The organism is Stenotrophomonas sp. YJH_SMC_40 (genome assembly GCF_059368615.1).
In genome coordinates this window covers 1-113,588 of sequence record NZ_JCAFRX010000010.1, presented here as the reverse complement: position 1 = coordinate 113,588, position 113,588 = coordinate 1, and the positions used below count along the sequence as shown (strand labels likewise).

General features: G+C 67.2%; 102 protein-coding genes, 1 tRNA gene and 1 pseudogene (1 of these 104 running past the window's edge). 38 read left to right on the top strand and 66 right to left on the bottom strand.

The genetic code is table 11. The annotated features are described in order from the left end of the window. From AC5P6X_RS18165 to AC5P6X_RS18155, 3 genes are all read right to left on the bottom strand, one after another. On the bottom strand, window positions 1–483 hold the 5' portion of the coding sequence (locus AC5P6X_RS18165; RefSeq protein WP_005414826.1) for a cytochrome c oxidase assembly factor Coa1 family protein. It extends 33 nt beyond the left edge of the window; the window shows 483 of its 516 coding nt (coding positions 1–483); its start codon is at window positions 481–483; its stop codon lies off the left edge, out of view. 25 nt (window positions 484–508) lie between these two features. Beyond that, window positions 509–2,734, bottom strand: a complete 2,226-nt coding sequence (locus tag AC5P6X_RS18160) for a S9 family peptidase (protein ID WP_495215556.1) — start codon at window positions 2,732–2,734, stop codon at window positions 509–511. Window positions 2,735–2,896: 162 nt separating this feature from the next. Further along, window positions 2,897–3,586: a glutathione binding-like protein gene (locus AC5P6X_RS18155; protein WP_005411553.1), complete on the bottom strand. Its 690-nt coding sequence runs from the start codon at window positions 3,584–3,586 to the stop codon at window positions 2,897–2,899. A 112-nt stretch (window positions 3,587–3,698) separates the two neighbouring features. On the opposite strand from AC5P6X_RS18155, the gene AC5P6X_RS18150 reads away from it, so the two are divergent. Then, entirely contained in the window at window positions 3,699–4,319 is a 621-nt protein-coding gene (locus tag AC5P6X_RS18150; protein ID WP_012481561.1) for a TIGR00645 family protein, read from the top strand. A 202-nt stretch (window positions 4,320–4,521) separates the two neighbouring features. Beyond that, window positions 4,522–5,526, top strand: a complete 1,005-nt coding sequence (locus tag AC5P6X_RS18145; RefSeq protein WP_005414830.1) for an energy transducer TonB — start codon at window positions 4,522–4,524, stop codon at window positions 5,524–5,526. Window positions 5,527–5,608: 82 nt separating this feature from the next. On the opposite strand, the gene AC5P6X_RS18140 is transcribed toward AC5P6X_RS18145, so the two are convergent. Continuing rightward, a complete protein-coding gene (locus AC5P6X_RS18140; protein WP_005414831.1) occupies window positions 5,609–5,863 on the bottom strand; it encodes a hypothetical protein in 255 nt (84 codons plus the stop codon). 77 nt (window positions 5,864–5,940) lie between these two features. Between AC5P6X_RS18140 and AC5P6X_RS18135 the strand changes: the two genes are divergently transcribed. Further along, the gene (locus AC5P6X_RS18135) at window positions 5,941–6,726 is read left to right on the top strand and encodes a helix-turn-helix domain-containing protein (protein ID WP_329756964.1); all 786 of its coding nucleotides are present in this window, start codon (window positions 5,941–5,943) and stop codon (window positions 6,724–6,726) included. Window positions 6,727–6,793: 67 nt separating this feature from the next. Beyond that, window positions 6,794–7,222, top strand: coding sequence for a DUF7832 domain-containing protein (locus AC5P6X_RS18130; protein ID WP_062605400.1), 429 nt, complete (start codon window positions 6,794–6,796; stop codon window positions 7,220–7,222). Window positions 7,223–7,293: 71 nt separating this feature from the next. Here AC5P6X_RS18130 and AC5P6X_RS18125 read toward each other — a convergent pair whose 3' ends face one another. The 4 genes from AC5P6X_RS18125 to AC5P6X_RS18110 form a co-directional block, all read right to left on the bottom strand. Then, window positions 7,294–8,478: an ABC transporter permease gene (locus AC5P6X_RS18125; RefSeq protein ID WP_012481564.1), complete on the bottom strand. Its 1,185-nt coding sequence runs from the start codon at window positions 8,476–8,478 to the stop codon at window positions 7,294–7,296. Beyond that, window positions 8,475–9,221, bottom strand: a complete 747-nt coding sequence (locus tag AC5P6X_RS18120) for an ABC transporter ATP-binding protein (protein ID WP_005411560.1) — start codon at window positions 9,219–9,221, stop codon at window positions 8,475–8,477. The genes AC5P6X_RS18125 and AC5P6X_RS18120 overlap by 4 nt, the downstream gene beginning before the upstream one ends. Further along, window positions 9,218–10,744 carry an alpha/beta hydrolase gene (locus AC5P6X_RS18115; protein ID WP_049451280.1) on the bottom strand — a complete coding sequence of 509 codons (1,527 nt, stop codon included), beginning with the start codon at window positions 10,742–10,744 and terminating at the stop codon, window positions 9,218–9,220. Before AC5P6X_RS18115 ends, AC5P6X_RS18120 begins: the two co-directional genes overlap by 4 nt. A gap of 68 nt (window positions 10,745–10,812) precedes the next feature. Continuing rightward, window positions 10,813–11,394, bottom strand: coding sequence for a diguanylate cyclase (locus tag AC5P6X_RS18110; RefSeq protein ID WP_262091068.1), 582 nt, complete (start codon window positions 11,392–11,394; stop codon window positions 10,813–10,815). Between AC5P6X_RS18110 and AC5P6X_RS18105 the strand changes: the two genes are divergently transcribed. The 3 genes from AC5P6X_RS18105 to AC5P6X_RS18095 all read left to right on the top strand — a co-directional run bounded on the left by AC5P6X_RS18105 (window position 11,389) and on the right by AC5P6X_RS18095 (window position 14,615). Then, window positions 11,389–11,916 (top strand): DUF1203 domain-containing protein, encoded by a 528-nt coding sequence (locus AC5P6X_RS18105; RefSeq protein ID WP_049403666.1) that lies wholly within the window; start codon window positions 11,389–11,391, stop codon window positions 11,914–11,916. The two genes, AC5P6X_RS18110 and AC5P6X_RS18105, sit on opposite strands and share 6 nt — an antisense overlap. Window positions 11,917–12,106: 190 nt before the next feature. Next, window positions 12,107–13,279, top strand: coding sequence for a lytic polysaccharide monooxygenase (locus tag AC5P6X_RS18100; protein ID WP_329756965.1), 1,173 nt, complete (start codon window positions 12,107–12,109; stop codon window positions 13,277–13,279). 178 nt (window positions 13,280–13,457) lie between these two features. Further along, a complete protein-coding gene (locus tag AC5P6X_RS18095; protein WP_049451282.1) occupies window positions 13,458–14,615 on the top strand; it encodes a lytic polysaccharide monooxygenase in 1,158 nt (385 codons plus the stop codon). A 113-nt stretch (window positions 14,616–14,728) separates the two neighbouring features. Here AC5P6X_RS18095 and AC5P6X_RS18090 read toward each other — a convergent pair whose 3' ends face one another. After that, on the bottom strand, window positions 14,729–15,478 hold the full coding sequence (locus tag AC5P6X_RS18090) for a ferredoxin--NADP reductase (RefSeq protein ID WP_024958208.1): 750 nt from the start codon (window positions 15,476–15,478) through the stop codon (window positions 14,729–14,731). Window positions 15,479–15,562: 84 nt separating this feature from the next. Between AC5P6X_RS18090 and AC5P6X_RS18085 the strand changes: the two genes are divergently transcribed. The 5 genes from AC5P6X_RS18085 to AC5P6X_RS18065 all read left to right on the top strand — a co-directional run bounded on the left by AC5P6X_RS18085 (window position 15,563) and on the right by AC5P6X_RS18065 (window position 20,604). Then, entirely contained in the window at window positions 15,563–16,531 is a 969-nt protein-coding gene (locus AC5P6X_RS18085; protein ID WP_005411567.1) for an ABC transporter ATP-binding protein, read from the top strand. Next, window positions 16,528–17,319 (top strand): ABC transporter permease, encoded by a 792-nt coding sequence (locus AC5P6X_RS18080; RefSeq protein ID WP_005411568.1) that lies wholly within the window; start codon window positions 16,528–16,530, stop codon window positions 17,317–17,319. Before AC5P6X_RS18085 ends, AC5P6X_RS18080 begins: the two co-directional genes overlap by 4 nt. A 320-nt stretch (window positions 17,320–17,639) precedes the next feature. Then, the gene (locus tag AC5P6X_RS18075) at window positions 17,640–18,407 is read left to right on the top strand and encodes a hypothetical protein (protein WP_329757304.1); all 768 of its coding nucleotides are present in this window, start codon (window positions 17,640–17,642) and stop codon (window positions 18,405–18,407) included. A gap of 377 nt (window positions 18,408–18,784) precedes the next feature. Then, on the top strand, window positions 18,785–19,723 hold the full coding sequence (panE, locus tag AC5P6X_RS18070; RefSeq protein WP_043034471.1) for a 2-dehydropantoate 2-reductase: 939 nt from the start codon (window positions 18,785–18,787) through the stop codon (window positions 19,721–19,723). 29 nt (window positions 19,724–19,752) lie between these two features. After that, window positions 19,753–20,604 (top strand): NAD-dependent epimerase/dehydratase family protein, encoded by an 852-nt coding sequence (locus AC5P6X_RS18065; RefSeq protein ID WP_329757314.1) that lies wholly within the window; start codon window positions 19,753–19,755, stop codon window positions 20,602–20,604. Window positions 20,605–20,659: 55 nt separating this feature from the next. Here AC5P6X_RS18065 and AC5P6X_RS18060 read toward each other — a convergent pair whose 3' ends face one another. Further along, window positions 20,660–21,457 (bottom strand): TatD family hydrolase, encoded by a 798-nt coding sequence (locus AC5P6X_RS18060; RefSeq protein ID WP_329757306.1) that lies wholly within the window; start codon window positions 21,455–21,457, stop codon window positions 20,660–20,662. Window positions 21,458–21,524: 67 nt separating this feature from the next. Between AC5P6X_RS18060 and hrpB the strand changes: the two genes are divergently transcribed. Both hrpB and AC5P6X_RS18050 read left to right on the top strand, forming a co-directional pair. Continuing rightward, the gene (hrpB, locus tag AC5P6X_RS18055; protein WP_329757307.1) at window positions 21,525–24,029 is read left to right on the top strand and encodes an ATP-dependent helicase HrpB; all 2,505 of its coding nucleotides are present in this window, start codon (window positions 21,525–21,527) and stop codon (window positions 24,027–24,029) included. A gap of 211 nt (window positions 24,030–24,240) precedes the next feature. Beyond that, window positions 24,241–24,615 (top strand): hypothetical protein, encoded by a 375-nt coding sequence (locus AC5P6X_RS18050; protein ID WP_005411574.1) that lies wholly within the window; start codon window positions 24,241–24,243, stop codon window positions 24,613–24,615. Between the two features lie 89 nt (window positions 24,616–24,704). Here the strand turns inward: AC5P6X_RS18050 and AC5P6X_RS18045 are convergent, their stop codons facing one another. The 3 genes from AC5P6X_RS18045 to AC5P6X_RS18035 form a co-directional block, all read right to left on the bottom strand. Next, a complete protein-coding gene (locus AC5P6X_RS18045) occupies window positions 24,705–25,244 on the bottom strand; it encodes a pseudouridine synthase (RefSeq protein WP_024958525.1) in 540 nt (179 codons plus the stop codon). Between the two features lie 64 nt (window positions 25,245–25,308). After that, complete coding sequence (locus AC5P6X_RS18040; RefSeq protein WP_231910838.1) at window positions 25,309–25,575, bottom strand: hypothetical protein; 267 nt, start codon at window positions 25,573–25,575, stop codon at window positions 25,309–25,311. A gap of 94 nt (window positions 25,576–25,669) precedes the next feature. Beyond that, a complete protein-coding gene (locus tag AC5P6X_RS18035) occupies window positions 25,670–26,527 on the bottom strand; it encodes a class I SAM-dependent methyltransferase (RefSeq protein WP_059035856.1) in 858 nt (285 codons plus the stop codon). 169 nt (window positions 26,528–26,696) lie between these two features. Between AC5P6X_RS18035 and AC5P6X_RS18030 the strand changes: the two genes are divergently transcribed. The 4 genes from AC5P6X_RS18030 (at window position 26,697) to AC5P6X_RS18015 (ending at window position 31,135) form a co-directional block, all read left to right on the top strand. After that, window positions 26,697–27,653: an aldo/keto reductase gene (locus tag AC5P6X_RS18030; protein ID WP_049397671.1), complete on the top strand. Its 957-nt coding sequence runs from the start codon at window positions 26,697–26,699 to the stop codon at window positions 27,651–27,653. A gap of 649 nt (window positions 27,654–28,302) precedes the next feature. Further along, a tRNA-Thr gene (locus tag AC5P6X_RS18025) sits at window positions 28,303–28,376 on the top strand. A gap of 357 nt (window positions 28,377–28,733) precedes the next feature. Beyond that, window positions 28,734–29,858, top strand: coding sequence for a slipin family protein (locus AC5P6X_RS18020; protein ID WP_329757310.1), 1,125 nt, complete (start codon window positions 28,734–28,736; stop codon window positions 29,856–29,858). Window positions 29,859–29,914: 56 nt separating this feature from the next. Next, window positions 29,915–31,135, top strand: a complete 1,221-nt coding sequence (locus tag AC5P6X_RS18015; RefSeq protein ID WP_329757311.1) for an RtcB family protein — start codon at window positions 29,915–29,917, stop codon at window positions 31,133–31,135. Between the two features lie 95 nt (window positions 31,136–31,230). On the opposite strand, the gene AC5P6X_RS18010 is transcribed toward AC5P6X_RS18015, so the two are convergent. After that, on the bottom strand, window positions 31,231–32,136 hold the full coding sequence (locus tag AC5P6X_RS18010) for an NAD(P)/FAD-dependent oxidoreductase (RefSeq protein ID WP_495215554.1): 906 nt from the start codon (window positions 32,134–32,136) through the stop codon (window positions 31,231–31,233). Beyond that, window positions 32,126–32,581 carry an Rrf2 family transcriptional regulator gene (locus tag AC5P6X_RS18005; protein WP_059035862.1) on the bottom strand — a complete coding sequence of 152 codons (456 nt, stop codon included), beginning with the start codon at window positions 32,579–32,581 and terminating at the stop codon, window positions 32,126–32,128. The genes AC5P6X_RS18010 and AC5P6X_RS18005 overlap by 11 nt, the downstream gene beginning before the upstream one ends. A gap of 182 nt (window positions 32,582–32,763) precedes the next feature. Between AC5P6X_RS18005 and AC5P6X_RS18000 the strand changes: the two genes are divergently transcribed. After that, complete coding sequence (locus tag AC5P6X_RS18000) at window positions 32,764–34,884, top strand: methyl-accepting chemotaxis protein (protein ID WP_099605374.1); 2,121 nt, start codon at window positions 32,764–32,766, stop codon at window positions 34,882–34,884. Window positions 34,885–35,267: 383 nt separating this feature from the next. On the opposite strand, the gene AC5P6X_RS17995 is transcribed toward AC5P6X_RS18000, so the two are convergent. Continuing rightward, entirely contained in the window at window positions 35,268–36,170 is a 903-nt protein-coding gene (locus tag AC5P6X_RS17995) for a LysR family transcriptional regulator (RefSeq protein WP_005411584.1), read from the bottom strand. A 27-nt stretch (window positions 36,171–36,197) separates the two neighbouring features. Here AC5P6X_RS17995 and AC5P6X_RS17990 point away from each other — a divergent pair, with 27 nt between their 5' ends. After that, entirely contained in the window at window positions 36,198–37,490 is a 1,293-nt protein-coding gene (locus tag AC5P6X_RS17990) for an MFS transporter (RefSeq protein WP_495215553.1), read from the top strand. A 114-nt stretch (window positions 37,491–37,604) separates the two neighbouring features. Then, window positions 37,605–38,414, top strand: a complete 810-nt coding sequence (gene dkgB, locus AC5P6X_RS17985; RefSeq protein WP_099497352.1) for a 2,5-didehydrogluconate reductase DkgB — start codon at window positions 37,605–37,607, stop codon at window positions 38,412–38,414. A gap of 63 nt (window positions 38,415–38,477) precedes the next feature. On the opposite strand, the gene AC5P6X_RS17980 is transcribed toward dkgB, so the two are convergent. Beyond that, a complete protein-coding gene (locus AC5P6X_RS17980) occupies window positions 38,478–40,139 on the bottom strand; it encodes a hybrid sensor histidine kinase/response regulator (protein ID WP_253682458.1) in 1,662 nt (553 codons plus the stop codon). Window positions 40,140–40,212: 73 nt separating this feature from the next. After that, complete coding sequence (locus AC5P6X_RS17975) at window positions 40,213–40,539, bottom strand: hypothetical protein (RefSeq protein ID WP_099527226.1); 327 nt, start codon at window positions 40,537–40,539, stop codon at window positions 40,213–40,215. A gap of 387 nt (window positions 40,540–40,926) precedes the next feature. Here AC5P6X_RS17975 and AC5P6X_RS17970 point away from each other — a divergent pair, with 387 nt between their 5' ends. After that, complete coding sequence (locus AC5P6X_RS17970) at window positions 40,927–41,703, top strand: YdcF family protein (protein WP_012481587.1); 777 nt, start codon at window positions 40,927–40,929, stop codon at window positions 41,701–41,703. Here AC5P6X_RS17970 and AC5P6X_RS17965 read toward each other — a convergent pair. The 5 genes from AC5P6X_RS17965 to AC5P6X_RS17945 form a co-directional block, all read right to left on the bottom strand. Continuing rightward, the gene (locus tag AC5P6X_RS17965; protein ID WP_099473848.1) at window positions 41,666–42,367 is read right to left on the bottom strand and encodes an alpha/beta fold hydrolase; all 702 of its coding nucleotides are present in this window, start codon (window positions 42,365–42,367) and stop codon (window positions 41,666–41,668) included. The two genes, AC5P6X_RS17970 and AC5P6X_RS17965, sit on opposite strands and share 38 nt — an antisense overlap. 128 nt (window positions 42,368–42,495) lie before the next feature. Then, complete coding sequence (locus AC5P6X_RS17960; protein ID WP_099473920.1) at window positions 42,496–44,622, bottom strand: peptidase domain-containing ABC transporter; 2,127 nt, start codon at window positions 44,620–44,622, stop codon at window positions 42,496–42,498. 402 nt (window positions 44,623–45,024) lie between these two features. Further along, window positions 45,025–45,213: a Blp family class II bacteriocin gene (locus AC5P6X_RS17955; RefSeq protein WP_099473850.1), complete on the bottom strand. Its 189-nt coding sequence runs from the start codon at window positions 45,211–45,213 to the stop codon at window positions 45,025–45,027. A 51-nt stretch (window positions 45,214–45,264) separates the two neighbouring features. Further along, on the bottom strand, window positions 45,265–45,441 hold the full coding sequence (locus AC5P6X_RS17950; protein WP_165931253.1) for a hypothetical protein: 177 nt from the start codon (window positions 45,439–45,441) through the stop codon (window positions 45,265–45,267). Window positions 45,442–45,523: 82 nt separating this feature from the next. Then, a complete protein-coding gene (locus AC5P6X_RS17945) occupies window positions 45,524–46,771 on the bottom strand; it encodes an HlyD family secretion protein (protein WP_108270096.1) in 1,248 nt (415 codons plus the stop codon). A 218-nt stretch (window positions 46,772–46,989) separates the two neighbouring features. On the opposite strand from AC5P6X_RS17945, the pseudogene AC5P6X_RS17940 reads away from it, so the two are divergent. Then, window positions 46,990–47,106, top strand: a pseudogene (locus AC5P6X_RS17940) (heavy metal-binding domain-containing protein); the annotation flags it as partial. A 24-nt stretch (window positions 47,107–47,130) separates the two neighbouring features. Here the strand turns inward: AC5P6X_RS17940 and AC5P6X_RS17935 are convergent. Both AC5P6X_RS17935 and mgtE read right to left on the bottom strand, forming a co-directional pair. Next, the gene (locus tag AC5P6X_RS17935; RefSeq protein WP_329762712.1) at window positions 47,131–49,857 is read right to left on the bottom strand and encodes a bifunctional acetate--CoA ligase family protein/GNAT family N-acetyltransferase; all 2,727 of its coding nucleotides are present in this window, start codon (window positions 49,855–49,857) and stop codon (window positions 47,131–47,133) included. Between the two features lie 178 nt (window positions 49,858–50,035). Beyond that, a complete protein-coding gene (gene mgtE / locus AC5P6X_RS17930; protein WP_099561899.1) occupies window positions 50,036–51,406 on the bottom strand; it encodes a magnesium transporter in 1,371 nt (456 codons plus the stop codon). A gap of 344 nt (window positions 51,407–51,750) precedes the next feature. Here mgtE and AC5P6X_RS17925 point away from each other — a divergent pair, with 344 nt between their 5' ends. Continuing rightward, window positions 51,751–53,529, top strand: coding sequence for a monovalent cation:proton antiporter-2 (CPA2) family protein (locus AC5P6X_RS17925; protein ID WP_005411591.1), 1,779 nt, complete (start codon window positions 51,751–51,753; stop codon window positions 53,527–53,529). Window positions 53,530–53,663: 134 nt separating this feature from the next. Here AC5P6X_RS17925 and AC5P6X_RS17920 read toward each other — a convergent pair whose 3' ends face one another. The 28 genes from AC5P6X_RS17920 to AC5P6X_RS17785 all read right to left on the bottom strand — a co-directional run bounded on the left by AC5P6X_RS17920 (window position 53,664) and on the right by AC5P6X_RS17785 (window position 81,113). Then, complete coding sequence (locus AC5P6X_RS17920; RefSeq protein WP_108270097.1) at window positions 53,664–57,002, bottom strand: ankyrin repeat domain-containing protein; 3,339 nt, start codon at window positions 57,000–57,002, stop codon at window positions 53,664–53,666. Continuing rightward, a complete protein-coding gene (locus tag AC5P6X_RS17915; protein WP_005411593.1) occupies window positions 56,995–57,255 on the bottom strand; it encodes a YcgL domain-containing protein in 261 nt (86 codons plus the stop codon). Before AC5P6X_RS17915 ends, AC5P6X_RS17920 begins: the two co-directional genes overlap by 8 nt. A 160-nt stretch (window positions 57,256–57,415) precedes the next feature. Further along, window positions 57,416–57,856 carry a hypothetical protein gene (locus AC5P6X_RS17910; protein WP_043034448.1) on the bottom strand — a complete coding sequence of 147 codons (441 nt, stop codon included), beginning with the start codon at window positions 57,854–57,856 and terminating at the stop codon, window positions 57,416–57,418. 62 nt (window positions 57,857–57,918) lie between these two features. Beyond that, complete coding sequence (locus AC5P6X_RS17905) at window positions 57,919–59,157, bottom strand: beta-ketoacyl-ACP synthase (protein WP_005411595.1); 1,239 nt, start codon at window positions 59,155–59,157, stop codon at window positions 57,919–57,921. Further along, window positions 59,157–59,888, bottom strand: a complete 732-nt coding sequence (locus AC5P6X_RS17900) for a 3-ketoacyl-ACP reductase FabG2 (RefSeq protein ID WP_005414863.1) — start codon at window positions 59,886–59,888, stop codon at window positions 59,157–59,159. The genes AC5P6X_RS17905 and AC5P6X_RS17900 overlap by 1 nt, the downstream gene beginning before the upstream one ends. Then, complete coding sequence (locus AC5P6X_RS17895; protein ID WP_005411597.1) at window positions 59,885–60,340, bottom strand: hotdog family protein; 456 nt, start codon at window positions 60,338–60,340, stop codon at window positions 59,885–59,887. Before AC5P6X_RS17895 ends, AC5P6X_RS17900 begins: the two co-directional genes overlap by 4 nt. After that, window positions 60,337–61,521, bottom strand: a complete 1,185-nt coding sequence (locus tag AC5P6X_RS17890) for a beta-ketoacyl-[acyl-carrier-protein] synthase family protein (protein WP_005414864.1) — start codon at window positions 61,519–61,521, stop codon at window positions 60,337–60,339. Before AC5P6X_RS17890 ends, AC5P6X_RS17895 begins: the two co-directional genes overlap by 4 nt. Continuing rightward, window positions 61,518–62,075 (bottom strand): DUF3261 domain-containing protein, encoded by a 558-nt coding sequence (locus tag AC5P6X_RS17885; protein WP_005414865.1) that lies wholly within the window; start codon window positions 62,073–62,075, stop codon window positions 61,518–61,520. The genes AC5P6X_RS17890 and AC5P6X_RS17885 overlap by 4 nt, the downstream gene beginning before the upstream one ends. Beyond that, complete coding sequence (locus AC5P6X_RS17880) at window positions 62,063–63,313, bottom strand: NAD(P)/FAD-dependent oxidoreductase (RefSeq protein ID WP_043034447.1); 1,251 nt, start codon at window positions 63,311–63,313, stop codon at window positions 62,063–62,065. Before AC5P6X_RS17880 ends, AC5P6X_RS17885 begins: the two co-directional genes overlap by 13 nt. A gap of 52 nt (window positions 63,314–63,365) precedes the next feature. Further along, on the bottom strand, window positions 63,366–65,741 hold the full coding sequence (locus AC5P6X_RS17875; protein WP_329762713.1) for an MMPL family transporter: 2,376 nt from the start codon (window positions 65,739–65,741) through the stop codon (window positions 63,366–63,368). Beyond that, on the bottom strand, window positions 65,713–66,342 hold the full coding sequence (locus AC5P6X_RS17870; RefSeq protein WP_033833815.1) for an outer membrane lipoprotein carrier protein LolA: 630 nt from the start codon (window positions 66,340–66,342) through the stop codon (window positions 65,713–65,715). Before AC5P6X_RS17870 ends, AC5P6X_RS17875 begins: the two co-directional genes overlap by 29 nt. Then, window positions 66,339–66,770 carry an acyl-CoA thioesterase gene (locus AC5P6X_RS17865; RefSeq protein ID WP_005411603.1) on the bottom strand — a complete coding sequence of 144 codons (432 nt, stop codon included), beginning with the start codon at window positions 66,768–66,770 and terminating at the stop codon, window positions 66,339–66,341. Before AC5P6X_RS17865 ends, AC5P6X_RS17870 begins: the two co-directional genes overlap by 4 nt. Further along, a complete protein-coding gene (locus AC5P6X_RS17860) occupies window positions 66,757–68,307 on the bottom strand; it encodes an HAL/PAL/TAL family ammonia-lyase (RefSeq protein WP_065183621.1) in 1,551 nt (516 codons plus the stop codon). The genes AC5P6X_RS17865 and AC5P6X_RS17860 overlap by 14 nt, the downstream gene beginning before the upstream one ends. Further along, complete coding sequence (locus AC5P6X_RS17855; protein WP_495215551.1) at window positions 68,297–69,238, bottom strand: lysophospholipid acyltransferase family protein; 942 nt, start codon at window positions 69,236–69,238, stop codon at window positions 68,297–68,299. The genes AC5P6X_RS17860 and AC5P6X_RS17855 overlap by 11 nt, the downstream gene beginning before the upstream one ends. 1 nt (window position 69,239) lies before the next feature. Continuing rightward, entirely contained in the window at window positions 69,240–70,010 is a 771-nt protein-coding gene (locus tag AC5P6X_RS17850) for a glycosyltransferase family 2 protein (protein WP_049448222.1), read from the bottom strand. Beyond that, window positions 70,000–71,508 carry an ApeI family dehydratase gene (locus tag AC5P6X_RS17845; protein WP_495215550.1) on the bottom strand — a complete coding sequence of 503 codons (1,509 nt, stop codon included), beginning with the start codon at window positions 71,506–71,508 and terminating at the stop codon, window positions 70,000–70,002. The genes AC5P6X_RS17850 and AC5P6X_RS17845 overlap by 11 nt, the downstream gene beginning before the upstream one ends. Before the next feature lie 168 nt (window positions 71,509–71,676). Continuing rightward, the gene (locus AC5P6X_RS17840) at window positions 71,677–72,228 is read right to left on the bottom strand and encodes a COG4648 family protein (protein WP_005414874.1); all 552 of its coding nucleotides are present in this window, start codon (window positions 72,226–72,228) and stop codon (window positions 71,677–71,679) included. Window positions 72,229–72,250: 22 nt separating this feature from the next. Continuing rightward, window positions 72,251–72,508, bottom strand: a complete 258-nt coding sequence (locus tag AC5P6X_RS17835; RefSeq protein ID WP_005411609.1) for an acyl carrier protein — start codon at window positions 72,506–72,508, stop codon at window positions 72,251–72,253. 17 nt (window positions 72,509–72,525) lie between these two features. After that, on the bottom strand, window positions 72,526–72,783 hold the full coding sequence (locus AC5P6X_RS17830) for a phosphopantetheine-binding protein (RefSeq protein ID WP_005411610.1): 258 nt from the start codon (window positions 72,781–72,783) through the stop codon (window positions 72,526–72,528). Next, the gene (locus AC5P6X_RS17825; RefSeq protein ID WP_005414875.1) at window positions 72,770–73,567 is read right to left on the bottom strand and encodes a lysophospholipid acyltransferase family protein; all 798 of its coding nucleotides are present in this window, start codon (window positions 73,565–73,567) and stop codon (window positions 72,770–72,772) included. Before AC5P6X_RS17825 ends, AC5P6X_RS17830 begins: the two co-directional genes overlap by 14 nt. Continuing rightward, window positions 73,560–74,303, bottom strand: a complete 744-nt coding sequence (locus AC5P6X_RS17820) for a beta-ketoacyl synthase chain length factor (RefSeq protein WP_049448217.1) — start codon at window positions 74,301–74,303, stop codon at window positions 73,560–73,562. The genes AC5P6X_RS17825 and AC5P6X_RS17820 overlap by 8 nt, the downstream gene beginning before the upstream one ends. A 217-nt stretch (window positions 74,304–74,520) precedes the next feature. Beyond that, on the bottom strand, window positions 74,521–75,534 hold the full coding sequence (gene cydB / locus AC5P6X_RS17815; protein ID WP_005414876.1) for a cytochrome d ubiquinol oxidase subunit II: 1,014 nt from the start codon (window positions 75,532–75,534) through the stop codon (window positions 74,521–74,523). Between the two features lies 1 nt (window position 75,535). Further along, window positions 75,536–76,933 (bottom strand): cytochrome ubiquinol oxidase subunit I, encoded by a 1,398-nt coding sequence (locus AC5P6X_RS17810; protein WP_049448215.1) that lies wholly within the window; start codon window positions 76,931–76,933, stop codon window positions 75,536–75,538. 129 nt (window positions 76,934–77,062) lie between these two features. Then, the gene (locus AC5P6X_RS17805; RefSeq protein WP_049448213.1) at window positions 77,063–78,262 is read right to left on the bottom strand and encodes an ABC transporter permease; all 1,200 of its coding nucleotides are present in this window, start codon (window positions 78,260–78,262) and stop codon (window positions 77,063–77,065) included. A 1-nt stretch (window position 78,263) separates the two neighbouring features. Then, complete coding sequence (locus AC5P6X_RS17800; RefSeq protein WP_237398807.1) at window positions 78,264–79,559, bottom strand: ABC transporter permease; 1,296 nt, start codon at window positions 79,557–79,559, stop codon at window positions 78,264–78,266. Between the two features lie 321 nt (window positions 79,560–79,880). Then, window positions 79,881–80,096, bottom strand: coding sequence for a hypothetical protein (locus AC5P6X_RS17795; RefSeq protein ID WP_049448210.1), 216 nt, complete (start codon window positions 80,094–80,096; stop codon window positions 79,881–79,883). Then, window positions 80,093–80,746, bottom strand: a complete 654-nt coding sequence (locus tag AC5P6X_RS17790) for an RNA polymerase sigma factor (protein WP_049448208.1) — start codon at window positions 80,744–80,746, stop codon at window positions 80,093–80,095. The genes AC5P6X_RS17795 and AC5P6X_RS17790 overlap by 4 nt, the downstream gene beginning before the upstream one ends. A 37-nt stretch (window positions 80,747–80,783) precedes the next feature. Continuing rightward, a complete protein-coding gene (locus AC5P6X_RS17785; protein WP_043034435.1) occupies window positions 80,784–81,113 on the bottom strand; it encodes a hypothetical protein in 330 nt (109 codons plus the stop codon). Window positions 81,114–81,281: 168 nt separating this feature from the next. On the opposite strand from AC5P6X_RS17785, the gene AC5P6X_RS17780 reads away from it, so the two are divergent. The 7 genes from AC5P6X_RS17780 to AC5P6X_RS17750 all read left to right on the top strand — a co-directional run bounded on the left by AC5P6X_RS17780 (window position 81,282) and on the right by AC5P6X_RS17750 (window position 89,678). Further along, entirely contained in the window at window positions 81,282–83,654 is a 2,373-nt protein-coding gene (locus AC5P6X_RS17780) for a S9 family peptidase (RefSeq protein WP_049417913.1), read from the top strand. Continuing rightward, the gene (locus AC5P6X_RS17775; RefSeq protein ID WP_005411620.1) at window positions 83,651–84,070 is read left to right on the top strand and encodes an NUDIX hydrolase; all 420 of its coding nucleotides are present in this window, start codon (window positions 83,651–83,653) and stop codon (window positions 84,068–84,070) included. The genes AC5P6X_RS17780 and AC5P6X_RS17775 overlap by 4 nt, the downstream gene beginning before the upstream one ends. Before the next feature lie 30 nt (window positions 84,071–84,100). Next, entirely contained in the window at window positions 84,101–84,661 is a 561-nt protein-coding gene (locus AC5P6X_RS17770) for a hypothetical protein (protein ID WP_049448203.1), read from the top strand. A gap of 34 nt (window positions 84,662–84,695) precedes the next feature. Continuing rightward, entirely contained in the window at window positions 84,696–85,817 is a 1,122-nt protein-coding gene (locus AC5P6X_RS17765) for a hypothetical protein (protein ID WP_262091063.1), read from the top strand. 37 nt (window positions 85,818–85,854) lie between these two features. Beyond that, a complete protein-coding gene (locus tag AC5P6X_RS17760; protein ID WP_262091062.1) occupies window positions 85,855–87,468 on the top strand; it encodes a hypothetical protein in 1,614 nt (537 codons plus the stop codon). 54 nt (window positions 87,469–87,522) lie between these two features. Next, the gene (gene hemF, locus AC5P6X_RS17755; protein WP_088429546.1) at window positions 87,523–88,419 is read left to right on the top strand and encodes an oxygen-dependent coproporphyrinogen oxidase; all 897 of its coding nucleotides are present in this window, start codon (window positions 87,523–87,525) and stop codon (window positions 88,417–88,419) included. Between the two features lie 95 nt (window positions 88,420–88,514). Next, window positions 88,515–89,678, top strand: coding sequence for a hypothetical protein (locus AC5P6X_RS17750; RefSeq protein WP_049448196.1), 1,164 nt, complete (start codon window positions 88,515–88,517; stop codon window positions 89,676–89,678). Window positions 89,679–89,720: 42 nt separating this feature from the next. On the opposite strand, the gene AC5P6X_RS17745 is transcribed toward AC5P6X_RS17750, so the two are convergent. Then, a complete protein-coding gene (locus AC5P6X_RS17745; protein WP_024957711.1) occupies window positions 89,721–90,200 on the bottom strand; it encodes a DUF421 domain-containing protein in 480 nt (159 codons plus the stop codon). 340 nt (window positions 90,201–90,540) lie between these two features. Then, window positions 90,541–93,315 carry a DNA polymerase I gene (gene polA, locus AC5P6X_RS17740; RefSeq protein WP_262091061.1) on the bottom strand — a complete coding sequence of 925 codons (2,775 nt, stop codon included), beginning with the start codon at window positions 93,313–93,315 and terminating at the stop codon, window positions 90,541–90,543. 98 nt (window positions 93,316–93,413) lie between these two features. On the opposite strand from polA, the gene AC5P6X_RS17735 reads away from it, so the two are divergent. Then, on the top strand, window positions 93,414–93,698 hold the full coding sequence (locus tag AC5P6X_RS17735) for a DUF2782 domain-containing protein (protein ID WP_005411628.1): 285 nt from the start codon (window positions 93,414–93,416) through the stop codon (window positions 93,696–93,698). Between the two features lie 269 nt (window positions 93,699–93,967). On the opposite strand, the gene AC5P6X_RS17730 is transcribed toward AC5P6X_RS17735, so the two are convergent. From AC5P6X_RS17730 to rpmB, 8 genes are all read right to left on the bottom strand, one after another. Continuing rightward, a complete protein-coding gene (locus AC5P6X_RS17730; RefSeq protein ID WP_005411629.1) occupies window positions 93,968–94,414 on the bottom strand; it encodes a universal stress protein in 447 nt (148 codons plus the stop codon). A 229-nt stretch (window positions 94,415–94,643) separates the two neighbouring features. Further along, window positions 94,644–95,198 (bottom strand): thioredoxin domain-containing protein, encoded by a 555-nt coding sequence (locus tag AC5P6X_RS17725; protein ID WP_049448193.1) that lies wholly within the window; start codon window positions 95,196–95,198, stop codon window positions 94,644–94,646. 106 nt (window positions 95,199–95,304) lie between these two features. Further along, on the bottom strand, window positions 95,305–95,631 hold the full coding sequence (locus AC5P6X_RS17720) for a low molecular weight protein tyrosine phosphatase family protein (protein ID WP_088435755.1): 327 nt from the start codon (window positions 95,629–95,631) through the stop codon (window positions 95,305–95,307). Between the two features lie 122 nt (window positions 95,632–95,753). After that, entirely contained in the window at window positions 95,754–97,946 is a 2,193-nt protein-coding gene (gene uvrD / locus AC5P6X_RS17715; protein ID WP_099605362.1) for a DNA helicase II, read from the bottom strand. Window positions 97,947–97,955: 9 nt separating this feature from the next. Continuing rightward, on the bottom strand, window positions 97,956–99,377 hold the full coding sequence (locus tag AC5P6X_RS17710) for an FAD/NAD(P)-binding protein (RefSeq protein ID WP_049448185.1): 1,422 nt from the start codon (window positions 99,375–99,377) through the stop codon (window positions 97,956–97,958). A 45-nt stretch (window positions 99,378–99,422) separates the two neighbouring features. After that, window positions 99,423–100,841, bottom strand: a complete 1,419-nt coding sequence (cls, locus tag AC5P6X_RS17705) for a cardiolipin synthase (protein ID WP_049448183.1) — start codon at window positions 100,839–100,841, stop codon at window positions 99,423–99,425. A 341-nt stretch (window positions 100,842–101,182) separates the two neighbouring features. Then, window positions 101,183–101,350, bottom strand: coding sequence for a 50S ribosomal protein L33 (gene rpmG / locus AC5P6X_RS17700; RefSeq protein ID WP_169411268.1), 168 nt, complete (start codon window positions 101,348–101,350; stop codon window positions 101,183–101,185). Window positions 101,351–101,360: 10 nt separating this feature from the next. Continuing rightward, a complete protein-coding gene (gene rpmB, locus AC5P6X_RS17695; protein WP_005411638.1) occupies window positions 101,361–101,597 on the bottom strand; it encodes a 50S ribosomal protein L28 in 237 nt (78 codons plus the stop codon). A 278-nt stretch (window positions 101,598–101,875) separates the two neighbouring features. On the opposite strand from rpmB, the gene AC5P6X_RS17690 reads away from it, so the two are divergent. After that, window positions 101,876–103,090: a glycosyltransferase gene (locus AC5P6X_RS17690; protein WP_329762715.1), complete on the top strand. Its 1,215-nt coding sequence runs from the start codon at window positions 101,876–101,878 to the stop codon at window positions 103,088–103,090. A 13-nt stretch (window positions 103,091–103,103) separates the two neighbouring features. Here the strand turns inward: AC5P6X_RS17690 and dnaQ are convergent, their stop codons facing one another. Continuing rightward, on the bottom strand, window positions 103,104–103,613 hold the full coding sequence (dnaQ, locus tag AC5P6X_RS17685) for a DNA polymerase III subunit epsilon (RefSeq protein WP_062605322.1): 510 nt from the start codon (window positions 103,611–103,613) through the stop codon (window positions 103,104–103,106). Between the two features lie 55 nt (window positions 103,614–103,668). After that, window positions 103,669–104,562 (bottom strand): LysR family transcriptional regulator, encoded by an 894-nt coding sequence (locus AC5P6X_RS17680; protein ID WP_123959258.1) that lies wholly within the window; start codon window positions 104,560–104,562, stop codon window positions 103,669–103,671. Window positions 104,563–104,670: 108 nt separating this feature from the next. On the opposite strand from AC5P6X_RS17680, the gene AC5P6X_RS17675 reads away from it, so the two are divergent. The 5 genes from AC5P6X_RS17675 to AC5P6X_RS17655 all read left to right on the top strand — a co-directional run bounded on the left by AC5P6X_RS17675 (window position 104,671) and on the right by AC5P6X_RS17655 (window position 111,295). Further along, entirely contained in the window at window positions 104,671–105,069 is a 399-nt protein-coding gene (locus AC5P6X_RS17675) for a RidA family protein (RefSeq protein WP_059035926.1), read from the top strand. A gap of 161 nt (window positions 105,070–105,230) precedes the next feature. After that, complete coding sequence (locus AC5P6X_RS17670) at window positions 105,231–105,563, top strand: hypothetical protein (protein WP_088429526.1); 333 nt, start codon at window positions 105,231–105,233, stop codon at window positions 105,561–105,563. 56 nt (window positions 105,564–105,619) lie between these two features. Beyond that, entirely contained in the window at window positions 105,620–106,873 is a 1,254-nt protein-coding gene (locus tag AC5P6X_RS17665; RefSeq protein WP_043034425.1) for a TolC family protein, read from the top strand. Continuing rightward, the gene (locus AC5P6X_RS17660; protein WP_062605319.1) at window positions 106,870–108,075 is read left to right on the top strand and encodes an efflux RND transporter periplasmic adaptor subunit; all 1,206 of its coding nucleotides are present in this window, start codon (window positions 106,870–106,872) and stop codon (window positions 108,073–108,075) included. The genes AC5P6X_RS17665 and AC5P6X_RS17660 overlap by 4 nt, the downstream gene beginning before the upstream one ends. A 10-nt stretch (window positions 108,076–108,085) precedes the next feature. After that, complete coding sequence (locus AC5P6X_RS17655) at window positions 108,086–111,295, top strand: efflux RND transporter permease subunit (protein WP_329762716.1); 3,210 nt, start codon at window positions 108,086–108,088, stop codon at window positions 111,293–111,295. Window positions 111,296–111,428: 133 nt separating this feature from the next. Here AC5P6X_RS17655 and AC5P6X_RS17650 read toward each other — a convergent pair whose 3' ends face one another. Next, complete coding sequence (locus tag AC5P6X_RS17650; RefSeq protein ID WP_329762717.1) at window positions 111,429–113,201, bottom strand: DUF885 domain-containing protein; 1,773 nt, start codon at window positions 113,199–113,201, stop codon at window positions 111,429–111,431. Window positions 113,202–113,588: the final 387 nt, after the last annotated feature.

Below are 113,588 nucleotides of genomic sequence, written 5' to 3'. Positions count from 1 at the left end.
ATCACGGCAGGCCTTCAGCTCGCACTCCTGCGCGGCCTCGTCGTCATCCAGCGCCGTCAGGTCGAAGGTCTGCTTGTCCTCGCCCAACACGTACATCACCGGGTAGTCCCACACGTCATCGCGACGGGTACCCTGCACGAACAACCGCCCGTGCGCATGCGGTCCTTCCAGGGCTACGGTCAGGCCGACATCACGCTGGCCGTTGATCGCCGTCTGCATGCTGCCCAGCGGCATCGACTCGATGTTCAACGGCTCACCGAACGCTTCCACCAGTTCAATACTGCAGCCCGCCCGCCGCAGCGCCTCGCGCATCGGCGGGCTCTCGCGTGCCGCCTCGCTCCAGCGCAGCACGCTCCAGGTCACCACACCCCCTGCACCACCCAGCACCAGCACCACCATCAACGGCATCGCCCAGCGCCAGTGGCGGCACCACCAACCGGCGGATGCCGGGTCATGGGCGGGAATCGGCGGTGGCAGGGTCATCGGCGGGCTCCTTCCCGTTTCTGGATCAGGGCTTGAGGCAACGTCCCAGGAAGGCTTCGGCCACGCGGTAGCGATGCAGGGCATCGGCGCCGGACAGGCCATGCTTGGCACCCGGGTAGGTCATCAGCTCGAACGGCTGTGCACGCTTCTGCAACGCGCTCATCAGGCTGGTCGAATTGGTGAACAACACGTTGTCGTCAGCCATGCCGTGGATCAGCAGCAGCGGCGAGCGCAGGCCATCGATATGGGTCAGCACGCGCGCTTCGCGGTAACCCGCTTCATTGCGCGCCGGCAGGTCCATGTAGCGTTCGGTGTAATGGCTGTCGTACAGGCCCCAGTCGGTCACCGGCGCACCGGCCACGCCACAGGCGTACTGGTTCGAAGCCTTGGCCAGCAGCATCAGGGTCATGTAGCCGCCGTTGGACCAGCCCTGCACGCCGATGCGCGCCGGGTCCACCCATGGCTGCTGCTTCAGCCAGGCCACGCCGCGCAGCTGGTCGGTCACTTCCACCGTGCCCTGCTTGCCATACAGCGCACCACCGAAGTCGCGGCCACGGCGCGGGGTGCCACGGTTGTCCAGCGAGAACACCACGTAGCCCTGCTGGGCCAGGTACTGGTTGAACAGGTGGTCGCCACGGCCGGGCCAGCTGTCGGTGACGGTCTGGCTGGCCGGGCCACCATAGACGTACACCGCCACCGGGTAGCGCTTGGACGGATCGAAGCCGGCCGGCTTGATCAGGCTGTAGTTCAGCGGGGTCTTGCCGTCGGCAGCCATCAACGTGCCGAACTCCATCGGGCGCTGCGCATCGCGGTAGCGCGCATACGGATGCTTGGGATCGGCCAGGTCGTTCTCGAGCAGGGTGGCGATCTTCTCGCCATTGGCGCGGAACAGTTCGATCTGCGGCGGCGTGGTGCTGTTGGACCAGCTGTCCACATAGACGCTTGCATTGCGGGCGAAGCTGGCGCTGTGCATGCCCGGCGCCTTCGACAGGCGCTGTGGCTCACCGCCCTGCAGCGACACCGCGTAGATCTGGCTTTCGCGCGAGGTCTCGATGCCGGCGCGGAAGTAGGCCTTGCCAGCCTTTTCATCGACCGCCAGCAGCTCGTCCACCGGCCAGTTGCCGTGGGTCAGCGCGGTGGCCTTGCCCTTGCTGTCGATGCGGTACAGGTGCTGGAAGCCGGTGCGTTCGGACGACCACAGCACGCTGCCATCGTCGAGGAAACGCAGGCTGTTGTGCAGCGGCACCCAGGTCGGGCTGGTTTCGTGGGCGAGCACGCGCTGGCGGTTGGAGTCGAGTGCCACTTCCACCAGGTCCAGCTGCTTCTGGTCACGCGACTGGCGCTGGAAGCTCAGGTGCTGCGCATCGCGCCAGTCCACGCGGGCCAGGTAGATGTCCTGTTCCTTGCCGAGGTCGATCCAGCGCGGCTGCGCATCGGCGGCCGGTGCGATCACGCCCAGCTGCACGCGCACGTTGGCATCGCCGGCGGCGGGATAACGCTGCTCGATCACGTCGGTGCGGTCGGCATAGACCTCGTAGCGCTTCTGCACCGGTACCGGGGATTCGTCGATGCGGGCAAAGGCAATCGCCGAATCGTCCGGCGCCCACCAGTAACCGGTATGGCGATCCATTTCCTCGTCGGCGACGAACTCGGCAACGCCGTTGCCGATGGTGGTGCTGCCGTCGCGGGTCAGCTGCAGCTGCCTGCCGCTGGCCAGGTCGATCACCCACAGGTTGCGGCCGCGGATGAAGCTGACGAAGCCGCCCTTGGGCGACAGCTTGGCGTCGGTGGCGAAGCCTTCACCATGGGTCAGCTGGCGCACCGCCGCCTGGCCCTGCTGCTTGAGGTCGTACAGGTACAGCTCGCCGCCCAGCGGGAACAGCAGGCGCTGCGCGTCCGGCGACCACTGGTAATCGACGATGCCGGTCATCGCGGCGATGCGCTGGCGCTCGCGGCGGGCCTTCTCCTCGTCGCTGAGGGTCTCGGTGCCGGGCAGCACCACCTTGGAATCAACCAGCAACCGGGTCTGGCCACTGTCGATGTCGTAGGTCCACAGGTCCAGCTGGTTGCGGTCGCTGTCCTTGCCGCGCAGGAAGCTGACCTGCGAACCGTCGGGCGCCACCTTCGGCTTCATCAGGGTCGGGCCGGACAACGGCAACGGGCCGGTGATGGCTTCCAGGGTCAGCTTTTCAGCGTGGGCGGCGGTACTGGTGGCGAGCATGAGGGCGAGCGAAGCGAACAGGTGGCGCATGGAGGATCCCGGCAAACGGCAGGTCCGCCCCCGCGATGGACGCGGAGCGGTCGTCCCCCATCCTAACCAAGCCCGTGCGGGAAGGCAGCATGACCTTCTGCCCATGGCCTGGTGCTGGGGTCAGAGCCCTTTGCGCTGCAAAGGGATCCGACCCCGAGGCGGTCAGCGCTGGCCGAACAGGTGCTTGCGCTCTTCGTCGCTGAGCGGCTTGCCGGCGTTGGGGTTCACCTGCTGGCGCAGGGCATAGGCCCGCTGGGTGGCCGGGCGTGCGGCAATGGCTTCATGCCAGCGCTTGAGGTTCGGGAACGCGGTGAAATCCACCGGCAGCTTGTCGTAGGCGCCGATCCACGGGTAGCTGGCCATGTCGGCGATGGTGTACTCGTCGCCGGCCAGGAAGGCGTGCTGGGCCAGGCGCTTGTCCATCACCCCATGCAGGCGGCGCACTTCGTTGTCATAGCGCTCGATGGCATACGGGATCTTTTCAGGCGCGTATACGTTGAAGTGGCCCATCTGGCCGCTCATCGGGCCCAGGCCGGCCATCTGCCAGAACAGCCACTCCAGGGTGGTGACGCGGCCGCGGGGGTCGCTGGGCAGGAAGCGGCCGGTCTTCTCGGCCAGGTACAGCAGGATCGCGCCGGACTCGAACACGCTCTGGGGAGCACCGCCATCGGCCGGGGCCTGGTCGACGATGGCCGGCATCTTGTTGTTCGGCGAGATCGCCAGGAATTCCGGCTTGAACTGGTCGCCCGAGCCGATGTTGACCGGGTGGATGCGGTATTCCAGGCCGGTTTCTTCCAGCAGCAGGGTCACTTTGTGGCCGTTCGGGGTGGGCCAGTAATACAGGTCGATCATGGCGGCGGCTCGGGGTGCGGAAAGGAACCTGAAGTCTAGTGCGTGAGTTGGGTTGGCACCGTCATGGCGGGCCGGTAACCTCGCCTCTCCCCCGCAACGCAGCATCCCTCGCATGAGTGCAAACCGCCCGCCGCTCTCCCCCTTGTCCACGCTGATCTTCGCCTCACGCTGGCTGCAGCTGCCGCTGTACCTGGGCCTGATCGTGGCGCAGTGCGTCTACGTGTTCCTGTTCGGCAAGGAACTGTGGCACCTGATCTCGCACTCGGTGTCGATGGGCGAGCAGCAGATCATGCTGATCGTGCTGGGCCTGATCGACGTGGTGATGATCTCCAACCTGCTGGTGATGGTGATCGTCGGTGGCTACGAGACTTTCGTCTCGCGCCTGCGCCTGGAAGGCCACCCGGACCAGCCGGAATGGCTGAGCCACGTCAATGCCAGCGTGCTGAAGGTGAAGCTGGCGATGGCGATCATCGGCATCTCCTCGATCCACCTGCTGAAGACCTTCATCGCCAGCGGTGCGCTTGGCGGCATCCCGCTGTGCACGCCGGAGCAGATGAGCGTGGCCGCTGCCAACATCGGTGTCGCCCGCTGCTCGATGCTGACCCAGGATGGCGTGCTGTGGCAGACCATCATCCACTGCGTGTTCATCCTGTCGGCGATCGGCATTGCCTGGACCGACAAGCTGATGTCCAACAGCCACAGCAGGTCGCACGACAAGGCACACGACCACTGAGGTCGCCGCCGCCAGCGGCTTGACCGCCGCTGCCCCATTCCGGCCACCGTCCCTTGTGCGCGGCGGTGGCCGGGATGCTAGATTGCACCCTCGCCGTTGCCGGCGGTGGCGTCGGGAAACGTCACCCTGCCGCGCCCGGACCGCAGGTCCCGGCCATGCGTATCAATGATTTACGTCACGTCGTCTTCTAGAGGGGAGCAGGATGTCGCACGTCTCAACGATCACCGCCGCGCGCCGGTGGCTGCCGGTTGCCCTGGCACTGGCACTGGCCGCCTGCTCGGGCAAGGAAGAATCCGCAGCGCCTGCTGCCGCCACGGCGCCTGCCGCTGCCGCACCCGCCGCACCGGCGGTTGCTGCCAAGGTGCAGTCCATGGGCACCGAGCAGCTGCGCGAGTCGGCCAGCCAGGCGCTGCGCGAGAACCGCATGTATGCACCGGCCGGCGACAACGCCATCGAGTACTACCTCGCCCTGCGTGACAAGACGCCGGACGACGCCTCGGTGAAGAGCGCACTGACCGACCTGCTGCCGTACACCCTGATCGCCGCCGAGCAACACCTGGGCCGCGAGGACTACACCGAAGCGCAGCGCCTGGTGGCACTGATCGAGAAGGTGGATGCATCCGCGCCGGCCCTGCCGCGCCTGAAGGACGGCCTGGCCAAGGGCGTGCAGAACGCAGCCAAGCGCACCGAAGCGGAAGCCGAGAAGGCCAAGAAGGACGCCGAGGACCGCAGCAAGCAGCAGACCGAGCAGCAGCGCCTGAGCGAGCAGCGCGCCAAGGAAGCCGACGCCGCCAAGCAGATTGCCGCGCAGCAGGATGCCGCGCGCCGCGACAACGAGCGCCAGGAAGCCGAGCGCCAGGCCGCCGCCCGCCGCGAGGCCGAGCAGAAGCAGCAGCAGGCTGCCGCCCAGCAGGCCAGCGCCGCACGCCAGGCCGCCGCACCGGCAGCGCCCACCCTGCGCCCGGTCAGCACACCGGCGCCGCGCTATCCGGGCGAAGCGCTGCGTTCGGGAACCTCCGGCGAAGTGCTGGTGGAGATCACCGTCGGCACTGACGGCTCGGTGGTGAACGCTCGCGTGCTGCGCGCGACGCCGGGACGCGTGTTCGACCGTGAAGCCCTGAACGCGGTCAAGCGCTGGCGCTTCGAGCCGGTCAGCGCGCCGGTGACCACCCGCCGTACGCTGGTGTTCGCGCCGGGCAACAACTGAACGAAAAAGGGGACGGAGGGGATTAAGTCGTTTCTGCCCCTGCAATGACGCCAAGGCCCGGCATGTCCGGGCCTTGTCCGTTTCAGGCCGCTCCATCGATCAGGTGTTGCAGTGCCGGATCGCGCGCCGTCAGCACCTGGAACAGGCCCAACGCGTGCAGGCCCGGCAGCAGCGCACGCAGGTCGGCTTCGGCAGTGGAACGGGTGGCAACATCGCTGGCGGGATCCTGCCAGTCACGGACGCTGGCCAGGAAGGCGCCGACACTGCCCTTGCGCACGGTGAGGCCGTTCACCTGCACGTCGTTCTGATGGTCGGGGAGGATGTCGTGTGGCTGCATGGGGAAGCGCTCCGTTGAAGTGGGCCCCAGTGTCGGGGCCCGGAGGCGACGTTTCTGCCGTATAACTGCCAATCGATATGGCAGATCAGACAACCGCGGCATTGCTCGACCCCGCGCTGGCCGATGCCACCGATGGACCGGTGGTGCTGGCGGCCCGGCTGCACCAGCTCGGCAAGCGTCGCACGGCCCGCCACCGGCATGCGCGTGGGCAGCTGCTGGGTGCGTACCAGGGGCTGCTGCGGATCGCCGCCGACGACCTGCACTGGCTGCTGCCCGCAGGTCACGTCGCCTGGATACCGCCCTTGCTGCCCCACGCGCTGCTGGGCGCAGACGGGTTCAATGGCTGGAGCCTGTACTTCAACGCGGAGGCCTGCCTGGGTCTGCCCGCCACACCACGCATCTTCCAGCCCAATGCGCTACTGCAGGCGGCGACAGCACGTGCGCTGCAGTGGCCCCATGCGCCACTGGATGCTGCGCAGGCACGCCTGGCCGGCGTGATCGCCGATGAGATTGCCGCCAGCACGCCGCTGCCGCTGGCCCTGCCACAACCGCGTGACCGGCGCCTGGGCCGGATCGCCGCCGCGCTGTCTCGCGCGCCGCACGACAACCGCAGCGTCGAGGACTGGGCCGCCAGCAGTGGCCTGTCCGGCCGCAGCCTGGCCCGCCACTGGCTGGCCGAGACCGGCATGACGCTGAGCCAGTGGCGGCAACGCCTGCGGGTGCTGCTGGCGCTGCCACGCCTGCTGTCCGGCGAGCCGGTGATCAGCGTCGCGCTGTCGATGGGGTACGACACGCCCAGCGCCTTCATCGCCGTGTTCAAGCGCGAGATGGGGGTGACGCCTGCGCGGTATGGAAAGGACTGACGCATTCGGCACTACCGCCGCCTTTCCGCACCTCCTAAGCTCGCTGTCGATCTCAAGGAAAGAACAGATGAAGTACGACGACGCCAGCTGGCATTCCGGCGGTGATTTCCCCACGGATCTTCCTGCAGAGGCTGGGGCTACTCACATTGGCATGTACCTGGCGTGGCTGCTGCTACAGGGAATGGCAAGCGCGGAACTCGCGGAAGACGCAGAAGAAGACCTGCAAGCGCTGCTGGAACGCAGGACGACGCCAGGCCTGTTCCTGCTGGAGTGCAGCGACGGCAAATTCGTCGACGATCTGATCAGTGATGAAGCCAACACGTTCACCGCTGCGTACTACGACCTCGAGAATGGCCAGTACCTGGACGACTATGAGGAACAGCTGGGCGCCAATGTCCCGGATCTGTACCACGTCGCCGATACCTGGGAGAACTTCGACCGCCTGGCGCCGGTGATTGCCCAGCGCTTCGCCACTTGGCAGGCAACGCAATCCTGAAAACAACGAGGCCCGGACTGACCGGGCCTCGTTTCATAACCGCCGGGCACACCCCGGCGCTATCTCTGCGGTCAGCCGGAGATGGCCAGGCGCTCGTTGTGATAACGGCGCACGGCGGCGAACCACAGCACGGCGGCCAGGCCGAGGCTGGCGCCGAGGTAGATGGCCCAGACCGCGGGTGTGATGGTCTCGTGGCGGATCACCTTCAGCAGCATCTGGTTCTGCGACAGGAACGGCACGGCGTACTGCCACAGCTGGCTTTTCACCGGGTAGGCGATCAGCGCATAGCCCGGCAGCATCGGCAGAAGCATCAACCAGGTCATGTGGCTCTGCGCTTCCTTCATGCTCTTGGCCGCTGCGGCCAGGAAGGTCAGCAGCGAGGTGCCGATCAGCAGCATCGGCAGCATCACCAGCAGCATCTGCACCATCGCCATGATGTTCATGTTGAGCTGGCGGCCGATGTTGCCGGGGGCGATCTGCGCGCTCACCTTGAACGCGGCCAGGGTCAACAGCAGCGACGCAAAGCCGACCATGCAGGCGGCGGCGATCTTGCCGCTGACAATGGCACTGCGCGACCCCGGCGTGGCCAGCAGCGGCTCCAGCGACTGCCGCTCACGCTCGCCGGCGGTGGTGTCCATTACCAGATAGGCACCACCGAGGAACGAGGTGAGGGTCAGCAGGATCGGCAACAACGCCGACAGCATCAGGCCACGCTTGGCTTCGGCACTGGCCATGTCCTGGCTGGCCACGTCCAGCGGCCGTGCGACCTGGGCGTCGATGCCCCGCGCCATCAGCCGCAGCGCCCCTACCTGGCCGTTGTACGTGGCCAACGCCGCCTGCAGGCGCGCAGTGGGCACCTCGGCGGCACGTCGTGTGCTGTCACTGATCACCTCCACCAGCGCCGGCTTGCCATCGGCCCAGTCCCTGCCGAAGTCCGGGCTGATGCGCAGCGCCACGTCGATGTCCTGCGAACGGATGGCCTCGGCCAGGTCCTTCGGCGCAGCAGCGGTATTCAGGCCCTGGGCAGCCAGGAAGCGCACCAGGTTCGGCGCATGTTCGGCGCCGATGGTGGGAATCTGCAGCGGCTGCTCGATCTGCGTGCGCACGCGGCTTTCGGACAGCTTGCCCATGCCCAGGATCAGCAGCGGGTACAGCAGCGGCCCGAACAGCAGGGTCAGCGCCAGCGTACGGCGGTCGCGCGACAGGTCACGCAGCTCCTTGCGCATCACCGTCATCAGGGTCGACATCATGCTCATGCGTGCAGGCCCTCTTCGCTGCCGATCAGTTTCACGAACGCATCCTCCAGGTTGGATTCGCCGGACTGCGCGCGCAGTTCATCGGCGCTGCCGGCGGCCATCACCGTGCCCTTGGCGATGATCACGATGTGATCGCACAGCGCAGCCACCTCCTGCATGATGTGGCTGGACAGGATCACGCAGCGGCCTTCTTCGCGCAGGCCCAGCAGGAAGCGGCGCAGTGCGCGGGTGGTCATCACGTCCAGGCCGTTGGTCGGTTCATCGAGAATGACGTTGCGCGGGTCGTGCACCAGTGCGCGGGCGATCGCGGTCTTGGTGCGCTGGCCCTGCGAGAAGCCATCGGTCTGGCGGTCGAGGATGTCCCCCATGTCCAGCGCGTGCGACAGCACCTCGATGCGCTCGCGGATGCGCTCGGCCGACAGGCCATGCAGTTCGCCGAAGTAGGCGATGTTCTCACGCGCGGTCAGGCGCTTGTAGACGCCACGCGCGTCGGGCAGCACGCCGAGATGGCGACGCACTTCCACCGGATTGCGCGCAGCATCGACACCATCGACGCTGATGCTGCCCTGGTCGGGGGTCATCAGCGTGTACAGCATGCGCATGGTGGTGGTCTTGCCAGCACCATTGGGCCCCAGCAGGCCGGTGATGCGGCCATCCTCGGCGCGGAAGCCGACGTTGGACACTGCCTGGATACGGCCGGTGCGGGTGTCGAAGGCCTTGTGCAGGTTGTCGGCGACGATCATGGTTCCCATCCGTTGAACGAGGTGAACGCCGGCACGTAGCTCAGCGTGTCCAGGCAGCCGGCATCCAGCGCCTTGGCATCGGTCGTGTCGATGAACTGGCCGAGCAGGCGCGGCATGCAGCCGGCAGTCAGCGTGCCGTGGCCCTGGCCACGGGCGACCAGCGCGCGTCCATTGGGCAGGCCCTTGAGGACCTGCTCGGCATAGCGCGGCGGGGTCACCGGGTCCAGTTCACCAGACAACAGCAGCGCCGGTACGTCACTGCGCAGCGGCACGGCATTGGCTGCCGGTGCCGGTCGGTGCGGCCATGCCGGGCAGGCGGCAAAGAAGGAACTTGCCACGTCGTTGCCGAACAGGCGCCCGGGATCCTCGGCCGGCGCCTGGTAGCGCGGCGCGTCTTCGCTGCAGATCACCGACCAGTGCATGCCACGGTTGATCTGGAAATCCATGCTGCGGTTCGCACCGCGCGCCAGCGAGGCGAGCGGCGCGTAGCGGCCGTGCGCGGCTTCATCAAGAACCAGCGGCAGCAATGAGGCGTACTGGGGTACGTAGGAAAACGCAAAAGCCAGGCCCACCACGCTGTCCGGTGTCAGCACATCCTTCCGGGTGTCGTAGGTGCCGGGATCGCGATACTCGACCGGAACCGGTGCACGGCGCAGGGTCTCGACCACGCTGCGCAGCTGCGCACGGGTATCGGTCGGGAAGCGCCTGCTGCAGGCAGCGTCCTTGCGGCACTGCGCCGACTGCAGGGCGATCGCGTCTTCGAACGTCCTGGCGAAATCGCCGCCCACCACCAGCTCATTCGGCACCACGCCATCGATGACGATGCTGCGGGTGTGCTGTGGATAGGTACCCACATAGCGCTGGGCCACGCGGGTGCCGTAGGACGCACCGATCAGATTGACCCGGTCCACGCCCAAGGCCTGGCGGACCGCGTCCAGGTCGGCAATGGCTTCGGTGGTGGTGTAGAAACGTGCGTCCGCACGTCCCTGCAGGGAAGCCGCGCATCGCTGGGCATAGTCGCGCAGCAAGGCCTCGGAGGGCGCCGCGTCCTCGTCCATCGGCAGTTCCTTTCCGTCCGCGCCGAGGCAGCTGAGCGGGTTGGAGCCGCCGGTGCCGCGCTGGTCGACCAGGAAGATGTCCCGCTGCTTGCGCACCTGGCGCAGCGCGGTATCGACGATGACGGCCACTTCGCTGGCGGCCTGGCCGGGGCCACCGGCCAGGAAGAACACCGGGTCGGGCTGGTTGGAGCCGCTGCTGCCCGATTCCAGCCAGGCGATGCGCAGGCCGATGCGCCGGCCAGCGGGCTGGGCCCGGTCCTCCGGCACCTGCAGGGTGGCGCACTGCGCTTCCACGTTGGCACTGGCACCTACCGTGGACAGCGTGCAGGGCTGGAAGTCGATCGTGCCGAAACGGCGGCTGGGTGCATCGCTGGCGCCTTCGGCGCCGGGTGACGGTGACTGGCTGCAACCGGCAAGCATCAGGCTGGCCAACACTGCGGCCAACGCGAGGTGGTGTCTTTGCATCGTGCTCGTTTCCCCTGGAGGACGTTCCTGGCAACCACGACGGGCTGCCGCGGAAGATGTGACTCAACTTACACGGGCACGGCGTCGTCGGCGATGGGCAGACGCGAAATCTCCGCCGGCGTGGCGCAGGCCAGGCGATCGCGGCCGGCGGCCTTGGCCCGGTACAGCGCCGCGTCTGCCGCTGCCAGCAGCGTGGACAGCTCGCCCTGACCGTCGTCCATCGCCAGGCCGATGCTGGCAGTGAACGTCACCGGCCCGGTGGCCAGCCGCGCCGGCTTCTGCTGCAGAGCGGTACGGATCGCCGCAGCCCGCGCCATCGCTTCCGCCTGCGTGCTGCTGGCCAGCACCAGCACGAACTCCTCGCCACCGTAGCGGCCCAGCAGCGTGTCATGGCCCTGCAAACCGTGCTGCATCAATGCAGCGAAGTGGCGCAGTACCTCGTCTCCGGCCAGATGGCCCCAGCGATGCAGAGCAGGAAGCCAAGCGCGGTGAGGGTGGGGAAATCCAGGGGCGGCGCGCGCATCTTGGCGCCTTGTGCTGCGATCCCCGTGGCGCTGCCGGGCCCGATGAGATGCGGGGTCTGAAAACGGCGAGCACGGCGGCCGGTGCCTGCGCAGAATCCGCGGAAAACCAAGGAGACGCCCATGCATGCGTGGTACCTCGGTGGCATCGACCACCGCCCGTTCCTGCACCTGTTCGAAAAGAGCGACACCGCGCTGGCTGCGCTGGGCATCCGGCGTCGCTGGGCCGGCGAATCAGGAGGACACCCCTGCCGGATCAGCCTGAGCGATCCGCCCGGTGGCAGCGAGCTGCTGCTGTTGTCCCATGTGCACCTGCCCCTGCACTCGCCGTATCACGCCTCGGGCCCGATCTTCGTACAGCGTGGCGTGACCCGTTGCGTGCTGCCGCCAGGCGAGGTGCCCCCGTATGTGCAGCGCCGGATGATCTCGTTGCGCGCCTATGACCAGGCTGCATTGATGCTGGCCGCCGAGATCAGCGCAGGCACGGATGTCGGCGCTCGGCTGGACGCGCTGTTTGCCGACCCTGCCGTGGCCTTCGTGCAGCTGCACAACGCGGCCCACGGCTGCTTCTCGTGCCAGGCGGATCGCGTCGGCATGACACCGACATGGCCGGATCTCCACGACGTGATCGTTGCCACGCCGGACACGTGATCGCCAGCGCATCCGTTCAGGCCCACGTGAAGCCCGCGGGAAGGGCTTCACACCCACAGTCACGGATCAGCATTTCCATGGTTCCGCACCCGGCACCGCAACTCGATACTCGCCATGGTGCCGCCGAAAGTCCGCCGCGCAGCGCAACTCTGCGGTCACCGCTCTCTTTCGACGACCACAAGGAAGCGCCATGTCATTCCAATCCACACCGCTGCTGCTGGCTACTTCATTGGCCGCCGCTGGCCTGTTGCTGGCCGGCGATGCTTTTGCCCACGGCACCATGACCACGCCGGTCAGCCGCGTCTATGCCTGTTTCCAGGGCAATCCGGAGAACCCGACCAACCCGGCCTGCGCCGCCGCGAAAGCGGTGGGCGGATCGCAGGCGTTCTACGACTGGAACGGCATCAACCAGGCCAACGCCAACGGCAACCATCAGGCGGTGGTGCCCGACGGCAAGCTGTGCAGCGGCAACAATGCCACCTTCCGCGGCCTGGACGTGAACCGCAGTGACTGGCAGACCACGCCGATCCACGCCGATGCCAATGGCAAGTTCACCTTCGTGTTCAAGGCAACCGCGCCGCACGCCACGCGCGACTGGCGCTTCTTCGTCACCCGCGACGGCTGGCAACCGGGCAGCCCGTTGCGTTGGGCCGACCTGCAGGAGTTCTGCACGCTGGGCAATACACCGCTCTCTGCCGATGGCACCTACAAGCTGCAGTGCACGCTGCCGCAGCGCACCGGCCAGCATGTGATCTACAACACCTGGCAGCGCTCGGATTCGACCGAAGCGTTCTACACCTGCATGGACGTACGCTTTGAAGGCGGCGGCGGTGGTACGACGCCGGCACCGCAATGGCAGGATGCCGGCCCGGTCACCGCCCGCGGTGAATTGCCGGTCGGTACGACGCTGGCACTGCGCGTGTTCAATGCCAGCGGCAACGATGTCGAACGTGTGGAAGCGACGCTGGCCAGCGGCCAGACCTCGGCCGCGCAATGGCCCTTGGCGCTGGCCCGCAAGGTCAATGCCAGTGCCCGGCATGCGCGCGTGGGCGTGCTTGCCAATGGCGTGATCACGCCGTCGGCGTCGGCCACCGACAATCGCGTGTACCTGAAGGACGGCAACCGCTTCCAGCTCGATACCCAGGTGCCGGACCCGGGTACGCCATCGCCGGGTGGTGATTTCGACCACGTGTACCCGGCGGGCATCGGCAGCTATGTGCCGGGCCAGACCGTGGTGAAGAGCAGCGACGGCAAGCTGTATGCCTGCCGCCCGTTCCCGGAGGGTGCATGGTGCAACGTCAATGCCGAGGCCTACCGGCCGGGCGTGGGCGCGGCCTGGCGCGATGCGTGGATCGCGTACTGACGCAGTGATGTGGGAGGCGGTGCACATCACACCGCCTCCTGGCTCCCCTGCCGCGCAGTGGGGCGCGCGTTGCAGAAACAGAGGAACGCAGCAGCCTTTCAAACTTGTCTGATGGGCATATGGCGGCTACATGGGAAGACTCCGCGAGGTTTCCAACACTTCGCAAAGGAGTTCCTGCATGCACCTGTCCCATCGGGCCGTCCTCGCACTGTCCGCCGTTGTCGGCCTGGCACTGTCCGGCAACGCCTTCGGCCACGGCACCCTGTCCAAGCCGCTCAGCCGCGTGAAGCAGTGCCACGAGGGCAATCCGGAGAATCCGACCAACCCGGCCTGCGCCGCCGCCAAGGCCATCGGCGGCGCCCAGCCGTTCTACGACTGGGCCGGTGTCAACCAGGCCAACGCCAACGGCAACCATCAAGCGGTGGTTCCAGATGGCGAGTTGTGCAGCGGCGGCAACAGCAAGTACCGCGGCCTCGATCTGAACCGCAGTGACTGGCCGACCTCGCCGATCCGCGCCGATTCGCGCGGGCGCTACACCTTCGAGTTCAAGGCACCGGCGCCGCATGCTACCCGCGAGTGGAAGTTCTACGTCACCCGCGACGGCTGGCAGCCGGGCAGCCCGCTGCGCTGGGCCGACCTGCAGGAATTCTGCACGCTGGGCAACGTGCCGGTCTCCGGCGACGTCTACAAGCTGGATTGCCCGCTGCCCAAGCGCAGCGGCCAGCACATCATCTACAACACCTGGCAGCGCTCGGATTCCGGTGAAGCGTTCTATACCTGCGCGGACGTGCGCTTCGAAGGCGGTGGCGGCGTTGAACCGCCGCCGCAGTGGCAGGACGCCGGCCCGGTCACCGCCCGCGGTGCGTTGGAAGAAGGCACCACCCTGACGCTGCGCGTGTTCAACGCCCAGGGCAATGATCTGGAGCGTCCGGAGATCACCCTGGCCGCAGGTCAGACCGCTGCGAACCAGTGGCCGCTGGCGCTGGCCCGCAAGATCAACGCTTCTGCCCAGCATGCCCGGGTGGGCATACTGCAGAACGGAATCATCACACCCATCGCCTCGGCCACCGAGAACCGCGTCTACCTGAAGCCGGGCCATCGCTTCCAGCTCGACACGCAGCTGCCGGATCCGGTCGATCCGCCGCCGGGCGACTATGACTTCGTGTATCCGGCCGGTATCGGCAGCTACACGCCGGGCGAAACCGTGGTCAAGGGCACCGACGGCAAGCTCTACGCCTGCCGACCGTTCCCGGAAGGTGCGTGGTGCAACATCAACGCCGATGCCTATCGCCCGGGCACCGGTTTCGCCTGGCGCGATGCCTGGGTCGCGTACTGAGGCAGGGCACCGGGGGCGGCGTGGCGCCGCCTCCGGTTCTTGGAGTTGCAGGCCAGCGGCCGGCACTACCAGGGTTCGTGGGGCTGCCGGCCAGCGGCCGGCACTACCCTGACTTACTTGCTGCTGACGTACTTCTCGCGGCGGATCTGCGGGTTGCCCAGGCCGGCGGCCTTCAGCAGCTCGGCACAGGCATCGACCATGTCCGGGTTGCCGCACAGGTAAGCGATGTCGGTGGCCGGGTCCGGCGTGAAGCCGGCCAGCGCCTGCTGCACGTAGCCGTGCTGTACGTCCGGGTGCGGATCAGCCGGGAGTTCACGCGACAGGCACGGAACATAACGGAAGTTCGGGTGCTTTTCGGCGAAGCTGTAAAAATCTTCGCTGTACAGCAGTTCGCCCGGGCTGCGCGCGCCCTGCAACAGCACGATCTGCACACCGCGTTCGGCCATGGCCTTTTCCAGCAGCGGCAGCATCGAGCGGTACGGGGTAACGCCGGTACCGGTGGCGATCAGCAGGTAACGGGCGTTGTGGTCACCGGGATTCAGGCAGAACCGGCCATAGGGGCCGGACGCACTGATCTGGCCGCCCTGCTCCAGTGCCTCGAACAGGGCCGTGGCGGCGCCACCCGGCACGAAACTGACGGCGATATCCACCGCCTCGCCTGGGCCCAGCGCGTGGTCGTGGATGGTCGCCAGCGAGTAGCTGCGCTTGGTTTCGGTGCCGTCGGCGTAGCTGAAATGGACCTGGATGAACTGGCCGGGCTGGAAATCCAGCGGCTGCCCATCGTCACGCACGAACTGGTAGTGGCCGACGGTCGGGGCCAGCATGCGGCAGCCGACCAGCTTGAGGGGGAATTGAACAGGCACGACTTTTCGGGACAGTGTGTAGCCGGGGCAAGCCCTCGGGGTCTTCTATAATAGCCCCTCCCCGCCCCTCTCCAGCGCCAGCCCATGGGCGCGAAGGCTTCGAGCTTGGCATCCCAGAACGATACGGCGCCCGCCCTGCGCGTGCGCGACCTGCGCAAGACCTACGACAACGGCACCCAGGCCCTGAAGGGGGTTTCCCTGGAAGTGGCCCCGGGCGACTTCTTCGCCCTGCTCGGCCCCAATGGCGCCGGCAAGTCGACCCTGATCGGCATCATCAGCTCCCTGGTCAACCTCAGCGAGGGCCAGGTGGAAGTGTTCGGCAGCGACCTGGTGCGCAACCGCAGCGCCACCATGCGCCTGATCGGGCTGGTGCCTCAGGAAATCAACTTCAACCTGTTCGAGAAGCCCTTCGACATCCTGGTGAACTACGCCGGCTTCTATGGCGTACCGCGCGAGGAAGCCGAGCAGCGCGCCGAAGAGGAACTGAAGCGCGCGCACCTGTGGGAAAAGGCACAGGTAATGAGCCGCACGCTTTCCGGCGGCATGAAGCGCCGGCTGATGATCGCCCGCGCGATGATGACCCGCCCGCGCCTGCTGATCCTGGACGAGCCGACCGCCGGCGTGGACATCGAGATCCGCCGCGACATGTGGCGCGTGCTGAAGGAGATCAATGCCGCAGGCACCACGATCATCCTTACCACGCACTACCTGGAAGAAGCCGAGTACCTGTGCCGCCACCTGGCGATCATCAACCATGGCCAGATCGTCGAGCAGGGGCCGATGCGCACCCTGCTGGCCAAGCTGGACGTGGAAGGCTTCCTGCTGGACATCGACGGGGACCTGCCGGCACAGCTGCCGGTGATCGAAGGTGCGACGCTGACCGCGCCGGACCCGCACACGCTGGACATCGACATGCCGCGCGCAATGGACCTCAACCGCGTGTTCGCCACGCTCAACGAGGCCGGTATCCGCGTGCGTTCGATGCGTACCAAGAGCAACCGCCTGGAGGAGCTGTTCGTGCGCCTCACCGGCAACCTGGAGAAGCCTGCATGAGCACCACCGAGCTGACCGACGGCCAGCGCAACCGCATCGCGCTGATGACCATCGTGCGCCGCGAAGTCGCCCGCATCATGCGCATCTGGGGCCAGACCCTGGTACCGCCGGCGATCACCATGACCCTGTACTTCCTGATCTTCGGCAACCTGATCGGGTCGCGCGTGGGTGACATGGGCGGCTACACCTACATGCAGTTCATCGTGCCGGGCCTGGTGATGATGAGCGTGATCCAGAACAGCTACGGCAACATCAGTTCCTCGTTCTTTGGCGCCAAGTTCGGCCGCCACGTGGAAGAACTGCTGGTCAGCCCGATGCCGAACTGGGTGATCCTGTGGGGCTACGTGGCCGGCGCCGTGCTGCGCGGCCTGATGGTGGGCGTGATCGTGCTGATCATCGCGATGTTCTTCACCCCGGTGCGCATCCCGCACCCGCTGGTGATGCTGACCACGGTGATCCTGGGCGCGACGATCTTCTCGCTGGCCGGCTTCATCAACGCGGTGTATGCGAAGAAGTTCGATGACGTGGCGATCGTGCCGACCTTCATCCTGACCCCGCTGACCTACCTGGGTGGCGTGTTCTATTCGGTGAAGCTGCTGCCGGGCTGGGCCGAAGCGGCCACGCACGCCAACCCGATCTTCTACATGGTCAACGCGTTCCGCTATGGCCTGCTGGGCAGCAGCGATGTACCGCTGCCGGTGGCCTACGGCCTGATGATCGGTTTCGTGGTGGTGCTGACGGCGTTGGCGCTGTGGCTGCTGCGTCGCGGCGTGGGCATGCGCAGCTGAGTTTTGCCTGCAGGGTCTGCGGCCCTGCACCTGCCGAATCAACTTCAACGGCAACGGCAAAAGCTGACTAGCCGGGGGATGGCGGGGGGTGGGTCCGGTTGCGGGGGACGCCGTAAACCCATCCTGGGGGGCTTGGCCGCGGCATCCATGCCGCGGACACCCCCGCAACCGGACCCACCCCGCCTTCGACAGATTGCCGCTGCTGTTGGTGGGTGTCGACCTTGGTCGACACGATGAATCCACGCCATGCGTGGATGGAGCGTTCACGGTAAGGCCGACGCCCGGATCTTTTCGTTCGGAATTGCGGCTAGGCTGTGGCGATGAAGATCACTTCCATTCCATTGGACAAGGCCGTTGTGGACGGCTCCATCGATGCCTTCAGCCATGCGTTGCTGGGCGATTCACCCACGCTGGATGAGGTGCTGGAATACCTGGCCTCGCGGCACGCGGCTGATCCCCGGTATCGCTACCTGTGCACGCTCGATGATGTCGGCCAATGCCGCTACACCAGCATGCATGCGTCCGACGACGCGCGCATCGCGCTGTACGAGGACGAAGATCCGGAAACCCCCGAAGATGCATTGGCGGCACGCGAGCGGTTGCTGGCGCATGTGGTCGCGCAGCTCGAGCATTCCTCTCATCGGCTGGAATGGAGCGCGCTGGCGGGCACGCTGATGTGCAGCAACGAGGACGTCGAGGCGCTGGTCGCCGCCAATGCAACGCCGGACCTCATCGTCGACGAGGTGGTCTGCGTGCAGCAGGTGCCGGTGGACCGCGATGACCTGCTGATTGCCGCCCTGCCCAACGGATACTTCAGCGCGGGCTGGGACATCTTCCAGAATCACGCCCTGATCCGGCACCTGCAGGAGCACCATGGCTACCGCTTGTTCGGACTCGGCGCATCCTGGCTCGGCTTCCAGCGCGACAGCGCGCCGTCGCCTGCACAGGCAAATGCGTTGGTCGCGGACCTGCAGCGCGTCTACGCGGCCGGAACGCATGACACGTGGTCAAAACTGGCTGCAACCCTGGCCACCCGCACCACACTGCTGTTGGGCTACACCGAAGACTTCAGCGAACAACTGCCCTGAGCACCGCTCTACACGAGCGAGCGCAGCGAGCGACCCGCCTCCGCTCCTGATCTGTTTTCCGTGGTGGCCGCACCCGGAAACTGTCAGGGGTCGTGTGCGATGGGCTCGCGGGGGTATCCGCGCCATGGATGGCGCGGCTAAGCCCCCAGGGGTGAGGGCGCTTTGCTTGCGAAGCATTGCTTCGCAAGCGCCCGAACGCACAGCCGCCAGCGGCTGGGCCGGACCGCGGAGCGGGGTTCACGGCGTCCCCCGCGAACCCATCGCACACGACCCAGCTCATGAAACCAACTGCGCGAACCACCACGAGGGGCTCCGCCGTTGGCCGCAATCTCCGGCACAATCGCAGATCTGATTCTCCAGAAAGCGGTGAACGTGCAATGCGCATCCTGATCCTCGGCGCCGGCGGTACCGGCGGTTACTTCGGTGGTCGCCTGGCCCAGGCCGGCGTGGACGTGACCTTCCTCGTGCGCCCCGCGCGCGCCGCACAGCTGGACCGCGATGGCCTGGTCATCCGCAGCCCGCTCGGCGATGCCAGCTTCCCGGTGCAGCACGTCACCGCCGATGCGCTGCCCGCATTGGCCGCGCAGAAGCCGTTCGATCTGGTCATCCTCAGCTGCAAGGCCTACGACCTCGACAGCTCGATCGACGCCATTGCTCCAGCCGTGGGCGCGAACACCACCGTGCTGCCGATCCTCAACGGCCTGCACCACTACAACGCGCTGGACCTGCGCTTCGGCCGCGAGGCGGTGCTGGGCGGCCTGTGCTTCATCAGCGCCACCAAGGCACCTGATGGCGCCGTGCTGCATCTGGGCAAGCCGGCCAAGCTCACCTTCGGCGAACGCGATGGCGGCGCGGCGTCCGCACGCGTACGTGCCTTCGCCGCCGCCTGCGCGCAGGCCCATCTTGATCACCTGGCCAGCGAACACATCGGCCAGGAACAGTGGATCAAGTACACCTTCCTGACCGCGCTGGCCGCCGCGACCTGCCTGCTGCGTGCGGATATCGGCACCATCGTCGCCACCGATGATGGCGAGGCGATCGTGCGCGGCCTGTACGACGAATGCCTGGCCGTGGCCGAAGCTGCCGGTGAGCCGATTCCCGATGCCGCGCAGGACACCGCGCGCGGCACCCTCACCCAGGCCGGCTCTGCATTGAAGGCATCGATGTTGCGGGACCTGGAGGCTGGCCAGCAGGTCGAGGCCGAGCAGATCGTCGGCGACATGCTGGCGCGTGCACGCAAGGCCGATCAGGAAGCCCTGTTGCTGCAGGTCGCCTACAGCAGCCTGCAGGCCTACCAAGCACTGCGCGGCGCGTGAGCCTCCCGTTGCAGGCCGGCGCGCTGCCTATGCGGGTGCTGATCCTCGGTATGGGCTGGAGCGGATGCGTGCTGGCCCCGCATCTGCAGGCGCCGGGCGTGCACGTCGTCGGCACGGTGCGTAACCCCTCGTCGGCGCCGGACGATGGCCTGCTGCGGCATCAGCTGCACGCTGACTCCCCACCGTCGCCCGCCCTGCTCGATGAGGTCGCGCAGGCCGAGGCCGTGCTGTGCAGCGTGCCGCCAGATGCCGCGGGCGACCCGGCACTGCGCCTGCTGCTGCCGGCTCTGCGGGCCAGCCCGGCACTGCGCTGGGTGGGCTATCTGTCGTCCACGTCGGTGTATGCCGATCGGGCCGGCGGCTGGGTTGACGAGCACAGCGCAGCCGATGCCACCGAAGCAGCCGGCGTGCAGCGCCTGCGTGCCGAAGCGCAATGGCGTGCGCTTGCAGAGGAACGTGGCATCGCTTCGGCGGTGTTCCGCCTGCCCGGCCTGTACGGGCCGGGGCGCAATGCGTTGCTGCAGCTGTCACAGGGCCGTGCCCGCCATGTGATTCGGCCGGGCCTGGCGTTCAACCGCCTGCACGTAGAGGATCTTGCGGCAGTGATCGTCGCGGCGATGCAGCGACCGGTTGCGCAGGGGATATACCTGCCCAGCGATGACGAGCCGGCCCCACCGCAGGATGTGCTGGCCTTCGCCGCGAAGCTGGGCGGGTTTGCGATGCCGCCTGCCGTGGCATGGGACGACCCTGCACTCAGCCCGACGCTACGGCGCTTCTACGAGAGCAACAAGCGCATCGACAGTCGTGGCACGCGTGAAGCGCTGGCGTGGCAGCCGCGCTTCCCCAGCTACCGTGAGGGCCTGCGCGACCTGCTCCGGTAGTGCCGGCCGCTGGCCGGCACCACGGTTGATTGCCGGCCAGCGGCCGGCACTCCCATCAACCCGCGTCGGGCAGGCGGAAGAACGCACGCGTGGCGGCAGTGGCATTGGCCGCAGTCACGGCCACGTCCTCGCCACGGTCACGTGCCAGTTCTTCCACGATATGCGAGAGGAACATCGGTTCGTTGCGGCGGTCCTTCGGCATCGGCTTCAGCGTGCGTGGCAGCAGGTACGGTGCGTCGGTCTCGATCATCAGGCGGTTGGCCGGGATGTTCTTCACCAGTTCGCGCAGGTGCGCGCCCCGGCGCTCATCACACAGCCAGCCGGTGATGCCGATGTACCAGTCCTGGTCCAGGTAGTCGAACAGCTCGTCGCGTTCGCCGGTGAAGCAATGCACCACCGCCGGGCCGATGCGACCTTCGAAGTTCTTCATCTGTGCCATGAAATCGGCATGCGCGTCGCGCTGGTGCAGGAACAGCGGCTTGCCATTGTCCGCGGCCAGCTGCAACTGGCGCTCGAAGGCACGGTGCTGCGCCGGGCGCGGCGAGAAGTCACGGAAGTAGTCCAGCCCACACTCACCCACCGCCACCACTTCCGGGTGGCCATGCAGCGCGCGCATCTCGGCATCACATTCCTCGGTGTACTCCACCGCATGATGCGGGTGCACGCCGGCGGTGGCATACAGGAAGCCCGGGTGCTGCTGCGCCAGCTGCACGGCCAGCGGCGAGTGCTCGCGGCTGGCACCGGTGATGACCATCTGCACCACGCCGGCCTGCCGTGCGCGGTCCAGCACGGCATCGCGGTCGCGGTCGAAGGAGTCGTGGGTCAGGTTGGCGCCGATATCGATCAGGTGCATGGTCATCGCGGGGGAAAAGTGCCTGCGCATTGTACCTGCGGCCGCCATGGCCCCTTATCCTTTGCCCATGAATGCCCCGCTCTTCCCGATTTCCCCGCTGCTGCCGCAGATCCAGCAGCACCTGGCCGTGCAGCCACGGCTGGTGCTGGAAGCCCCGCCCGGCGCCGGCAAGACCACCCAGGTACCACTGGCCCTGCTCGAAGCGCCATGGCTGCAAGGCCGGAAAATCATCCTGCTGGAGCCGCGCCGGGTCGCCGCACGCAGCGCCGCGCTGTTCATGGCACGGCAGCTGGGCGAAGAGGTCGGCGGCACGGTCGGCTACCGCATCCGCTTCGAGAACAAGGTCTCGGCACGCACCCGCATTGAAGTCGTCACCGAAGGCATCCTGACCCGCATGCTGCAGGACGACCCGATGCTGGAAGAAGTCGGTGCGATCCTGTTCGACGAATTCCACGAGCGCCATCTCAGCGGTGACCTCGGCCTGGCGCTGGCGCTGGACGTGCAGGCGCAGCTGCGCGATGACCTGCGCCTGGTGGTGATGTCGGCCACGCTGGATGGCGAGCGCCTGGCACGCTTCCTCGATGCGCCGCGGCTGAGCAGCGAGGGCCGCAGCTACCCGGTGACGGTCAGCCATTTCCCGGCGCGCCGCGATGAGACGCTGGAGCTGCAGGTGCGCCGCGCGGTGCAGCAGGCCCTGGCCGATCACCCCGGTGACCTGCTGGTGTTCCTGCCCGGCCAGCGCGAGATCGCGCGGGTGCAGGCTGGCCTGCAGGAATCGCTGGATGCCGGCGTCGAAGTACTGGCCCTGCATGGTGAGCTGCCGGTGGAACAGCAGGCGCGCGTGCTGCAGGCCGCCAGTGATGGCCGCCGCCGCGTGGTGCTGGCCACCAACGTGGCCGAGTCGTCGGTGACCCTGCCCGGCGTGCGCGTGGTGATCGACAGCGGCCAGGCACGCGAACCGCGCTACGACCCCAACAGCGGCTTCACCCGGCTGGACGTGGTGTCCATCGCCCAGGCGTCGGCCGACCAGCGCGCCGGTCGCGCCGGTCGCGTGGCCGAAGGCGTGGCCTGGCGGCTGTGGCCGCAGTCGCAGCGATTGGAGCCGCAGCGCCGCGCCGAGATCGACCAGGTGGAACTGGCCGGACTGGGACTGGAACTGGCCGCTTGGGGCAGCAGCGACCTGCGCTTCCTCGATCCGCCACCTGCCGGCCCGATGGGCGCCGCCCGCGAACTGCTGCAGCGGTTGGGCGCATTGTCCAGCAGTGGTGCGATCACCGCACTCGGCCGCCGCATACTGGCGCTGGGTACGCACCCACGGATGGCGGCGATGCTGCTGGCCGCGCCCGATGCACGTTCGCAGGCACTGGCCGCCGATCTGGCCGCGCTGCTGGAAGCGCGCGATCCGCTGCGCCAGGGCGGTGACGCGCTGGCGAGCCGCTGGCGCGCACTGGCCGCGTTCCGCAATGGCCGCACACCGGGCGATGCCAACCGCAGCGGGCTGGCCGCCATCGATGCCGCCGCCAAGCAGTGGCGTCGCCGCCTGCGCTGCGAAGCCACGCCGCCGGCCAGCATCGAGGCCCATGAGCTGGGCGACCTGCTCGCTCACGCCTTCCCTGATCGGATCGGCTTCCAGCATCCCAGCGATCCACTGCGTTACCTGCTGGCCAATGGGCGCAGCGCGCGCCTGCACGAGCTGAGCGACCTGCGTGGCGAACCGTGGCTGGTGGCCAGCGAGCTTCGCTTTGAGGCACGCGATGCGCTGCTGCTGCGTGCCGCACCGGTGGACGAAGGCCAGCTGCGCAGGGCGTGGCCAGAGCGCTTCGTCACCGAAGACGTGGTGCGCTGGGACAGCGAGCGCCGCGCCCTGGTGGCCCTGCGCGAGACCCGTTTCGACCGGATCGTGTTGGACAGCCGCTCGGCCGGCCGGGTCGATCCGCAGCACGCCGCGCAGGCGCTGACCGATGCGGTGGCCGAGCTCGGCCTGCAGGCGCTGCCGTGGACCGAAGGCCTGCGCCAGTGGCAGGCACGGGTGGAATCGCTGCGCCGCTGGATGCCCGAGCTCGGCCTGCCCGACTGCAGCGACAACGCCCTGCTGGCCAACCGTGCGCAGTGGCTGCAGCCCGCGTTCGCCGGCAAGACGCGACTGGATGCGCTGGACGAATCCAGCTTTGGAGAAGCGCTGAAATCGCCACTGGAGTGGTCACAACGGCAGCTGGTCGAGCGTCATGCGCCGACCCGCATTACCGTGCCGTCCGGACTGGAGCGGCCGATCACCTATGCGCTGGACAGCGAGAGCGGCGATCCGCTGCCGCCGGTGCTGGCGGTGAAGCTGCAGGAACTGTTCGGCCTGGCCGACACGCCGCGCATCGCCGATGGCCGCGTGCCGCTGACCCTGCACCTGCTCTCCCCCGGTGGCCGCCCGCTGCAGGTCACCCAGGACCTGCGCAACTTCTGGGAAAGCACCTACGCCGAAGTGAAAAAGGAGATGAAGGGCCGTTACCCGCGCCACCCATGGCCGGATGATCCGTGGACGGCGACGGCCACGCACCGGGCCAAGCCGCGCGGAACCTGACGGGCGGGGTCGGATCCCATTGCATCGCGATGGGCTCTGAACCCAGGCGTGGCGCTGGGGTCAGAGCCGTTTCCCAACGGAAAGGTATCCGACCCACCCTGCCTGATCCTGAATGGCTACGCTAAAGTCACACCGCCTGCGTCCCCGACTGACATACCGTTTACGGGCAACACGCGACACTGGACTTCGACCCGAGGCAAAGGACCCCCGCATGAGCAAGCTGACTGTAATCACCGACCGCGCTCTGGAGCGCGCCCTGGAGCTGGCCCACACCGCCGGCGATGGCCTGAAGAGCGCCGGTGGCAGCCTGCGCAACGCGGACTGGATCAAGACCGGCGCCGCCCTCGGCGCAGTAAAGACCGGCGGCAAGGTCGCCACCAAGTTCGCCCGCCGCAACCCGGCCGTGACCATTGCCGCGGCTGCCGTCGGCGTCGGCCTGCTCGGCTATGCGCTGTACCGCAAGCAGCAGAAGAAGAAGGCTGCCAATGGCCACGTGGTGAATGGGCAGGCGCAGCGCATCAACGCACGCGACCGCCGCAACGACACCGTGGTGGACGAGCACAGCGATATCGGCAGCGACGCCTGAGTGTGACCGACCGGGTCAGAGCCCTTCCTGCGGAAGGGATCTGACCCCGAGCCAGGGCCGGATGCCGCGAGGTATCCGGCCTTTCTGTTTCAACCGATCTGCCGCCACTGCCCCGGCTGCAGGTCGTCCAGCCGGTAGGGCCCCATCGCCACCCGCACCAGCCGCAGCGTCGGCAGGTTCACCGCCGCGGTCATCCGCCGCACTTGGCGGTTGCGCCCCTCGCGGATCGTGATCGCCAGCCAGCTGTCAGGCACGGTCTTGCGGAAACGCACCGGCGGATCGCGCGTCCACAGCGACGGCGCCGGATCGAGGCGCTCGATCTTCGCCGGCAGGGTCGGCCCGTCGTTGAGCACCACGCCGTCGCGCAGCTGTTGCAGCTGCTCTTCGCTGGGCGTGCCTTCCACCTGCACCCAGTAGGTCTTGTCGGCCTTGTGCCTGGGGTCGGTGAGCTTGTGCGCCAGCGTACCGTTATCCGTCAACAGCAGCAGGCCTTCGCTGTCATGGTCCAGGCGACCGGCGGCATACACGCGCGGCGGCAGGCCGAACCCGGCCAGGGTCGGCCGCGGCGGTACGCTGCGGTCGGTGAACTGGCAGAGCACGTTGAAGGGCTTGTTGAAGGCGATCAGCATTGCGGGCACGGCAGTCGGCGGGTGGGGCATTGTCCCATTCCCGCATCGCCGCCGCGATCACCACTCAGCCGAAGACCTTCCTTTCCATCAACAGCGCAACGAGCACCACCACGGCGCCGCACGTTGCGGCAGCGTTGGCGCGATACCGTAGCCGCGCTACCGGTGGGCAGGCCCTGCGCGCACGTTCGTCCCACAGGCAGCCCACGAGCAGCACCGCAAAACCTGCCGCCGCCACGAGATCATGCACGTGACCCGCATGGAACACGAAGTTATACAACCGCGGCAGCGCCATCAATGCGAAGGCGAAGTACAGCACTTTCTTCAACAGCACACTCCATTGGTGGCAGCGCCGGGCATTGCCCGGCCGCTACCCATTCCGCCCGACACCGCGCTGCGCGCTCACCAGGCGCAGCCCGGCGCCCCCTTTACGGCTTGATGAAGCGCAGGGTCATGCGGTCGCTTTCGCCGATCGCCTGGTACTTCGCATCATCGGCCTTGTCGTGCTGGTTGGTCGGCGGCAGCGTCCACACGCCGTTCGGGTGGTCCTTGGTGTCGCGCGGGTTGGCGTTGACCTCGCTGCGCGCGTCCAACCTGAAGCCGGCGGCCTCGGCCATCGCGATCACCTGCTGCTGGCCGACATAGCCGGTGTCATCCTCGTCGGCCACGTCGGCCTTGGCGCGATGTTCGACCACGCCCAGCACGCCGCCCGGCTTGAGCACGTTGAAGAAGCCCTGGAACATGCCCTGCGCCTGGCCGGCCTTGCGCCAGTTGTGCACGTTGCGGAAGGTCAGCACCACATCGGCTGAACCGGCCGGGCCGAACACCGGCTTGGCCGGATCGTAGGCGACCACGGCAGTCTTGCCGAACTGTGCCGGCGCACCGGCGTACTTCTTTTCCAGGCTGTCGCGGCTGCGCTGCTGGTAGTCACGGCCGCGGCCTTCGGGCACCGCCATCGGATCGACCACCGCAGCAACGTAGTGGCCCTTGTCGTGCAGCAGCGGCGCCAGGATCTCCGAGTACCAGCCGTTGCCGGGGGTGATCTCGATGACGGTCTTTTCCGGCGTCACTTTGAAGAACGACAGCGTCTGCGCCGGGTGGCGGAAGCCGTCGCGCTTGACGTTGTTGGCATCACGGGTGGGTGCCTTCACCGCCGCGTCGATGGCCGGCGACACTTGGATCTTCGCCGGCGCCACCGTGGCCGGTGCGGCGAACGCGGGAACAGCGGCAAACAGGGCCGAAGCAAGCAGCAGGCGGCAACCACGCAGGGACGAAGCAGGCATCATCGGAGCGACTCCAGCGGAAGATGCGGCGAGACTAGCAGCCGCGGCGTCCCAGGTGTTCACAAAACGTTAGCTGCGTGCGTATCGCGGAACACTGTTTTGTGGTCGCCGCCGCAGCACGGTCACACTACGCGTTTTATTCTGGAGCACTTCCCCCAAGGAGTCCGTGCCCATGACGGCAACCCGCGAACTGGGCCGTTCCGGCCTGCATGTACGTCCGCTCGCCTTCGGTGGCAATGTGTTCGGCTGGAGCGCCGATGAGAAGGCCAGCTTCGCCCTGCTCGATGCCTTCGTCGACGCCGGCTTCAATCTGGTCGACACCGCCGATGTTTATTCGGCCTGGGTGCCGGGCAATGCCGGCGGCGAATCGGAGACGCTGATCGGCAAGTGGTTTGCCCGCAGCGGCAAGCGCGACAAGGTGGTGCTGGCGACCAAGGTGGCCAAGTGGGCCGAACGCCCCGGCCTGACCCCGGACAACATCAATGCGGCGGTCGAGGATTCGCTGCGCCGCCTGCAGACCGACGTGATCGATCTGTACCAGGCCCACGAGGATGACGAGTCGACGCCGCTGGAAGCGACCCTGGCTGCATTCGGCCGGTTGATCGAAGCTGGCAAGGTGCGTGCGATCGGTGCTTCCAACTACAGCGCCACGCGCCTGGCCGATGCGCTGAAGGTGTCCACCGACTACAAGCTGCCGCGTTACGAAACCCTGCAGCCGGAGTACAACCTGTATGACCGCGCCGGCTACGAAAAGGAACTGGAACCGCTGGTGCAGCGCGAACAGATCGGCGTGATCGGCTACTACGCGCTGGCCAGTGGCTTCCTCAGCGGCAAGTACCGCACGCCGGCCGATGCGGCCAAGAGCCCGGCGCGTGGCGAGAACGTGGTGAAGCGCTATCTGAATCCGCGTGGCCTGCGCATCCTGCAGGCACTGGATGACGTGGCCAGCAAGCACAACGCCAGTGCCGCGCAGATCGCGCTGGCATGGCAGATCGCACGGCCGTCGATCACCGCGCCGATCGTCAGCGCCACCAGCGTCGAGCAGCTGCACGATCTGCTGGCGGCGGCCAACGTGTCGCTGAGCGTGCACGATGTCGCGCAGCTGGATGCCGCCAGCGCCGAAGCGTGAGGGCCGGTAGTGCCGGCCGCTGGCCGGCATTGCACACATACCCAAGAAAATAATTGAACAAAATGGTTGCGCACGACTAAATCGTGGTTTATCGTGCGCACCTCGTTTCAACAACCACTGGAAACTTCCCTTGAACGCGCATTCCGTCGCCATCGCCAAACTGCTGCCATGCCTGCGCATGGACGGGCCGGCGCGCGCGTTCGGCAAGGAAGACCAGCTGACAACGGCCTGATACCCGCCCTGCGGAGATCGGCCACCCCGATCTCCGAGGCCTGACGACGCCCTCGGAACGCAAGTCCCGGGGGCGTTTTCGTTTGCGTCGACACAAGGACCCGCGATGCCAGAACTGCACCCCGCGCGGCGACCCGCCGCTCACTGACCCAGGCTTTTCCCGCCCCGCCGAAGGATTTACTTCGCGCGACTGGCAACGCCTGGACATTATCTGCATCGCATCAGAACATTATCGCTCGCCGATAATGTAGGTGGCCTGCACCCTCGATTATCCAACGGTCCCGTTTCAACCACGGGCTGGTGCGCGCGGCGTTGCCGTGGCGTATGCCGGAGGTCGCGGACATGCCATCGCCTGGATCGCCTGCTGGAGGCAGGCACCGGTTCGCCGGTACGCGGTTCGATTCCGCGCGGTCCCCAACTGGATAGCTCAGCTTGGTCAGAGCAACGGATCCGTAATCCGTCTGTCGTGGGTTCGATTCCCACTCCAAACCACATGACCTGTCACGTCATGACTTGAAGCAACACCCGGGGCGCAAGCCCCAGCGGCCATCGTCGCCGTCCACCGACATCGCCTTCGGGCAGGAACGTGGAAGGCAACGGACCGCACGCCGGGCCCCGGCCCGCCGCCACTGCCAGCCACGTTCCGCACCGGTGCTACCTGCCGGGAACGACGATGGCAGCACTGCCGGCGCACCGAAGGCTCCGCGCGCGGACCGTCCGCCGATGGCCGCCCTCTTCCGCTGCCTGCACGTGATGTGCAGGCAGCCTCGCCACGATCGGATCGACCCGGGTCATGGCGATTCATCCGCAACGGGTCGAACCACCAGAGCCATACAAGGAGAGACTCCCATGTTCTGGACCATCAAGGTCGTGATCGGCGACGGCGAGCGCGGCCTGGTGTATCGCAACCGTCGTTTCCAGCAGATCCTGCTGCCGGGCGTGCACCGCCTGTCGCCGTTCGGCGGCCGGCCGCACGTGGACATCCACACTGCATCGAAGGGCGCGGCCTACACTGGCAGCGACCAGGACAGCCTGATCGAAGCGCTGGGCGCACAGCTGGACACGCACTTCGTGCTGGCCAACGTCGGCGCCAGCGAGGTCGGCCTGTTGCTGCGCAACGGCCGCATCGATGAAGTGCTGCCGCCGGGCAGCCGCCGTCTGTACTGGCGCGGTTCGGTCGATACCCAGGTGCAGGTAATGGCGTTGGGTGACGAGCCGCGCATTCCGGCCGACGTGCAGCAGCGGCTGGGTCAATTGGGCGTGCTGCCGCGTGTGGCGGTGATCAGCACGGTGCCGAGCGAGTCGGTCGGCCTGCTGTTCATCGATGGCACGCTGCGGCAGACGCTGGACGCTGGCCTGCACGCGTTCTGGAACCTCAACGGCAACGTGTCGGTGGAGCGTGTGGAACTGCGTGCACGTTCACTGGACGTGTCCGGCCAGGAACTGCTCAGCCGCGACAAGGTGACCCTGCGGGTGAACCTGGCCGCGACCGTGCAGGTGGTCGACCCGGTGCGTGCGCACCGCACGCTCAGCAATGCCGATGAGTTCGTCTATCGGCAGCTGCAGTTCGGCCTGCGCCAGGCAATTGCCGCGCGCAGCCTGGACGAGCTGCTGGGTGACAAGGCGGCACTGGACGGCGAGATCGCTGCGCATGTGCAGGCGGCGATCGAAGGCCACGGCGTGCGCTTGCTCGGCGTCGGCATCAAGGACGTGATCCTGCCGGGCGAGATGAAGGAGATCCTCAACGGCGTGGTGCTGGCCGAAAAGCAGGCCCAGGCCAGCGTGATCCGTCGCCGCGAGGAGGCCAACGCCACGCGTTCGCAGCTCAACACCGCAAAGCTGATCGAGGACAACCCGGTGCTGATGCGCTTGAAGGAGCTGGAGGCACTGGAGAAGGTCACCGAGAAGATCGACACGCTCACCGTGTTCGGCGGCCTGGATGGCGTGCTGAAGCAGCTGGTGACGATCAGGTAGGGGGTCGCGGTGGCGCAGGGACGCGCCGCCGGCCCATCAAGGACATTAAAGAAGACATGGACACTCAACAGAACTATCAATGGCTGCATGCCGAGGGCACCACGCCGATCAAGGGCTGGGTCAACGGTGTGCCGCTGGAAGCGCAGGCGCATGAGCAGCTGCGCAACATCGCTGCGATCCCGTTCGTCGGGCCGTGGGTGGCCGTGATGCCGGACGTGCACCTGGGCAAGGGCGCGACCGTAGGCTCGGTGATCCCGACCCGCGGGGCGATCATCCCGGCCGCGGTCGGCGTCGACATCGGCTGCGGCATGGCGGCGGTGCGTACCACGCTGCGCGCCGATGACCTGCCCGATGACCTGCGGCAGCTGCGCAACAGCATCGAGCTCAGCATCCCGGTCGGCAATGGCCGTGGCGGCGAACATCACCGCATGCCCGACAGCATCCACACCCGGCTGGTGCAGTCCGGGCTGGCCGCCGGCCTGGAGAAGATCAAGGACAGGCACCGCAGGATCCGCACCGACAAGCTCGACCGCCAGCTGGGCACGCTGGGTGGCGGCAATCACTTCATCGAACTGTGCCTGGACGAGGCGGACACGGTGTGGGTGATGCTGCACAGCGGCTCACGCGGTACCGGCAACCTGATCGGCACCTACTTCATCGAGAAGGCGCGCGAGGAACTGGCCCGGCGCGTGCTGGGCTTCCACCTGCCGGACAAGGACCTGGCGTTCTTCATGGAAGGCGAGCCGCTGTTCGATGACTACGTCGAAGCGGTGTCGTGGGCGCAGGACTACGCCCGGCAGAACCGCGAGGCGATGATGTCGCGCGTGCTGGCCGAGATGCGCCACCGGCTGCCGAAGTTCCAGCTGGCGGCGATGGCGGTGAACTGCCACCACAACTACGTGCAGAAGGAGACGCACCACGGCCAGGAGTTGCTGGTGACGCGCAAGGGCGCGGTCAGCGCGCGTGAGGGCGAGCTGGGCATCATTCCCGGCAGCATGGGCACGCGCAGCTACATCGTGCGCGGCAAGGGCAACGCGGACAGCTTCCACAGCTGCAGCCACGGCGCCGGCCGGGTAATGAGCCGTGGCACGGCGCGCCAGCAGATCACGCTGGCCCAGCACCGCGAGGCCACCGCGCACGTGGAATGCCGCAAGGACAGTGGCGTGCTGGACGAGTCACCGGCCGCGTACAAGTCGATCGACGATGTGATGGCTGCGCAGCTGGACCTGGTCGAGGTGGTGCACACGCTGCGGCAGGTGCTGTGCGTGAAGGGGTAATGGAGCGGTGCCGGCCAAGGTCGGCCTCTACCAGAGCAACACGTCGCGTCGGGGGTCAGATCCCTTTCTGCGAAAGGGATCTGACCCCGGCACATTCAGCGCGGCACGCTGTCCTCGGCCACCAGCGCATGGTGCACGCCGATGCCCGCGCGCACGCCTTCGGCCATGGCCAGGGTGATGTTGCCCACCGTGGTCGCATCGCCTGCGGCATACACGTTCGGCACCGAGGTCTGCTTCATCACATCGACCTCGATCAGCACGCCCAGCGGGCTCTCGACCAACGTGCAGCCCAGCTGCTGCACCAATGGCGTGGCCATCGCCTGGGTGGCCGGCACGAACAACGCACGCTGGGCGATTCGGCGGCCGTCGGCCAGCTCCACTTCCAGCCAGGTCGGCTGGTCGCCCTGCACGCCCAGCACGGGTGACGTCTCGATCTGCACGCCGCGCTGCTGCATGGCGGCGCGCTCCTCATCCGTGATGTCCAGTCCCATGCTGAAGAACGTGACATTGCCCCAGTCCGCGAACAGCGGCGCCTTGCTGGCGGACATCGGATGACCACCAAGCAGGCCAATGGCACCACCACCCACTTCATAGCCATGACAGTACGGGCAGTGCAGCACGGTGCTGCCCCAGCGCTCGGCGAGGCCCGGCAACGCCGGCAACTGGTCGGCGATGCCGCTGGCGAGCAGCAGCTTGCGCGCGGCCAGCACCTGGCCATCGGCGGTACGCACTTCCACGCCTTCGGCGCGGGCGGTGGCCTGCACGGCTTCGGCATGCACCCAACGCACCGTGGGGTAGTCCAGCAGCTGCTGGCGCGCGGTCTTCAGCAGCTCGGCGCCACTGATGCCATCCAGCCCGAGCACCCCGTGCGAATGACTGGCGAAACGGTTGCGCGGCGAACCGGCGTCGATGACGGTGACCGGGCGACGGGCACGGGCCAGGATCAGGCCGGCGGCAATGCCGGCATAGCTGCCGCCGACGATGAGCACATCAGGATTCATGGTGAGCTTCCAGGGAACGGTGATGGGCAAGATGGCGGGCGAAGTCGGCGCCGAGCTGGTCCAGCGTGGTCGCCTGCAGCCTCGCTTCGAGCAGGCGCTGCGCTTCGCGTGCACCCTCGAGCAGGGCGCTGTTGACCAGCTGCTGGATCGGGCAGCCACCGCCGGAGTCGCGGGCGCCGACCTGGACCAGCGGTGGTGCGCCCACCGCCAGGTAGATGTCATGCAGGGTGATCGCCGCGGCGTCGCGTGCCAGCAGGCTGCCGCCGCCGTGGCCGCGGGTGCTGCGCACCAGGCCGGCCTTGTGCAGCTGCGCCAGCAGGCGACGGATCACCACCGGATGCGTCGGCAGGCAGGACGCCAGCTGCTCGGACGTGCGCGGGGCGGCATGGCCGACCAGGTGCGCCATCACATGCAGGGCGTCGGACAGTGGATTCGCGGATTTCATGTAACAACGATAGTTACATTTAAATTCTCTGTCGAGGGTCTTCTTTCGTTCCATATGGACACATTTGTCCTATGAAACATCCCCTTCACATCACTAAACGAAACGGTAATGTGATGAGCGTCGCACTTCAGACGCGTGGGGACAGGTCGATACCGCATTGCCCCTTCCCGAGAGTCCCTTCCATGAAAGCGTCTGTCCGTGCTCCGCGCCTGCAGTCCAAGCTGCTCGGCGCGGTTTCCGTTGGTCTGGCCGTGGTCCTGCTGTGCGCATTGGCGGGCCTGGCCTCCGCCTGGTTGAAGTTGTCCACCGAGGTTCCACCCGAAGTCGCGCACAGCCGCGACGCCGAACGCCTGCAGCGCGAGTTCCGCAGCCAGGTGCAGGAATGGAAGAACGTGCTGCTGCGCGGCCACGACGACGCGCTGCGCCAGCGCCATCTGGACGCCTTTGACAGCGAGGGCCGCCTGGTCGAGCAGCTGGCCAGGGGCCTCGTAGCCAGCCCGGACATACGCACGCGCGAACTGGCGCAGTCCTTCATCGGCCTGCACACGCAGCTGCAGAAGGACTACCACGCCGCCCTGCAGGCGTTTGCGGAAGCCGGCTACGATCCCGCCGCCGGCGACAATCTGGTGCGTGGCAAGGACCGCCCGGTGGCGACCGCACTGGATGCGCTGAGCACGCATGCCACGCAGGTGGCCGAAGCAACCGTAGCGGCGCGGTCGCAGCAGGCGCGGCAGACCCTGCTGCTGTGCGCGGCGCTGACCGTGCTGGCCGCCGTGTTGCTGCTGATGGGCCTGGCCTGGTGGCTGCGGCGCGCGGTGGTGCAGCCGGTGCTGGCGGTGGAAGCCGCTGCGCGTGCCGTGGCCGCCGGTGATCTGCAGCACGTGGTGCAGGTGCGCAGCCGCGACGAGATCGGTCGCCTCGCGCAGGCGATGCAGGCGGTGCAGTCCACGCTGCGCGGCGTACTGGACGCACAGGCGACGATGGCGCAGGCGCATGACGCCGGTACCATCAGCCATCGCATGGATGCCAGTGCGTTCCCGGGCGCGTTCGGCACCATGGTGGCCGACTGCAACACGCTGGTTGACGCGCACATCCAGGTGAAGATGCGCGCGATCTCGATCATGGGCCGCTATGCCGTCGGTGACCTCAGCCAGGACATGGAACGCCTGCCCGGCGAAAAGGCCGTGATCACCAACGCGTTGGATACGGCCAAGGCCAATCTCGGCATGATCAACGGCGAGATCCGCCGCCTGGCCGAAGCCGCCGCCGCCGGTGACTTCAGCCAGCGCGGCGACAGCGCACGCTTCGAGCATGATTTTCGCGCAATGGTCGACGGCTTGAACCGATTGATGCAGACCACTGAACTGAACCTCGGCGAGGTCTCCAGCATGCTGCGCGCGATTGCCGATGGCCGCCTCGGCGCGCGCATGCACGGTGATTTCCAGGGCGTGTTCGCGCGTATCGCCGGCGACGCGAACACCACCGCTACGCAGCTGGCAACCATCGTCACCGACATCAAGCACGCCTCCGGCAACATCCACACGGCGGCGGCGGAGATCGCCGCCGGCAACAACGATCTGTCGCGCCGTACCGAACAACAGGCCGCCAACCTGGAAGAGACGGCGGCATCGATGGAGGAACTGACCTCCACCGTGCGCCAGAACGCCGAGCATGCGCGCCAGGCCAACCAGCTGGCGATCGGCGCGCACACCGTTGCCTCTCACGGCGGCAGCGTGGTCGGCCAGGTGGTGACGACGATGGGCGCGATCGAAACCTCGTCGCGGCAGATCGCCGAGATCATCAGCGTGATCGACGGCATCGCCTTCCAGACCAACATCCTGGCGCTGAACGCCGCGGTGGAAGCGGCACGCGCCGGCGAGCAAGGCCGCGGCTTCGCGGTGGTTGCCAGCGAAGTGCGCACCCTGGCACAGCGTTCGGCGGCAGCCGCGAAGGAGATCAAGGCGTTGATCGAAGCGTCGGTGGAACAGGTCGGCCACGGTGCACGGCGCGTGCGCGAGGCCGGTGACACCATGGCCGAGATCGTGGCGTCGGTGCAGCGTGTCACCGACATCATGGCCGAGATCTCCGCCGCCTCGCAGGAGCAGAGCGCGGGCATCGAACAGGTCAGCCAGACGGTGATCCAGATGGACGGCACCACCCAGCAGAATGCCGCGCTGGTGGAGGAAGCCAGCGCCGCCGCACGCAGCCTGGAGCAGCAGGCGAACCGGTTGATCGACGCGGTGGATGTGTTCGATCTGTCGACCACCGCCGCAGCGAAGGACGCGCTGGCGCGCGCGGCCTGATTGATCCGGTTGCCGGCCAGCGGCCGGCAACCCCCGCCACCACATGGGTAGCGCCCGACCGTTGGTCGGGCGATGGCAGGGGCCGTGCGGACCAACGGTCCGCACCCACCGTAACCTGCGGTGGTGCCGGCCGCTGGCCGGCAACCCCATCACCACATGGGTAGCGCCCGACCGTTGGTCGGACGATGGCAGGGGCCGTGCGGACCAACGGTCCGCACCCACCGTAACCTGCGGTAGTGCCGGCCGCTGGCCGGCAACCCCATCACCACATGGGTAGCGCCCGACCGTTGGTCGGGCGATGGCAGGGGCCGTGCGGACCAACGGTCCGCACCCGCCGTAACCTGCGGTAGTGCCGGCCGCTGGCCGGCAACCCCACCACGACCTCAGCGCAGGTAATCGCTCCGCGCCATCGCTTCACCCAGGTAATCCAGGAACGAGCTGATCCGCGCCGACACCGCCGTGTTGCGGTAATACACCGCGTGGATCGGCTGGTACACATCCAGCGTCTGCGTCGCCAGCACCGGCACCAACGTGCCGGCGGCGCGGTCGCGGTCGGTCACGAAGTCGGACAGGCAGGTGATGCCCACGCCTTCCACCGCCAGTCGGCGTAGTGTTTCGCCGCTGGACACCGCGATATCCGGACGCACCCGCAGCAGGCCATCGGCATCGCCCGGCAGCGGCCAGTGATTCAACGATTCCGGTTCGTTGAAGCTGAGCAGGGTGTGCTGGCCCAGCGCGGCGACGCTGGCCGGTTCGCCGTGTGCCGCCAGGTAGGCCGGACTGGCCACCAGCCGCAGCTGGCAGCGACCCAACGGCCGCGCATGCAGGGTGGAGTCGGCCAGCGGCCCGATCCGGATCGCCAGGTCGGTGCGCCGTTCCAGCAGGTCGATGTAGCGCTCGGAGCTGTTCAACTCCAGCTGCACCTCCGGGTAGCGCGCGCGGTACCCGGCCACCAGCGGCGCGATCACGTGCAGCACGAACGGCATCGCCGCATCCACGCGCAGGCGCCCGGCCGGGCGCTCGCGGCGGGCGGCCATCTGTTCCTCGGCGGACTCCACCGCATCGATGATCGCCCGTGCATGGCGCAGGTAGGCCTCGCCCTCTGCCGTCAGGTGCAGGCGGCGGGTAGTACGGGTCAACAGGGTGGTGCCGAGCTTGTCTTCCAGCCGCCCCAGCGCCCGGCTCACGCCCGACGGCGTCTGCCCCAGCTGTTCGGCGGCAGCACTGATCGACCCGCTGTCGATCACCGCGAGGAAGGCCTGCATTTCATCGAGAGTGGTTTTCATGCCGCCATTATTGACTGGGCGGCAATAGTGATTGGCGTGAAGACCGGTTTTTCGGCAAAGGTGCGCCGCGCACACTGCGCGCCTTCCTTCCCTCCGGAGCCGGCCATGATCCGTGGCATTCCCCTCGCCCTGCTGGCGCTGACCCTCGGTGCCTTCGCCATCGGCACCACCGAGTTCGTCATCGTCGGCCTGATTCCCACCATTGCCGCCGACCTGCAGGTCAGCCTGCCCTCGGCCGGCCTGCTGGTCTCTCTGTATGCCCTCGGCGTGGCCATCGGTGCGCCGGTGCTGACCGCGCTCACCGGCCGCGTACCGCGCAAGTCGCTGCTGGTGGCGCTGATGGTGCTGTTCACCCTGGGCAACGTCATCGCCTTCCTGGCGCCGGGCTACACCTCGCTGATCGTCGCCCGCATCCTCACCGGCCTCGCCCACGGTGTGTTCTTCTCGATCGGTTCGATCATCGCCACTGCGGTGGTGCCGAAGGAGAAGGCCGCCAGCGCGATCGCCATCATGTTCACCGGCCTCACCGTGGCGCTGGTGACCGGTGTGCCGCTGGGCACCTTCATCGGCCAGCACCTGGGCTGGCGCGCCACCTTCCTGGCGGTGGCCGCGCTGGGCATGATCGCCCTGCTCGGCGCGCTGCTGTTCGTGCCGCGCAGCGTGCCGCAGAGTGCGCCGGCCAGCTTCCGCCAGCAGCTGGCCGTACTCGCCCAACCCCGCCTGCTGCTGGTCTATGCGATGACCGCGCTGGGCTACGGCGGCACCTTCCTGGCCTTCACCTATCTGGCGCCGATCCTGCAGGACGTCACTGGTTTCTCGGCAAACGCAGTCAGCCTGGTGCTGCTGGTGTACGGCGTGTCGGTGGCGATCGGCAACCTGTGGGGCGGGCGCATGGCCGACCGCATGGGCCCGGTGCCCGCACTGAAGCGCATCTTCGCCCTGTTGGCCGTCGTGCTGTTCGTGCTCACCTTCACCGCCTACAACACCTGGCTGATGCTGCTGACGGTACTGGCACTGGGTGCGGTGGCGTTCGGCAACGTGCCCGGCCTGCAGGTGTATGTGGTCAAGCAGGCGCAGCGCTATGCGCCGCAGGCCACCGACGTCGCATCGGGGCTGAACATCGCCGCCTTCAACATCGGCATCGCGCTGGGCGCCTCGCTCGGCGGCCTGGTGGTGGAGAACATCGGCCTGATGCACACGCCGTGGCTGGGCGCGCTGGTGGTGGTGGGTGCGTATGCATTGACCGTGCTCAGCGGCCGCCTGGACCGCCGCGACGGCATCGATGACCGCGCCGATGGCATCGCCGTGGCCACGCATTGAGATAGGTCATGCCCTGCCGGTACGGTGGTGCAATGCACCGTTGCCGGCACGCATGCGGCCACTGGCCTACCCTTTGCTGGATATTCGCATCCCTCCCCTCTGCTGGAGCTCCCCATGACTGTCCCCGCCTTCGGTCTCGGCACCTTCCGCCTGAAAGACCAGACCGTGATCGACTCGGTGCGCAACGCGCTGGATGTCGGCTACCGCGCCATCGATACCGCGCAGATCTACGGCAATGAAGCCGAGGTCGGCCAGGCCATCGCCGATTCCGGCGTGCCGCGCGAAGAGATCTACCTGACCACCAAGGTCTGGATCACCGCGTTCAAGCGCGAAGCGCTGCTGGCCAGCCTGCGTACCAGTCTGGAAAAGCTGCGTACCGATCATGTGGACCTGACGCTGATCCACTGGCCGTCGCCGAACGACAAGGTCGACGTGCCGATGGAGGAGTACCTGCCGGCGCTGGCCGAGGCCAAGGCACAGGGCCTGACGAAGGCGATTGGCATCTCCAACTTCACCATCGCCCAGACCCGCAAGGCGATCGGCATCCTCGGTGCCGACGCCATCGCCACCAACCAGATCGAGATCCACCCGTACCTGCAGAACCGCCTGCTGGTGAAGTTCCTGCAGGACAACGGCATCCACGTCACTGCCTACATGAGCCTGGCCTATGGCGAGGTGATCAAGGACCCGGTGATCCAGGCCATTGCCGGCCGTCACCAGGCCACTCCGGCGCAGATCGCGCTGGCCTGGGCGCTGCAGCAGGGCTTCTCGGTGATCCCGTCGTCGACCAAGCGCGAGAACCTGTCGAGCAACCTGGAAGCGGCAGCGATCCGCCTGACCGACGAAGACATGGCGCAGATCGCCAAGCTGGATCGTGGCCATCGCCTGGCGAATCCGGAAGGGATTGCACCCGCCTGGGATTGATCCCGACCGCGGTTGCGGATCGGAATCGGTAGGTGCCGACCTTGGTCGGCACCTACCGGACGGTCAGCGCTCGGCAACACCGCGCAACATATCCAGGACGCTCTCGATGTCCAGTGGCTTGCACAGAAACCCAGCCGCGCCCAGCGCCTGCGCCCTGTCAATCACCTCTACCCGGGTGTCTGCGCTCATCACCAGAACGGGAGGCGCCGCAGGGTCCCTGACCAGCGCCTCCAGTACGTCCCACCCACTGCAACCTGGCATGTGCAGATCCAGCAGAACTACGTCGGGCGCCAGCGCCTTGATGACGGCCTGAGCATCGTGACCATCTTTCCGGAAGCTGAGGCGATGGCCTGCACACTGCAGCAGGTGCTGCACCACCCCGCGGTTGGTCTCCACGTCTTCGAACAGCAGGCAGTGCAGCGGACGAACCACCGCCGCGTGCAACTGGAAAAGCTCACCCAGGGAAGGAAGCGGCTCAGCCTCATCGGCCACGGCAGCAGCGAAGCACCACACGAATGAGGCGCCGCCGACATCGCTGCGGCCGACGCTGATCGTTCCGCCCATGGCATCGGAAATCAGCCGAACGATGTACAGCCCGAGCCCGACGCCCTGTTCGCAACGTGCTTCGCCCTGACTGACCTGCACGAAAGGCGAGAAAATCATGTCTCTCTGCGCTTCGTCGATGCCCGTCCCGGAGTCGCAGACCGAGATCCGCACCTGCCAGTCATCCACCGCTCGAACGGCGCCAACCGAGACCCTCGCCTCGCCCGCCATGGGACTGAACTTGATGGCATTGCAGAGAAGATTGGTCACCACCTGTTCGATGCGACCGCCATCTGCCAACAGCCATACGTCTGCTCTCCCCACATCCACCTGCAGTACCACGCCTTTGTCTGCAGCCGCAGGCATGCAGCTCGCCTGCGCCGCCTCGATGATGGAACGCAGCGAACAAGGATGTGGCCGCAGTTTCAGCTTGCCACCATCAATGCTGGCAACATCAAGTACATCATCAATGCGACGTCGGAGCGCCTGGGCCTGCCCTGCAACGGTGGCCAGTGCGTGTCGCTGGGCAGCACTTACCGTATTGACCTCCAGAAGCTGGATGCCGCTGATGATGGCATTGAGCGGCGTGCGAAGCTCATGACTCATGGTGCCGACGAATCGCCCCTGCGCCTCACGCGACGCAATGGCACGCAACGCGATTTCGCGCATCGCTGCCACCAGTGACGCCACGACCAGCGGCAACAGGATGGTCAGCGCCAGCGCATAGGCCAGATAGGCGGGCCGCGAGAACCAGTAGCCTTCGGGGGCTGCCCAAAGCAGCGCCACGGCCGTTACCGCGATTGCCGGCGCCATGGCCTTGCGTCCGTAAGCCACCGTCGCGGCGATGACGAGGAACGGCAGGATTGCATTGAGTGCCATCAACAGGATGAAGGCCGCGTGCACCTGGATGGCCACCATCGCCAGACTGAGCAGAAGGCCCGCCGCGTCGTACCACGTGTCGTGACGCGCCCTGCGAAGGTTTACAAAGAGTGCCCACGCTACAGATACCGCCAGAAGTACAACGGCGGCCGGCAGCACCCGCGCTGCCTCATCGGCCAGAACAGGCTGAGGGCCATCGATCCAAAGCCAGCACCACAGCACCGCAAGCGCCTGCAGCAGCACCCGGAACCCACTGGCGCGCGGCTCCTGGAAGCATGACAGCAGTAGAGCCAGACGATGCATTTCCAGCACGCGCGCAGCATGCAGCAGCGCTGCCGGGGACGACATTGGAGAGGGCGTGTACGGATCATGCATGTCAGCGCCCCCCGGTCAGTGATTGACCTGTCGTGCGTCCCAGAAGGCGCTTTGCCGAGATTGCCAGCGCGCAGCCGCGCAGCCGCACGCTGCCGATGGCTTCGCCGGAGCGGAGAGCATCAGCCAGATTTTCGCAGGCATCGGCAATCCTGCAGCTGCCCAAGGCCGAGGTCACACTTTTCAAGGCATGCATGCGCGAAAGCTCCTGTTCCAGGCAACCCGGGGATTCATTCTCCGCAGCGCTCATCCAGCGCGAAATCGCCTCGTCCAGGTCAACGACAAACGATGAGAACTGGTCTGGCGCGGTCGCTGCAATCAGGTTGAGCATCGATCGCTCCCCGAGCTCAGGTCCGTCTGCAGGATGTCGCCGCGGCTCTACGCCTTGCGTTGAGTTCAAGCGTCGCATTGCTTTCCTCTGCTTGTCGCATTCAACACCTGAAGAGATGCGTTTCCGCGTTCCGCGACACCCAAACAGAGGCCTGAAGCGACAACGTGCGGAGCGTACGGACTACTGCATCCGTTGATGGATCTGCAGGAACAGCTGCGGAAACATGCTACCCAGTAGATGCCCGCCTGCAACCGCGAGCAGGATGGCGCCCACGATGGCAACACATCTGACCGGGAGTGACATTCGCTTCAGATCCATGGCATCCAGCATGGAAGCAACGATCGCGTAACGCCATCGGATTCCTTTCAAATTTTCCTGAGGTTCGACATGCTCGCCCTGACACTCTTTCTGCTGCTCTCGTGTGCGGTTCTGGTTCGAAAGCGACACGTGCGTAGCGGCGCCCTGCTCGCCGTAGCGCCACTGGCCATCCTGGCGAGCGCGAGCGCGCCCATCACGCAACTGCTGCTGGACCTGGCACAGGACGCGCCGCCAAGCACTGCAACAGCGCACCATCCACGCACGGCGATTGTCGTGCTGGGCGCTGGCATCGATCAGGACGCTCACGGCTCCAGGCCCGGCCTGGCTGGCTATAGCCGGTTGATGGCCGCAACGCAGCGCTACCTCGCCTGCGAACGCACCGGCGAATCCTGCGTGGTGCTGGTCAGCGGTGGCGCTACTGCGCCAGACAATGCCGCAGAAGCCAACGTCTACGCGCGTGAACTGATTGCGCTGGGCGTGCCTGCGGAACACATCATCCGCGAGCACGCCAGCGTGAACACCTGGCAGAACGCCAGCAACAGCAGCCGAATGATCCAGCGCGACAGTGTCCGGGTAGTGCTGGTGACCTCTGGCCTGCACCTAAGGCGAAGTCTGATCTACTTCCGGCACTTCGGTGTCGTGGCCGAGGGCTTGCCCAGTGATCGCCTCCGCGCCTCGCCGGGGTGGCTTCCCTCTGCGTACAACCTGCTGCTGATCGAAGTGATGCTGCACGAGTACATCGGCGTCCTGCGCTACCACGTTTACAACGGCATGGGTTGGAACGAGGAATCCATCAAGCTGGACAGTGTCACGCCTGCAGCAACCACCCACGCATCGCCGCACTGACCTCGTCCGGCTTCTCCATCGGGGCAAGGTGCCCGCAATCGGGCACCACCACCAGCTGCGAGTGCGGCACCAGGGCATGCATTTCCTCGCTTACTGCCAGCGGCGTGATGCGATCGTTGGCCCCGCAGATGATCAACAGCGGATCGCGGTAGCCAGCCAGCACGTCATGGCCGTCAGGGCGTTCCAGCGCGCTCTGGCGCAGGAACACTTCCGCGCCCAGGCGGGCGGTCATGTCGCGCACGCGCTGCACCAGCACGTAGTCATCCAGCCGCGAGGCGTCGATGTAGCTGCGCATCAGCGCATCGCCGAAGCCGTGGAACTTCCCCGGCAGGCGCACACTGGCGCGTTGGCTGCGGCGTTGTTCGGCACGTTCCGGTGAATCGGCGTGGATCGAGGTATCGACCAGCGCCAGCTGCAACACGCGTTCCGGCGCGATGCGCAGAATCTGCTGGGCGACGAAACCGCCCAGCGAGAAACCGGCCAGCGCGAAGCGCTCCGGCGCCTGCGCCAGCACATCCTCGGCCACGGCGTGCAGGGTCTCACCACGGGTCTGGTCGCCTACGGTGCAATCGGCAATGTCGGCCAGATCGGCCAACTGCGCGCGCCACAGCTCGCCATCGTTGAGCAGGCCGGGCAGCAGCAACAGGGGGGTACGGTCGGTCATGGGGGTATTGTCGCGCCGGTGCGGTGACGGCGCCATGCTAGCGACCGCGCCAAGCGCGGCGACGTGCCGCCGGATGAGCCAGGCGCGCCGGACCCACGCCCGCTTCTGGATACCCTGTGGGACGCGAGTCAGACCGATGCCGCGACGCATTCCTCGGCGTCGGAAGCAGGCGCCGTCGACGCCCCACGCTGGGGCCGCACCTCCTGGACGATCCGCCCCTGCTCCATCACGAGCACGCGGTCGGCGCTGTTTATGGTCTCCGGCCTATGGGCCACGATCACCTTGGTCAGCTCCATACGCTGCACGGCTTCGTTGACCAAGCGCTCGCGCATGACATCAAGATGGCTGGTGGCCTCATCTAGAAACAGAATCCGTGGCCGGCGGTAGAGGGCGCGGGCCAGAATCACTCGCTGCTTCTGACCGCCTGAGAGCGAGTTGCCCATGTCGCCGATAAGACCGTGGTAACCCATCGCCATCCCCGCGATGTCATCGTGCACCGCGGCCATTCGAGCAGCTTCCTCAATGCGCTGTTCATCGAAGCCACTGTCGAAGCCGCTGATGTTGTCGGCAATGCTCCCGGCAAACAACTGGTCATCCTGCATCACCGCTCCGATCATGGAGCGGACGCCACGTGGACCGTGCTTCTGGATATCTATCCCGCCGATGCTTACGCTTCCTTCGCTGGGCTTGAGCAATCCGAGCAGCAGTTTCATCAGGGTCGACTTGCCGCAACCTGATGCGCCCACGATGGCCACTGCTTCACCCTGTTCAACACGAAAGGAACAGTTGCGGACGATCCAGGGCTCACCTTCGGCGTAACGGAAGGAGAGATTCTCGACCTCGATGGAGGACGAAATTGGTACCACTGTGTCGATCTGATCGAAATCCTGATCAGGTTCACTCAGAACGACATCCGCCAATCGCTCGCCATGCAGGCGAAGCATCCTGAACTCGATGGCCTTGTCGATCAGACCAGCCATTCGTAGTGCGAACTGGTCCTTGTACGCAAGATAGGCTACCAACATGCCAACCGAGAACACGTTGTTCATGGCCAGCACCGCGCCAATCCAGATGACAGCAATCCTCTCGACTCCGAATATCAGCTGACTGGTAACGGTGAAGCCGAGCGTCAGCTTCGAAAGCCTGACTTCTTCATTGACCGTGCCAACCATCAGGTTCTCGTAGGTCGCCCTCCGCATCGGCTCCTGGCCGGCAATCTTGATGCTCTGCATGCCGCGGATCGACTCGAGCAGATGCGATTGCTGCTTTGCACTGGCAACGAGCTGGCGCTCGGTACGATTGCGAACTGGCGCGTACGCGGTGGCGCGGACCAAGGTGTACAGCACCACCGCCGCCAGCGTCACCAACGCTAGCTTCCAGCTGTAGAGAACCATGACTCCTAGCGTGACGATCGCCATCAGGCCATCGATGAGCGCTTCGACGAAACTGGTCGTCAACGTCCTCTGGATGGATTGCACCGACGAGACCCGAGAGGTGATATCGCCCAGGTGTCGCTTCTCGAAGAAGTCCAACGGCAATCGCAGCAGATGCCCGATAACATTCCCCATCCATCTCAAGCCCAGAGTAGAGGAGAGATAGATGACAGACCAACCGCGCAACAGCCCGATAGCCACCTGCAACAGCATGGCAAGCCCGAAGCTTATTCCCAGTACCGTAAGGAGATCCCGATCTGCCGAAACCAGTGCCTGATCCACCACCCACTGGGTATAGAACGGGGCAAGGACCACGAAGATCTGGAGCGCGACCGAGAGAAGCAGGACTAACGCCAACGAGGGCCACAGGCCATTGATCTGTCCCGTCAGCTGCCGCAGTGAGATCGAATCCGGCCGGGCCTCCTTCTGGAACTCCGACGTGGGAGCCAGCTCAAGCGCCACACCGGTGAAATGCTCGGACACCTCCTCCAGCGCAAGCACCCGCTCACCGATGGCGGGATCAAGAATCCTGACGCCGCTGCGGCCCACCTTTGCCAGCACCACATAGTGGCTCAGATCCCAATGTAGAATACAAGGCAGTTTGAGTTCGGAAAGGTGCTCCATCTCAAGCCGCAAGGGCCGCGAAGACAGTCCCAACTGATGTGCAATGTGGATGAGCTGGGCCAGCTTGGCACCCTTGAGCGATAACGGATAGCGCCGGCGGATCTCGCTTAGACCGATCTTCTTCCCATGAAAGTCGGCGATCATCGCGATCGACGCCAGCCCACATTCCGTTGCCTCCGACTGCAGTATCGCTTTCATTCCGATGACAAGCCCAAGATCCCAGTCAATCTGAAACAGACGCCTCTGGTGCAAACCTCAGTACCAATGGCCACTACCGAACACGCCGCATGATCACCTTCGGCAGCGTGAATTTTTCCCGCACAAGGGTTCAATTCGACGTATGTTCTCTCTGAATTCGCTTGCGTCTTGCATCAACGAATCTGGCGATAGCGACCACAATCGCACCAACGCACAGAAGTGACCAGATCCGGCGGTCTGAAGATGCCGCGACCACGGCCAGGCAGCACACACAGATGGCGAACGTCTTTTCGTCGATACCCGGAAACTTCATGATCTGCTCTCCTCCTGCCAATTTTTCCGGAAGCCAGTGCTTCCAAACAGATTGCGCAGGGGTGCGCCAGCACCCCTGCGCCATGCCCATCACATCAGGTAGTGACCCACGATTGCACCGTGGATGCCACCGCTGACCGCGCCAGCGAATGCGCCCACCGGGCCCCCCACCAGGAACCCGACTCCCGCACCGGCGATCACGCCACCGACGAAGCCGTTCGAAGCACCTTCGCCTGCGCCGTCGACATTGGCAACTTCCGCATTATTGAGTTCACGCATGATAATTCCTCCTATATTGATATGATTGATTGAGTTTCAGAGAAGAAGGACTTACATCAGGTAAAGCGCAACGGCGATTCCCCCACCGATGAGCGCACCGGCAGCGGACCCGGCCGGGCCACCAGCGAGCGCACCTGCAAAGCCACCCGCACCTGCACCATTGATGAAGGCACCCATCGCACCTTCACCCTCAACTTCAAAAACTTCATCCATGGTCAGTTCACGCACAATCGATCTCCTGAAATTGGCACACGTCCAGTGTGCATGGGCTGGCTCGACCAGCAACACGCTGTCTCATCCAATGCTGCAGTCATTGTCCGAACACAGTTCCCTTGATTGAGTAGATCGGCTCAAGGACCCACTCAAAGAATGATCTCGTCTCACCCAGAACATCCGCATCCACGAGCATTCCGGGTTTGAGTGCCTCGGGCTTCCCGTATGCGCTTACCGTTTGCGCTGCAAGCGCGACGGTGATTCGGTACATCGGCTCTGTCGCGCTGCCATTCTGCGGGACGCCCAGTGTGCTTCGACTGATCCGCGAAACCCGCCCTTCATGATGTCCAAACTTCTGGTAGGGATATGCCTGGTATCTGAGCAGGACCTTGTCATCGGGTTCGATGAAACCCACCGCTCGGCTCGGAACCAGTAATTCCGCTTCCAGACGGCCATCCCCAGGCAGCACGCTCACGATCGGCTGACCGCTCTGCACGGCCTGGCCAGCCTTGATCTGCTGGGTGGCCACAATTCCAGAGACCGGCGCGACAATGGCCAAGCGCCCACGTGCGGTATTCTCCACGCGTTCCTGCTCAAGCAATGCCAGATCCTGCTGGAATGCCGCTTCTGCGGCCTCATTCTCTCCAGGCAGTTCATTGAGCGCCTGCGTGATCTGCTCGATCATCCTGCGCGTGGCGATGGACTGTCGCTGCAATGCCTGCATTTCGCCCTTCTGCGTGAGCGCTGCAGATTCCTGCTGCTTGATCTGGAGAACACTGACGTAACGATCATCCTCAAGGAGCCGGAGGCGTTCCAACGTTTCCTCTGCAATTCTGATCTGATCCCGCCTTGTCAGCACTTCCGTGTCAATCTGTGCAAGCTCTCGCTGTGCGTTGGAAAGTTGGCCACTCAATCCCTCACGCTGTGCGCTCAGGCGCATCCTTTTGGCAATCTGTGCGGCCTCAAGGCCGGACGTCCTGCGCTCGAAGCGGGATTCCATCGCGGCCAGCGTATCCCCATCGGTGGTAGTGGCCCGCGGGACAGTCAAGACCGCGATCACTTCGCCTGCTTCGACGTGCTCACCCTCGGAAACGCTGACTTCCGACATGAACCCATCAGCGGGCGCCATGACCTGCGCGATGCCATTAACTGGAACAAGCTGGCCACCCACATGCGAACGACGGGTATAGGTGCCAATTGAAAGCAGCAGCGCTACAGCAAGTGCGGTGACAGAAGCGGCGATCGCAAGAACCCAGAGTCTGATTGGCTGCGCGATGGAAATCGATCCCAACCAACCGGCACGTTTTCCTTGTAGAACTTCCTTGCGAAACAGATCTGTAGACACTCTTCGATAATCATTTAGCCCGCGTTCACCGAATGATAGCGACGTCTGTTCGCAGAGTTAAAGAGCGAAATGCGTCAGCGCTTATCCCATATGGTGACCTCGATTCGATAACCATTTCTTGAGAGACGCGCCAACTACTTGGTGGACTGGCATGCTCGGGCTGATCGCGCGCCGTCATGCAGGGCATAAGCCGTCGTCATAGTCCACGCTCAATCATTAGAACAACCGGCGCCAACGCGATCATCGGCATGCGCCACGACGCCACCGATGTGATGACCGGGCTGACCGAGGTGCTGTGCTATGGCACGGCTGTGGTGGTGGAACCGGTGCGATGAGATCGGTGCACCGCCGAGCGCGGATCACGCCACCGGCGGCACTTCGGGCACCTCGACCTGCTGCACCGGCAGGGTCACCATCATCACCGTCGGGTCGTCCGGGTCCAGCTTGGTCTTGAAGCCCAGGCTCTGGCACATCGCCAGCATGGTGCTGTTCTCGCGCAGTACCTGGCCTTCGACCACGTCCAGGCCCAGCCACTTGGCGTACTCGATCATGATCGCCATCAGCCGCCAGCCGATACCGTGGCCCTTCAGGTCCGAGCGGATCAGGATGCCGTACTCGCCGCGGTGGTAATCGGCATCGGCGTGCAGGCGCACCGCGCCAAGCATTTCGCCACTGCGCGGTTCGATCGCCACCAGTGCGATCGAGCGTGCGTAATCGAGCTGGGTCAGGCGCGCGATGAACTCGTGGCTGAAGTGCTTCACCGACTGGAAGAAGCGCAGGCGCAGGTCCTCGTCGCTGACGCGGGCGAAGAACGCACGGAACAGCGCGTCGTCCTCCGGCCGCACCGGACGCACGAAGGCCCGGCCGCCATCGGACAGTTCGATGGTGCGCTCCCACTCCTTCGGGTACGGGAACACCGAAAAACGCGGATGGCCACGGCCCTTGTGCAGGATGCGCGACGGCGCCACCGCCACGCGTGCGTCGAGGGCGAGGATGCCCTTGCCATCGACCAGCAGCGGATTGATGTCCAGCGTACGCACTTCGGGAATGTCGGCGGCCAGCTGCGCCAGCTTGACCAGCGCCAATGCCAGTGCGCGCTCGTCGGCGGCAGGCACATCGCCATAGGCCTTGAGGATGCGCGAGGCGCGGGTCTGGCCGATCAGCTCGTGGGCCAGGCGCAGGTCCAGCGGCGGCAGCGCCAACGCCTTGTCATTGATCACTTCAACCGCGGTACCGCCACGGCCGACCACGATCACCGGGCCGAACGTCGCGTCATCGGCAATGCCGACGATCAACTCGCGCGCCTTCGGGCGAACGATGGTCGGCTGCACCAGCAGGCCATCGATGCGCGCATCCGGCCGCAGCTGGCGTGCGCGCGACAGGATCGCGTTGGCCGCGCTCTGCACCGACGGCAGGGTGGACAGGTTCAGGCGCACACCGTCCACTTCCGACTTGTGCGGAATGTCCGGCGACAGGATCTTCAGCGCCACGCTGGCGCCACGCTCCAGCAACGGCTGCGCCAGGTCCATTGCCTCGTGCGCATCGCGCGCGTGCATCACCGGCGCGGAGGGAATGCCGTAGGCCTTGAGCAGTTCGTGGGTGGCCAACGGGTCCAGCCATTGCTGGCCGTTGGCCAATGCCGCATCGACCAGCGCGCGTGCGGCCGCCGCGTCGACACTGAAGTCCTGCGGCAGGCTGGGTGGTGTTTCCATCAGGGCGTTCTGCGCTTCGCGGTAACGCACCAGATGCTGGAAGCCGCGCACCGCTTCGGCCTCGGTCGGATAGGTCGGCACCCGTGCCGCGTTGAGCGTGGCGGTGGCCTGGTCATCGTTGCCCAGCCACACCGCGAATACCGGCTTGTCGCGGTGATGGCGCGGGCGCAGTCCGAGCGTGCGGGTAAGCGCCTGTGCGGCGTCTGCGGATGAAGTGAATGCGGTCGGCACGTTGACCACCATCACCGCATCATTCTCGTTGTCAGCCAGCAGCGCCTCGATGGCGGCGGCATAGCGGTCACCATCGGCGTCGACCACGATGTCGACCGGGTTGCTGCGCGACCAGCCCTGCGGCAGCACGGCGTCGAGTTTCTCGACCGTGCTGTCGGACAGGTTGGCCAGCGTGCCACGCAGTGCAATGAGCTGGTCCACGGCCAGGCGGCCGACACCGCCACCATTGCTGAGAATGGCCAGGCGACGACCGGGGAAGGTCCCCAACCGGCCCAGCGATTCGGCGGCCGTGAACAGTTCGTCCAGCGCGCCCACGCGCAGCAGGCCGGCGCGGTTGAATGCGGCGCCATACACGTCGTCGGCGCGGGCCAGGGCCTGCACATGGGTATCGCGGCTGCCCGGCTGCACGCGCTCGGCGCGACCGGACTTCACCACCACCACCGGCTTGGCGCGGGCGGCGGCACGCGCGGCCGACATGAACTTGCGCGCATCCTTGATCTGCTCGACATAAAGCAGGATGGCGCGGGTGCGGTAGTCGGTGGCGAAGTAGTCGAGCAGGTCACCGAAGTCGACGTCCATCGTATCGCCCAGCGAGACCACCGCGGAAAAACCGACCGAGCGGGCCACGCCCCACTCCACCAGCGCGGCGGCAATGGCCGAGGATTCGGAGATCAACGCAAGATCACCGGCCTGCGGGAAGTGCGCGGCGATGCTGGCATTGAGCCGCGCGTGCGGTGCAATCACACCTAGGCAGTGTGGGCCGAGGATGCGCAGGCCATGCTTGCGCGCCACCGCCTCCACCTGCGCCGACAGCGAGCCCGGGCCTTCCCCCAGGTGCGCGGTGAGGATGATTGCGGCCTGCACGCCGCGTTCGGCAGCGGTGCGCACCACCTGCGGCACGATCGACGCCGGCGCGGTGATCACCACCAGATCCGGCACCCAGTCCAGGTCCTTCAGCCGCTTCACGGTGCGGATGCCATCGATTTCGGCATGCCGCGGGTTGATCCACGCCACCTTGCCGGGGAAGCCGGTGCCGCGCAGGTTGCGCATCACCGCACGTCCGGCCGAGCGCTGACGCGGGCTGCCGCCGATCACTGCGACCGACTGCGGACGGAACACGGACTGCAGGTGGTAGGTACTCATGCGCCTACGGTAACCAAATTCCATGACGATGGGGTCAGATCCCTTTCCCCAGGAAAGGGATCTGACCCTTGCGTGACCCTTGCGTGCCGACCAAGGTCGGCAACTACCGGAGCACGCTGCTTCAGGGGTCCGAGCCCTTCGCTGCGCGAAGGGATCCGACCCAGTAAACGACCCCGGCCTACAACAGCGTGCCGTGCAGGATCATCGCGGCGATGCTGAAATAGATCACCAGTCCGGTCACGTCCACCAGCGTGGCCACGAACGGGGCCGAGGCACTGGCCGGGTCGAAGCCGAGCCGCTTCAGGATGAACGGCAGCATCGATCCGGACAGCGAGCCGAACGTGACGATGCCGACCAGCGCGGCGCCGATGGTGATCGCCAGCAGGATCCAGTGCTCGCCGTAGTCATGCAGGCCACCCAGCTGCCAGATGACGATGCGCACGATGGCCAGGCAGCCGAGGATCGCGCCCAGCACCATGCCGGTGGGCACTTCGCGCAGGGCCACCTTCCACCAGTCGCGCAGGCGCAGTTCGCGCAGCGCCAGGCTGCGGATCAGCAGCGAGGTGGCCTGTGAACCGGAGTTGCCGCCCGAACTCATGATGAGCGGAATGAACAGGGTCAGCACCACCGCGCGCGCCAGTTCGTCCTCATAGTGCTGCATCGCGCTGGCGGTCAGCATCTCGCCCAGGAACAGCACGCTCAGCCAGCCGGCGCGCTTGCGCAGCATCTCGAAGAAGCCGATCTGCATGTACGGCTTGTCCAGTGCTTCCATGCCGCCGAACTTGTGCGCGTCCTCGGTGGATTCCTCGATCAGCGCATCCAGTACGTCATCGACAGTGACGATGCCGAGCATCTGCTGCTGCGCATCGACCACCGGGATCGCCAGCAGGTCGTGGCGACGGATCAGCCGTGCCACTTCTTCCTGGTCCATCAGTGCGTCCACCGTCACCGGTGGATTGACCTGGGCCACGTCCAGGATCGACTCCTCCGGCAGGCCGGTGATCAGCCGGCGCATGGTCACCACCTGCTGCAGCTGCTGGCTGGCCGGGTCCAGCACGTAGATCGCGTACACCGTTTCACGGGTGCGCTCGACCTGGCGGATGTGCTGCAGGGTCTGCGCCACGGTCCAGCTGGCGGGTACCGCCACGTACTCGGTGGTCATCAGCGCACCGGCGGTGTTCGGCGGGTAGCTGAGCAGCTTCTGGATGGCCTGGCGGGCGTCGGTGCCCAGCAGCGGGATCAACCGGGCGCGTTCTTCCTCATCCAGCTCATGGACGATGTCGGTGGCGCGGTCGTCGGCCATCAAGCCGAGCAGGGCGGCCGCGCGCGCCGGCGGCAGCGCAGCCACCAGTTCGCCACTGCGGTGCAGTTCCGGTGCTTCCAGCATTTTCACTGCACGCGGCAACGGCAGCGCAGCCAGCGTTTCCGCGGCGCGGGCCAGTTCCAGCGTGTTGAGGAATTCCACCGCATCGGCGGTGTTGAAGTTCGCCAGCGGCGCGGCCAGTGCGGCGGCATCGGCCACCGGGCGCAGCAATTGCTTCTGGTTCATCGGGTTTGCCTTGTGGGGGTGCGACCTCGCGCAACGCCAACGCAGGCAAACCGTCCCGATGTCAGGCGGTGGCCATCGCTGGCGTCGAACGAGGTCGACTTCTACTGTCGCTGGACATGGGTTGGGGACTCCGGGATGCGTGTGCCGACGGACGCGCCGCCAGCGGCGGGCAGTCTGGACCCGTGGACCATGCAGGTCAACCCGGTCCCGCCGCGGCAGCACCCTGCCCGCAGGTTGTTCTCGTGCGTACACAGGCCGGCGCGCATAATGGCGCGGTGGTGTTCGCCACGCTTTTCCCAACCCGAACGGACGCACAGCGGCTCCCCCGATGACCAGGTATTCCCATGCATAGCGGTGGTCTGGAACTGGCGCTGGTGCTGCTGCTGGCGGCAGTCATCGCCGTGCCGGTGTTCAAGAAGTTCGGCTTCGGCGCGGTGCTGGGCTACCTGGCGGCCGGCGTGGTGCTGGGCCCGGACGGGCTGGGCTTCGTGCAGGACGCCGACCGCATCCTCGGCGCCGCCGAGATCGGCGTGGTGATGCTACTGTTCGTGATCGGCCTGGAACTGTCGCCGGCACGCCTGAAGGTGATGCGGCGCTCGGTGTTCGGTGCCGGTGCGGCGCAGGTGGCGCTGTCCGGGCTGGTGCTGGGCGGCCTGCTGCTGCTCGACCACTTCCAGTGGAAGAGCGCGCTGGTGGTAGGCGTGGCGCTGGCGCTGTCATCGACGGCGGTGGGCCTGCAGCTGCTGTCCGAGCACAAGGCGATCAACAGCGACCACGGCCGGTTGGGCTTTGCCATCCTGCTGTTCCAGGACCTGATCGCGATCCCGCTGCTGGCGGCCATCCCGCTGCTGGGCGGGGTCAAGAACGAGACCCTGCGCTGGGAAGATGCGGCCGTGGCGCTGGGTGCGCTGGCGGTGGTGATCCTGTGCGGACGACCGGTGCTGCGCAAGGTGTTCAGCATCATTGCGCGCACCCGCAGCCCGGAAGTATTCACTGCCACCGCCCTGCTGGTGGTGCTGGGCACCGCCTGGTTCATGCAGGAAGCCGGCCTCAGCCCCAGCCTCGGCGCGTTCCTGGCCGGCGTGCTGCTGTCCGATTCGGAGTTCCGGCATGAGCTGGAAGCGCAGATCGAGCCGTTCAAGGGGCTGCTGCTGGGCCTGTTCTTCATCGCGGTGGGCATGGGCATCGACCTGGACCGCATCGCCGCCGAGCCGTGGCTGATCGCCGCAGGTGTCGGCATCCTGCTGGTGGTCAAGTTCAGCCTGCTCTACGCGGTTGGACGTGTCGCCCGGCTCAGCTCGCGGCAATCGCTGCTGCTGGGCAGCGTGCTGTGGCTGGGCGGCGAGTTCGCCTTCGTGGTGTTCAACGAGGCACAGCGCGCGCACCTGCTGGGCAACGCCAACCACGACCGGCTGGTGGCGATCGTCGGCCTGTCGATGGCGATCACGCCGCTGTTGATGATCGCGCTGCTGAAACTGCTCGGCCAGGAGAAAGCCACTCCGCGCGAGCCGGCCGAGGCCGACAAGGTGGCGCCGGACAACCGGCCCAAGGTGCTGATCGCCGGCATGGGCCGCTTCGGCCAGGTGATCGCGCGCCTGCTGACCGCGCAGAAGGTGCCGTTCGTGGCGCTGGAGGCGAACCCGGATACCGTGGCCGACCTGCGCCGATTCGGCAACCAGCTGTATTACGGCGACCCGACCCGGCCGGAGATGCTGCGCGCGGCCGGGGGCGAGCACATCGATGTGTTCGTGATCACCGTGGATGACCCGGAAACCAACCTGCGCGCGGTGCGCATGGTGCGCCGGCTGTACCCGGACGCGACGGTGCTGGCGCGTGCACGCAACCGCCAGCATGCGTGGCGGTTGATGGACATGTCGGCCGAGCCGTTCCGCGAAGTGTTCGGCACCAGCCTGGAGATGAGCGGCCGCGTGCTGACCGCGTTGGGCGTGGCACCGGACGTGGCCGAGCGCCACGTGCAGCGCTTCCGCGAGCACGATGAGCAGCTGCTGCGCGACCAGTACCTGGTGTACGACGACGAGGCGGCGGTGATCCAGACCTCGCGCGACGCACGCAACGACCTGATGCATCTGTTCGAGGCCGACGCGGAAAGCGACGGCAAGTAGGCGTGCCGACCAACGGTCGGCACCCACCCGATCAATGGCGGACCCGGTAGTGCCGGCCGCTGGCCGGCAATCCCGTCATCCCGGAGATGTCATGAGGTAGCCGGCCAGCGGCCGGCACTACCCTTTTCCGGTGCTCAACCGTTGTCGCGCAGGAACCGCGCCATCGACGAGACACCCGGCACGCGCGGTTCGAACTCGCCGGCCACGTCGATGAAGCCACGCATCACCGCGATCTCGCGCGGGCTGCGGTTGAGGCTGTCGCGCGCCTCCGGATCGGCACCAGCGCGCAGCAGGCGCTGCACCAGCAGCGGCAGGCCGTGCAGGGCCGCGAGGTGCAGCGGTCCGAAGCCGCGCGGATCACGCACCTCAAGGCTCACGTCTTCGTCCAACAGGCGTTCCACCGCAGCCATCACCACCTGTTCGTCGCAGGCGGTGCCGGGCTCGGCGCGTGCACCCAGCAGCAGCAGCAGCGGCGTGACCGCACCGGCCGCGGCCTGGTCCGGTTCGGCACCGGCCAGCAGCAGGGTGTCGAGCAGGGCGAGCAGGCGCGAGCGGTCGCGGGCACTGAAGCCATACAGCGCGGCACAGTGCAGTGGGCCCAGCTGCTGGGCGTCACCGGCGTGCACGTCGGCACCGGCGGTGAGCAGGCGCGCAACGATGTCCGGCAGGCCCAGCGCGGACGCCAGCATCAGCACGGTCACGCCGCCCGGCAGGCGGTGTTCCAGCTTGGCGCCAGCGTCGAGCAGGGCCGAGACGATGTCCACCTGGCGCATGCTGACCGCCGCCGACAGCGGCGTGGCACCACTGGCCGCTGCGTGCTGCGGATCGGCGCCACGCGCCAGCAACAGGTCGGTCACCGCCAGATGGCCACCACCGGCGGCGCGCAGCAGCGCGGTGCAGCCCTGCGCATCAACCGCATCGACGGCGAAGCCCAGATCGATCAGGCGGCGTACCGCGTCGACGTCACCGGCCATTGCGGCGGCCGGCAGATCGGACTCGCGCAGGGTGCGGCGCGGCAACGGCCACACCCGCCAGTCCAGCCAGTCGGCCAGGTCGCGGCGACCAATCGACAGCGCCACGCCCAGCGGCGTCTGGCCATCGGCGGCGCGTGCTTCCGGCGAGGCACCGTGCTGCACCAGCAGCTTCAGCGCGCCTTCGCGGGCCAATGCGGTGGCCAGATGCAATGCGGTCATGCCATGGCTGTCGCGCGCTTCACGATCGACGCCCGCCTTCAGCAGCGCCTGCTGCAGGCGCAGCCAGCCCAGGCGCACCGCCAGCGACAACGGCGGATCACCGGCCGGCGAAGCCGCGAACGGATCGGCGCCACGCTCCAGCAATTCCAGCGCCAGCTGTTCCAGGCCACGGGCGGCCTGGTCGTGCTGCGCACAGGCCGCCAGGAAGCGCGCCAGGCCACCGCGTCCGGCCGGCGACAAGCCACGCTGCAACATCACCTGCAACGCCGGCACCGCATCAATGCCGCGCGACAGCAACGCGAACATCGGCGTATCGGAACAGGCGTCGCGCACGTAGGGATCGGCGCCGTGGCCCAGCAGCCAATCCACCGCGCGCGGCTCCAGCGCCAGCTCGGGGTCGAGCAGCAGGCCGCCCAGTTCTTCCGGCTGGCACAGCTTGGCCAGCGCGGCCATGCCTTCGGTGTTGCCGAAGCCCAGCGCTTCGCGCAGCAGGGTCAGCGGCGGGCGGTCCGGCAGCAGGCCGCTGGCACTGGCGGCTTCGCCACGCTCGGCCAGGCCGTCACTGACCGCGGCCGGCAACGGATAGGACGGATCCAGCAGGGCGACAATCGCCCAGCGCCCGGCTTCGGCAGCGTAGTCCACTGCACGACGACCGACCGGATCGGTCGCGTCGGCGGCAATGCCCAGCTCCACCAGGCGCTTGACCAGCAACGGCGAGACATCCTCTGCCATCACCGCCAGCTGCACTGCGTTGCGCCCTTCGCCGTCGACGGCAACCAGGTCCGGCTTGTGCGGCAGCAAGTGTTCGACCACCGCGGCACGCCCGGCACGGGCGGCTTCCAGCCAGGGCGTACGCCCCAGTGCATCGCGTGCTTCCAGGTTGGCACCGGCGGCCAGCAGCACGCCGATGATTTCAACGTGGCCGGCCAGCGCCGCCTCGTGCAGCGCGCTGCGGCGCTGGCGATCACGCGCGTCGGCACGCGCCTTGTGCTTGAGCAGCAGCTGCACGCCAGCCGGATCGTCGTCTTCGGTGGCGGCGGCGGCCAGCAGCACCGGGGTGCCCTCTGCCGGTTCGCTGCGCGCACCGCGTTCGAGCAGGAAGCGGGCCAGGCGCCAGTTGCCGACCTGGCAGGCCACGGCCAGCGGCGACCAGCCCTCGTTGTTCAACGCATCGACTTCGGCGGCGGCATCGCGCAGCAGCGCGGCCACGCCCGGGTCGGAACTGCGCGCGGCATGGTGCAGCGGGGTGTTGCCATCGCTGTCGGTGGCACGCGAATCGGCACCGTTGGCGAGCAGGGTCATCACGGCTTCGGGGCGGCCATGCCAGCTGTCGCGGGTGGCGGCCAGCAGCGGGGTCATGCCCCGGTGCGGCGCGTTCACGTCAACGCCGCGGGCAATCAGTTCGCGCAGCAGGCGCAGGTCCGGCAACACCGCCGCCAGCACCGCCAGGCTGCGCTGGTCGCGCCAGTTCGGGTCGGGCAGCGCATACGGATCGGCGCCGGCCTGCAGCAGCTGCAGGCCGCGGTCGATGCGGCCGTGGCGGGCGGCTTCATACAGGGCCGGGGTCAGCTCCTGCGGTGCCATCGCCTCCAGCGGCGCGGTCTCGGCCGCGGCAGCGAACATCGGTTCGTGTTCTGCGCCGGACGTCGCCATCGGGCTGGGTCGCAACGACACCAGCGGCGCCGGCGCGACCCGCTGCAGCAGCAGGTGCAGCACGGGAGACACCACCACCACGGCCAGCGCAGCGGGCCAGCGCGCGCTCTCCGGCAGCAGTCCCGGCCAGGCCGGCAGCACCACCAGCGCGGCCAGCGCGATCACCAGCGCCGCCACGCCGAGACCGCGCCAGGCGGTCAGGTCGCGACCGGCCAGCGCCTGCCAATGATGGGCCAGGCGGCCATCAAGCCGTTCGACATCGTTCCACAACGGCCAGGTGCGCCAGGCAGCGAGCAGGCCGGCACTGACCAGCACGCTCAGTCCCAGCACCGCCGCAAGGCTGCCGCTGTCACGCAGCGCCGCCAGCGGCCAGGCCAGCAGCAGCGCCAGCAGCAGCGGTGCGGCCGCCCACAGTGCCAGCAGCGCCGGCAGGTCCTGGCGTGCAACCACCTTCAGCGGCAGCAGCGCACGGCTGCGCCGCCACCACGATACGCCCAGCGCGAACGCCGGTTGCGCCAGGGCGGCGAGGATGGCACCGGCAACGCCGCCCACGGCAGCACCCAGTGCCAGCAAGGCGCCCACGGCGAAGGCGATCGACAGGGCGCGCGGACGGGAGACGTCAGTCATAGTGGCGCGGCATCAGGCTGGCCACCGACGGCGGCACCTGCAGGTAGAACCCGCGCTCGCTCATGTCACTGCGAACCTTGTCCGGGTCGGCCTGGGCCAGGCGACGCTGGGCATCCAGGGCCACGTCCAGGACGAAGGTGAGCGCACCCAGCGAGGTGAGCAGCGGCGCAGGCAGCGCGCTGAAATCATCGCGTCGGGGAACGTAGACGTAGGTGTCAGGCTTGAGTTGGCTTTTATAGACGTAGGCGTGCATGTCCGCGGGACGATAACCCGGGAAGAGCCATGATTGTGTCGGAAAGCCGACACCGGGGAAAGCCGTCGGCCGACGATGGCGGCGTGATCGACGGCGTTTCCCCGACGGGGTTCAGCAATGTGGCGGCGGCGTTCAGGCAACGCCGCTGCCCTGCGGTCGCTTACTTGACCTTGGCGTAGGTGCCCTTCAGCGCCACGCCAGCGAGGATCGTACCGGCATAGCATTCGTAGTTGGTGCTGCTCTTGAACTCGTTCTTCTTGTAGTAGCTGACGATGTCGACCACCGCGTTGGCACCGCGCGACTTGGCGCCGTCCTGCAGCGCGCGCAGCGCCGACAGCGCGACCCAGCGGCAGGCCTCGGCATCACTCTTGTTGGCGGCGTTGGTCTTCTTGTTGGTCACGTCCTCGCCCAGGCGCTGCTGCACGCTGACCGGCTGGCCGGCCAGGTAGAAGCGCACGCTGCCGTCGATGCCGGCGTCCCGGGCGGCCTGCGAGGTGATCAGCTCCTGCAGGGACTGCTCAACGCGGGTGTCGCGGGCGGAGGCGGTGGAGGTCAGGGCCAGCAGTGCAGTGGCCGTGGCGATCATCAGGGTGCGGCGCATCGGAACATCTCCTTGTCGGGGGTGCGGGTGGGTTGAGGAAAAAGGCGGGATGGGACGGTGGATCATTCGCTCCAGCGGCGGAACACCAGCGAGGTGTTGATGCCGCCGAAGGCGAAGTTGTTGCTCATCACGTACTCGGCCTGCAATTCGCGGCCCTGCCCGGTGATGAAGTCGAGCTGGCCGCAGCGCGGGTCAACCTCGGCCAGGTTCAGCGTGGGGGCGAACCAGCCGGCACGCATCATCTCGATGCTCAGCCAGGCCTCGAACGCACCGCAGGCACCGAGCATGTGGCCGACGTAGCTCTTCAGCGAGCTGATCGGTACGCGGCTGCCGAACACCTGCGCGGTGGCCTGGGTCTCGGCGATGTCGCCGTGATCGGTGGCGGTGCCGTGGGCGTTGACGTAGTCGATCTGCGCCGCCTCCAGGCCCGCATCCTCCAGCGCCAGGCGCATGGCCTGGGCCATGGTGTCGGCGCTGGGCTGGGTGACGTGCTGGCCGTCGCTGTTGGTGCCGTAGCCGACCACCTCGGCAAGGATGGTGGCACCGCGCGCCTGCGCGTGCTCCAGGTCTTCCAGGATCAGCGTGCAGGCACCCTCGCCCAGCACCAGGCCATCGCGGCCGGCATCGAACGGGCGCGGCGTGGTCTGCGGCGCGTCGTTGCGCACGCTGGTGGCGAACAGGGTGTCGAACACCGCCGCAGCGGTAGCGTCGAGCTGCTCGGCACCACCGGCGACCATCACCGTCTGCTTGCCGCTGCGGATCGCTTCATAGGCCGCGCCCACGCCCTGGCTGCCCGAGGTGCAGGCGCTGGAGGTGGTATAGACACGCCCGGACAGGCCGAAGAACACGCCGATGTTGACCGGCGCGGTGTGGCTCATCATCTTCAGGTAGGTGGTGGCGCTGATGCCTTCGGTGGTGAACTCGTTGAGCATGCGCCCGAACTCGCCGGTGGCTTCGTGGCTGCCCGACGAGGAACCATAGGCCACGCCGGTGCGACCGCTGCGCAGCACCGGGTGCTCGTGCAGGCCGGCTTCGCGCAGCGCCACTTCGGTGGCACGCACCGACATGATCGCGACCTTGCCCATGGAGCGGGTGGTCTTGCGGTTGTAGTTCGGCGGCAGCGCGAAGTCCTGCGCCGGCGCAGCCAGCTTGGTGTTCAGCCCGGCATAGACATCCCACTCGGGCATCGCGCGCACCGCGTTGCGGCAGCTGCGCAGATGCGCCTCGATGGTCGGCCAGTCATGGCCGAGCGGACTGATCGCGGACGCACCGGTCACCACGACGCGACGATCGGTGGCCATCAGAGCATGCCCCCGTTCACCGAGATCACCTGGCGGGTGATGTAGCCGGCCGGTTCGGACAGCAGGAACGCCACCGTGGCCGCCACTTCGTCGGGACGGCCGACGCGGCCGGCGGGAATCAGCTTGAGCGCGTGTTCGATCACTTCATCGTTGAGCATTTCGGTCTCGATCAGGCCCGGGGCCACGCAGTTGACGGTGATCTGGCGGCTGGCCAGTTCCAGCGCCAGGGCCTTGGTGGCACCGATGATGCCGGCCTTGGCGGCACTGTAATTGACCTGCCCGCGGTTGCCGGCCAGTCCGGACACCGACGACAGGGTAACGATGCGGCCCGGCTTGCGCCGCCGCACCATCGGCATGATCAGCGGATGCAGCACGTTGTAGAAGCCATCCAGGTTGGTGTGGATGACCTGGTCCCAATCCTCCGCCGACAGTGCCGGGAAGGCGCCATCACGGGCGATGCCGGCATTGCAGACCACGCCGTAGTACGCGCCGTGCGCTTCGACATCGGCCTCCAGCGCGGCGCGTGCGGCCTCGCGGTCGGCCACGTCGAACATCAGTACGCGGGCCTGCTGGCCCAACGCGTGGATCTCGGCCACCACGGCCTGTGCCTCATCCAGGCGGCTGCGGCAATGCACCACCACGTCGAAGCCATCGCGCGCGATGCGCAGCGCGATGGCCCGGCCGATGCCCCGGCTGGCGCCGGTCACCAGCACGCTTCGATTCCCTGTCATGCCTGTCCACTCTCCAGATAGGCCATCGCATCGGCCGGTTCGAACACCGACACGTTGGCTGTAGCCCATTCGTCCTCGCCCGCCAGGATGCGGCAGGCGAACATCCCCAATCCATTGTCACCCAACAGCTCGCAGCGCGCCTGTACGCGCAGCCGCGAGCCGCTGGGGAAGCTGCAGCGCGCGCTGTTGTAGCGGCGGCTGCCGAGCAGGAAGCCCAGCTGCGGTGGCTTGCCCGCTGCACGCGCACGGCAGCCGGCCCAGGCCGCGATGGCCTGTGCCATGTATTCGATGCCCACCCAGGCCGGCACTTCGTGGTTTTCCACGAACAGGCCGGCCTCGGGCACCACCAGTTCCGCCTCGATGGTGTCCTGGTCCCAGTGCGTGATGCGCTCCAGCAGGCACATGTCCTGGCGGTGCGGTACCACCTCTTCAATTGCATACAGCATGTTCATCGACGCTCCAGCGCCAGCACGGCATTGCTGCCGCCGAAGGCGAACGAATTGCTCAGCACCCGCCGCGGTGCCTGCGCCAGGCGGGTGGCTGGTGCGACCAGCGGCAGTGCCGGCAGCGCGGGGTCTGCCACGCCGTCCCACCAGTGCGGTGGCAGCTGCTGCTGCGGGTTCTCGGCCAGCACGATCCAGCACAATGCAGCTTCGATCGCGCCTGACGCACCCAGCGTATGGCCGGTCAGGGGCTTGGTCGAACTGGCCCGAATGCCGTTGCCCAGCACCTGCGAAACCGCCAGGCTTTCCATCGCATCGTTGTGCCCGGTGGCGGTGCCATGCAGGTTCACGTAGTCCACTTCATCGGCCGCCCAGCCGGCGCGCTGCAGCGCCTGCTGCAGGGCATCGATGGCACCCAGGCCCTGCGGATCGGGAGCGGACATATGGTGAGCGTCGGCCGATTCGCCCCATCCGGCCAGGCACACCGGACCCGGCTCGCGGGTGAGCAGGAACAGCGCGGCGCCCTCGCCGATGTTGATACCGGAGCGGTGCTGCGAGAACGGATTGCAGCGCAGGGCCGACACCGATTCCAGCGCGCTGAAGCCGGCCACGGTGAAGCGGCACAGCGAGTCCGCGCCGCCTGCGATCACGGCGTCGACGATACCAGCTCGCAGCATGCGTGCAGCCGACATCAATGCCTTGGCACTGGACGAGCAGGCGGTGGACAGGGTCCACGCGGGCCCCTGAGCGCCGCTGCGCTGGCGCACGAACTGCGCGGCAGTACCCATTTCCTGCTGGGCGTAATCGAAGCCCTGCGGCCACTGGCCCTGTTCGGCGTGGGTGCGCAGGGCCTGCTCGGACTCACCAATGCCCGAGGTGCTGGTGCCCAGCACCACCGCCACGCGCTCGGCGCCATGGCGGGTGATCGCGGCGGCCACCGCCGGAGCGATCTGCGCCAGTGCCACGTCCAGCAGGGCGTTGTTGCGCCCGCGCAGGGCCACCGGCAGTTCCTCCAGCGCCGGCAGTGGCGTGCGTACTTCTCCCAGCGCCAGGGTGCGCCCCGGCAACAGGCTGTCGTTGTCACTGAGCCCGCCCGGCACGTCGGCGAACATCGCCGACGCGACAGCGGCGCGGCCATCGCCGAGCGCGCAGACCACGCCCAGGTCGTTCAGGTAGATCGGTGCACTCATCGGTCCTGTCCGGCCATGTCGATCGATTCGATGCGCAGCGCATAGCCTTCGGCACGGTTGTCCAGCTGCACGCTGCCATCGTCCAGGCGCTGCAGTTGCAGCCACACCGTGCCATCGCGCGACAGGCTGCGCTGCTGGCCGTCGTCGCTGACCTGCCAGTCGGCCGGCAGCGCGGCGGCGATGGCCGCGGTCGGCCACAGCGCGAACTGCAGGTCATCCAGCACACGCTCGGCACGTACCTGCGGCGGCAGCCACGGCGCGCGCTGCTGGGTCAGCTGCTGGCCGTCCCACTGCAGGCGCACGCCGGTCTGGCCCATCGCCTGCACCGCCAGCTGCACCTGCTGCGCGTCGGCCTCCAGCAGCGCGTCGAGGTCGCGCTCATGGCTGCCGAAGCGGAAATGCAGCTGCTGCTGCAGGGCCAGCGGCGCCGGCAGGCTGGCCGGCGACAGCCGCAGCGGCGGCAGCTCCACCTGGGGCTTGGGCATGCGCCCGGCACAGGCGGCCAGCAGCAGGCACAGCAGCAGGGCCGCAGTACGGAAGATCAGGCGCTGCACAATTCCTCCAGCACGCGCATGCGGCGACCACTTTCATCGGCCACATACGGATTCTTGGTGTCCCAGGCGTAACCGGCCAGGATGGAGCTGATCATGTCGCGCACTTCGGGCTGCTGCTGCGGGTGGTAGATGATCTTCTGGAAGCCGCCCTGGTACCAGCTTTCCACGAAGCGGCGGAAGGTCTTCACGCCGGCGCGCAGCGGGATCGAGAATTCAGCTTCCCAGTCGACGGTTTGGCCGGCATAACGGCGCTTGAGGCACTCGCTGGCCAGCTGCGCGGACTTGAAGGCAATGGTCACACCGGACGAGAACACCGGGTCGAGGAACTCGCCGGCGTTGCCCAGCAACGCGTAGCCGGGGCCCCACAGCGAGCTGACATTGGCCGAGTAACCCGTGATGCGGCGCACCGGCAGCACCGCCCATTCGGCATTGGCCAGCAGGCGGGTCAGGTTGGGGTCCTCACCGACGATGGCCTGCAGCTTCTGCAGGTCGTCGCCTTCGTAGCGCTCGAAGAACGACGGCTCGGCGACCACGCCCAGCGAGCAGCAACCGTTGGAGAATGGAATCGTCCAGTACCAGACGTCGATGTGTTCGGGATGGGTGGTGATCAGGATCTTGTTGCGGTCGAAGTCGGCTTCGGCCGGAATGTTGTCGCGCACGTGGCAGAAGATCGCGCCGCGCACCGGGAAATTGGATGGCGATTCCAGCTGCAGCAGGCGCGGCAGCAGGCGCGCGAAGCCCGATGCGTCGAGGATGAAATCGGCCTCGATGCGGTATTCGCTGCCATCCGGGCGGCGCACGTTCACCGCAGGCTGTTCACCGGGTTCGACCGACAGCACTTCATCACCGAAACGCAGCGTGGTTCCCATGCGCTCGGCGCCGCGTGCCAACACGTTGTCGAAGTCGGCGCGCTGCACCTGGTAGGTGGTACCCCAGCCCGGCGAGAACTTCTTCCGGAAGTCGAAGGCAGTACGCGCTTCACCGTGCACGAAGGCCGCGCCGTTCTTGTACTGGAAGCCGGCCTCGACCACATCCTGCAGCAGCCCGGCTGCTTCGATGTACTCCATGCTCTGCGGCAGCAGGCTTTCGCCGATGGAGAAGCGCGGGAACTGCTGGCGCTCCAGCATCAGCACCTGTCGGCCCTGCTGGCGCAGCATCGCCGCGGCCACGGAGCCGGCCGGGCCTGCGCCGATGATCAGGATTTCAGTGCGTTCGACAGCATCCACAGCAGTACTCATCGGGGCGTCCTTGTTGCTCGATCAGGGGAAAGAAGAAAAGCGGAAGGCGGACTCAGGCCGGCGGCAGGTCATGCGGTGGCGGCCGGAACAGTGGCGAGATCAGCCAGACCAGGCCGATGCCGAACAGCAGGGTCAGGCCGAACGCGCGCAGCGCCGGGGTCTGCGACAGGCCCAGCAGGCCGAACGACAGCCAGGTGCTGGCCGCACCCACGCAGACCGCCAGCCATGCGCTGGCATCGCCACGGTGTTCGATCAGGAAGATGCCGTAGTCGATGCCCATGCCCAGCAGCAGCATCAACGCCAGCACGTTGAACAGCTGCAGCGGCTGGCCGAACAGGCCCAGCAGGCCCAGGGTCAGTGCGCCGGCAATCAGGGTGGGGGCAAATACGCGCCAGGCCTGGCGGCGGTAGCGCAGCCACAGCGCACCGAACACCAGTGCGATGCCGACCAGCAGCAGCCCGCCCATCAGCTTGCGGTAGTGGCCCAGCAGCTTGGAGAAATCGGAGGTGCGGTCTACCCAGCGCACGCCGGGCAGGCCTTCGGCGGCACCCTCCAGCGTGGCCAGGGCATCGGCGCGCGACAGGTCATCGACCATCACCACGCTGATCATCTGCCCACCGACTTCACCCACCCACAGGTGGCGGAACGGCTGCGAGGCCGGCGAGGCCAGGAAGGCTTCGGCGGTGAGCGGCGCGGCGGCGAACTGCGGTCGCTGCAGCGGCTCGCCCACCGCCTCGGACACGGCCGACAGCACGCTGGGTTCCACCTTCGCGGTCAGCGCGGCATCGGCCTGCTGGCGCGCCGGCGACGGCAGCCAATCGCTGATCGCGCGATAGCCGCCAATGCGCTTGTCGGTGGCCAATACACGCAGGCGCTCGGTCAGTGCTTCCTCGCGCTGCAGCAGCTGCGCGGCATCGACACCCTGCACCAGGTAGAACTGTGCCGGGCTGGGCATGCCCAGCAACTGGCTCAGGCGGATCTGCTGCGCCATCAACGCCGGCGGTGACGACTGCAGGCTGCGCAGGTCGTCGTTGCTCTGCAGGCGCACGATGCCGATGGCAGACAGTGCCAGCGCGACCACCACGAAGACCGTCACCGCGCGGCGGCCATGCAGCCGCGGGAAACGCTCCAGCGTATTGCCCAGCCACTGCGAGAAGCGGGTCTGGCGGATCTCGCCACCGTCGAGCCACGGGAACCAGAAGATCACCGTGAGGAAAGCTGCGGCCAGGCCCACCACCGAGAACAGTGCCATCTGGCGCAGGCCGGGGAACGGGGCCAGGCCCAATGCCAGGTAGGCCAGCGCACTGGTCAGCAGGGCCAGCCACAGGCCGGGCAGCAGATGCCGCAGCAGTTTCCAGCGACGATCGGCCGGTTCGGTCTGGCGCGAGGCGAACCAGTGAATGCCGTAATCCTCGGCCACACCCACCAGCGACGCACCAAACACCAGGGTCAGCACGTGCACCTTGCCGAACACCAGCACGGTCACCGCCAGCGCCACGCCACAGCCGATCAGCAGCGAGGCGGCCACCAGCAGGATCGGGCGCAGCGAGCGGAATGCCAGCCACACCAGCAGCAGCACCGCCGCCAGCGACCCCCAACCGATGGTGTTGATCTCCTGGTTGGCCTGCACCGCGGCGGCCTCGGCATGCAGCGGCACGCCCGCATGCAGGATTTCAAGCTCAGGCGCCGCCGCCGTGGCGGCTTGCCCGGCACGTTCCAGCAGGCCATCGAGGTGGCGCTCGCCATCCAGCTGGAACGCCGAGCCGGGCGTATCGAACTGCAGCACGGCCCAATGCCTGCCCTCGGCTTCAAGCAGGCCGTCATCGCCCAACCGCAGGCCCGAACCCTGCGCCTGCTGCTGCCACCACTGCGTCCACAGCGACAACGGATCCTGGCGCCATTCAGTCAATCGCGGCGCACCCATCGGGCCATACAGCGCAGCCAGCGCCTGCTCGGCCAACACGCCCGGTTCGCTGCCCAGCAACTGCTCGCGCTGGGCCGGTGTCAGCAGGCGGTCGCGGTACGGCGCGTAGAACGCGCGCGCCTCGTCAAACCAGCCTTCGATCGAGCCGCTGGGTACCAGCAAGGCGTGGTCGGCATCCTTGGCCATGGCCGCCGCAAAGGCCGCCTGCGCGCGCTTGGCAGCCGCGCTGTCCTTGCTGCCGAGCAGCACCACGACCTGCCGCGAACTGCCATCGGCAATGCGCCGGGTGACGTCGCTCAACAGGCGGTCGTGCGCATCCTGCGGCAGCAGGGCGAGGATGTCGGTGTCGATCCGCGATTGCTGGTTCCACAGCTGCCACTGCTGTGCGCCCAGCGCCAGCAGCACCAGCAGCCAGGCAATGCCCAGCCAGTGCCACCAGCGCCGCAACCGGTCCGGTGCGTTCGATGCCACGGCCTCACTCAAAGCGGCGGGCCTCGTCGGCATTGAGCGTGGCCGGCGCCTCGCTCAACGCGCTGAACTGGATCTGCGTGCGGTCCTTGTTGGCCTCGACGATCTCGACCTGGCGCACGTAGCGGTCGCCCTGCAGGGTCAGCGATTCGAAGGCCTTGGCCAGCATCGCCGACTTCGGCGTCAGGCGCAGCCGCCAGCCCTGCCCTTCACGGCTGGCTGCCACGTTGAACTGGCTGGACAGTGCCTGCACGTCGCCACTCATCAACGCGAACATGATCGCATTCACCGAACGCATCGCCGGCTGCTGCCGCGCGTCCAGTTCGACGCGGGTGCTGCCATCACGCTGCCGGCTGAGGATGCGGTCGGCGGTGACCACTACTTCCGAGGGGAACGGCTTGAGCGTGGTCCAGATCACGCCGTGCTGGCGCGCGACCACGAACCGGCCCTGCGAGCGCAGCGGGTTCCTGAAGCCACTCACCTGCTTTTCCTGGCTGAACTGGCCACGCAGCACATCCGGCCGCGCCACCGCCTGGGTAATCGCATCGATGGCAGGGTCGGCCGCCTGCACCAGTGGTGCGGCCACCAGCAGCAGCGCGCACAGCAGCGCACGCGCGAAACGGTTCGCTCGGTTCATGGCGCAGGCACTCCCAGGCGTTCCCACAGTACCGGCGGGCACTGGTACAGCATTTCCTTGCTGGCCGCGTCCACCGCGACCTGGATGGTCATCGCCCGGGTCAGCACCTGGCCGCTTTCCGCATCGAGGATTTCGTACTCGATCTTCAGCCGGTTCTCCCATTCCACGATGCGCGCGACCACGCGCAGCGCCTGGTTGAACAGCAGCGGACGCACGTACTTCACCCGCGCGTCGACCACCGGCCACAGGTAGCCTGATTCGAGCATCTGCGGGTAGTCGTAGTCGTAGCGACCGAGCAGCGCGCAGCGCGCGATCTCGAAGTACTTGAAGTAGTTGCCATGCCAGACCACGTTCATCGGATCGCAGTCATGGAAGGCGGGGGTCAACGCAATCTCGCCAACCCGTTCAATGGCCTCATTCACCGGCATACAGCTCCCAACGTTGCGCGCGGATCTCCACCAGCAGTTCCCGCAGTTCGCGATCCAGCGCGCGGTCTTCCTCGACCAGGGCGATGCGCTGCCCCAGGTCGGCATACATGTCGGCCAGACTGCCATGCAGCTGCGCATTCAGGCCAACCCGCTCACGCAGGGCCAGGCCCTGGCGCGCGGCGATCAGCATTGCCGCCACCACCTGTTCGGTCAGCTCGATCACCCGCAGGCAGTCGCGCGCGGCGATGGTGCCCATGCTGACCTTGTCCTGGTTGTGGCACTCGGTGGAACGCGAGAACACGCTGGCCGGCATGGTCTGCTTCAGCGCTTCGGCAGTCCAGGCCGACACGCTGATCTGCAGTGCCTTCAGGCCATGGTTGATGGCCGCGCGCGGACCGGTGGCCGCCGACAGGTTGGCCGGCAGGCCATGGTTGTAACGGGCGTCCACCACCAGCGCCAGCTGCCGGTCGAGCAGATCGGCAACGTTGGCCACGGTGTTCTTCAGGGTGTCCATCGCCAGCGCGATGTGGCCCCCGTAGAAGTGGCCACCATGCAGGATGCGCTCGCCGTCGGCGTCGATCAGCGGGTTGTCGTTGGCGCTGTTCAGTTCGGTCTCGATCAGCTGGCGCAGGAACGGCAGGCTGTCCTCCAGCACGCCGATCACATGCGGTGCGCAGCGCAGCGAGTAGCGATCCTGCAGGCGCTGTTCATTGCGCGGCGGGCGCTCGCTGTGCAGGTCGCTGCGCAGGCGCGCGGCGATGCGGCCCTGGCCCGGGTGCGGCTTGGCTGCGAACAGGGTTTCGTCGAAGTGGTGCGCGTTGCCGTCGCTGGCCAGCACGTTGAACGCGGTCAGGCGCGTAGCCATGCGTGCCAGGTAGTCGGCGCGCTGCCAGGCCAGGCAGGCCAGGCCGGTCATCACCGCGGTGCCGTTCATGATCGCCAGGCCTTCCTTCGGCCGCAGCTTCAGCGGGGTCATGCCGATCTTCGCCAGCACGTCCGCCGCCGGCTGCACGCGGCCGTCGTGCAGCACCTCGCGCTCGCCGCACAGCACCGCCGCCACGTACGACAGCGGGGTCAGGTCGCCACTGGCACCGACCGAGCCTTCGGCCGGAATCATCGGCAGCACGTCGTGCCGCAGCAGCGTGGCCAGGCCTTCCAGCAGCGGCAGGCTTACACCGGACATGCCGCGCACCAGAGAGGCCAGGCGCGCTGCCAGCACCGCACGGGTCTCGACCGGGTCCAGGTAACGGCCCAGGCCGCAGCCATGGTAGGTATACAGGTGGTGCGGCAGTTCAGCCACCAGTGCCGGCGGGATGTTCACCGTGCACGAATCGCCATAGCCGGTGGTCACACCGTAGATCACGCCATCCTCGCGCAGCAGGCGGTCGAGGAAGTCGGCACCACGCTGGATGTGGGCGCGGAATGCCGGCGCGTCGCTCAGTGCGGCCTCGCACTGGCGCTGGGCCAGGGCAACCACGTCTTCGATGGTCAACGGTGCATCGCCAAAGCGGCACACGGGTACGGCGTCAGTCGTCATGCGGAGCCTGATCCCAGAAGGGGAAGAAATTGAACCAGTCCAACGGGGACTGGATGACCTGGAGTTCCAGCCAGCACGCGAAGCGCTGTGCCTGTTCGGCCAGTGCCGCATCGCGTGAGCCGCGCGGCAGCACGATGCGTTCGGCGAACTGTTCGAATGCCACGCGGTAGCCCTCGCCCTGGTGCAGGCAGGCCATGGTGTAGACCGGGCAGCCCAGTGCAGCGGCGAGCACATAGGCACCGATCGGGAACGGGGCGCGGTGGCCAAGGAAATCGGCGGTGACGCTGCGTCCGCCCTGCACCGGCGTGCGGTCGCCGACGATGGCGACGAAGCCCCCCGCCGCGACGCGCTCGGCCAGCATCACTGCCGTGGCCGGGCCCATTTCGGTTACCTGCACCAGTTCCACCGCCGCCAGCGGGTCCAGCCGTTGCAGCAGGCGGTTGAAGCGCTGCGCATGCGCGGTGTGCACCAGCACGGTGATGCGGAACCCCGGCACCTGTTCGGCCAGCACCTGGCACAGTTCCAGGCAGCCGATGTGTGCGGTCAGGATCAGCCCGCCTTCGCGGCGCGCGATCTTCTCCAGCACCAGGTCGCGATGCAGGTGGATGCGTTCGGCCGGATAGCGCCCGCCCAGGCCGAGGATCTTGTCCAGCATCGTGTCGGCGAAGGCGAAGAAGTGGCGCAGGCTGTCGCGCCGGGTCGGCGCACGGCCCAGCACACCGCTGTGTGCCTGCAGGCGCTGGAGGTACTGCATGGAGGCCTGGCGGCCGACGCGGTTGCCCAACCAGTGGCAGGCCACCACCGGCCACACGCACAGGCGGAACGGCCAGCGCCCGAACCAGCGGTGCACCCAGCACAGGAACAGCACGCCGGCCACCGACGTCGATTCGCCGATGTCGGCCCAGTGCGGAGCGCCCTGCGCGGCCGCCATCTCAGCGCTGCCCGCGCAGGCGGCGCCACAGCAGGCGCGGTGCGCGCCAGAGCATGCCGAAGAACAGGCGGGTATGCATGCGGCTGATGCGCACGTTGTCGCGCCACACATCGAAGTGCGACACGCCATCGGCGGGATAGGTCACCCGCGTGGCCAGGTGCTCGACCGGCAGCTGTCGCCAGTACAGGCGCACCATCACCTCGGTATCGAAATCCATGCGGCGGCCGATGGTCTCTTCACCGATCAGGCGCAGCACCGGCGGCAGCGGATACACGCGGAAGCCGCACATGGTGTCGCGCAGGTGCAGCGACAGCGTGTTGATCCAGACCCAGATGTGGGTCGCGTAGCGGCCATATAGGCGCGCCTTGGGAACACTGGCGTCGTAGGCCGGAATGCCGCAGATCACCGCACCCGGGTGCGCACGCGCCGCCTCGATGAAACGCGGCAGGTCGGCGGTATTGTGCTGGCCGTCGGCATCGATCTGCAGCACGTGGCTGTAGCCACGCGCAGCGGCCTCGGCAAAGCCGGCCAGCATCGCGCCGCCCTTGCCCTGGTTGATGTCCAGGCGCAGCAGGTCGACGCCTTGGCGCTGTGCCAGCGAACGCAGCACCGTCGCGCACGCTTCATGCGAGCCATCGTCGACCAGCAGGCACGGCAGCCCGGCGGCCTGCACGCCGTCGACCACCGCCCCGATGGCGTGCTCATGGTCGTAGACGGGAATCACCACCAGTGGCGCGAACGCGGCACCGGCAACGGCCGGATCAGTCCGCATCGGCGAAAACCACCTTGCCGCTGGCATGCACACCGTGGCTGGAGGTGTAGCGGAACGCCAGCACATTGCGCGTGGCATCCCAGTCCAGCTGCAGGGTCAGCTCATCGCCCGGGCAGGCCACGTGCTGGAACTTCACCGCATCCATGCGCAGGAATCCGGCTGGCATGCTGAACGCCTGGCGGCCAAAACGCACGGCCCAGTCCAGCTGCGCCACGCCGGGCAGGATCGCCGCCTGCGGGAAGTGGCCCTGGAACGGCCGCAGCGCCGGGTCGAGGGTCATGCGCAACGTAGCGCTGGCAGCATCGCGGTGATCCCAGACCGGCACCGGCATGAGCGGCTGGAACAGCGCCGCCAGTGCCGCCTGGGTGACCTTGCCCTGTGCATTGATCGGCAGCGCCTTCACCAGGCGCCAGCGGCGCGGCCGGGTGACCGCGTCATGCGCCTGTGCCAGGCGCGCGCCAAGGCGCTGGCCCAGCGCGCGGCGCGCGGCGTCACCGCCCTCCAGCAGCGCCAGGCTGGCCGGTACCACCACCGCTGCCAGCTGCTCACGCTGTCCCGGCAGGACCAGCACTCTCACATCGTCCACTTCGGTGTCTTCGCGCAGCGCGCGTTCCAGCGCATCCAGCGAAACGCGGCGCTCCTCGATCTTGACGATGCGGTCGGCGCGGCCCAGCAGGCGAAAGCGGCCATCGGCCAGGGCTTCGACACGGTCCTGGGTGCGCCACCAGTCGAGGGTTTCCAGATGCGCCGAGGCGACGGCCAGGCAGCCATCCTCGATGCGCCACTGCACGCCCGGCAACGGCTGCCACGGTGGCAGGTCGGTATCCCAGCGGCGCCAGGCGATACCCCCGGTTTCGCTGCTGCCGTAAACCTCGGTCGGTGCCACGCCCAGCCATTGCCGTACCTGGCGTGCGGCTTCTTCGGGCAGTGGGCCACCGGAGGAGAACACCGCGCGCAGGCGGCCGTGCAGGCTGGCCCAGTCGAGCTGTTCGGGCAGGCGCTTGAGGTGGGCTGGCGTCGCCACCAGCACCGTGTCGGTGCCGGCCAGCGCGCCCACCAGGTCTTCGTGGAAGAACCGGCGCGGATGGATCAAGCGGCCGGCGGCCAGCGGCCACAGCACCCGGAACAGCAGGCCGTAGATGTGCTGGTGGGACACCGTGCCATGCACCTGCACGCCTTCCAGCTGCGCGCCGAACGCAGCCTGCAGCGCATCCACCTCGCGCGCCAGCTGGTCCATGCGCTTGTTGATCGCACTGGGCTGGCCCGTGCTGCCGGAGGTGAACACGCACAGCTCGCAGGCACGCTCGTCCAGCACCTGCAGTTCGCCGTCCACGCCAACGGTGGGGGCAACCAGCGCTCGGTAGTCGGTGGAAACATCGCCGGCGAAACCGCTCACCTGTGGCCGCAGCGCCTGCAGCGTGGCCGGCAGGTTGTCGGCAGCCAGGAACACCCGCTTGCCGGCATGCCAGGCGCCGAACAGCGCAGCAGCGAAGGCCACCGCATCATCGAAGTACAGGGCCAGTCACGGCCATCGGCAGCAGCAAAGGCCGCACGCCAGGCCAGCACCCGCTGGCGGAAGCGGGCATGGTCGATCACCTCGCCATCGCACACGCCGATGCTGCGCTGCGGCTGCGGGTCCACCAGCAGCCGGTCCAGGGCAATCCACTCAGCCATGCGCGTGCGCTGCCTTGACCCGACGCCGCACCAGCCACTCACCTGCAAACAACACGCCCATCATCACGTACGCCAACAATCCGTTGTAGAGCATCCAGACCCGGTCCGACGCGTAAAGCGCGGTCAGCAGGGCCAGGCTGCCGTTGAGAACGAAGAAGCCACACCACACCTGGGTGACGCGGCGGGTATAGGCCACCGCGAACGCCGGCAGGTCCGGCTCCTGCAACCGCGCCAGGCGTTCCACCAGCGGCGGGCCGAAGCGCAGGCTGGTGCCGAACACCGCCAGCATCACCATGTTGACCAGCGCCGGATACAGCTTCAGCGGCAGGGCCTGGTTCAGCACGGTGGCCAACACGGCCAGCAGGCCGGTTCCCGCGGCGGCGGCCCACCACAGCGGCTGGCGCGTACTCAGCGCACGCAGCAGGGCCAGGGTGAACAGCAGCAGCGACAGCCAGCGTGGCTCGAAACGGCCCATCGCCAGGTACACCAGCACCGGGTAGGCCAGCGAGATCGCAGCCACCACGACCGTGCGTGCGCGTGCCATGGCGGAGCCGCCGGCGCTGCGGTCAGGCGGCTGCCTGGTCCGGCAGCAACCCATGCACGACATCGACGATGTCCTGCACGGTGCGCACGGCCTTGAACGCTTCCGGCTGCAGGTTGCGGCCCAGCAGCGGCTTGAGCTGCACGATCAGGTCGACCGCATCGATGCTGTCGATATCCAGGTCGTCGTACAGGCGTGCCTCGGGGGTGATCCGGGCGGTTTCGATCTCGAAGCTGTCGGTCAGGATGCTGACGATGCGTTCGAACAGTTCATTCTTGGTCATGGCAATTCCTGGCGCCGTTACGACTGGCGGGCGGCGACGAACTCGCCGAGCGCGCGCACGCTGGAGAAATGGCGACGGGTTTCTTCCGAATCGGCCGAGAGGCTGACACCGTACTTCTTCTGCAGCGCCAGGCCCAACTCCAGCGCGTCGATCGAATCCAGGCCGAGGCCCTCGACGAACAGCGGCGCGGTCGGATCGATGTCCTCCGGCGTGATGTCCTCCAGCGAAAGGGAGGAAATGATCAATTCCTTGATCTCGTGCTCAAGTGCTTGCACGGGGCGGCTCTCCAGACAGGTCGAAATAACGAGAAAGGTGCTCGGTAACGCGGCGTGCCGCCAAGGCATCCCCCCTTGGCGAGTCGTCTTCGGCCAAGAAAGGCGCGATCGGGATATCTTCGCCGATCTGCAGCCGAACGTGAAAGCGACGTGAGGGGACACGATACCACTTCTGTCCCTTGGTCAGGGTTGGCGGGCTGCAGGTGATCCGCACCGGGGTGACGTCGATGCGGCCCCGTACGGCGATGTTGGCGGCCCCGCGCTGCAGGCGCGGCGGCTGCCCGGGCACGCTGCGGGTGCCCTCCGGGAAGATGACCAGGGTGCCGCCGGCATGCACCGCGGCCACGCAGTCATCGACCAGGCCGGCGCCATCGTCATTGGAGATGTAGCCGGCGGCCCGTACCGGACCGCGCATGAACGGGTTGCAGGCCACGGCCCGCTTGACCACGCAGTCGGCGTTGGGAAGCAGCGAGATCAGGCAGACCACGTCGATCAGGGTCGGGTGGTTGGCCAGCACCAGCAGGCCGTCACGCTGCAGGCGTTCACCGCCCTCGATCTCGTAGGTCATCACCCCCAGCCCGCGCATCAGCCGCAGATGGCTGGCGAACGCGACCTGGACCACGCGCCGGGCGCGCCGGCGACGGGCCACCGGGTCCCGCATCAGCAGCAGTACCGGCATCACCAGGACGCCGAGCAGCAGCCCGCCCAGGCCAAACGCAACAAAGCTCAGGCCGGTGCCAAACACCCGCCAGGCGTGGTCGAGGCGGCGCGGCAGCTCACTCACGGCGGCCCCAGCGCCAGCGCTGGCCATGGGCCACGTGCTCCAGCGCTGGCGCGCCGGACAACAGGAAGCGATGCAGGTCCAGCGCGTGCGGCAGCAGGCCGGGCACAGTGCTGGCCTGGCCGTCGGCCGGCTGCCACTGCAGCGCCAGCGTCGGCCGGCCCCCTGTTGGCGCGGTCAAACGCCAGCACCAGGCGAAGAACGGGTCGGGTTCGTCGGCGAACGTCGCGTAAACCTCCGGGAGCGGCGACTCGTAGACCACCACCCGCACCTCGCGGGCGCCATCGGCCAGCAGGCCGACGGCCTCCAGGCACGCGGCTTCGACCGTTGCCTGGCCAGCAGCCAATGCCAGGTAGTTGCCGCGATGGCCGCGGGCGATTGAATACAGCGCGGCGATCGCGTTGTGCACCGACAGGCCAAATCCGGTGGGCGACAACGGCTGGTCGCCGACCAGCGCCCCCAGCAGGTCCATCGAACGTGCGACGTCGCCATGGCGGCTGGCGAACACCAGCGGCACGTCGCTGTCGGCCCCCTGCCCGTCCTCGCACCAGCACGCGGTCTGGATCGCCATGCGGCCCAACCGCTCGATGCGACGGCGTTGCATTGCCGGAACCTCTGCCAGTGCCGGCGTATCCCCGCCGTGCGGCAGGTACGGCGCTTCGGCCCAGCCCAGCCACTGGCTACGCTCGCTCAGGCCGGGCGCCCACGCGGCCCAGTCGACGATGGAGAATTCAATCATTTAGCGTTGGTGCTTCAACGGGAGATCGATAGGCACGAGCCATTACGGCGACGCGCGGCGGCCCCCCATTCCTGCAGCCGTGCGTCCGTCCAGGACGTCGCCGGCTGCCCCCCTGGCTGCCGGAAAGGAGCGCACGCTAGCACGTCCCGCCCGGGGTGTGCAGGTTTCACATTCCCCAACACGGGGCCCGGCACCGGCGGGCCCCGCCTTCAACCCATCAGTGGTAACCGGTGTCGGCGTGCACCTTGCCGCGGAACACCCGGTACGACCACGCCGTATAGCCGAGGATGACCGGCAGCAGAATGACCAGCCCGACCAGGGTGAAGCCCAGCGAGGAGGCCGGCGCGGCGGCCTGCCACAGGGTCATCGACGGCGGCAGCAGGTACGGCCACATGCCCAGCACCAGGCCAAGGAAACCAAGCACGAACAGCGCCAGGCTGAGCAGGAACGGCGGCAGGTCGCGGCGCGGATGGGTCGCACTGCGCCACAGCGCGGCGGCCACCGCCAGGGTCAACAGCGGCACCGGCGACAGCCACCAGAAGTTGCCGTCGCTGAACCAGCGCGCCATCAGCCGCGAATCGAGGAACGGCAGCCAGCTGCTGACCAGGCCCATCGCTGCGATCACCGCCACCACCAGCGGCCGGGTCATCTGCCGTGCCAGCGCCTGCACGCGGCCTTCGGTCTTCAGGATCAGCCAGGTGCTGCCCAGCAGCGCATAGCCGGCTACCAGCGCGGCACCGGTCAGCATCGCGAACGGGCTGAACCAGGCGAACGGCCCGCCCTGATAGACACCGTCCACCAGCGGGATGCCCTGCACCAGGGTGCCGAGGATCACGCCCTGGGCAAACGTGGCCAGCAGCGAACCGAGTCCGAACGCCACGCTCCACAGCCGGCGCGACCGGTGTGCCTTGAAGCGGAACTCGAACGCCACGCCGCGGAACACCAGCGCCACCACCAGCAGCAGCACCGGCAGGTACAGCGCCGACAACAACACCGCATAGGCCTTCGGGAACGCCGCCAGCAGCCCGGCGCCGCCCAGTACCAGCCAGGTCTCGTTGCCGTCCCAGATCGGCGCGGCGGTGTTCATCATCAGGTCCAGCTGCTCCTCGTCCTCGGCGAACGGGGCCAGGATGCCGATACCGAGCACGAAGCCATCCAGCACCACATACATCAGCACGCCGAAGCCGATCACCGCGAACCACGCCACCGGCAGCCAGGTCATCAGGTCCATGTCAGCGCTCCTCCAGCGGTTCGTCGGCCGCCGACAGCGGGCGTGCCGGGGTGTGGCTGCCGTGGTCCAGCGACGGCCCATCATCATGTGGCCGCGGTCCGTGGCGCAGGATCTTCACCAGGTACCAGATGCCCCAGCCGAACACGAAGGCGTAGCCAACGACGTAGACCGCCAGCGACAGCGCGGTCATCCACGCACTCTGCGGGCCGACCGCATCAGCAGTGCGCAGCACGCCATACACCACCCACGGCTGGCGGCCCATCTCGGTGACGAACCAACCCGACAGCAGCGCGATGAAGCCGCTGGGCAGCATCCAGTTCCAGCCGCGCAGCAGCCACGGCGAATCCAGCAGCTTCTTCCGCCACAACTGGAACGCCGACACCCAGGCCAGCAGCAGCATCAGCGTGCCCAAACCGACCATGATGCGGAAGGCGAAGAACACCGGCGTCACCGGCGGCCGCTCGTTGGACGGTACCGAGGTGAGCGGGTCGAAGGTACCGTCCAGGCTGTGGGTGAGGATCACGCTGCCCAGCTTCGGGATGGCAACTTCGAAATCATTGCGCTCTTCCTTCTCGTTCGGCAGCGCGAACACCACCAGCGGTACGCCCTCGCCCTCCTTGGTTTCATGCCAGTGCGCTTCCATCGCCGCGATCTTCATCGGCTGGTGCTTGAGCGTGTTCAGGCCATGCATGTCGCCGACGAAAATCTGCACCGGCACGGTCAGTGCCGCGAACGCCACCGCTGCGATCAGCATGCGCCGGCCCGCTTCCACGTGCGTGCCCTTGCGCAGGTACCACGCGCCCACGCCACCGATCACGAAACAGGTGGTGATGAACGAACCCAGCGCCATGTGCGCCAGCCGGTACGGGAACGAGGGATTGAACACCACCTGCCACCAGTCCACCGGATGCACCACGCCGTTGACCATCTCGTAGCCGGCCGGCGTATGCAGCCAGCTGTTGGACGACAGGATCCAGAACGTGGAGAACAGCGTGCCCAGCGCCACCATGCAGGTGGACAGGAAATGCAGGCGCGGCGAGACGCGGCCCCAGCCGAACATCATCACGCCGAGGAAGCTGGCTTCCAGGAAGAACGCGGTCAGCACTTCATAGGTCAGCAGCGGGCCGATGACCGTGCCGGCCACCTCGCTCAGCCGTGGCCAGTTGGTTCCGAACTGGAAGGCCATGACGATGCCGCTGACCACGCCCATGCCGAACGACACCGCGAAGATCTTCTGCCAGAAGAAATACAGCTCGCGCCACACGGGCAACTTCGTGCGCAGCCAGCGCCATTCGATGAAGGCCAGCCAGCTGGCCGTGCCAATGGTGAAGGCGGGGAACAGCACATGGAAACTGATGACGAATCCGAACTGGATCCGGGACAACAACAACGCGTCCAAGGGACGCCTCCTGCCTGTGACCGGTGGGATACCGGACCACTTTAGGAGGATTTCGTTAAGACGGGATGCGACCGGGTGACGCGCTGCTTCACTTTGTCGCAGGTGAAGCTGGGTGACAGGATGAATGGGCTACAGGGGCTCCAGCAGGGTCAAGGGCGGCTCCTTGGCGATTCTCAGGGCCCGGGGTACCAGTGCAGTCAAGCAGGCCGCCATCACCAGCACAACAGCGCTCGATATCGAGAACCACGGTGAACCGGTGATGCCGTCCTGCGGCGACCCTACCCACTGCAACGACAACGCGCCGAGCAGGGTGCCCAGCGTGGTGAACAGTGAAACCTCGAACATGATTTCGGCAAAGATCACGGATCCGCGAGCACCCAATGTCCGTCTAACCCCAATGGAGTGCCGGCGCTGATCAAGCCACGCGCCCACAACTCCAGAAACGCCGGCCATCAGCACACCGAGAACAACGGCGGTCATGACCGCGAGCACGGTCGTAGCGAAGCGATCAGCTTTGACGTAGGCGTCGCGATAACCCGCCAGCGTCTCGACACCGGCTGGATGCATGATCCGATAAGGCCGCTGCAGCGCATCGGCGGTGCGATCAAGCGATGAACGATCAACCTCCGACTTCCACTTCGCCAGATAATAGCGACTGGCGCCCATGGGAAGGCCCGGGAGCAGCACCCACTGCGAGTCCCGCTCATTGCCGCCTGGCGCCGGTCCAGCAACAGACGCAAATACGCCCACGATGACCCGGCTGCTGCCGGGGCCGAAATACAGGTGGCGGCCAACAGCATTCCCCGTTCCGAACAGATGGGCAGCCAGCGATTCACTGATCAGCACCACCGGAGCGCCTTCAACCATGTCCTCCTCCATGGCATCGCGCCCCAGGACGATTCCCGCGCCCAGCATCGCCAGCAAGCCAGAGCTTGCAGTTACAACGGGAACGCGATCACATCCAGCAACGTCTGCCGTGCCCGCGTTCATCGAATGCACCATGGCCGACTCACTGGTGCATACGCCGTATCGATGGGCTCTTCCCCCGAACGGAACAGCGTCGCTCACAACCGTGTTCTGAACACCGGGCAGCCGGATCGCGGACAGGTCTGCCCGCAGCACTGCCGCATCCGCGCCGTCTTCGACATCAGAGACTCTGACCACACCAATCGATGCTGCCTCCCGGATGCTCCCGGCGTTCAATCTGGCGAAGCTGTCCAGCGCAGATTGCAGTGCGAACGCACATGCCAGGCTTGCAAGCGCTGCCTGCACTGCAAGCAGTGCGGCGCTTCCCAAATGTCGTCGGGTCTCCCTCATCGAGTCGAACATTTCAGGCAGCCCCCTTCGCGAAGGCACTCGACAGGGAGCTGACCCTGCAGATTTCAAACGACGGGACCAATGAACAGAGCAACGTCGTGACGACTCCCAGGCCAGCGGCCATCAGCATTGCCCCAGCATGCATCGCCGTTATCGCGCTGGGCAGAACGTCTCCCGCAGCAACCACCCGGATTCCCAGCGTGTAGGTGACGACAGCGAGCACACTGCTTGCGGCTCCCGCCGCGATGGATTCCCACATGAGCTGGATGAACACGTCCCGACGTCGCGCTCCCAGTGCACGTCGTATCGCGAGCTCCCGCCGACGGCGCCCCAGACTGAAGCTCAGCAGCGCCGCCGCGTTGACGATGCACACACCGAGAAGGATCAGTGACAGCCGAAGCTGCATCCTGGCCCGCTCCGGAACCAATCCCAGCCTATCCAGCCACTCCATCAACGGCCAAAGTGCCACCTGCTGGGTGCCTGGTTCGATCCGAAGGCCCTTTGCCTGTGCATAGGCATCCAGATTCGCCCGGTAGGCGGCGACATCGTCCGCGGTGGGCAGCCACGCCCACAATTGGAGCCATGACACGTTGGCTCCTGCAGGGTCCGTGTCCTGGTCACCCCCCCAGATCGCCGTCCCATCCACAACAGTCAGCCTGTCCGCGATTGCGGTCTCAACCGGCAGGTAGATCTCGTCAGGTTCCACAAACGGCCGGCGTGTGAGATCTCCCTGAAACATCGGCACCGGATGCCAATCCTCCGCGACACCCACAACAGTGTAGGTGCGCCTGCCCAGTTCCAACCGATGACCAACACAGTCCTGCGCACACTCGCGCTCACCAAGCGCACGCGACAGGACCACTATACGACTCGCAGCATGCCCCTCCTCGGCGGTCCATGCGCGCCCTTCAACAACAGCAATGCCAAGAACACTGAACACTTCGGACGTTGCGAACCTCGCACGCAGCCTTGCGCTGGAGGCTCCCGGCCGGGAGAGCGTCACCGCCCCGCCCGCCATGGCGGCCTGCTTCCACGACCTCCCCTGGCCCAGAAGCGCCTTCGCATCCGGCCAGGTCAGTGCCTGTCCCGGATCCGAGGAACCACTGCGCAGAGCATCTGGACGCGCGTCAAGGTACGGGCGGAACAACGCGGAGCTCCGGCCTGGCGCGGGATCCGACGATGCCTGGAGAACAATGGAGAGCATCACGGTCGTGATCCCCACCCCCGCACCCAGCATGAGAGCGATTGCCAGATGAGTCCCGATTCGTTGCTTGAATCGGGCAAGCGAAAGCTGGATGTAGTAGAGCATCATCCAATTGCATCCGGCGTTGGATTACTGGCGCACCTGTCCATGTGATTCTCACTCCATACCCGTGGAAGCTGATGGTTGAGAGTCTCTGATTGTGAAACTCCGACTCAAGCGGAGGCATGGAGTTTGCAACTTTCCTCAGGAAACACACGTAGCTCGCGGACCCTGGATAGAGCGACTGCCACTGATGACGAGGCCGACGTGACGGAGTCTGACGGGAAAGGCCAACTGCCGACGTGGAGACAACGCCCGACGCTTGGATATCTGATCGGAAGTTGGAGGAAGAAGCGTCCCAAAGCAGTTGCGGGCGTCAATGTTCTTCTAGACCCAGATGTACCAGGCCGCTGCAGCCAACAGCGCGCCAAACAACAGCACCTGCACCACCACATAGCCCACGCCACTGTCGCGCGACTCAGCGGCAATGCGCTTCTGCAGCGCCTCACTCACATCCGGCGTTTCTTCCCGCTGCACCTGCTCACGCAACGCCTGCGCCAGCGCGCGCTCTTCCGCATCGCGAGGGTCGGTCGGTCGGTTCACAGCAGTTCTCCGGCGGCGGCACGCCGCGTCAGTTCCTGCTTCAGGACCTGGCGCGCACGGTGAAGGTGGCTCTTGATGGTACCGCGCGCCAGCCCGGTCACCTGCTCGATTTCGGCCAGATCGAAATCCTCCAGGTAGTGCAGGCCGACGATCAGGCGCTGCGGCGCGCTCAGCCGTTCCAGTGCCACGCCGAGCTGGCGCCCGGCCTGCAGCGCCTCGCTCAACTCGGCGGGCCCGGGGCCTTCATCGCCGATCCCCAGTTCCTCCGGCACCTCCACCGCCACCACCCATTGCGCCTCCAGCCGCCGCCGGCGCAGGTGCTGCAGTGCAGTGGTGTAGGCCACCCGCGAAACCCAGGTACGCAACGAAGATTCAAAGCGGAACCGGTGCAGCTGGCGGAACACGGCCAGGAAGGTTTCCTGCAGCAGGTCAGCCACCTGGTCGCGGTCGCCCACCATGCGTCCGATCACATGCGCGCAGGTGCGCTGGTGGGCTTCAACCAGCTGCGCGAAGGCCGACTGCGAGCCATCGATGATGGCTCGCACCAGGGCCTGGTCCGCGTCCAGCGGTGCGGCGGGTGCCGCCGTCGCCGCTGCATCGTGACGGCGACGGCCCCGCAGTGCCGACAATGCTTCGCCGAACAGGCTCATCTACGGGGCGCCCCCTGTGCCCGTGGCATGTTCCAGCTCAGCCCTTGCGGACGGCGGGACGGGTGAAGTGCCAGGCCAGCAGCTGGCCGAGGCCGGCGCTGCCGACCAGTGCGGCGGCGGCGCCGAAGGTCAGGTCACGGGCACCCATCGCTTCCAGCAGGGCCATGGCCAGCGCCAGGCAGACCAGGCTGATGCCCCAGCGCAGCGCGCCCTGGCGGCGGCGCTCTTCTTCCAGCACGGCCAGCGAGCGGATCACTTCCTCGGGCACGTGCGGGGCCACCAGCTTGCTACGCGCGCGGGCATCGGCAATGGCGTGGATCGCGTAGGCGATGCAGATGAAGAGGGTGATCGGGATCAGTTCCTGCATGGTCGGGCTCCTGTTCGGTGGATGATGCGGGTTCAGGAGAATGGATGCGCGAGGCCGGCCAGCGGTTGCACTACTTTGCCAATCCCGCTGCCATGACCTGTGGCCCCTGCCCCCGGCCCGTGCGGCTGCTACGCTTGGCCGGTTTTCCTCTACTGGTGCCGTCCGCCCATGTCCCGAGTGCTGCCCCTGTCCCTCCTGCTGTCGGCCGTGCTGGCCGCACCGGCCGCGCATGCCGCGCCGACGCCGATCACCATCGAACAGGCCATGGCCGACCCGGACTGGATCGGCCCGCCGGTCGAGAAGGCCTGGTGGTCGTGGAACAGCCAGCAGGTGGAGTACCAGCTCAAGCGCAACGGCAGCCCGGTGCGCGATACCTTCCGCCAGCCGGTGGCCGGTGGCGTGGCCGCGCAGGTGGCCGATGACCAGCGCGGCACCCTGGACGTGGCCGAGCCGGTCTACGACCGCAGCCGCAGCCGCAGCGCCTTCGTGCGCAATGGCGACGTGTTCGTGCGCGACCTGCGCAGCGGCGCGCTGACGCAGCTGACCCGCAGCAACGAGCGCGCGGGCAACGTGAACTTCGCCGCCGACAATGGCGTGATCTGGCGCGTCGGCCAGAACTGGTTCCACTGGACCGCCGCCAGCGGCGTGCAGCAGGTGGCCAGCCTGAAGGCCGAAAAGGACCCGCGTACGCCGCCGAAGGCCGACGTGCTGCGCGACCAGCAGCTGCGCACGCTGGAAACCCTTCGCCGCGACCGTGACCAGCGCGAAGCACTGAAGGACCAGGACCAGCGCTGGCGCCAGGCTGACCCGACCCGCGCGCCGGGCCCGGTGTACCTGGGCGCCGACGTGGAGATCGCCGACAGCGTGCTGTCGCCTGACCTGACCCACCTGGTCGTGGTGACCAAGCCGAAGGACTTCGATGACGGCCGTGGCGGCAAGATGCCGCTGTACGTGACCGAGTCGGGCTACGAGGAAACCGAGGACACCCGCACCCGCGTCGGCCGTAACGGCTTCGAGCCGCACACGCTGTGGTACGTGGACGTGCGCACCGGCAAGGCCGAGAAGGTTTCGCTGGCCGGCCTGCCGGGCATCAGCACCGATCCGCTGGCCGAGCTGCGCCGCAAGGCCGGCAAGGACGCGCTGAAGGGCGAGCGCAGCCTGCAGGTGATGAGCGACTTCATGGGCGGTGGCATCCGCTGGAGCCCCGATGGCCAGCAGGCCGCGGTGATGCTGCGTGCCAACGACAACAAGGACCGCTGGATCGTCAGCATCAACGCCGCCGACGGCCGCGTGCAGAACCGCCATCGCCTGACCGACAACGCCTGGATCAACTGGGGCTTCAATGATTTCGGCTGGATGGCCGATGGCCGCACGCTGTGGCTGCTGTCGGAGGAATCGGGCTTCTCGCACCTGTATACCCAGTCCGGTACGGCCAAGCCGCAGGCGCTGACCAGCGGCAAGTGGGAAACCTCGGCGCCGGTGCCCTCGGCCGATGGCAAGGGTTTCTACTTCCTGTGCAACCAGCAGGCGCCGCATGACTACGAAGTCTGCGCGGTCGACACCGGCAGCCGCCAGGTGCGCGAGCTGACCAGCCTCAACGGCGTGGAAGACTTCTCGCTGTCGCCGGACGGCCAGCAGCTGCTGGTGCGCTACTCCGGCGCCTACCTGCCGGCGCAGCTGGCCGTGGTACCGAGCACCGGCGCAGGCCAGGCCCGCGTGCTGACCGACACCCGCACTGCCGAGTTCAAGGCGCGCCAGTGGATCCAGCCGAAGCTGGTGGCGGTGCCGTCCAAGCATGGCGCCGGCGTGGTCTGGGCCAAGTACTACGAGCCCGAAAACAAGGAACCGGGGAAGAAGTACCCGATCGTGATGTTCGTGCACGGCGCCGGCTACCTGCAGAACGTGCACCAGCGCTACCCGGCCTACTTCCGCGAGCAGATGTTCCACAACCTGCTGGTGCAGAAGGGCTACATCGTGCTGGACATGGATTACCGCGGCAGCGAGGGCTACGGCCGCGACTGGCGTACGGCGATCTATCGCAACATGGGCCACCCGGAACTGGAAGACTACAAGGACGGCCTGGACTGGCTGGTCGACACCCAGCAGGGTGACCGCGACCATGCCGGCATCTACGGTGGTTCCTACGGCGGCTTCATGACCTTCATGGCCCTGTTCCGCTCGCCGGGCACGTTCAAGGCCGGCGCCGCGCTGCGCCCGGTGGTGGACTGGCACCAGTACAACCACGGCTATACCAGCAACATCCTCAATACCCCGGACATCGATCCGGAGGCGTACCGCGTGTCCTCGCCGATCGAATACGCGCAGAACCTGCAGGACAACCTGCTGATCGCCCACGGCATGATGGATGACAACGTGTTCTTCCAGGACTCGGTGAACCTGACCCAGCGCCTGATCGAACTGCACAAGGACAACTGGTCGATCGCACCGTACCCGCTGGAGCGCCACGGCTATGTGCGCGCCGATTCCTGGCTGGACCAGTACAAGCGCATCCTCAAGCTGTTCGAGCAGAACCTGAAGTGAGCAACGCCGCGGCCACGATCCACATCGTGGCCGCGGTCATCCTGGATGACCGCGGCCGGGCGCTGGTGGTACGCAAGCACGGCGCCAGCCGCTTCATCCAACCGGGCGGCAAGCCCGAACCCGGCGAAGCGCCGCTGCAGGCGCTGGCCCGCGAACTGGACGAAGAACTCGGTGTGCAGCTGTGCGCCGAAACCGCCATCGCGCTGGGCACCTTTGAGGATTGGGCGGTGAACGAACCCGGCCATCGCGTGCAGGCACAGGCCTGGTGGGTGCGGGTGGACGGCACGCCACAGGCATGTGCCGAGATCGCCGAACTGGCCTGGGTGCCACTGCAGCCGCCGCATGGCCAGCCCTTGGCACCGTTGAGCGAACACCATATCCTGCCGGCCGTCGCCACCCGGGTGACGGCCCGCTGATCGCGCGGGCACCGATTGCAAGGACACCGGATGTCAATGTCGATCCCGCCGATTCCCTCGCTGGTCCAGCCGACCTATCACGCCTGGGTGCGCCCGATCGCACACGCTTCGTTCTGGCTGTCGCTGCTGCTCACGGTGTACTTCGTGATGCAGGGGCTGCTGCTGTGGCCGCTGCACAACCTTCCGATCTGGCATCTGGTTGAGAGGGAAGTACAAGACCAGCACCTGCACAGCCTGATCTGGCTTTTGGCGCATCCGGTAGCCGCGTCGATGATTGCCGCGCTGCTGTGCCTGGCCTCGACGCTGGCCAGCTGGGGCCTGCTGCGCGAGCGCAGCTGGGGCCTGTGGAGCTTTGTGGTGATCCTGCTGCTGAGCGCATTGGCCAACTTTGCGATCGCCGGCTGGTTGGACGTGTTCATGCGTGATGTCATCCCGTTTCTCTCCGACGACGCCGTCCTGCAGCAGGAACTCCATCTGAAACGCTGGTTGATCACGCTGACCGTGGTGGCCATGTCATTGGTGCTCCTCGGCCTGCAGGGCTGGCTGGCCTGGCGCCTGTTGCGGCCGGACATCCGCTCGCGCTTCCACTGAGCCACCCCCTTTCCCGCACGACAAGGACCGTCGCTTGCGCTTTTCGACCCTTCTCCCCGCATTGCTGCTGTTGACTGCGCTGCCTGCCGGCGCCGATGCGCTGCAATGTGGCGAATACCGCAGCGCCGATGGCGGCATGGCGCTGGTGTTCACCACTCCGGGCAGCGGCTACCACCACGATGATGGCAGCGAGCCGCAGCCGCTGTGGGTTGATCGCGGTGCGGCACAGACGCGGTTGGTCATGCTCGACGATGGCGTGGCGCAGCCGATCCGGATCAGCGCCGATGGGCAGCGCATCGAGCACGACGGGGTGGTGCTCTACACCCTGCGCCAGCCCCGCGCCTGCGCCAGCGAGCCCAGCGCGATGGACGGCAGCTGCCGCGCCGCCGGCAGCCACTGCGTTGCACGGCTGCCCACGGCCTCACCCGGCCAGGCCCAGCGTGCGTGCAGCGAAGGCGTTGGCGCGGGCTGCTCGGCGCTGCTGCGCCAGCTTCGCGATGGAACAACTGCAGTCGGCAGCGATGACACCAGCCCCGCGCGCTTCGAACGCCCGCCCATCTGCCGCGAACACACGCCCGGCCATGACCCGCGGGCCTGCGAGACGCTGACCGGCGATGCGCTGGCCGCCGCCATGCAGAAGGTCGGTGAACGCCTGCAACAGGAAGACGAAAACATGCCGGATTCACCGCTTCCGGCCGCTGCACGCGATCGCCTGCAGCAGTTGTGCCTGCAGCACCGCAGTGGCCGCTTCTGCGTCGAACTAGCCGCACAGCAGCTGATCGCGCTGGAGCCCGCATTGGCGGTGCAGGCGCTGCAGGTGGTCTGCGATGCCGGCCGCGCCAGCGCCTGCGAACGCATCGCACCGCTGCGCGGTCCCGGCGCTGACCTGCGCCTCGTCCCGGCCCAGCAGGTGCCCTGCGGCCGCTACCAGGCCGATGGAGGCGTGATCGACAGGCTCGACTTCGGCGATGGCACCCGGGCCCGCCTGCAGAACGGCGCCATCCACCTGCAGCAGAACGGCGAAACCCTTGTGCTGCGCCAGCTCGGCAACGGCGATCTGCTCGGCATGGATGCGCAGACCGCCTACCAGCGTTACCAGTTCGTGCCCGGCACGGCACAATGCACGCCCCCGCGCGAGGGCCGTGGTTCGCCGTAGCGCCTGGAGTTTCCCGTTTGATCGTCAAGGAGACGACATGCATTCACCCGCACCGCGCCGCCGCTGGCTGGCTTGGGCGTTGCTGCTGGCCGCACCGATGGCCGCCGCACAGTCACCACAATGCGGTCTATTCAAGGCCGACGAAGGCAGCAGCACGCTGCGCATCAGCTCACCCAACCGTGGCGAGCAGAAGCACTTCGGCAGTGCACCGTCTCCGGTCGCGTTCCAGCAGATCGACGGGAAGCTGCAACTGGTGAACCTGGAGTACGGCCTGCCCAGCCCGCTGCAGGTACGTGATCGTGGCCGCACGGTCGAGGTGGATGGCACGACCTACATCCTGCTGGCCCCCGAACAGTGCGCCGCCGCAGCCACACCGGCTGAAGGCAGCTGCCTGGCCAATGCCGTGGCCTGCCTGGACAACCGTCACGAAGCCACTCCGGCCGCGCTGGAAGCAGGGTGTCGGGAAGGCGTGCCCGGCATGTGCCTGCAACTGGCTGATCGCTGGCGTGATGAAGCCAAGCCTACGGTGAAGGCCGATCCTGTCCAGCAGAAGGCGGCCCTCGACGCCGCCCTGTCCGGCATCAAGCTCCCCGCTGCCTGTGACAACGGTGGCTTCGAACAGGAAACCCCGGCATGTGCCGCCGCGCTCGAGGCCGACCCCGCAGTGCAGGCGCAGCTGGTCAAGGCCGCGATGACGGCAGCCATGACCGAAGCCATGGTGACGATGACGGCGCCGACCGTGCCGGTGATCATTCCGGCTGAGCGGCGGCAACAGTTGTTGCGGCTGTGCCGCGAGGTAGCGCATGGCGGCTTCTGCGAGCGGGTGGCCGAACTGTCCTGGGACGCGGGAGATCCCCTGCTGGCGGTGCAGGCGCTGGCTGCGGCCTGCACACCGGGCAACGACACCGCCACCTGCGAGCATCTGCCGGCGTTGCAGGCGCTGGGCGCATCATTGCAACCGCAACCGGCAACGGCCCTGCCCTGCGGCAACTACCGGGCCGATGGCGGTCTGATGGACACGCTGGACTTCGGTGACAACGGCCTGGTCGGCGTTGGCTGGAACAGTCATCTCCGCGCCCGCGTCGAAGAGGGCGACATCCGCATCCGCCACGACAGGGGCGGCGACTTCGTGCTGCGTCCGCTGCCTGGCGGCCAACTGCTGGGCCTGGATACCTGGACCCGCTTCCAGGTGTTCACCTCCACTGGAGATGGCCCGGGCCGCTGCAGTGCACCAAAGCAGTACACCGTGCTGCCGCTGCCCCAGGATTGCCCGCAGGCGCTCGCTGCCGGCGGGGCGGAAGCCTGCTGCGCGCAGGGCAGGCTGCAGGGCTGCAACATACTCGGCAACCGCCTTGCGCTGTCCGGGCACTGGCTGCAGGCCGCCGAGCACTACACCACGGTCTGCCGAGCCGGCGTCCGCGAGGGCTGCGAGAACCTGGTCACGGCCCAGGGCAACGATGCCGAGGTGGATGCACATGCACTGCTGGACCGGCTGTGCAAGGCCGACCGCAGTGGCCTGCACGTGGCCTGCGACGTGCTCGGCACCCAGAACTGGGAACTGATCGATCTGGGCCGCGCGCTGCAGAAGGCGGCCGATGACGCGGCATCAGACGACACCCCGCCGCCACGCCATTCCAACCGCAAGCGCTGAGCCGGCCAGGGCCTGTCCGCAGCTTCGGGCGGGCCCTGCGGTAAAGTACGCGCCATGAACGAATTCGAGCGCGTGCGCGCCTACCTCACCGACCTGCAGGACCGCATCTGTGCGGCGATCGAGGCCGTCGATGGCCGGGCCCGCTTCCAGGAAGACCTGTGGCAGCGTGCCGAGGGCGGCGGTGGGCGCACCCGCGTGCTGCGCGACGGCGCGGTGTTCGAGCAGGCCGGTATCGGCTTTTCCGATGTGTCCGGCAGCCGCCTGCCGCCGTCGGCCTCGGCCAACCGCCCGGAACTGGCCGGCGCCTCCTGGCGCGCCACCGGCGTGTCGCTGGTGTTCCACCCGCTCAACCCCTACGTGCCGACCACCCATGCCAACGTGCGCTTCTTCCAGGCGCAGCGCGATGGTGAAGTGGTGGCCAGCTGGTTCGGCGGCGGCTTCGACCTGACCCCGTTCTATCCGTTCGACGAGGATGTGCAGCACTGGCACAAGGTGGCACGCGATCTGTGTGCGCCGTTCGGCGACGAACGCTATGCCGCGCACAAGCGCTGGTGTGATGAGTACTTCTTCCTGCGCCACCGCAATGAAACGCGCGGCGTCGGCGGGCTGTTCTTCGACGACCTGCACGGCGACTTCGAGCGCGACTTCGCTTATCTGCGTGCGGTCGGCGATGGTTTCCTCGACGCCTACCTGCCGATCGTGCAGCAGCGCAAGGACACCGCGCATGGCGAGCGCGAACGCGAGTTCCAGCTGTACCGCCGCGGCCGCTACGTGGAGTTCAACCTGGTCTACGACCGCGGCACGCTGTTCGGCCTGCAGAGCGGCGGCCGCAGCGAGAGCATCCTGATGAGCCTGCCGCCGCGGGTGCGCTGGGAGTACGGCTTCGCCCCGGAAGCGGGCAGCGCCGAGGCGCGCCTGGCCGACTACCTGGTGCCACGCGACTGGCTCTGATCTTCCGGCGCCACGCCTGACGCGTGGCGCCTTCTCGCGCCTGTGGTGCGCCCCGCACCGGACAGGCCCTGCTCACTTCCTTCAAGGATGACCCCATGCCCGCTGCTGTTTCCCCCCGCCCCCGCGCTGTGGGCTGGCGCTCCCTGCTGTTGCTTGCATTGGCCTCGGCCAGCCTGCCGGCCGCCGCGCAGTCGATGGCCTGCGGCACCTACAAGGACAGCAGCGGCAACACCACGCTGACCCTGGAGAGCGAAGGCCACGGCTTCCTGTCCGGCCCCTACCAGGCCACCGAGGAACTGCGCATCGCCCGCCAGGAAGACGTGCTCGGTACCGGCAACCTCTCCACGGGCCAGCTGGAAAACTGGTACTTCTCGGACAACGACCGCACGATCAGCACGCCCTATCGCGAGTTCACCCGTGAGCACGCCGCCGCCTGCAAGACGATGCCGCAGCCCGTCGAGGACGGTTGCGTGATGAACACCTCCGAGTGCCTGGAGGCGCTGCCAGAGGCCGCACCCGTGAAACTGCACGCCTGGTGCGCCGAGGGCGTGGGCGCAGCCTGCATGCGCCTGCTGGAGACCTACCAGCAGCAGGCCAAGGACGCAGCGCCCAGAAAGGAAGAACCGCCGATTCCCGAGATCTGCAGGGAGGAGCTGCCCTCGTTCGACGCCGAGGGTTGCATGACGGCAGCCAAAGAGATTGCCTCGGAAATGATGGGCAAGGCCCTGCTCGGCCTGCAGCATTCCGTGGATGCGCCTCTGCCACCTGCACAGCTTGATGAACTGATCGACCTTTGCCGCGTGCAACAGGGCGAAACGTTCTGCGCCGACACCGCCGAAACCTTGTGGAGCAGTGGCCGCCTGCAGGAGGCCCGCGATGCGCTGCAGCGATCCTGTGCACAGCGCGCGGATGCCCCGGCCTGCGGTCCGGCCAAAGACCTTGCCGTTCTCGCCAGCGCCCCCGCGGCAGCGCTCACGCCGGTGCCGGCCGCCGCACTGCCCTGTGGCAGCTTTGAAGCCGAGCGCAGCGTGCTGTCGCAGCTGCGTTTCCTCGAGGGTGGTGTGGTTGAGGCCCGTGGCCGCGAACAGCCACTGCGGGCAAGCCTGAGCGACGGCCGCATCCTCATCCACCGCGATATCGGCAGCGACTTCGTGCTGCAGCTGCTGCAGAACGGCAACCTGGTCGGTATCGACAGCGGCAATCGTTTCGCCTACTACGAGCGCAAACCGGCGGCCGGCACTACCCGCTGCACACCGTGAATGATGCGCTGTAGCGCCGAGCCCATGCTCGGTGCTGCACGATCAGGTGCCCTTCCGCGGAAGGATGGTGATGTGCCCGGTCGTCTCCAGCAGGGCGATCTGCACATCCTCGATCCGCAGGCCACCCTGCTGGCGCAACGCAGCATCGAAATCGGCCCGGCTGATCAGTTCGCGGCGGAGAACACCCTCCAAAAGCCGGCCATCGCGCGCGATTACGGTAGGTTCTCCTTCGATCATCCGCTCCATGCGTCGATTCCGGGTGGTCAGCCAGCCCACCCCATAGTTGAGCAGGATGAGGGTCGCGGCCAGCAGCAGGCCGCCGCCCAGCGAGGTATCGGTGCCCAGCAGCGCGTTCTGCACCGCATTGCCCAGCAGCACGATCAACAGCACGTCGAAGGGCGTGATCTGCCCTAGAGCCCGCTTGCCGCCAAGCCGGACCATGCCCAGCACCACGACATAGACCACCACCGCGCGCAGGATGAACTCCCACCAGGGCATTGCCAGTGCGAACAGGTCGGGCATGGTCTTCCCCTGTGGGACGGTAGCCCAGCCTAGCACCAAGGATCTGACCCCATCCCTGGTGCTGCGGCGGCACAAATAAAAAGCCCCGCTGACCAGGGGGAGGTCAACGGGGCCGGGGAACGGGCACTTGGGGAGGAGTCCCCGTTCCGAGATCTGCTCCAGGGGATGGGAGAGATCCACAACAGGCGTTGCGCCTGTCGAGAGTTATAGAAGCACTCCGAACACTAACGGTTCGTGAAGGGGCCCAATTTAATGAACCTCGATCAGGACAACATTCATGATCGAGTCAGAAACCTCTGACGAATGAACGAATTCACGTCGTTTTCGGCCTGAAATACCCTCAGTGCGCTTCGTCCCAGTTGTTGCCGACGCCGGTATCGACCACCAGTGGCACCCGCAGTTTGGCCGCTTGCGACATGCGCTCGACCACCTGCAAACGCAAGTCTTCAACGAAACTGCTTTCGGTTTCAAACACCAGTTCATCGTGCACCTGCAGGATCATCCGTGCCGGTGCGCCGCTGTCACGCAGCCACTGGTCCACGTCCACCATCGCGCGTTTGATGATGTCGGCGGCGGTGCCCTGCATCGGCGCGTTGATCGCCGCGCGTTCGGCACCGGCGCGCAGGCCCTGGTTACGTGCATGAATGTCGTTCAGGTACAGGCGACGACCAAACAGGGTTTCCACATAGCCCTGGTCGCGGGCCTGCTGGCGCATCCGCTCCATGAAATCGCGCACGCCCGGGTAGCGGCTGAAGTACAGCGCCACGTAGTCCTGCGCCTGGCCACGGTCGATGCCCAGGTTGCGGGCCAGGCCGAAGGCGCTCATGCCGTACATCAGCCCGAAGTTGATCGCCTTGGCGGCGCGGCGCTCGTTCGGGGTTACTTCCTCCAGCGTGCGCCCGAACACCTCGGCGGCGGTGGCACGGTGCACGTCGGCGCCCTGCTCGAAGGCACGCACCAGGCCCGGGTCCTCGGACAGGTGGGCCATGATCCGCAGTTCGATCTGCGAATAGTCGGCCGCCAGCAGCTGGAAGCCCTCCGGGGCGATGAACGCGCGGCGGATGCGGCGACCATCCTCGGTGCGGATCGGGATGTTCTGCAGGTTCGGGTCCGACGAGGACAGGCGGCCGGTGGCGGCACCGGACTGGTGGTAGCTGGTATGCACGCGGCCGGTGTCCGGGTTGACCATCTCCGGCAGCTTGTCGGTGTAGGTGCTGCGCAGCTTGGCCAGCCCGCGGTACTCCAGGATCACGCGCGGCAGCTCGTGCTGGTCGGCAATCGCCTCCAGCGCCTCTTCATTGGTGCTGGGCTGGCCCTTGGGAGTCTTCACCACCGCCGGCAGCTTCAACTCGTCGAACAGCACCGCCTGCAGCTGCTTGGGCGAATCCAGGTTGAAGCTGCGCCCGGCCAGCTCGGTGGCTTTCTGCTGCGCTGCCAGCATGCGCGAAGACAGGTCCTGGCTCTGCCGGCGCAGTTCGTCGGTGTCGACCCGCACGCCGTTGGCTTCGATGCTGGCCAGCACCGGCACCAGCGGCATCTCGATGCCGCGGTAAACGCTGTCCAGCGCCGGCTCGGCCAGCAGCTGCGGCTGCAGCGCGTGGTGCAGGCGCAGGGTGATGTCGGCGTCCTCGGCGGCGTAGCGGCTGGCCTCGTCGATGCCCACCTGCGAGAACGGAATCTGCTTGGCGCCCTTGCCGGCCACGTCCTCGAACTTGATGGTGCTGTAGCCCAGGTAGCGCAGCGCCAGCGAATCCATGTCGTGGCGGGTGGCGGTGGAATTGAGCACGAAGCTCTCGAGCATGGTGTCGTCGTGGTAGCCCTGCACCTGCACGCCGTGGCGGCGCAGCACGTGCAGGTCGTACTTGCCGTGCTGGCCCAGCTTCTTCTTCGCCGGGTCCTGCAGCACCGGGCGCAGTGCGTCCAGCACCTGCTGCATCGGCAGCTGGGCCGGCGCACCCGGGTAATCGTGGCCGACCGGAATGTACGCCGCCCTGCCCGGCTCGACGGCCAGGCTGATGCCCACCAGCCGCGCACGCATCGCGTCCAGCGCATCGGTTTCGGTATCGAAGCTGATCAGGTCGGCCTGCTGCAGGCGTTCGACCCAGGCCTGCAGCTGCTCGGCGCTCAGCACGGTCTCGTATTCACCCGGCGCGGACAGTGCCGGATCCAGCGTGCCGGCGGCGGGCGCCTCGACGCTGCCACGCGCGAAGCCGGCCGCAGTGCCGCGCAGGCTCGGGGTCGCCTCGCTGGCGGCCACCGGTGCCGGCACCGGCGCACCCAGCTCCTTCAGCGCCTGGGTGAAGCCGTAGCGCGCATACAGCTCGGTCAGCTCCGGCACGTCCTGCTCGCGCAGGGCCAACGTGGTCGGGCTGGCGTCCAGCGCCAGGTCGGTGCGGATGGTCACCAGCTCGCGGTTCAGCGGCAGACGCTCCAGCGCCGCGCGCAGGTTTTCGCCGATCTTGCCCTTCATGGAGGGCGCGGCCGCCATCACCCCATCCAGGTGCTGGTACTCGGCCAGCCACTTGGCAGCGGTCTTCGGCCCGCACTTCTCGACGCCCGGCACGTTGTCGACCGCGTCGCCCATCAGCGCCAGCAGGTCGATGATCTGGTCGGCGCGCACGCCGAATTTCTCCATCACCGCCGCATCCGAATCCATGCGGCTGCCGGTCATGGTGTTGACCAGCTCGATGCCCGGGCGCACCAGCTGGGCGAAGTCCTTGTCGCCGGTGGAAATGGTCACCTTCAGGTCCTGCGCCAGGCCCTGGAGGGCCAGCGTGCCGATCACATCGTCGGCTTCCACGCCGGGGACGCGCAGGATGCTGATGCCCAGCGCCTCGACGATGCGGCACATCGGCTCGACCTGGCTGCGCAGCTCATCGGGCATCGGCGGGCGGTTGGCCTTGTACTGGTCGTACAGGTCGTCACGGAAGGTCTTGCCGGGCGCATCGACCACGAACGCGACGTAGGCCGGGCGTTCCTTCAGCGTCGAACGCAGCATGTTGACCACGCCGAACAGTGCGCCAGTGGGTTCACCCTGTGCATTGGACAGGGGCGGCAGCGCGTGGAACGCGCGGTACAGGTAACTGGACCCGTCGATCAGGACTAATCTGCTCATGGGCCGATTCTACGCGCCCGTGCCTGCACCGCGACGACACGGCACGCACCTGGCGATGGGGCATAATCAGGGCTCTCTCCAGGCAAAGGCCCCCGCCGATGAAGACCCTGATGCTGGCTTCCCTGCTCCTGCTCGCTGGCTGCGCCAGCATGGGTGGCGCAGGTGCTCCCCCGGTGGACGTCAAGGGCGCCGATGTCTCCAAGCGCACCATGGACAACGGCGATGTCATCGAGGAATACCGTGTGTCCGGCCAGCTGCGCATGGTCAAGGTGACGCCATCGCGCGGTGCTCCGTTCTACATGTACGACAAGAACGGCGACGGCCGTTTCGACAACGACAAGGACGGTGTGTCGCCGGTGTACTGGAAGCTGTACAGCTGGTGAGGTGACCGGGGTTGTGACCGGGGTCGGATCCCTTTCCACAGGAAAGGGCTCTGACCCCCTCAGGGTGATTGGCACGGCCCATCCACGCATGGCGTGGATCTACCGGGACAACGAACGTGGGTCCACGCCATGCGTGGGTGACCGCCTATCAGTAGATCCACGCCATGCGTGGATCCGCCCCCGATCCCCCACAAAAAACAACGCCGGCGCGCATCCTGCGGCCGGCGTCGGGTCCCCTCCCCGGGAACGCTTGAATCTGCGGGTATGGATCAGCGGATGACCAGCACCGGCAGCGTGCTGCGTGCCAGCACTTCGGCGGTCTGGCTGCCCAGCAGTACACGGGTCACGCCACGGCGGCCGTGCGAGGTCATCACGATCAGGTCGCTGTTGCGCTCGCCGGCGGTCTCGATGATGCCGTCGGCCGCATAGCGGTCCAGCACGTGTACCGGGTTGGCGGTGATGCCCTGCTCGGCGGCCTTGGCCAGCGCCGGCTGCAGTACCTTCTGCGCCCCTTCCTCGCGGTCGGCCTTGTACTCGGGGCTGTTCATGTAACCCACGCTCCAGCCCATGGCGTCGTACATGCCGACCGCCCACGGCTCGGAAACAGTGACGATATCGACCTCGGCGTTGAGGTCCTTGGCCAGCTCCAAGCCCTTCGCCAGGCCCTTGTCGGCCAGCTCGGACCCGTCGGTGGCAATCAGGATGCGCTTGTACATGGTGGGGCTCCGTGGCGGTCTGCCAGATGGGAACGACACCATTGCACACCGGATGTGGAGGCGGCGCCTTGAGCAGGATCAATCCGGCGTCGCGCAGCGGCGTGTGCGCACCGTCACGTGGTCCGGGGGACAGGCCCGGCCCGCCCTTCTCTGTAGAGCCGAGCCCGTGCTCGGCTGCTTCTGGCGGGAAAGGCAGCCGAGCATGGGCTCGGCTCTACAACAACGTCGCTCAGGCGATCTGCACGATGCGCGCGTTCTGGCACAGCGGGTAGCTGGCCACGAATCCGGCGATCGCATCGCGCATCACCTCGAACGATTGGCCGTACATGTACAGCGCGGTCTCGGTCGGGCCCTGCCACCAGCTGCAGATCTCGCCCAGGCCGTCGATGCTCTCCGACAGCTGCTCGAACACGTGGTTGGAATCGCACTGCTCGTAGACTTCGTCCGGCAGGTTCAGGCCATCCAGGTAGATGCCCAGGCCCTCGGTCACGCCGAAGCTGAGGTCGGCCTCGCCCGCGCCGTGGATCTTCGAGCCCTTCGGTGCACCCAACTGCTCCAGCAGGTCGATCAGCTTCGGCACGCCATCGGCATCGACCAGCGCCACTTCGATGTCGCCGTATTCGACCTCACCCAGATCGGACATCGCAGTGCCGCCGCCCGTCAGCTCGCCCACCTGGGCCGCCTGCAACAACGCGTCAAGCGGATCCTCGAACAGTTCATGGCGATGTTCGGGTTGCAGCTTGGCATTCAACGTCACGGTGACGTGCAGGGTGGGTTCGGTCATGGGGGCGTTCCTGGAAGAAGTACCGCCTATTGTAGAGCCGGGCCGATGCTCGGCTGCTTTTCGCGCCAGATGCCGCCGAGCATCGGCTCGGCTCTACAACAGCCCGTCAACGCAGGAACGGAGTGACCTTGCGCTTCAGCAGCTCAACCAGCACCGGGTCCATGTAGTCGTAGTCGTCCGGGATATCCAGGCAGATCACCCGCTTGCCGTTCAACCAAGTCTTATAACGGCTGGACAGCCGGTTGCGGTGGGCGCGCTCCATCACGAACACCAGGTCGGCCCACTGCAGCAGCTCAGAGCTGAGCACTTCCTCGGCGTCAGCCAGCAGCCCGGCCGAGGCGGTCTCGATGCCCGGCCAATCGGCGAATACCTGCTCGGCGGTGGGGCTGCGCAGGCGGTTCTGGCTGCAGAGGAAGAGCACGTTGCGGGTCATGCGCGCAGCCTAATCGGGGCCGGATCCCTTTTCCAACGGAAAAGGCTCCGGCCCCAACCACGTGCATTCCGCGATGGGGTCAGAGCCCTCCCTGCGGGAGGGATCCGACCCCTGAACGGTGATCAGATCACCGTCAGGTTGGCGTAGGCCATCACCAGCCACTTGCTGCCGGCATCAGCAAACTCGACCTGCACGCGGGCGTGCGCGCCGCTGCCTTCATAGTCGGTCACCATGCCTTCGCCGAACTTGGGATGGGTGACCAGCGCGCCGAGCTTGACTGGCGGCGCCTCGATCGAAGCATGGCCCATCACCCGGCTGGCGCCCATCGAGGCCGGCCGCGAGACCTGCACCTTCGGGCGCACTTCGTGCAGCAGCTCGCGCGGAATCTCGCGCAGGAAGCGCGACGGCAGGCTGTAGTTGTCCTGGCCGTGGATGCGGCGCGATTCGGCGTAGCTCAGCACCAGCTTCTGGCGCGCGCGGGTGATGCCGACGTAGGCCAGGCGGCGCTCTTCCTCCAGCCGCCCGCTTTCCTCCAGCGAACGTGCGCTGGGGAACAGGCCGTCTTCCATGCCCGCCAGGAACACCAGCGGGAATTCCAGGCCCTTGGCCGAATGCAGGGTCATCAACTGCACACCGTCCTCGCCGGCCTGCGCCTGGCCTTCACCGGCCTCCAGCGCGGCATAGGCCAGGAACGCGACCAGCTCGTCCATGTCCTCGCCCACTTCCTCGATGTCGTCGGCGCGGCGCACGAAGCGCGAGGCCACCGAGACCAGTTCGTCGAGGTTGTCGGTGCGCGATTCCGAATCCAGCGAATTGCGGCTTTCCTTGCTCCAGTGCTCGCGCAGCTGCGAGCGGGCCAGCACGTGGTCCACGCGCTCGGCCAGGGTCATGTGCACGGTCTGCGCCTGCAGCTCGTTGACCAGCCCCAGGAAGCCGGCCAGTGCATTGCGCGCGCGTGCGGCCAGCGCGTTGCCCTGGGTGACCAGCATCGTTGCTTCCCACAGCGAAATGCCCTGCGCGCGTGCCTCGCGGCGCACTTCGTCCAGCGTACGATCGCCAATGCCACGGGTGGGCGTATTGACCGCGCGCTCGAAGGCAGCGTCATCGTTGCGGTTGGACAGCAGGCGCAGGTAGGCCAGCGCGTCCTTGATTTCGGCACGCTCGAAGAAGCGCATGCCACCGTACACGCGGTACGGCACCTGTTCGCTCAGCAGCGCTTCTTCCAGCGCGCGCGACTGCGCGTTGCTGCGGTAGAGCACGGCCACTTCGGTGTAGCTGCCACCATCGCGCACCCATTGGCGGGCACGCTCGACAATGTAGCGCGCCTCGTCCATCTCGTTGTACGCGGCGTACAGGTCGATCGGCTCGCCGTCGCCGCTGTCGGTCCACAGCTGCTTGCCGATGCGATCCGGGTTGTGTGCGATCACCGCGTTGGCTGCGCCGAGGATGTTGGCGGTGGAGCGGTAGTTCTGTTCCAGGCGGATGGTCTGCGCGCCCGGGAAGTCGCGCAGGAAGCCCTGCACGTTCTCGACCTTGGCACCGCGCCAGCCGTAGATGGCCTGGTCATCGTCGCCGACCACGAACACGTGGCCGGAATCGCCGGCCAGCACGCGCACGAAGGCGTACTGGATGGCATTGGTGTCCTGGAACTCGTCCACCAGGATCTCGCGGAAGCGGGCGCGGTAGTGCGCCAGCAGCGCCGGGTTGTCGCGCAGCAGTTCATGCGCGCGCAGCAGCAGCTCGGCGAAGTCGACCAGGCCGGCGCGGTCGCAGCGCGCCTGGTACTCGATGTAGGCCTGGCGCATGGTTTCCAGCCACGCGTCGTGCGGCTCGGGCTGGATGTGCTGCGGGCGGCGACCCTCGTCCTTCTGTTCGTTGATCCACCACGCGATCTGCTTGGCCGGGTACTTGCCGTCGTCCAGTTCCAGCGCCTGCACCACGCGCTTGACCAGCCGCAGCTGGTCATCCGAATCCATCACCTGGAAGCCTTCGGGCAGCTTCGCGTCCTGCCAGTGCAGGCGCAGCAGGCGGTTGGCCAGGCCGTGGAAGGTACCGATCCACATGCCACGGCTGCCATTGGGCAACTGTGCGTCGATGCGGTGGCGCATTTCGCCGGCCGCCTTGTTGGTGAAGGTCACCGCGAAAATGCCGTGGGTCGGCACGCCGTCGACTTCATGCAGCCAGGCGATGCGGTGGGTGAGTACGCGGGTCTTGCCGGAACCGGCACCGGCCAGCACCAGGTGGTGGCCGGGGGGAGCGGAGACGGCTTCGCGCTGGGCCGGGTTCAGGCCATCAAGCAGGTGGGAGACATCCATGCCCCCATTTTACGGCATCGCCGTCGCGGCTCCTGCGACCACCTGGGTGGCCAGTGCCTGCGCCTGCTGACGCAGTTCAGGCACCGCCAGGCTTTCCCACAGGCTGCCGATGCGCAGGCTGCCAAGTACGCCCAGCCGTGCCTGCGACTGGCCACCGGCCGCACGCAGGCGGTCGCCCGGCACCGTGCTGTCCAGGCCCAGCCCATGCGGGCCGGGGCGGGCCAGGCCATCGGCCTGCAGCTGCTGCAGCAGCGGATTGCGCAGCGCGCTGGCGCGGGTTTCCACACCGGTGGCGTTGATCACCCCGCTGATCGTCCACTGCTGATCCTTGCCGGAGGCATCACGACCCGACAGCCGCAGGGCATCGCCTTCGCGGCCGACGCGTTGCAGGCGGGACCGGTGAATACGCAGTTGGCCGCTTTCGATCAGCGCCTGCAGCTGTGCGTCGACCTCTTCGGCGATGCGGTGGCGGTGTACGTCCCAGTAGCGCACCACATGGCGCAGGAAGCGGCGCTGGTCGGCCGCGTCGAGGCTGCACCACAGCGCCTGCCCGTGCGGACGGATGCGGTCCATCACGCCCTGCCACGGCAGGCCGTCGGCCTGTGCCTGGCGTGCGAACCCGCGCAACGCGCGCAGGCGCTGGCGCAGGTTCATCGGCAGCAGCGTGGCCGGGTCGAACGTGGGCAGGCCACCATGCGCATGCGGCAATGGCAACAGGCCATGGCGCGAGACCACGTGCAGCGGGCCGGTGTGGCCGGCGGCGACCAATGCCAACACGGTGTCGGCCATGCTCAGGCCGGACCCGACGATGGCCACGGCCTGCTCGCCGGCCAGGGTGCGCACGCCGTCGTAGTCCCAGGCCTCGATCACGTCATCGGCGGGCAGTGCCTCGGCACCGGCTACCGGCAGCGGCCGCATGCTGTTGCCGGTGGCCAGCACCGCCTGCGCGGCGTGCAGCGTGCTGCCATCGCCGAGTGTCAGCTGGTAGCCATGGTCATCCGGCTGCAGGCCCAGCACCGGCTGCGCGATCACCTGCAGCTGTGCCGGGCTGGTCGCAGCGGCCTCCTGCAGGCGCTGCTGCAGATAAGCCGCAAAGTAGTGGCGGCATACGTAACGCTCGCCGAGCACCTCGCGCGCCTCGCCCGGGTAGGCGTTGGCGGCCATCAGGTAGTCGAGGAAATCGCCGGGCTGGTCGGCAAACGCACTCATCTTCGCCGACGGCACGTTCAGCAGGTGCTCCGGCCACGGCGTGGCGTAGGCGATGCCCTGCGCCAGCTGCGAGGCGGGTTCGAAGATGGCCAGCGCCAGCGGCGCCTTGGCCTGGCGCAACACCTGGATCGCCACCAGCACCCCGGCCGCACCACCACCGATGATTGCCAGGTCCAGTTCGCCATTACGCGGTGAATCAGTCATGTGCCAATTGTAGGCCATCGGCGATGACGGGCCGGATTGCCGGAATGGGCGGCCGGCATTGCTTCACATCAACGCATCGGCCAGCCGTGCAATACCTTCGCGGCTGCGCCGCCACGCAGGGCGGCTGCGCCACTGCTGCAGGTCCAGCTGCCGCGACTCGCGCAGGTAGCCATCCTCGATCGCGCACAGCTGCTGCACCAGCGCGCGGTCGTAGCAGATCAGGCCGATCTCGGCATTCAGCGCGAACGAGCGGATATCCATGTTGATCGAGCCGAGCACGGCGATGTCCTCATCCACGCTCATGTGCTTGGCGTGCAGGAACTGCGGCTCGTACAGCGCGATGCGCACGCCACAGCGCAGCAGCTCATCGTAGTAGGCCTCCTGCGCCCACGACGTCAGCCGCTGGTTGTTGCTGGCAGACAGGATCAGCTGCACCTGCACGCCGGACAACGCCGCAATGCGCAAGGCGCTGAGCGTAGCTTCGTCCGGCACGAAGTACGGGGTGACCATCACCAGCCGGCGTCGCGCCAGGTGGATCAGCGCGGCTACCGCGTCGCGCGCGTTGCTGTACGGGTAGGCCGGGCCGCTGGGCAGCAGCTGGGTGGCGATGTCGTCGCCGCATTCGGGCACATCGGTGATCACATCCAGGCGCTGGCCGGTCTCCATGTACCAGTCGCTGGCGAACACCGCTTCCAGATGCGCCACCGCCGGGCCACGCACGCGCGCCACCAGCTCGCGGTTGGGGTGACCGGGCACGAACTGCGGGCCCGCCAGGTTCTGCGAACCGACATAGGCCACTTCGTTGTCGATCACCGCGATCTTGCGGTGGTTGCGCAGGTCCATGCGCCCGCTGCGGCGCCAGCGCAGGCCACCGGGCAGCATCGCGCGCACTTCGATGTCGCGCGCCTGCAGGCGCTTGCGATAGGCGCGCAGGCCACGCTTGGCGCCCACCGCATCGAGCAGCACGCGGCACTGCACGCCACGCGCGGCGGCACGCTGCAAGGCCTCGACAATGGCCTCGCCGACCGCGTCATCGAACATCAGGTAGTACAGCAGGTGCACGCGGTCTTCGGCCTGGTCGATGTCGGCGATCAACGTGCGCAGCGACTCGTCGTAGTCGGTCAGCAGATCGACGGCGTTGCCGTGCACCGGCATGAAATCGCCCTGGCGCTGCACCAGCGGCACGATCTCGGCGCTGGCGGTGTCGGGCTGCGGAGTCCAGCGCAGGCGATGCTGCAGCGCCTGCTCCTCACGGATCACCTGCGAGGCCTCGGCCTGGCGGCGGATGCGCTCGCGCGACAGCCACGGATGGCCGAACAGCAGGTACAGCGGCAGGCCCAGCAGCGGTACGAAGCCGACCAGCAGCAGCCAGCTGCGCGCCGCGCCGGGCGTGGTGCGGGTGGGAATCCAGCACAGCGCGACCAGCCGGATCAGCCAGTCGATCAGCAGCAGGTAGGAACCCAGCAACCACTCGAACAGCATCGTGTCGCCCGTCGGGAGGTGATGGGCCATTCTGCCCACCGGCCTTTGTAGAGTCGAGCCGCGCTCGACTGCGTTGAAGCAGCGTGCCAACCAAGGTTGGCACCTACCGGGGGCGGGGACCGCGTGTCGACCAAGGTCGACTCCTACCGGGCACGGGGACAGCATGTCGGCCAAGGTTGGCATCTACCGAGCACGGGGACAGCGTGTCGGCCAAGGTTGGCAGCCACCGGGTGTGGGAACAGCGTGCCGACCAACGGTCGGCACCCACCACCTGGATGCCAGACATGAAAAAACCCGCCACAAGGGCGGGTTTCTTCGCGGGGACCAGCAATCCTTGCGGATTACTTGATCTTGCCTTCCTTGTACAGGACGTGCTTGCGCACGACCGGATCGTACTTCAGGAATTCCATCTTCCCCGGGGTGTTCTTCTTGTTCTTGTCGGTCGTGTAGAAGTGGCCGGTACCGGCCGAGGAAATCATACGGACCTTATCGCGCTTGCCTGCCATGATGCTTTACTCCTCAGACCTTTTCGCCGCGCGCACGCAGCTCAGCCAGAACGGAATCAATGCCGTTCTTGTCGATGGTGCGCAGTGCATGCGCGGAAACACGAAGCTTGACCCAGCGGTTCTCGCTGGCCACCCAGAAACGGCGCTCGTGCAGATTCGGCAGGAAACGACGACGGGTCTTGTTGTTGGCGTGCGAGACGTTGTTACCCGTCTGCACTCGCTTGCCGGAAACCTGGCATACGCGGGACATTGCGCACCTCGATAGTAGTAGTTGTCAGCCCGTAGCCCGGGAGACGGCGGCCTCGATGGTTGCCCACCACACGTCAAGAGAATCAAAGGGTTACGCTGGCGTTGGGCGGCCGGGGACGTGCTCCCGGGGGCGCCGCCCGGTAGAAAACCGGACACAGCGAGCCGCGCATTATGCACGGGTTCAAGCACTTGCGCAAGTTACCCACAGGCTGCGGCTGAACCGGCAGGGCCGGGAGCCCGCCAACCGGCATACTGCTCCGGTTCACTGCGGAGCTTCCCATGCGGCTGCTGGCCCTGACCTACGGAACCGAAGGCGATACGCGTCCCCTGGCCATGCTCTGCCATGGGCTGATCGGCGCAGGCCACGAGGTGACACTGCTTGCCGATGGCGGCACCCTGGGCAGCGCGCAGGCACTGGATGTGCCCCATGCGGCTCTTGAAGGTGACATCCATGACGAAGTGGTCGCGCTGGTCTCGCGTGGCAACGGTGTTGCCGCCGCCAGTAGCGGGCTGGCACGGATGGCGCTGCAGCATGTCAGCGGCTGGATGCGCCAGGCCGATGCCGCTGCCGAAGGCTGCGATGCGATTCTGACCGGTGGCCTGGCGGCCTTTGTCGGCATGAGCGTGGGCGAACGCCGCGGACTGCCGGTCATCGGCACCGGCATGATCCCGCTGACCCCGACGCGGGCCTTCCGCTCTCCGTTCCTGCCACCGGGACGCTCGCCGGGCTGGTTGAACCGCGCCAGCTATGGGCTGGTCAACGGCCTGATCTGGCGCCAGTTCCGTCGGCCGATCAACGCAGCTCGCAAGCAGCTGGGGCAATCGCCGCGCCGCTCGCTGTGGCCCGGCCTGCCGATGCTCTATGGCATCTCGCCGCAGCTGCTGCCGCCACCGGCGGATTGGCCGGCCGACCACATCGTCTGTGGCCAATGGCGCCTTCCTGATGCGCCCTGGATACCCCCGGCCGATCTGCAGGCCTTCCTCGATGCCGGCCCGGCGCCGGTGTATCTGGGCTTCGGCAGCATGACCGGCTTTGATCGCGAGCGCGTGTTGCCGGCCCTGCTGCAGGCGCTGGCGCCACGCCGGGTGCTGCTGTTTCCTGGCTGGGTGGGACTGCCTGCGATGCGCTTGCCCGATTCGGTCTTCGTACTGGGGCCGACTCCACACGAAGCGCTGTTCCCGCGTTGCGCATTCGCCATCCACCACGGTGGCAGCGGCACCACGCATTCGGCCTGCCGCGCCGGTGTTCCTTCGCTGGTGATGCCGTTCGCCGCCGATCAGTTCTTCTGGGCTGATCGTCTGTATCGGTTGCGGGTGGCACCGGCGCCGCTGTCAGTGAAGCGACTGGATGCAGCGACGCTGGCGGCAGCCATCACCTTTGTTGAAACCGACGCAACGCGTACACGCGCTGCTGCCTTGGGCGCGGCGATGAGCCATGAGGACGGGGTGGCATGTGGCGTAGCAATGATCGAACGCCGGTTGCGGCCGGTGTGACATCGGCCAGGCCTCAGCGCAGGTGCGGAATCACCTGCGCCAGCAGGTGCGCATCCTTCAACGCGCCATGCAGGCCGCGCTGGCTGGGAATGCGCAGGCGCTGCAGCACATCATCCAGCTTGTTGCCCTGACCCGGCCAGCGTCCCCGCGCAAGCTTCAGGCTGCAGGTGATGCGGCAGTGCTGGGCCAGCGTGCCGGGGATGCCGGACAGGCGCAGCTCGTTGTCCAGGAAGCCCACATCGAAGGTAGCGTTGTGCGCGACCATCTCGCTGCCGCGCAGGAACTCCAGCAGTTCGACCGCCTTGCTGGAGAACAGCGGCTTGCCCACCAGCATCGCATCGCTGATGCCGTGCACGCGCTGTGCGCCCCAATCCACCTTGCGCTGCGGCTGCAGGTAGGTGTGGAACTGGCGGCCGGTGAGCTGGCCATCGATCAGTTCGACGGCACCGATTTCGATCACCCGGTGCCCCAGGCGGTGGGAGATGCCGGTGGTTTCGGTATCCAGTGCGACGATGCGGCTCATGCGTGAGGCTGTTTCCTGTTGCGTGCTGTGGTGATTTTCGCACGCCCGGTGTGTGTCACCCCAGCGCCTCCACCACCCAATCGATGAACACCCGCAGCCGCTGGCTCATGTGCCGGTTCGGCGGGAACATCACATGCATCGGCATCGGCGGCAGCTGCCAGTCCTGCAACACCGGCAGCAGCTCGCCGCGCGCCACGTGCGGCTCGGCCATGTAGCTGGGCAGCGCCACCACGCCCAGCCCCGCCAACGCAGCGGCCAGATAGGCGTTTCCATCATCGAAGCCGACCGTATAGCGGCCCTGCACCTCAACGCGCTCATCGCCGCGCTGTGCAACGAACACGCGTGCGCGGCCACTGCGCGGGCTGAGGAAGCCGACCATGTGGTGATCGGGGCCTTCCAGCGCGCGCGGATCGGTCGGCAGGCCGAAACGCTGCACATAGCCGGGGCTGGCGTGGAAACCGATCGGCAGGGCGCCGAGCGGTCGCGCCACCAGTGCCGGGTCGGTCGGGGTGCCACCCCGGATCACGCAATCGACGTTGTCTGCGATGACGTCGACCTCGCGGTCGCTGACGCCGATGTCCAGCTGGATCTCCGGGTAGCGCGCCTGGAAATCCGGCAACGCCGGCACCAGCCGCAACCGCGCGTACGGCCCGGGCACATCCACGCGCAGCCGCCCGCGTGGCTGGGTGGCCGCGTCGCCCAGCCCGCCCTCCACTTCTTCCAGCTCGGCCAGCAGGCGGGCGATGCGCGGGTAGTAGGCCGCGCCGTCGGCGGTGACGCTGACCCGGCGCGTGGTGCGGTTGAGCAGGCGCAGCCGCAGGTGTGCCTCCAGCTGCTGCACCAGCTGGGTGACCGTGGTTCGGCTGATCTGCAGGGTCTGCGCGGCGCGGGTGAAGCTGCCGGTTTCCACTACCCGGGCAAAGGCCCGCATTGCCTCGAAACGGTCCATGGCGGGCCATGATTGTTTGGAATTGGCAATCAATCTAGGCCGATCATCGCGGTTTATCCAGACAGCACTGACGCGGAGGATGGCGTTCTCTCCCACGGGATCTTCCCCATGTCACAGCGTGATGTCGTTTTCCCCGCCGGCCGCCAGGCCCTGTACGAGCGCAACCGCTACTCGCCGGCGATCCGATCCAATGGCTTCCTGTTCGTCTCCGGCCAGGTCGGCAGCCGCGAGGACGGCTCGCCCGAGCCGGATTTCGAAACCCAAGTGCGCCGCGCCTTCGAGAATCTCAATGCGGTGCTGGCCGCTGCCGGCTGCACCTTCGATGACGTGATCGACGTGACCGTGTTCCTGGTCGATCCGGAAACCAATTTCGAGAAGACGTGGGCGATCGTGCCCGAGTACTGGGGCGAGGCGCCGCACCCGACCCTGACCGGCATCGGCGTGACCTGGCTGTACGGGTTCCAGTTCGAGATCAAGGTGATCGCGAAGCTGCCTGCAGACCGGTAGTGCCGGCCGCTGGCCGGCAGCAAGGTGTCGGGGCCAGAGCCCTTTCCGGCGGAAAGGGATCCGACCCCGCGCCCGGCCCAGCTGAACGGGAGATTCCGACGTATTCCCGAAGCGTCCATTGATATTGTATCCGGCGAAAACCGCTTGCTAGCCTCCCTTCCATGCGCCGGATCGCCCGCCACCTTCGCTCGTACCTGATGCTGCTGCTGATGGCGGCATTCGTGGTCGTGCCGGTGGCCGACGCGCTGGCCTGCACGGTGGAACCGCACGCCAGCACGGTGCACGTGGAGTCCGCACCGGATGCCGATGGCGATACCGACGGCAAGCATGTTGGTGCCTGTGGCCACAACCACTGCCACCACTCCAACCTGAGCCTGCCGGCCAGTACCCTCGCCGCCTTCGGTGCGCCACTGCCGGCGCGCTGGATGAATGCCGGCGACGCGGCGACCTATGCGGTCGCCCAGGATGAATTGACGCGTCCCCCCCGGGCGTGAGTTGAGCGCGTCCCGCGATTGCGGGCTCCCGTTTCACTCACAACCGGAATCCCCCTATGTCGATCCTGACACCTCGGTCGCCGCGCGCGGCCGGGCTGGTCGTCGCTGTGTTGCTGGGCCTGGCCCCGGCGGCATCGGTGATGGCGCAAGCCGCCCCTTCCTACGACGCCCTGCTTGAACGCCTGGACCAGCTGCCCGGCACCCGTGTGGGTGCGGCGCTGGCCGAGGCCGCCGACGCGCGCGCCGACCAGGCCCGTGCATTGCCCAACCCTTCCCTCTCCTACTCCGCTGAAAATGCCTGGGGCACCGGCTCCTATGGCGGCATGGGCAAGGCCGATACCGTGCTCACTTTGTCCCAGCCGCTGGAGGTCTGGGGCCAGCGTGGCGCGCGCGTCCGTGCCGCCCGGGCCGAAGCACAGGCCGCCAACCTGCGTGGTGCCCAAAGCCGCAGCGACGTGGCCAGCCAGCTGGCGGTGGTCTACGCACAGGCGGAAAGTGCACTGCGCCGCTACACCCTGGCCGAAGAAGCACTGACCCTCACCCGCGCTGACGCCAACGCCGTCAACGCGTTGGTCAAGCAGGGCCGCGAACCGCAGCTGCGTGCGGTGCAGGCGCAGAGCGAGGTGGCCAACGCCAGCGCCGCGCTGGATGAAGCGCAGGCGTTCCGCGATGCCGCGCTGGCCCGCCTGGCCGGTGCTGCACTGCTGGATGCACCGGTGCAGTCGATCAACGACAGCCTGCTCGACCGTGCGCCGCCGCTACCGCGTGGCGCCACCGACGTGGCACTGGCGGTGCGCATCGCCGAAGCCGAAGCCGATGCGGCGGGCAAGCTGGTCGAGGTGGAGCGCAAGCGTGCCCTGCCCGACCTCAGTGTCACCGCCGCGCAGACCCGCTTCCGCGAAGGCGGCGAGCGTGCCTACAACCTCGGGGTCAGCCTCAGCATCCCGCTGTTCGACCGCAACCGCGGTGGCATCCGCGCCGCCAATGCCGACCAGCGCGCGGCCGAAGCGCGCCTGGACCAGCAGCGCCGCGACAGCGAGGCCGAGCGCCTCTCTGCGGTGGCCGGGTTGAAGGCCGCCAGTAGCCGTACCCGCGCCGCTGATGAAAGCGTGGTCGCCGCCGAAGAGGCATATCGCCTGGCCCGCATTGGCTTCGACGCCGGACGCATCTCGCAGCTGGAACTGCGCAGCACGCGCAGCGCCCTCATCGCCGCCCGCGGCACCGCCGTGGATGCGCGCCTGTCGCGCGTCGCCGCGGAAATCGATCTTGCCCGCCTGGAAGGGCGCGCACCCTTTGTGGAGGCTCCATGACTCTCTCCCGTACTTTCCCGCTGATCGGCGGCGTGCTGCTGACCGTCCTGCTGGCTGGCTGCGCCGGCAACGCGCAGACGCCTGCCAATGAAAACCCCGCTGCGGCCAAGGCCGGCACCGACGATGGCCACGGCCATGCCGCCGGCAGCAAGGAAGCCAAGGCAGAAACCGCGAAGGCACCTGCTGACGCCGACGAAGGCGTGGTGCAGCTGACCCCGGAGCAGATCAAGGCCTCCGGTATCGAAGTGGTCGCGATCGGTCGCGGTGGCGGTGGCTCCACGCGCCTGTCCGGCCGGGTCGAACCGTCGGTCGGTGCACGCGCCTCGGTGGCGTCGACCGTGACCGGCCGCGTCGAACGCGTTCTGGTCGCACCGGGCACCGCGGTGAAGCAGAACCAGGCACTGGCGATCGTGGTCAGCGGCGAAGCGGCGGTGTTCCGCGCCAATGCGCTGGCCGCAGCGGCCGAAGCCGAAGCCGCGCGGCTGGCCTATGGCCGCGACAAGGCGCTGGTCGACCAGGGCGTGGTCGCCCGCCAGGAGATGGAAGCCTCGCGTGCACGTTCGCTGGCGGCACAGGCCCAGGCTGCTGCCGCGCAGGCCCAGGCCGCCGCCAACGGTGCGCCCGATGCCAGCGGTCGCGTGCGCATCACCAGCCCGGTGGCCGGCATCGTTGGCAACGTGCAGGTCACCCCGGGCGGCGTGGTCGCCGCCGGCAGCGCGGTGGCCGACGTCGCCGACCCGACGATGAACGAGCTGGTGTTCACCGCACCGCCGGCGCTGGCCGCGCAGGTCACGCCCGGCATGAAGCTGGAAGTCAGCGTGCCGGGTGGCAGCTTCACCGCCACCGTCACCGGTTCGGCCGCCGATGTGCGCCAGCAGGGCGGCGTCGCGGTCATCCGTGCCACGCCGGTGGATGCCTCGTTGCCGCCGGCAGGTTCGCCGGTATCGGCGGTGGTGGTCACCGAAGGCCAGGACGACTCGCTCAGCGTCCCGGCCGATGCAGTGCAGAACGTCGATGGCAGCAGCGCGGTGTTCGTCGCCGTCGAAGGCGGCTTCAAGGCGCAGCCGGTGCTGGCCGGCCGTCGCGCTGGTGAACGCATCGAGATCCTCGGTGGCCTGACCGGCAGCGAGCGCATCGTTGGCAGCAACGCCTTCCTGCTCAAGGCCGAGCTGGCCAAGGGCGAAGCCGAGCACGGCCACTGAGGAGGCGACCATGTTCAAGCTGATCATTGAAACAGCGGTGCGCCACCGCTGGCTGGTGGTGTTCATGGCGGCGCTGATCGCCGCGGTGGGCCTGTTCCAGCTGGGCAAGCTGCCGATCGACGCGGTGCCGGACATCACCAACCGCCAGGTGCAGATCAACACGGTGGCACCGGCGCTGACACCGGAGCAGATCGAGCGGCAGGTGACCTATCCGCTGGAAACCGCGCTGGCCGGCATTCCCGGCCTGACCACCACGCGTTCACTGTCGCGCAATGGCTTCTCGCAGGTGACCGCGATCTTCACCGATGCGACCGACATCTACTTCGCCCGCCAGCAGGTGGCCGAACGCATGCGCGAGGCATCTGAAGACCTGCCCGATGGCGCGTCGCCGATGCTGTCGCCGGTTACCACCGGCCTCGGCGAAGTGCTGATGTGGACCGTGGACTTCACCACGTTCGATCCGGCCAGGTTGGCCAAGCCGGGTGAAGCCGGCTGGCAGGCCGGCGAGGTCTACCGCACGCCGGAAGGCAATCTGCTGCGCACGCCGGAAGAACGTGCGACCTACCTGCGCACCGTGCAGGACTGGATCATCGCGCCGCAGATGCGTTCCAGCCCGGGGCTGGCCGGCGTCGATACGGTCGGTGGCTACGTCAAGGAATATGGCGTGCATCCGGACAGCGCCCGACTGGCCGCGCACGGCCTCGGCCTGGCCGATCTGGTCACCGCCCTGCAGCGTTCCAACGTGCAGGCCGGTGCCGGTTTCGTGCAGCGCGCCGGCGAAGGACTGGTGGTGCGTGCCGATGGCCTGGCGCTGACCACCGAGGATCTGGCACAGGCCCCGGTGGCGACCCGCAATGGCGTGGTGGTGCGCGTGGCCGATGTGGCCGAGGTCGAGCTGAGCCGCGCGCCGCGCCTGGGTGCGGCCAGCCGCAACGGCCATGAAGCCGTACTGGGTACCGCGCTGATGATTGCCGGCGGCAACAGCCGCACCGTGGCGCAGGCCGCTGCGGCGCGCCTGGAACAGGTGAACAAATCGCTGCCGGCCGACATTGTGGCCGCGCCGGTGCTGGACCGCAGCGTGCTGGTCAATTCCACCATCAAGACCGTGGCCAGGAACCTCACCGAGGGCGCGCTGCTGGTGGTGGTGGTGCTGTTCCTGCTGCTGGGCAACCTGCGTGCAGCGACGATCACCGCGCTGGTGATTCCGCTGTCGTTCCTGTTCGCAGTAATCGGCATGAACCGCTTCGGGATCAGCGGCAACCTGATGAGCCTGGGTGCGCTGGACTTTGGCATCCTGGTGGACGGTGCGGTGATCGTGGTCGAATCGACCCTGCTGATGCTGGGCCAGCGCCGCGCCGAACTGGGCCGTGCGTTGACCGCGATGGAGCGGCTGCGCGTGGCCGCCGATTCGGCGATGAAGATGGCGCGCCCTGCGGCCTTCGGCCAGCTGATCATCCTGCTGGTGTTCGCGCCGATCCTCACGCTGGAAGGTGTGGAGGGCAAGACGTTCCACCCGATGGCGGCGACCTTCATGCTGGCCCTGGTCGGTGCCTTCCTGTTCTCCTTCACCTTCGTTCCGGCGATGGCCGCGCTGCTGGTGCGCGAGCCAAAGGTAAAGGACGGCGATACGCATGCCGAAGGTGGCGAGCACGAGACGAAGCTGATCCGCGTGCTGCGTGCACGCATCGAACCGGTGGTGCGCAAGGCCGTGGCGCATCCGCGCACGGTGCTGGCCGGTGCGGTGATGATGGTGGTGGTGGGCATCGGCGCGTTCTCGCTGCTGGGCCGCGAGTTCATGCCGACGCTGGACGAAGGCAACGTGGCGATGCAGGCCCTGCGCGTGCCCTCGACCTCGCTGGAGCAGTCGCTGGCGATGCAGCTGGCTTTGGAAAAAGCAATTGCCAAGCAGCCGGAAGTGGAAACCGTATTCTCGCGTACCGGTACCGCCGAGGCGGCCATCGACCCGATGCCGACCAACATCTCCGACAGTGTGATCGTGCTGAAGCCGCGCAAGGACTGGCCCGATCCGACGCTGGCCAAGGACGCACTGGTGGCGCGCTTCGAAAAGCTGGCCGGGCAGCAGCTGGGCAACAGCTTCGAGTTCAGCCAGCCGATCGAACTGCGCTTCAACGAGCTGATCTCCGGCGTGCGTACCGACCTGGCGGTGATGATCTTCGGCGATGACTTCAGCCAGCTGCAGAAGGTGGCCGATCAAGTGGCGCTGAAGCTGCGTGCGGTGAACGGCGCGGCCGACGTGCGGGTGGAACAGATCTCCGGCCTGCCTACGCTCAACGTGGCGATCGACCACGTGGCGGCGGCGCAGTACGGGCTGACCGCCGCAGACGTCAGTGATGCACTGTCCACCGGCATCGGCGGCACGGCGGCCGGCAAGATCTTCGAGGGCGACCGCCGCTTCAACGTGGTGGTGCGCCTGGACGATGCCTCGCGCAACGATCCGGACCAGCTCGCGTCACTGCCGATCGCCACGCCGTCAGGGCTGGTGATTCCGCTGTCGTCGGTGGCGCGCATCACGGTGAGCGAAGGGCCGAACCAGATCAGCCGCAACAATGGCAGCCGCCGTGTGGTGGTGCAGGCCAATGTGCGTGGCCGCGACCTGGGCGGCTTCGTCGGCGAGGCACAGGCAGCGGTGGCCGACGTGGCACTGCCGCCGGGTGCCTACCTGACCTGGGGCGGTCAGTTCGAGAACCTGCAGCGCGCGGAGAAGCGGCTGGCGACGGTGGTGCCGGTGGTGTTCCTGCTGATCGGCAGCCTGCTGTTCATGGCCCTGCGCAGCGGCAAGGAAGCCATTCTGGTGTTCAGCTGCGTGCCGTTGGCGCTGGTTGGCGGCATCCTCGCGCTGCTGCTGCGTGGCATGCCGTTCTCGGTGTCGGCAGCGGTGGGTTTCATCGCGGTATCCGGCGTGGCCACGTTGAACGGCCTGGTGCTGATGCAGGCGATCCGCGAACGCCTGGATGCCGGTGACCTGCCGCTGCAGGCAGCGATCAACGGTGCATCGAGCCGTATCCGTGCGGTGCTGACCACGGCGCTGGTGGCGATCGTCGGCTTCATTCCGATGGCGATTGCCAGCGGTTCCGGTGCGGAAGTGCAGAAGCCGTTGGCGACGGTGGTGATCGGTGGCCTGATCACCGCCACCGTGCTGACCCTGCTGGTGCTGCCGACCTTCGCGGCGCGGGTAGCCAAGCCGCGGGCGGTGGGGTGAAAGACCACGGGGTCGGATCCTGTGATCCGACCCCGTTTCCCGGTCCGAGGTAGTGCCGGCCGCTGGCCGGCAATGTCGAACGATCGCGGTGCGTGCAGGTTGCCGGCCAGCGGCCGGCACTACCCGGTAGCGGTCAGGCCTTCTTGCGCTCGGCGATGTAGGCCTGGATCTGCTGTTCCAGCACCGGCAGCGGCACCGAGCCCTGCTTGAGCAGGGTGTCGTGGAAGCCCTTGATGTCGAACTTGTCGCCCAGTTCCTTCTCGGCCTGCGCGCGCAGGCGCACGATGGCGATCTCGCCCAGCTTGTAGCTCAGCGCCTGGCCCGGCCAGGAAATGTAGCGGTCCACTTCGGTGGTCACTTCATGCTCGCTCAGCGCGGTGTGGTCACGCAGGTAGGCCAGCGCCTGCTCGCGGGTCCAGCCCTTGCTGTGCACGCCGGTGTCGATCACCAGGCGCGCGGCGCGCCACATCTCATAGGTCAGGCGGCCGAAATCCTCGTACGGGGTTTCGTAGATGCCCATTTCCACGCCCAGCTTCTCGCAGTACAGCGCCCAGCCTTCGCCATAGGCGGAGATGTAGGCATTGCGGCGGAACTCGGGCAGGTTCTTCTGCTCGGCGGCAATGGCGCCCTGCAGCGCGTGGCCCGGATCGGACTCATGCAGGGTCAGTGCCGGCAGGTTGTACAGCGGGCGCGACGGCAGGTTGTAGGTATTGAGCCAGTAGGTGCCCATGCCACCACGGCCGGCGGTCCAGAACGGCGCGATATCCGGCGGCACCGGCACGATGGTGAAGCGCGCGCGCGGCAGCGTCATGTACTTGCCGAGCTGGCCGTCCGCCCGCTTGGAGATCCACGCGGCACGCGACAGCAGCTCTTCCGGCGTCCTGGCATAGAACTGCGGATCGGTACGCAGGAAGGTCAGGAACTCGGCGAAGCTGCCCTTGAACTTCACCTGCTTGATGATGTCGTTCATTTCCTTCTGGATGCGTGCGACTTCATCCAGGCCGATGCGATGGATCTCGTCCGGCGACAGGTCCAGCGTGGTGTATTCGTGGATCTGCTGCTTGTAGTACGCCTTGCCATCAGGCATCGCTTCGGCGGCCAGGGTGGTGCGCGCCTGCGGCACGTACTCGTTGACGAAGAAGGTGCGCAGCTGCTGGAACGCCGGCACCACCTTGCCGCTGATCGCTTCACGCGCCTGCGCCTGCAGCCTGGCCTGCTCGGCGGCCGGAATGCTGTTGGGCAGTTTCTTGAACGGCGCGTACAGCGGCGACTCGGTGGGATCCATCAGCTCGGCGACGGTGGCGATGGAGACCTCGCGGCCATCGAGCACGGCACGCGGCACGCTGAAGCCACGCTTCAGGCCGGCACGCATGTTCTCGGTCTGCTGGCCGAAGTATCGCGGCACATCGTTCAGCCGTGCGATGTAGTTCTGGTAGTCCTGCACGGTCTTCATCTCGCGCCGGGCCATGAAGGACAGGTTGGACCAGAACGAGGAGTCGGCGTTGAAGGGCATCTCGTAGCCGCGCAGGCGCGTCTCTTCGGCCAGGTTGAACACCTGGTCGTGGTAGATCGCGTAGTTGACCTGGTTGTCGGGCGACAGGGTCTTCGGGTCGATCTTCTTCAGCGCGGCGAGGGTCTCGTCCCACACCTTCAGGCGCGCCTGCTGCGCGGCCGGGCCGACATCGGGCATGCGGGTGGCATTGGCCGGCGCGTCTTCGTCTTCGCTGGCCTCGCCGCCGCCCTGCTGGCGCCACTTCCATTCCTTCTCGTACAGCGCGCGGAAGGCGGCATCGGCGGGCGATTCGGTGGCCACGCTGGCCGGTGCGGCGGTGGCAGGCGGCACGGCAAGGGCCACGGCGAGCGCGGACAGGGCAATCAGCAGGGCAACGGCAAGACGGGTTTTCACGAGCACAGGTTCCCGGGAAGGCAGACCCCGATGATGGCACCGCCCACGGCCCGTGGCATGGGACGAAGGTCCTGCCTGCGCAGCAGGCAGGACCGGGCCCCGGCCGCAGGTCGGGGCCCCAGCGCCGAAGGCGCGTGGTAGAGCCGACTGTCAGTCGGCTGCTCTTCCGCCACATGCTGCAAACCCCGCGCTCCGCGCGAAAGTCGACTGACAGTCGACTCTACCCACAGCAGGCAGGACCGGGCCCCGGCCGCAGGCCGGGGCCCCAGCGCCGAAGGCGCGTGGTAGAGCCGACTGTCAGTCGGCTGCTCTTCCGCCACATGCAGCAAACCCCGCGCTCCGCGCGAAAGTCGACTGACAGTCGACTCTACCCACAGCAGGCAGGAC

Bases quoted from the DNA above. Each gene is read 5' to 3' on its own strand.
- AC5P6X_RS18160 (WP_495215556.1), bottom strand. From the start codon at position 2,734: ATGCGCCACCTGTTCGCTTCGCTCGCCCTCATGCTCGCCACCAGTACC.
- AC5P6X_RS17850 (WP_049448222.1), bottom strand. From the start codon at position 70,010: ATGCGGACTGATCCGGCCGTTGCCGGTGCCGCGTTCGCGCCACTGGTG.
- AC5P6X_RS17870 (WP_033833815.1), bottom strand. From the start codon at position 66,342: ATGAACCGAGCGAACCGTTTCGCGCGTGCGCTGCTGTGCGCGCTGCTG.
- panE (WP_043034471.1), top strand. From the start codon at position 18,785: ATGCGCATCCTGATCCTCGGCGCCGGCGGTACCGGCGGTTACTTCGGT.
- AC5P6X_RS17710 (WP_049448185.1), bottom strand. From the start codon at position 99,377: ATGGCCTACAATTGGCACATGACTGATTCACCGCGTAATGGCGAACTG.
- AC5P6X_RS17890 (WP_005414864.1), bottom strand. From the start codon at position 61,521: ATGAGTGCACCGATCTACCTGAACGACCTGGGCGTGGTCTGCGCGCTC.
- AC5P6X_RS18075 (WP_329757304.1), top strand. From the start codon at position 17,640: ATGAAGATCACTTCCATTCCATTGGACAAGGCCGTTGTGGACGGCTCC.
- AC5P6X_RS17965 (WP_099473848.1), bottom strand. From the start codon at position 42,367: ATGACCGACCGTACCCCCCTGTTGCTGCTGCCCGGCCTGCTCAACGAT.
- AC5P6X_RS17655 (WP_329762716.1), top strand. From the start codon at position 108,086: ATGTTCAAGCTGATCATTGAAACAGCGGTGCGCCACCGCTGGCTGGTG.
- AC5P6X_RS17690 (WP_329762715.1), top strand. From the start codon at position 101,876: ATGCGGCTGCTGGCCCTGACCTACGGAACCGAAGGCGATACGCGTCCC.
- AC5P6X_RS18155 (WP_005411553.1), bottom strand. From the start codon at position 3,586: ATGATCGACCTGTATTACTGGCCCACCCCGAACGGCCACAAAGTGACC.
- AC5P6X_RS18050 (WP_005411574.1), top strand. From the start codon at position 24,241: ATGAGCAAGCTGACTGTAATCACCGACCGCGCTCTGGAGCGCGCCCTG.
- hrpB (WP_329757307.1), top strand. From the start codon at position 21,525: ATGAATGCCCCGCTCTTCCCGATTTCCCCGCTGCTGCCGCAGATCCAG.
- AC5P6X_RS17750 (WP_049448196.1), top strand. From the start codon at position 88,515: ATGCCCGCTGCTGTTTCCCCCCGCCCCCGCGCTGTGGGCTGGCGCTCC.
- AC5P6X_RS17980 (WP_253682458.1), bottom strand. From the start codon at position 40,139: ATGCATCGTCTGGCTCTACTGCTGTCATGCTTCCAGGAGCCGCGCGCC.
- AC5P6X_RS17760 (WP_262091062.1), top strand. From the start codon at position 85,855: ATGCATTCACCCGCACCGCGCCGCCGCTGGCTGGCTTGGGCGTTGCTG.
- AC5P6X_RS17895 (WP_005411597.1), bottom strand. From the start codon at position 60,340: ATGAACATGCTGTATGCAATTGAAGAGGTGGTACCGCACCGCCAGGAC.
- AC5P6X_RS18150 (WP_012481561.1), top strand. From the start codon at position 3,699: ATGAGTGCAAACCGCCCGCCGCTCTCCCCCTTGTCCACGCTGATCTTC.
- AC5P6X_RS18105 (WP_049403666.1), top strand. From the start codon at position 11,389: ATGCATGCGTGGTACCTCGGTGGCATCGACCACCGCCCGTTCCTGCAC.
- hemF (WP_088429546.1), top strand. From the start codon at position 87,523: ATGAACGAATTCGAGCGCGTGCGCGCCTACCTCACCGACCTGCAGGAC.
- AC5P6X_RS17820 (WP_049448217.1), bottom strand. From the start codon at position 74,303: ATGATTGAATTCTCCATCGTCGACTGGGCCGCGTGGGCGCCCGGCCTG.
- cydB (WP_005414876.1), bottom strand. From the start codon at position 75,534: ATGGACCTGATGACCTGGCTGCCGGTGGCGTGGTTCGCGGTGATCGGC.
- AC5P6X_RS17960 (WP_099473920.1), bottom strand. From the start codon at position 44,622: ATGAAAGCGATACTGCAGTCGGAGGCAACGGAATGTGGGCTGGCGTCG.
- AC5P6X_RS17920 (WP_108270097.1), bottom strand. From the start codon at position 57,002: ATGACTGACGTCTCCCGTCCGCGCGCCCTGTCGATCGCCTTCGCCGTG.
- AC5P6X_RS17725 (WP_049448193.1), bottom strand. From the start codon at position 95,198: ATGACCGAACCCACCCTGCACGTCACCGTGACGTTGAATGCCAAGCTG.
- AC5P6X_RS18140 (WP_005414831.1), bottom strand. From the start codon at position 5,863: ATGCAGCCACACGACATCCTCCCCGACCATCAGAACGACGTGCAGGTG.
- AC5P6X_RS17790 (WP_049448208.1), bottom strand. From the start codon at position 80,746: ATGAGCCTGTTCGGCGAAGCATTGTCGGCACTGCGGGGCCGTCGCCGT.
- AC5P6X_RS18110 (WP_262091068.1), bottom strand. From the start codon at position 11,394: ATGCATGGGCGTCTCCTTGGTTTTCCGCGGATTCTGCGCAGGCACCGG.
- AC5P6X_RS17910 (WP_043034448.1), bottom strand. From the start codon at position 57,856: ATGCGCCGCACCCTGATGATCGCCACGGCCACTGCACTGCTGGCCCTG.
- AC5P6X_RS17675 (WP_059035926.1), top strand. From the start codon at position 104,671: ATGTCACAGCGTGATGTCGTTTTCCCCGCCGGCCGCCAGGCCCTGTAC.
- uvrD (WP_099605362.1), bottom strand. From the start codon at position 97,946: ATGGATGTCTCCCACCTGCTTGATGGCCTGAACCCGGCCCAGCGCGAA.
- AC5P6X_RS17875 (WP_329762713.1), bottom strand. From the start codon at position 65,741: ATGCCGACGAGGCCCGCCGCTTTGAGTGAGGCCGTGGCATCGAACGCA.
- AC5P6X_RS17935 (WP_329762712.1), bottom strand. From the start codon at position 49,857: ATGAGTACCTACCACCTGCAGTCCGTGTTCCGTCCGCAGTCGGTCGCA.
- AC5P6X_RS17975 (WP_099527226.1), bottom strand. From the start codon at position 40,539: ATGCTCAACCTGATTGCAGCGACCGCGCCAGACCAGTTCTCATCGTTT.
- AC5P6X_RS18125 (WP_012481564.1), bottom strand. From the start codon at position 8,478: ATGAGCATGATGTCGACCCTGATGACGGTGATGCGCAAGGAGCTGCGT.
- rpmB (WP_005411638.1), bottom strand. From the start codon at position 101,597: ATGTCCCGCGTATGCCAGGTTTCCGGCAAGCGAGTGCAGACGGGTAAC.
- AC5P6X_RS18000 (WP_099605374.1), top strand. From the start codon at position 32,764: ATGAAAGCGTCTGTCCGTGCTCCGCGCCTGCAGTCCAAGCTGCTCGGC.
- AC5P6X_RS17865 (WP_005411603.1), bottom strand. From the start codon at position 66,770: ATGCCGGTGAATGAGGCCATTGAACGGGTTGGCGAGATTGCGTTGACC.
- dkgB (WP_099497352.1), top strand. From the start codon at position 37,605: ATGACTGTCCCCGCCTTCGGTCTCGGCACCTTCCGCCTGAAAGACCAG.
- AC5P6X_RS17955 (WP_099473850.1), bottom strand. From the start codon at position 45,213: ATGCGTGAACTCAATAATGCGGAAGTTGCCAATGTCGACGGCGCAGGC.
- cls (WP_049448183.1), bottom strand. From the start codon at position 100,841: ATGCTGTTCGAGTGGTTGCTGGGTTCCTACCTGCTGCTGATCGACTGG.
- AC5P6X_RS18115 (WP_049451280.1), bottom strand. From the start codon at position 10,744: ATGCAAAGACACCACCTCGCGTTGGCCGCAGTGTTGGCCAGCCTGATG.
- AC5P6X_RS17860 (WP_065183621.1), bottom strand. From the start codon at position 68,307: ATGACGACTGACGCCGTACCCGTGTGCCGCTTTGGCGATGCACCGTTG.
- AC5P6X_RS17780 (WP_049417913.1), top strand. From the start codon at position 81,282: ATGTCCCGAGTGCTGCCCCTGTCCCTCCTGCTGTCGGCCGTGCTGGCC.
- AC5P6X_RS18130 (WP_062605400.1), top strand. From the start codon at position 6,794: ATGAAGTACGACGACGCCAGCTGGCATTCCGGCGGTGATTTCCCCACG.
- AC5P6X_RS17770 (WP_049448203.1), top strand. From the start codon at position 84,101: ATGTCAATGTCGATCCCGCCGATTCCCTCGCTGGTCCAGCCGACCTAT.
- AC5P6X_RS18010 (WP_495215554.1), bottom strand. From the start codon at position 32,136: ATGAATCCTGATGTGCTCATCGTCGGCGGCAGCTATGCCGGCATTGCC.
- AC5P6X_RS17905 (WP_005411595.1), bottom strand. From the start codon at position 59,157: ATGGCCACCGATCGTCGCGTCGTGGTGACCGGTGCGTCCGCGATCAGT.
- AC5P6X_RS18085 (WP_005411567.1), top strand. From the start codon at position 15,563: ATGGGCGCGAAGGCTTCGAGCTTGGCATCCCAGAACGATACGGCGCCC.
- AC5P6X_RS17915 (WP_005411593.1), bottom strand. From the start codon at position 57,255: ATGCACGCCTACGTCTATAAAAGCCAACTCAAGCCTGACACCTACGTC.
- AC5P6X_RS17665 (WP_043034425.1), top strand. From the start codon at position 105,620: ATGTCGATCCTGACACCTCGGTCGCCGCGCGCGGCCGGGCTGGTCGTC.
- AC5P6X_RS18035 (WP_059035856.1), bottom strand. From the start codon at position 26,527: ATGATGCCTGCTTCGTCCCTGCGTGGTTGCCGCCTGCTGCTTGCTTCG.
- AC5P6X_RS17840 (WP_005414874.1), bottom strand. From the start codon at position 72,228: ATGGCACGCGCACGCACGGTCGTGGTGGCTGCGATCTCGCTGGCCTAC.
- AC5P6X_RS18015 (WP_329757311.1), top strand. From the start codon at position 29,915: ATGGACACTCAACAGAACTATCAATGGCTGCATGCCGAGGGCACCACG.
- AC5P6X_RS18045 (WP_024958525.1), bottom strand. From the start codon at position 25,244: ATGCTGATCGCCTTCAACAAGCCCTTCAACGTGCTCTGCCAGTTCACC.
- AC5P6X_RS18065 (WP_329757314.1), top strand. From the start codon at position 19,753: ATGCGGGTGCTGATCCTCGGTATGGGCTGGAGCGGATGCGTGCTGGCC.
- AC5P6X_RS17855 (WP_495215551.1), bottom strand. From the start codon at position 69,238: ATGGCGGCCGCGCAGGGCGCTCCGCACTGGGCCGACATCGGCGAATCG.
- AC5P6X_RS17900 (WP_005414863.1), bottom strand. From the start codon at position 59,888: ATGACAGGGAATCGAAGCGTGCTGGTGACCGGCGCCAGCCGGGGCATC.
- AC5P6X_RS18100 (WP_329756965.1), top strand. From the start codon at position 12,107: ATGTCATTCCAATCCACACCGCTGCTGCTGGCTACTTCATTGGCCGCC.
- AC5P6X_RS17670 (WP_088429526.1), top strand. From the start codon at position 105,231: ATGCGCCGGATCGCCCGCCACCTTCGCTCGTACCTGATGCTGCTGCTG.
- AC5P6X_RS18020 (WP_329757310.1), top strand. From the start codon at position 28,734: ATGTTCTGGACCATCAAGGTCGTGATCGGCGACGGCGAGCGCGGCCTG.
- AC5P6X_RS17805 (WP_049448213.1), bottom strand. From the start codon at position 78,262: ATGTTCGACTCGATGAGGGAGACCCGACGACATTTGGGAAGCGCCGCA.
- AC5P6X_RS17660 (WP_062605319.1), top strand. From the start codon at position 106,870: ATGACTCTCTCCCGTACTTTCCCGCTGATCGGCGGCGTGCTGCTGACC.
- AC5P6X_RS18005 (WP_059035862.1), bottom strand. From the start codon at position 32,581: ATGAAATCCGCGAATCCACTGTCCGACGCCCTGCATGTGATGGCGCAC.
- AC5P6X_RS17995 (WP_005411584.1), bottom strand. From the start codon at position 36,170: ATGAAAACCACTCTCGATGAAATGCAGGCCTTCCTCGCGGTGATCGAC.
- AC5P6X_RS17735 (WP_005411628.1), top strand. From the start codon at position 93,414: ATGAAGACCCTGATGCTGGCTTCCCTGCTCCTGCTCGCTGGCTGCGCC.
- AC5P6X_RS18030 (WP_049397671.1), top strand. From the start codon at position 26,697: ATGACGGCAACCCGCGAACTGGGCCGTTCCGGCCTGCATGTACGTCCG.
- AC5P6X_RS17970 (WP_012481587.1), top strand. From the start codon at position 40,927: ATGCTCGCCCTGACACTCTTTCTGCTGCTCTCGTGTGCGGTTCTGGTT.
- AC5P6X_RS17720 (WP_088435755.1), bottom strand. From the start codon at position 95,631: ATGACCCGCAACGTGCTCTTCCTCTGCAGCCAGAACCGCCTGCGCAGC.
- AC5P6X_RS18135 (WP_329756964.1), top strand. From the start codon at position 5,941: ATGGCAGATCAGACAACCGCGGCATTGCTCGACCCCGCGCTGGCCGAT.
- AC5P6X_RS18145 (WP_005414830.1), top strand. From the start codon at position 4,522: ATGTCGCACGTCTCAACGATCACCGCCGCGCGCCGGTGGCTGCCGGTT.
- AC5P6X_RS17835 (WP_005411609.1), bottom strand. From the start codon at position 72,508: ATGACCAAGAATGAACTGTTCGAACGCATCGTCAGCATCCTGACCGAC.
- AC5P6X_RS17880 (WP_043034447.1), bottom strand. From the start codon at position 63,313: ATGAGTACTGCTGTGGATGCTGTCGAACGCACTGAAATCCTGATCATC.
- AC5P6X_RS17745 (WP_024957711.1), bottom strand. From the start codon at position 90,200: ATGCCCGACCTGTTCGCACTGGCAATGCCCTGGTGGGAGTTCATCCTG.
- AC5P6X_RS17925 (WP_005411591.1), top strand. From the start codon at position 51,751: ATGCATAGCGGTGGTCTGGAACTGGCGCTGGTGCTGCTGCTGGCGGCA.
- dnaQ (WP_062605322.1), bottom strand. From the start codon at position 103,613: ATGAGCCGCATCGTCGCACTGGATACCGAAACCACCGGCATCTCCCAC.
- AC5P6X_RS17785 (WP_043034435.1), bottom strand. From the start codon at position 81,113: ATGCAGGAACTGATCCCGATCACCCTCTTCATCTGCATCGCCTACGCG.
- polA (WP_262091061.1), bottom strand. From the start codon at position 93,315: ATGAGCAGATTAGTCCTGATCGACGGGTCCAGTTACCTGTACCGCGCG.
- AC5P6X_RS18080 (WP_005411568.1), top strand. From the start codon at position 16,528: ATGAGCACCACCGAGCTGACCGACGGCCAGCGCAACCGCATCGCGCTG.
- mgtE (WP_099561899.1), bottom strand. From the start codon at position 51,406: ATGAACCAGAAGCAATTGCTGCGCCCGGTGGCCGATGCCGCCGCACTG.
- AC5P6X_RS17730 (WP_005411629.1), bottom strand. From the start codon at position 94,414: ATGTACAAGCGCATCCTGATTGCCACCGACGGGTCCGAGCTGGCCGAC.
- AC5P6X_RS18060 (WP_329757306.1), bottom strand. From the start codon at position 21,457: ATGCACCTGATCGATATCGGCGCCAACCTGACCCACGACTCCTTCGAC.
- AC5P6X_RS17800 (WP_237398807.1), bottom strand. From the start codon at position 79,559: ATGCTCTACTACATCCAGCTTTCGCTTGCCCGATTCAAGCAACGAATC.
- AC5P6X_RS18120 (WP_005411560.1), bottom strand. From the start codon at position 9,221: ATGATCGTCGCCGACAACCTGCACAAGGCCTTCGACACCCGCACCGGC.
- AC5P6X_RS18095 (WP_049451282.1), top strand. From the start codon at position 13,458: ATGCACCTGTCCCATCGGGCCGTCCTCGCACTGTCCGCCGTTGTCGGC.
- AC5P6X_RS17680 (WP_123959258.1), bottom strand. From the start codon at position 104,562: ATGGACCGTTTCGAGGCAATGCGGGCCTTTGCCCGGGTAGTGGAAACC.